Here is a 115,343-nt window from a genome sequence, read left to right as displayed (position 1 = left end):
AACAATGGGTGCTCCTTTGCTCAGATGGGGGGCAAGTTCCAAAAACATGGCCCTCATAATTTCGGGGACTCCAGCAAGGACATGCACATTATCCATACTAAAGCCAGGGGCTGCTGAAATAGGATTACGGATTGGAATAGCCCCTCGTGGAAGGGTAGCCATACGCTGGCGGGGGGTATTAAATTCTCCTGGTCGGAAATGGGCTTCCAGAATTTTGAAAGATTCCTCATGGATTTCCCAAGGAACACCAAAAGCTTTGGCAATGCTTGGGGCTGTAATATCATCGTGGGTAGGGCCGATTCCACCGGTAGTAATGACGTGGGAAAATTTTTTACGGGTTTCATTGACCGTATGGACAATAAGAGCTTCTTGATCGGGAATAACGCGGATTTCTTGAAGGTTTATTCCCAGTTTTCCTAAATTTTGGGCAAGAAACTGGATATTGGCATCCTGAGTTCGGCCCGAGAGAATCTCGTTACCAATAATAAGAATACAGGCTGTTGGGTTCATTCCTTATCTCCTTCACGGGGATAATTTAGCGCGTTTGGGGATGATAATAAAGGTGCGTGGCAAAATAGAAGACAGAACAAAAAGTAAGCGCATGGCAGCATAAGCGGGCTTTGCGTTGTTATCATGCCTGCCATGTCGGAATGAATAACAAATTTCTTCTTTCTGTTTGAGGAGGCGAGGGCACAAACAAGAGAGGGTTTCTAATAGAATGAAGAAAGGAGTAAAAAGGTGGTTTTAAAGGAAAGGCCTATTTTAGAGAAGGTCACAGAGTAATGGAATTAAGGGTTTATCTGCCTCAGGCATAGGGTAGTTTTTAAGCTCCGAAGCCAAGCACCATTGAATGGTCTGCCCTTCTTTAGGGGTAGGTGTTCCCTTCCAGTGTCGACAGAGAAAGAGAGACATAACAAGATGAAAACCTGCATAAGCTTGAGAAACGAAAGTAAAGGGGGCTAGGCAGGTTGTGGAGAGATCAATGTCCAGCTCTTCTTTAAATTCACGGATTAAAGTCATTTCGGGTGTTTCATTTTTTTCCATTTTTCCACCCGGGAATTCCCATAAGCCTGCCATGGGTTTACCTTCTGGCCTTTTGGCGAGGAGTATCTTGTTGTGGATATCGACCAAAATCCCTGCTGATACGGTTAGGAGCGGTTTGGGGTGAGAAGCAAAAGAAGACATGTGGATCTTATCCAGTGAGTTTGGAGACGGGGGGGTGAAAGGAGTCTGACGGCTTATGAAAAAGCTTTCTCGGGTTGCTTCAAACACGATTACGGGATAATCCTTGCCGTAAGCCATAAATTTTTCTGTTGTTTTTCCGGTTTGCTGAAACCCATTTTTTTGAAGGATTCTTATCGAGGCTATATTGTCCTCAATCACGAGGGCTTTTAAAGTTTTGATGGGCAATTGGGCAAAAGCCCATTCAATCACGCGGGTCACACATTCAGAGGCAATCCCTTGGTTCCAGAATTTCTTTCCCACCCAATAGCCTATTTTAGCCTGGGTTTTGTTTTTTTCCAAAGTTATGGCCACGCAGCCCATAAGCCTATTGAGGGGCTTGTTTTCAAGGAGAGAGGAGGGGGCCTTATTCATAATGGCAAAGTAATACCCTAAACCTTTCTGGGGGTGTGTGGTAGCCATTTTGATCCAGTCTTCAACCATCGTTTGTGGATAGGGAAAAGGCAGGTCACTTAAGGTGCGAACCACACTCCAGTCATTAATCAAATGATGAAGGTTTTTGCTGTCCTCTTCACGAAAGGGCATCAACTGGAAGCGGTTTGTTTTAAGTGTGGGTTGAAGAAAGAGCGGAAAGCTGGGGGGCTGATTCATTAAAACATTATTCTTTGATGGTCATGCTTGGATGGTCGTATTTGGCATAAGGGCTCGGTCGGTCATAAAGAATTTTACTGTTGAGGAAAAGGAAGATTTTTTTTATTTTCAGTCATATATAATTTATAATAGTTAACAGCTTATTGTTAAATAAAAGCAGCGCTTGGTTTATATTTTTAAAAGCGAACAATCACTTTTTGGAACCAAAGGACGAGTGGCTATAGCAGAAGTGGCATTTTTGAAAAATTGTAACGGTAACTAAGGGTTTCATTTCTAAGGTTGGGAGAGAGTTATTACAATGAACAAAGAAGATAAGTGGCTAGGGACAGTATGAAAAAGATTATTCGGCATGGCATGCGATCAATTCTGTTAGCAGCCTTTTGTATCCAAACAGCCTTGGCAGCAGAGCCGTCCTCCATAACCAGGAATGTCGATACCAATCAACAATATCCATTTGCGGTTTCTGTAGAAGTGCCGGCAGATTCGGGCTTTGTGTATCTGAGTTCTATTACACCTGATATTATTAATAAGGATGTCAACTCCGCGACACAAGAAGCCTATGGGAATACGGAAGCCCAGGCTAGAAACGTGTTTGAGAAGCTACAGGATATACTGGGAAAGATGAATTTAAGCATGGCAGATGTGATACAAATTCGTGCTTATTTGGCAGCGGATCCCAAACAGAGCGACACGGTTGACTATAATGGATTTATGGCTGCATATCATCAGTTTTTTGCCACAAAAGGTCAGCCTAATATCCCCACAGGAAGTGTTGTGGAAATAAAGAAAATGTTTAATCCTGCATGGCTGGTTACGGTAGAAGCTGTAGCGGTCAGAAGGGCCTCCAAATCACCATCTTCCCCATAGAGAATTAACAAAGAATAAACTTGCATGAGAAGATGAGGAGCCTTTGAATATGGTGTTCTCTTGTCTATGGCTTGTCTAGACTCTATGGTCTGTTTAGATGGGCGGCAATGAGAAATTCCCTGTTGCCTTCAGGGCCCGTAATGGGGCTGGGCTCAATACCCATTATGTGCCATCCAGGTAGGGTCGCCCACCAGTTGTGAATGGTTGCACAAACTTCCTCATGCAGGATGGGATCCTTCACGACACCTTTAGGGCCAACCCTGTCTTTGCCTACTTCAAACTGTGGCTTAATAAGGGCAACGGCCCAGGCCTTGTTTCTACACAAGGCCAAGCCTGCGGGCAGGATAGTACGCAGGCCTATAAAGCTGGCATCGCAGACCAGGCAGTCGATCGAGTCAGGAATGATGGTGGGATCCAGATACCTTGCATTGCATTTTTCCAAAACTGTTACGGCTGGATGATTACGGATTTTCCAGGCGAGCTGGCCATGTCCAACATCGACCGCAAATATTTTTTTGGCTCCATGATGCAGGAGAACATCCGTAAATCCTCCTGTGGAGGCTCCGATATCTAAGCAGATTTTGCCCATAGCATTGAGTGCAAAATGGTTTATGGCATGCTCAAGCTTAATACCCCCCCGTGATACCCATGGGTGTTCTTGCCCCCGTACGGTAAGGGGAACGCCCTCAGAAACCATAAATCCTGCTTTATCTAACCGCTTTTCATTAGAGAAAACCTTGCCCGCCAGAATTAAGGCTTGGGCTTTTGTGCGGCTTTCCACCAGGCCCAAATCAACCAGCATTTGGTCAAGGCGTTTTTTGGCCATGAAGAGTAACCTTTTAAAACAGCCATAGTGAGAAGAAAACCGCTATGTAATAGAAGAAGCTTTTGAATTGAGGGGTATATGGTCTAGCCCTGTAGGGCTGAAAGCGCTGTTGAAGTAATATGCTGGGCGTTTAGGCCGGCTTCTTCATATTGTGCATATTGGGTATTATGATCGATAAAGATATCAGGCAGTGTCATAGGTCTAAACCTTATCTTATCAAGGAGGCCTTTCATGGCTAGATGTTGCATAACAAAAGACCCAAAGCCCCCAATACTTCCTTCTTCTATGGTGACTAAAACCTTATGATTACGGGCAAGTTGTTCAATAAGATGAGTATCTAGGGGTTTAGCAAAGCGCGCATCCACCACAGTGGGGGGATATCCCTTTTCTGCCAGAAGAGCAGCAGCCTTTTTAACCTCATGCAAGCGTGTCCCCAAGGAGAGAAGGGCAATGCCCCCTTTTTCAGAGCCATGCTGTTGGCCAAGTTCCTGAATGATCCGCCCTTTGCCAATAGGAAGGATTTCACCAGAAGTGGGTAAGGGAAGCCCAAGACCAGCACCACGAGGGTAGCGAAAAGCAATAGGTCCTTCATCAAAATAGCAGGCTGTTGCTGTCATATGCACAAGCTCTACTTCATCACTGGGGGCCATAATAGTCATTCCTGGAAGGATACCCAGATAGGCAACATCAAAGGCACCAGCATGGGTGGCACCATCAGCCCCTACAAGCCCAGCTCGATCTATAGCGAAACGGACAGGAAGCCCCTGGAGAACAACATCGTGGATCACCTGATCATAAGCCCGCTGAAGAAACGTGGAGTAGATGGCACAGAATGGGCGTAAACCCTCGGTTGCCATACCGGCAGCAAAGGTTACGGCATGCTGCTCGGCGATGCCAACATCAAAAAACCTGTCTGGGTAAGCCTTGGCAAAATTATCCAACCCTGTTCCCGATGGCATTGCAGCAGTAATGGCCACAATATTTTTTTCAATAGCGGCAATCCGATTGAGCTCATTACTGAAAACAGAGGTATAACTCGGTGGGCCAGGTGGGGATTTAGCCTGTTTACCGGTGGCAATATCAAATTTTGAGACAGCATGGTATTTGTCCCCCGATTGCTCTGCCGGATGGTAGCCATGGCCCTTCTCGGTTATAATGTGAAGGAGAACGGGGCCTATATCATCAGCATCTCGTAAATTGCGAAGAACGGGAACAAGCTGTTCCATGTTGTGGCCATCAATTGGACCAACATAGTAAAACCCTAACTCTTCAAACAGGGTGCCACCCGTTAAAATGCCCCGGGCATATTCCTCAGCCCGTTTGGCTTTCTTTTCCAAGGCAGAAGGTAGGTGCTTGACCATTCGGCCCGCAAACTCCCGCAGATTACGGTATTGCCGTGAAGAAATAAGGTTGGAGAGATACGCTGACATAGAGCCAACCGGCCGTGAAATCGACATCTCATTGTCATTTAGGATGACAATGAGCTTTTTTGCACCGGGCCCAGCGACAGCGGCGTTGTTCATACCTTCATAGGCCATGCCAGCCGAGATGGATCCATCACCAATAACGGCGATAACGTTGCGTTCCTGATGTTCTGGCTTTTCGGTATGGATAATATGGTTGGCCACGGCCATTCCCAACCCTGCAGAAATAGAGGTGGAAGAATGGGCTGCCCCAAAGGGATCAAATACGCTTTCGCTACGGCGTGTAAAACCGGAAAGCCCATGAGGCTGACGAAGGGTGCGCATTCTCTCTCTGCGGTCAGTCAGGATTTTATGCGGATAAGCCTGATGGCCAACATCCCATATGAGTCTGTCGTCGGGGGTGTCAAATACAGCATGTAAGGCAACGGTAAGCTCGACAACACCAAGCGAGGCCCCTAAATGCCCTCCTGTTGTAGAAACCGTATCAATCGTTTCTTCACGAAGCTCGTCAGCAAGCTGTTGAAGTTGGGCGGTGGAAAGATTACGGAGGTCCAGCGGAGACCTTATTCCATCCAACAAAGGAAAACGCCCATATGTGGGAATGGTATTGGCGCGTGAAGCAGGGGTGCTTCCCTCTGTTGAGGCCTCTGAAGAAGAGGAACCCAGAGGAGAAGTTGTTTGGTCAGTCATGCCTTAATTCCGTCTTTCAACCACAAAATGTGTGAGGTCAACCAAGAAGCGAGCCTGTTCGCCAAAGGCTGAAACATGTTTGGCAGCTTCAGCGGCTAGACGTTGTGCCTCTTGTTTTGCTCCTTCTATACCTAAGAGAGAAACAAAAGTAGATTTACGGGCATGAGCATCTTTGCCAGCGGTTTTACCCAGTTCTTCTTCGCTTGCTGTTGTATCCAGGATATCATCTGCAATCTGGAAGGCCATGCCGATGTCACGGCCATAGGCAACAAAGCGGCCGCGAATATCTTTGTTTGTCTCTCCCAAAATGGCCCCGGCTTCAGTAGCAAACCGGATAAGCTTTCCCGTTTTAAGAGAATGCAGATTTTTAATATCAGGGAGGGAGAGGTTTTTTCCTTCTCCCAGCATATCAATCATCTGACCGCCTACCATACCATGGGCCCCTGAGGCAAGGGCTAACATCTTAACAAGTTCAACCCTTACCGCTGCTGAAGGGTGGGTTTCTTCCTCAGCGAGGATTTGAAAAGCCATGGTTTGTAAAGCGTCTCCGGCCAGGATAGCGGTGGCTTCATCAAATTTTTTGTGGGTTGAGGGTTGTCCACGGCGCAGATCATCATTGTCCATAGCAGGGAGATCGTCATGGATAAGAGAATAAGCGTGAAGCATTTCTACGGAACTTGCAACTCTTAAGGCCTGCTCAATATTGCGAACACCGCAAATTTTGGCAGATTCCATCACCATATATCCTCGAAGGCGCTTTCCTCCTCCTAAGACACCATATCGCATGGCGTCAATTAGTCTTTCTTCCGGTCTGTTACCGGAGGCTAAAAGGGTGTTGAGCGTTTCTTCCAGCTTATGGGCACACTGGGTAAGAGATTGCTTTAATGTAACAGTTTCTTCTGTTGAAATCTTGTTCATCTTTATTCTTTATCCATGGGTTCAACCGCTATACTTCCGTCATTTTTATGGACGATTGCTTCAATCCGGGCTTCCACAGCATTGAGTTTTTCTTCACAGAGCCGTTTTAGGGCAGAGCCTCGCTCATAGGCCTGTATAGCATCTTCTAATTTAAGCTGGCCACTTTCAAGATTACGGACAATTTTTTCAAGCTCGTTCAAAGCATCTTCAAAGGAAAGGTTTTCGGTGGAGGAAGTCATGAAGGAAACACGCAACTTTCAGTACTGTGGTAAAGTATTATACCAGGTTTGATTATAAAAAAAGAATATCGTGCTTTTAAAATGTAGAAAGCATATTTTTGCTAAAATGAAAACACAAGTTTACTTTATTAAGCCTAATCTTCCGGAGCTGTATCGTTTTTGCGTCGGATCGTAAAAGATAATAGGTCTCCTTCCTCACTAAAGGCAATAAGACTATGGCCGGTTTCGCGGCAGAAAGCTTTAAAATCGGCAATGCTGGCCTTATCGGTAGCGAGGATACGCAACTTTTCTCCGGCGGTCATGCCGCGTAATGTTTTGTTCGCTTTTAGAACAGGCAAAGGGCAGCTTAGTCCCTGTACGTCCAGCACTTTTTCGCTCATAAAACAAAATACCACGTTGTGAATATCGCTTTGCCATTAGTAAAATGGAAGCTTTGCCTCTGTCCAGAGATTTCTACAAGCTGGTCTTTATTTTTTCACAGGCCTTTATTTTTTCACAGGCCTTTATTTTTTCTTCAAGCTTAGCTGTGCTTTTTTTGTGGGCAGGATGCTTCTTTGGCGATTTCCAGTTTGGTAAGGGTGGCGCGCATGCGAAAAGTTCCAAAAGTCATTTCCATATATTTGGCAATTCCATTGGCGGTGTAGTGTATGATTGTCTCATAATCTGGCATAAGGGAAGCTGGTGAAGCAGGAAAGAAGGAAATATCAACTGGTTGTGGGGCAGGCTTGGAGAATGCGGCGTGGTGAATAGGGGTGGTTGATACGGCTTGCTCGGATTGTCGGGCCGGTAGGGAAAGAACATAGGTTTCAATGGCACTGGAAGGTGTTGTTCCATCAAATAGCAACCTGTGGGTGGGGGCAGGTTTGGTATTTCTTTCTTTCAGGAGGGCGTGGGTATAGGCCAGTGGAAATAATGTGCCTGCAGGAAGAGGGATTGATAGGCCTTGTGGGAAGGAGAATACGGTTTTTCCTCCTTTTGGCCCCATAGTGGAACGACCCGCCAGCTTGGAAATGATAAGGCCATTTTGTTTATGAAGAAAAATGAAGGAAAAAAAGCGACCGTCCTTTTTTTCCCAATTCGTTGCGTTAGAAAGAGTATAGTGAAACTGTCCGGTACGAACAGAAGTCAGCAAAAGCAGCTGTTGTTCGGAAGCCCAAGCATCACAGGCGTCAAAAAGGGTATAGGAGAGTTTGCCTTGTGCATTAACGATATTACCGTCAGAAACTGAAATAAGTTCCAGCGTATATTCTGCCTTATGGGGGAGTAGCTCATCCGCAAAGGTGGAAGAAGCAGCTTGGAGAAAAAATATTGTGGTCAGCGCAGGTAAGAGGTGAGAAAATCTGAAAAGCCTTTTTTGCGAAAATGAATAAAATATATAAAAAAAGACTGTAATCAGTTCTACCCTTTTAAAAAGGGTAAATCTTGAAGAAGAACACGCCATTATTTTCTCCCTTTACTCTAAATCTGCTATTTTTCAGCGGGAAGAAAAAAGCCTTTGAGAAGCTAGACCCATTTTCAAAACTCAAACGACCAAAGGGGAAAAGGGTTTTCTTCTGTTTAGAGTCATTCGTCTTGATTTCGCCTTTATAAAGAAAAAAGGAGGCAAAAAACTTCCCCCTTTTTTGAGCGGATTCTGATGGGATTTAGAATGATTTTGTGGTTTTGGGTTTTGGGAGATCCAGGGCTAGGAAAAGTTCTTTAAGGCGCTGCGGTGTGACTTCGGCAGGTGCTCCCATCATCAGGTCTTCCCCTTGCTGGTTGAGCGGGAAAAGAATGACTTCACGAATATTGGGTTCATCGGCGAGGAGCATGACTATGCGGTCAACCCCAGGGGCTGCTCCACCATGAGGGGGGGCACCATAAGAAAAAGCGTGAAACATTCCCCCAAAACGTTCTTCAACATCCTTTTGGGTGTAGCCTGCAATTTCGAAAGCTTTTACCATAATTTCAGGCTTGTGGTTCCGGATTGCGCCAGAGGAAAGCTCAATCCCATTACAAACAATATCATATTGGTAGGCTTTAACCTGTAAGGGATCTAACGTTTCTAAGGCTTCGAGACCCCCTTGAGGCATAGAAAAAGGGTTATGGGAAAAATCGATTTCCCCTGTTTCTTCATTACGCTCATACATAGGAAAATCAACAATCCAGCAAAAGCGAAAGGCGTTTTTCTCGATCAGGTCAAGTTCTTGGGCAATTTTGGTTCTGACCAGCCCTGAGAATTTCACCATGTCATCCCCTTTTCCACCAACAAAGAAGACGGCATCTCCGGTATTGAGGTGACAGACTGTGCGAATTTGTTCAACACGGTCAGCTTCAAGGTTTTTGGCTATGGGGCCTTTGGGGCCATCCTCCTCAAAAGTAATGTAGCCTAACCCGCCAGCTCCTTCTTCGCGGGCCCAGCTATTGAGCTTATCAAAGAAAGAACGGGGCTTTGCTGCAGCGCCAGGAGCAGGAATAGCACGGATTTCTCCTCCACTAGCAGCAATTTTGGCAAAGAGGCCAAACCCAGAATTGGCAAAACTTTCCGTGACGTTGGTGAGCTTAAGAGGGTTACGAAGGTCGGGTTTGTCAGAACCATAAACCTTCATAGCCGTGTGGTAGGGAATGCGCTCAAAAGGTGTAGGACTGACCGTGCGATTGTTTCCATATTCTTTGAAAATTTTTTCCAGCACGGGCTCAAGGGTTGCAAAAACATCTTCCTGGGTTGCGAAGGCCATTTCAAAGTCGAGCTGATAGAATTCCCCAGGGGAACGATCGGCACGCGAAGCCTCATCTCGAAAACAAGGGGCAATTTGAAAATAACGGTCAAAACCTGCAATCATGGCAAGCTGTTTAAATTGCTGGGGTGCTTGGGGAAGGGCGTAGAATTTCCCAGGATGAAGACGAGCAGGAACCAGGAAATCTCGGGCTCCTTCAGGGGAAGATGCCGTAAGAATAGGGGTTTGGAACTCTACGAAACCCTGCTCCGTCATAGAGTGCCTAAGGCTTGCAATCACCTTAGAGCGAAGAAGAATATTGTGATGTAATTTCTCTCGTCTTAAATCAAGATACCGATATTTGAGGCGTAACTCTTCAGGGTAATGCTCCTGGCCTGCAACTTGGAAGGGAAGAACAGCAGCAGCAGACTGTATGGTGATGTCTTGGGCCTGGACTTCGATTTCCCCTGTGGGTAGGCGTGGATTAATTGTCTCTTTATCCCTTAACACGACCTTGCCCGTTATCGTTAACACGGACTCGACTCGTAGATGTTCCACGTTTGCCAGCAGGGGAGATTCCGCAGGAATAACGATTTGGGTTAGCCCCGAATCATCTCGCAAATCTATAAAGAGAAGCCCACCATGGTCACGTTTGCTATGGATCCAGCCTGAAAGGCGTACAGTTTCACCAGCATGGGTTGCGCGCAAATCTGCGCAGAGGTGAGTGCGATAGAGGTGCATAAAAGGTTATCCTGTTTTACGGAGATCCAGAAAGGCAGGATTATTAGCATTACATAAGAAAATAGAAAAGCCTTTCAGGGTAATATTCATATTTTGCTGAAAATAAACCACATTGCTATAAGTATACAGACTATAAAGTATACAGATTGTATAAAGGCTATTAAAGCCTGTTTAACACTGTAAAGAGCAAAAGGGTGAAGATGATAACTTTTGCTTGCGTGGGCTAATGGGAATAAGGTTAGGCTTCAGCCTTTGCTTCAGAGAGAGTTTTACGTTGTTTAAGCCCTGTGACTTGAATGGAATGGGAGAAGATTTTTTTAAGTCCTTCTGGTTCGGCAAGGATATCGGCAAGGGTATATCTGTCTAATACTTCCAAAAAGGCGTGCAGTGCTAAATCCAATGCACTGATGAGTGTACATTTAGTAATAATGATGCAGCTTGAGCACTTGACGAGCTGAAAATTGTCTTCTGTTTCCCTTATCACCTGGCCAATATTGATTTCAGAAGGTTTTTTTGCCAGGCGAAGGCCCCCATTCCTGCCCCGTAAGGTTTCTACATAGCCTTTTTTTCCTAGATCATGAACAACTTTCATGAGATGGTTTTGCGAAATGTTGTAGACAATGGCTATCTCATGGATAGATGCAAGCCTGTCGTCTGATGTCCCAAGATACATCAGCACCCGGAGGGCATAATCTGTATAGCGTGTCAGTTGCATGATATTATGATGTTGCTTTCAAAAAACACTTAGACCTCTGAGGGAGAAATCTTGGCGGAAGGGTGTTAACGCGATTTTTACTATTGCCGATATTTATAGGGTAATGGTTATTAATATGGAAATAAAAAAACAAAAACAAGAATAAGATGTTTTATAGTTATATGTTTTACAGATCTTTTTCCCAGGTAACTTGCAAAATGCAGCCGTTGTTTGTATCGAATATTCATGACAAGTGATATTGAATTGGGAACACGCCTAGAACAGGGGAGGACGGTTCCCGTCTCTGTGGATTTGGTTGAGCTTCTGGCCACACGCCTGTTGGTGCAAGGCAATTCTGGTTCGGGAAAATCGCATTTGTTGCGCCGTCTTCTGGAACAGTCGGCAAGCCATGTCCAGCAGATTATAATAGATCCAGAAGGGGATTTCTCTACCCTGGCGGGAAAATATAACCATCTTGCCCTGGATGCGGCCGATTATACACTCGCCCAGCTTTATCAGGCGGCTGAGAGGGTACGTCAGCACCGTGTTTCAGCCATTCTCAATATGGAAAATGTAGAGATAGATGGCCAATTGAGAAGTGCCGCTGCTTTTTTAAGCGGTTTGTTTGATGCTCCTCGCTCTTATTGGTTTCCGGTGTTGGTGGTGGTGGATGAGGCCCAGCTTTTTGCCCCTGCCGGTGGTGGGGATTACTCGGAAGAAGCGCGCAGGGCTTCACTATCAGCGATGACAAACCTCATGTGTCGGGGCCGTAAACGAGGACTAGCAGGGGTGATTGCCACCCAACGGTTGGCAAAACTTGCCAAAAATGTTGCTGCTGAAGCCTCTAATTTCCTGATGGGAAGGACTTTCTTAGATATTGATATGTTGCGCGCCTCTGATTTATTAGGAATGGAACGCCGGCAAGCAGAAGCTTTTCGTGATCTTGAGAGAGGCCACTTTATTGCTCTGGGGCCTGCTATTTCTCGTAAACCCCTTCCTGTAAAAATAGGAGCGGTTGAAACAGCTTCACGGTCTGGGGAAGTCCAAGTGATGCAGTTTACCCCCCTGCCTAGCATTGAGCAGGCAGAAAACCTGGTATTGATGGATTTGCAGGCGACAGAGCTTCCCCAAAGAGTGGAAAAACGCCCTGTTTCCGTTGCTGAAAGTACTGCCCTGTTAGATGCCTATATTCAGCAAGCTGAAAGGATGGAGCAAGATTCCGGTTTGTGCGAACCGACCATGAATGCGGATGAACGTCTGGAAAAAGCCCTAGAGATTGTCTATGCCGTATTGGCGGAAAGGGTCGGAAGGGACAGCCTGCCTCTGGCGGAAATCTATCAGGCTTTCAGCCAAAAATGGCGTGTTGCAGGCCTAGGGAAGCAAGGTCTTTCCATTGCAGAACTGAGAGGGTTGGTGGTGCTCGCCAATACAAAGACAGACTCTGCTTTTCTACAAGATTCCGACTGGTTAACGGCGCAGTCTATGGCCAAAGAATTACCGGATGATATCCAAGGTGTGTTTTTACTTATTGCCTGCACAGCGATAAGAAAACAGCCTGCTCCCACAGAAAAACAGGTGGCTTACATCTACGGGACGGCCTCTTTAGCGCGGGCTCGCCGCCAGATTGAATATTTGGAAGAAAAAAACTTTATTGTCATTTGCTATGAAGAGCAGGGGCGTAAGGAAAAAATAGCTATTCCTGGTACAAATTGGGAGACCGCTCTTCTAGCGAAGGGTTAACCATTTAGCGACGATGTAAACACGTAGACTAGCCAGTATTTTTATAAAATTTTACCCTATGGCTTTTACCCTCTGGCACAGGATTATTTGTACCAGAGGGTAAAATGTGATGTAATGAGACGTTAAGCCAATGAAATTTGGTTAAGAAACTTACCGGCTCCACCACCCTTTTTTCTTCGGTGAATCTGGCGCACGATCTTCAATAATAATGGGTTTAATAGCAGGCTCTTCTTGGGATTCCGTGGAGGGTTTTTCAGGGGAGAGCTTTTTAGGATTTTTAACGTCTTTGGCTGTTGTGCTTCTCCGTGAGGAAGCCGTTTTGGAGGTTGCAGGCGTGGTTGTCCTTTTGCGACTTCGGGAAGCACGTGTGGGACTTTCTTCAAGCGCTTTCTCTTCAGGGGCTCTTTCTTCCTCGTTTGCAGAAAGATCACCTTTAGAAGCCTGTTTGGCTTTGGTTATCGTCGCTTTGCTTTGCCTTTTTGTGGGTGTTTTCTTCGGTGCAGCCTTTTCTTGTTGGTTTTCTTCACCTAGAGGATCTGAATTTTCCGATGACAGATCATCGCTATCAGAAGTTTTTTTCCGCCGGGGGGAAGAAGCTTTCTTTACATTCTTTGGCTTTGGCGCCAGGGTAGGGGTAGGTTCTTCCTCGATAAAAGCGGCTATAGTCACTTCCTGGCCTGGCTCTGGTGATTGTTGAGTGGATAAGGGAAGTGTTGTTGGTTTTCGCCTTCTGGTTGTCCGTCTTCTGTTGGAAGGAGAGGCTGGCACTTCTGCAGCTTGACCGGAAATAACGTTCTGATCTTCCCGATAAACACCCCCTTCCTCCAAGCCCTGGGGAGGGGAGGTATTTGAGGGGCCGTGATTTTCAAAATAGTCAGAATCTGTTTGTTCCATAACTTCAAAAATATCGAACTTGTTGAAGGGTTCAGCAGGAGTTGGCCCCTGGTAAAGTGGAGAAGGAATAGGCTCGTTTACTATCTGGCTTGGCTGTTGACGAGGCCTTTCTTTTTGCCGAGGTGCTCTCCGCTGTGGTCGTGTATAAGGAGCCTGTTCCTTCACATTATTATTATGCAAAGCAGCCGGTTGCTGTTCGGGGACTACAGTTTCGTGAACAGTAGAGGAAAGTGCCGCCTCCTCAAATTCTGACGTTGGACTGGTAGCCTCTCTTTGTGAATCTGAAGAATAGTTCCGATTATTTTCTCCCCGGAAGTTATTACGCCGTCTGCGTCTGCGTCTACGCCGATGGGTATTTTCTTCTTCCGAATACTCTTCAGCCTCTGGGGCAAGAGATGGGGAAAGAGATTCAGCAGCTGGGTCAGAATCTAGGGGCGTGAGCTCCTCATGAGGGGTGCGGTTATTTTGAATGGCAATTTCTCGCACCCGCACAGGAGATGTGGCCGCTGTGCTTTGTTCCACGGGAAGAGCTGAGGCACTCTCTTGGCGGGGCAGGAGTTTAAGACGTTCAATCTTAGCCTCTGAAGGAGAGAGATTCTTATCAAAGTCAATAATAACCTTAACTTTATGGCGGCTTTCAATTTCGTCCAGCCAATTCCTTTTGTGGTTAAGAATATAGAGGGCAACATCGTTATTAATATGAACCTTAAGCTCATGTCCTAGATGTTTACAGCTTTCCTCTTCCAGTAAGCGTAGAACATGAAGGGCAGAGCTGCCTACACTTCTGATAATACCGTTGCCATTACAATGGGGGCAGGGTATGAAAGAGGATTCTGAAACAGAGGGGCGAAGGCGCTGGCGAGACATTTCCAGCAAGCCAAAATGGGAAATCCGGCCTACTTGTATACGGGCTCGATCACTGCGGAGAGCTTCTTTCAGGCGTCGCTCGACCATAATATTATGTTTATGCTGTTCCATATCGATAAAGTCGACGACAATAAGGCCAGCAAGGTCGCGTAATTTAAGCTGGTGGGCAATTTCTGCAGCAGCTTCTAGGTTTGTGCGCAAGGCGGTTTCTTCAATGCCCCGTTCTCGAATGGAGCGTCCGGAGTTGACATCGATAGCCACCAGGGCTTCGGTTTGGTTAATAACAATATACCCCCCCGATTTTAACTGCACCGAAGGAACGAACATGGCGTTGAGGTGGTCTTCTATTTTATAATGTAAAAATAGCGGCTGGTTGCCATCCTTCCACAAATGGATCCGGTTGGTGTTTTGGGGCATAATAAGGCGGGCAAATTCCCGTACGGCTTTCCAGGCCCGCTCCCCATCAATAATGATGCTATGGATATCGCGGGTATAGATATCTCGAATGGCCCTTTTAATGAGGCTTGCTTCTTCATAGATCAAGGTTGGGGCGATAGACTGCATGGTCTGTTCGCGGATTTCATCCCATTGCTTAAGGAGATATTCACAGTCTTTGTGGATTTCAGCACGAGACCTCTGAGCCCCTGCCGTGCGGATGATCATCGCCATTCCCTGGGGGATATCAATCTCTGAAATGATATCTCTTAACCGTTTACGATCTGGCAGGGAGGTTATCTTGCGCGAAATCCCCCCGCCTTTAAGGGAATTAGGCATTAATACACAATAGCGGCCCGCAAGGGAGATGTAGGTTGTTAAGGCAGCGCCTTTATTGCCACGCTCTTCCTTGACAACCTGAACCAGAAGAATTTGCCTGCGGCGGATGACTTCTTGAATTTTGTAATTCCGAAGGAAGCGGATTGTCTCGCGATAAGAGAGCCGGTCTTCGTCGGGATCATTTTCACCGCCTATGGTTTCATAATCATTGGGGTCAGTGGCCTCAAGAAGGGAGTCTTCTTCCTTAAGAGACTCACGTATTTCAGGCTGGCTATTGTCAGAAGAGGTAGGTTCATCAAGTTCGTCGAGATCCTGAATGTTTTTGATGTCTTCATTTTGAAGGGCGAGGAGTTTTTCGCGGTCTGCTACGGGAATTTGGTAGTAGTCGGGATGGATCTCGCTAAAGGCTAGAAAGCCGTGCTTATTCCCACCATATTCAACAAAGGCTGCCTGAAGGCTAGGCTCTACACGAATAACCTTTGCCAGATAGATATTTCCTTTTAATTGCTTTTTAGACGATGTTTCAACATCGTATTCTTCCAGCTTGTTCCCATTAAGAACAACAACGCGCGTCTCTTCAGCGTGTGTGGCGTCAATTAGCATATTTTTTGTCATATTAAGATAACTGCTCCAAAAGAATTCTGCAAACCTTGCATCCAGCATGTCTAGCGTGGGAAAAGGCACAGAGATCTGGTAAAAAACCATGGTGCCCATGGATTTTTACCCAAGTTAATGTCGGACCGAAATTTCACCTTGTAGAATTAGGTAAAAACTACGGTGTAAAACCTTTATTTCATGCAAACCAAGAGGCCTTATAACAAGGAAAATCAGGAAGGTTCGGCTGATATGCTCCTATTGGTAAAAACCATAAGGGTTTATAATTAAGGCTGCCTACCTCACATTTCCTGTCTAAAGGATCAGGATTACTCTGTTATGGGTTTTATACAGGCAGTTTCTGCAAGAAAGGATTTATTGCCTAGGCAATGATACAGAAACTAAAAAACAAGGAAAATACATAATCTACGCTAGGGTCATGGCTTGATTGTTACAGCCTGTATGACGATAGGTTTTAAATAAAACCCCGAGATACTTTAGCCCTTACGTTGCTGGTAACGTAGAAACTGGTTAACATGCTTGCCAAGCTTAAAATGTAGCTTATTAGTTTTCGACTTGTTTTTACAGAGAGTAAAACCCACACTGAGCACAAAAGCGCATTGGAAAGTTTATGTCAATCATTTAATAGAAATTTTACAGAAAAATTACTATATTCTGTTTAAACTTTACGAATATTAACCTTACCCCTGAGGGTGAATAGACGCGAGTGTAAAGAACGATCAGACGAGAAGAGAACAAAATCGTGGCATCTTTAAACCAGAATTATAAATATGCTGTCTTAACCCTCTATGATCCTCGCAGAGGGTTGCTCATTCGGAGGGAGAGTGATGGTAAGGCTGGTTACCGTATCTATAAACGAGGTTGTTCGCCTTGGAAATGAGTCAATGAAACCAGCTCAACCTTATGGTCTCAACCTTATGGTAACGAATGAGTAAACATGAAAAATGACTACTAGACTACTAAAAGAGTCTAAATAACCGCAAAGGAGAAAGTTTTTGGAAAACAACAGCCTGACCAAACGCCAGCTGTTGGTAGGTGCTGGAATATCTCTAGTGGGATTAAAAGGGGGAAAGGCCTTCTCTAAGGGCAAGAGAAAAGTCTTAAGTCCCAAAGCCCATTCCCTAATTTTGCCCTCACAGGCTTCTCAAGGGTCCTCTAAGGGGGGAGGAAAGCTTTCTGCGCCCCATGTTCTGCGGCATGCCCAACCCAGCTTGCCGGTGGTCATGCTTGACCCAGGCCATGGGGGGAAAGACCCAGGTGCTATTGGTTTTTCAGGAACTTACGAAAAACATGTCGCCATTGCGGCAGCCCAGGCGTTAAGGCAACAGCTTCAAGCGACAGGAAAATATCGTGTCGTGATGTCGCGGAGTGGGGATAGGTTTATTCCTCTCGATGGCCGTGTAGAAATGGCCCATCGGCACAAGGCCTCTCTGTTTATGTCTATTCATGCAGATGCGCTACCCACTCATTCGGTAAGGGGTGCTAGTGTGTATACGCTTTCTGGGCGTGCCTCCGATAGTCAGTCAGCTGCTTTGGCTGCAACCGAAAATAACGCAGACCGCTATGGGAATGTGCGTTTTCAATCTGCTACTCCCGAGGTGCAAGCTATATTAGCCTCGCTGGTGAAGGATGAGACAAGGCGGGGTTCACAATATATGGCCAATAGCGTTGTTTCCGCTTTTCAGTCTCGCGTTGGGCTTTTATCTCATCCTCACCGTCGAGCGGGGTTTGTTGTTCTTAAATCTGCAGATATTCCCTCTGTGTTGGTAGAAATGGGGTTTATGTCTAATCGTTTGGATGAAGCTGCTTTAAGACAGGTAGCCTATAGGAATGTTATTGCATCAGCTCTTTGCGGAGCTGTCAATCATTATTTTTCATCCGTTTATGGTAAAAGCCATAGTTTTGTGGGCTAATAATTCTGTGGGCTAGAATATAAAAACAACAGCAAGTAAAACATACGTTGCTGTTGTTGGAAACGGAATATTGTTTTTTTAAGGTAAGTGTTGAGGGCGAGCCTAGCGCCTCCTGTTCGGTGTGGTAAGGGCTCCTGTTCCTGCTCCTAGTGCTGCACCTGCCACGGCACCAATGGCTGGTCCACCAGCGAGTGCGCCAATGGCAGCACCTGCGCCCCCTCCTATAACACCCCCACTAAGGGCACGGTCACCGGGATCGTATGGATCACCACACGCGGCAAGAAAGAGGCTACTGCCGAGGAGGAGGGTGATTGAACGTAAAAGAATAGTTCTTTTCATAAATTGCTCCATTAAGTCTTTTTGTCGAAAATAAAGCAGACATTTCCCTAAAATTAACAACATTCCTCTGTTTATACATCAGCTAATGGTCTAACGAGAAAAAAACAAGAGGTTTTTCGCCACAGTCAGGGAGGGATCCATGGCCTGTTTTTAATAATTGAGTAATATTTTGTATAGAATTTCTGCAAAGTTTGTTCTGGTAGAGTATGTATATTATGATCGCTTTGTTGAGTTAACGTTTCTGCAATGAATAAGTTAATTGAAGAGAATGGTTATTTTTTTGTTTTTTTTGATTATGGCACTTTTATTCTTTGGAAAACATGTTAAACGCTATTTTGTTTTTATCTCTTCAATTTTTATCGGTAACGGGCAAGGGCGCGTGTTTAGAAGTATTTGGTGAAGGTAGATGGAAGAGAAATGTGCCAGGCAAGATATTTTTGGAAAACCGTAGAAAAAGTGTTGGGCAAAGGGTAGAGTAAATAAGGTTTGGGTTTTTAACATCATGATATTGTTTTCGTAGGTGAGGGTGCTCATGTTTTCGCGTCTGTTAGCGTTTATGTCAGCTGATATGGCTATTGATTTGGGTACCGCCAATACTTTGGTTTATGTGAAAGGTAAGGGAATCGTTTTAAACGAGCCTTCCGTTGTAGCCATTGTTGATGTTAAAGGAAAAAGACAAGTACTCGCAGTGGGGGAAGAAGCGAAAAGCATGGTGGGGCGTACTCCCGGCAATATCGTTGCTATCCGCCCCTTGCGAGATGGCGTTATTGCAGACTTTGAAGTTGCAGAACAGATGATAAAATATTTTATCAGAAAAGTTCATAACCGGCGGGCTTTTGCCAGCCCCCAGATTATTATTTGCGTGCCTTCTGGTTCTACAGCAGTAGAGCGCAGGGCGATTCAGGAAAGTGCTGAAAGTGCCGGTGCCCGAAATGTACAGCTGATAGAAGAGCCCATGGCCGCGGCCATTGGGGCGGGTATTGCCGTTACCGAGCCCTCAGGAAGTATGGTGGTTGATATTGGCGGGGGAACAACGGAAGTTGCTGTTATTTCCTTGGGGGGGATTGTTATGTCTCGCTCATTAAGGGTTGCTGGAGATAAGATGGATGAGGCCATTGTTTCTTACGTGAGGCGTTATCATAACCTGCTGATAGGAGAAAGCACCGCAGAGCGGATAAAGATAGATATTGGTGCTGCTGCAAGGGTTAACCATAATCCTGGGGAAGAACCCGCTGCAGAGGTAAAGGGTAGGGATCTCATTCATGGCATTCCTAGGGAAATTCGTCTTACCCAGTCTGATATTGCTGATGCGTTGAATGAATCTGTTCGCCAGATTGTCGATTCTGTGTTGGTCACTCTTGAAAATACGCCCCCTGAACTGGCTGCCGATATTGTTGACAAAGGAATTGTTATGACAGGGGGGGGTGCCAAACTACGCTATTTTGATGAAGTTCTAAGGCAGGAGACTGGCTTACCTGTTATTATTGCCGAAGATGCCCTTTCTTGTGTAGCCTTAGGCACGGGGCAAGCGTTAGAAGAGATGCAGCGCCTACGAGGGGTGCTTACAAGTATGTATTAATAGTGTAATGAACTAATTGTTTTGTAATGTTTTATTGGTTATCGTTCAGGGCTCTTTAAGTTTAAGTGTTTTGGAATAGAGATCTTCCTGGTTTTTCAGGAGAGGTTAGAGAAAAAATCATCAGAAAGGGCGATTGCTAGTGCTTCCTTTGTCACTTCAGACTCGGCAGGCTTTATCAAAACTGGGCTTTCCTGTGCTGTTTTTAATGGGGTGCTTGGTTGTTTTGCTTGGGGTTATAAGCCCAGGGATGGTTCGTCATGTACGGGTTGCTGCAGCGGATTATGTAGCCCCTGTTTATGGGGTCCTTACGGGAATGCGTGAAAAATTAGATCACTCCATTCATGCTATGGCAGTTTTTACAAGCATGCATTCACGCTATAGCCGTCTTGAAAAAGAGAATGAGGAACTGAAACATTGGTATGATGTGGCTTTGCTCCTTTCTGCTGAAAATAGAGACTTGAAGGCAAATCTTAACTGGATTCCTGATAAAGCCTTATCCTTTGTAACAGGACGGGTTATTACTGAAACGGGCGGTGTCTATAATCAAGCTGTGCTAATTTCAGTCGATGAAAGACACAGCATAAAGTCTGGCAATATTGCTTTAGACCGGTTTGGTTTGGCAGGGCGTGTAACCGAAGTGGGGGAACGTTCGGCCCGGGTATTGCTCATTTCTGATAACACCAGCCGGATCCCTGTTTTTCTTGAGCACTCTCGTGCCTCTGCTATTATGGTGGGCAATAATAGTCTTCAACCCCGTTTGACCTATTTTAGTAACGGGCATAACCCTGTTGAGGGGGAACGGGTGGTTACAGGAAATAATATTAATAACCTACCTGCAGGAATTCCTATTGGGTCTGTGCATTACGTGCAACCGAATGTAGCCGAGGTGGTACCTTACGCGGATTTGGCGCATCTGAATATTCTGAGAATTTTTGATTATGGTCTCTCGGCGATAACACCTCCTGAAGTTCCGGGGCGTATTGTCCCTGCTACGAAAGGACGGAGTGGAAAACCATCTGTTTTTCTGCTATCTCCAGAAGAAGAACATAAAGCCGGATAATTGGCCTGAAAGGTTTTTTTAACAGAATTTATAGCCGCTAGCTCAAAGAGAAACAGCAATGATTAACCCACCAGAGGGGCAGCCCGTTCATGAGCTGCATTATAGCATCTGGCAAAGATTGGATATTTTCATCAAGCGATGGTTCCCGTTTGGTGTGATTTTGGTCTTTATTCTTTTTCTCTCTGCCCCATGGGGGTTGCCGGGGCAAAAAGAGTTGCTATCAGCTTGTATTTATTCTTCGGTTTTTTTCTGGGCGGTCAATAATTCCTCATTTCTCACCCCAATCATGGTTTTTTTGTTGGGTTTGATAACGGATGTGTTAAATTTTGACCAGCCTGGGGTTATTATTCTCTCTTTGCTTATTATTTATGCTGTTGGTCGGGCTGCATCTCGCAGATTGCATCAGCTTGGTTTTGTGGCAAGCTGGGTGTTGTTTACAGGTATTGTTGCAGTGGTTGTTGCTATAGAGTGGGCCATTAACTCGCTCATTACCTTAAGGTTTTTGCCCATTTTTCTCCTTGTTTTTCAATATGTTTTGACCGTTGGGATTTTTCCTCTTTTAAGTATTTGTTATTTGTGGGTAAATAAGAGAATTACAGGGAATATCTCTTCTACTTTAGGATAAGGGACGGTCCGGGTGGCAGGGAAAAACAGAAAGAACCGCTCTTTTCACGATGGGGTGGAATCTGCTCAGTTTGCAAAAGGTCAAAGTGTTTTTACCCGTCGGGCATTGCTATTGATAGGGGTGCAGACGACAGCCTTTGGAGCACTGGGGTATCGATTATATAACCTTCAGATGTATGAAGGTGAAAAATACAAAAAAATGGCCCAGAAAAATCAGGTGAGTACCCGCTACCTCACTCCGCCTCGTGGCCGTATTGTAGACCGTTCTTCCATTGAAATTGCCACCAATAAGGTCAACTGGCGTGCGTTAATCATGCCAGAGGAAACCAGCGATTTTGAGGGAACACTTAAGCGTTTTTCTGATTTGATCTATTTGGATGATCGAAATTTGGAGCGTATCGCCAAGGAAATGAAGCATAAAAGGCGTTATGTGCCTGTTATGCTCAAAAGTTTTCTTACTTGGGACGAAATGGCCAAAATTCAGCTCAATGCTCCGACCTTGCCCGGGGTGATGATTGATGTGGGAACCACCCGGGATTATCCGTTTGGTCCCTTATTGGCGCATGTTGTAGGCTATGTTGCCCCCCCGAGTGAGAAAGATGTTGCCAAGGATGCCTCCTTGGCCTTGCCAGGAATGCGCATAGGCCGGGCAGGGATAGAGGAAACCCAAGAGCCCTTTTTAAGAGGCAAAGCCGGCAGTGTTGAAATGGAGGTGAACTCTGTTGGAAGAATACTGGCAGAGCTTAACCGTAATGAAGGTGTTCCTGGCGATGAAATAGAGCTGACCATTGATACGCGGCTCCAGCAGTCTGTCAAAAATCTCCTAGGGGAAGAGGCAGCAAGTGCGGTGGTGATGGATTGCAGAAATGGTGAAGTGGTCGCCATGGTTAGCAACCCATCTTTTGATCCCAGCCTTTTTGACAGTGGAGTAAGCCGAGCACAGTGGCAGGAATGGTCAACGGATCCACGAACTCCCCTTATCAATAAGGCCGTTACCGGGGTTTATCCTCCGGGATCAACCTTTAAACCTGCGGTCGCTCTTTCAGCTTTGCAGGCAGGTAGTATTAACCCTCATGATCGGGTGCTCTGCCGGGGATATATTGACGTAGGGGGCACTCGTTTTCACTGCTGGGCTAAGCATGGCCATGGTTCAGTAGATTTAAAGGCGGCCTTAAAATTTTCGTGTGACGTTTATTTTTATGAGATTGCTCGTAAAACAGGGATGGAGAATATAAAGAAGGGGTCTGAAGCATTAGGGTTGGCGACACGGTTGCCAATAGAGTTGCCACACTCGCAAGTCGGGCTTATTCCAACGCCTGAATGGCGAAAACGTCATGGCCACCATTGGAATGGAGGAGATACAATTGTTAGTGGAATTGGGCAGGGCTTTGTGCATGTTACCCCTTTACAGCTGGCGACATATGCTGCCCGTATTGCCACAGGGCGGGCAGTAGACCCCCATTTGGTCAGAGCGGTAGATGGGAATGTGAGCGATAAGGAAAAGCCAGACTATTGGCCAGAACTGCCTTTCCCCGTGCAAGATCTGGATGTTATTAGACAGGGAATGTATGCTGTTGTTAATGAGGCAAGAGGAACAGCCCCCAAGGCGCGTTTGAATTTACCAGGCATTCAAATGGCTGGTAAAACGGGTTCTGCACAGGTCAGGCGTGTTTCTAGGGCATTGCGTGAGAGTGGGCATTTTAATTCTCAGAATCTGCCATGGGAATATCGCCCTCATGCCCTATTTATTTGCTATGCCCCGTATGATGCGCCGCGTTATGCTTTGTCTGTGGTAATAGAACATGGCAATGCTGCTGCTCAGGTTGCAGCCCCCATGGCGCGAGATATTATGCGAGAAACCTTGCTCAAGGACCCAGCATCCATTAAAAAGCAGTCAGAAAACCAGTTTCGAAAAAGTAAAGAGACTCCTCATGCGGCACAAGCGGGTTCATCGGCTCATTCTGATGAGAATAACCAAGATGAAAAAGGGTACAACAAGAAAGAAAAAGCCCCATGATGGATAGTCGATCTGTTATGGTACGTTTTCGAAAGAGGCTGTTACTAGCAGAGCCCAATTTTCAATTTTTTCATAAATTATTACAAGTTAACTGGTTATATGTTTTATTGATCTGTGCCCTTGCTGCGATTGGTTATATAGCTCTTTATTCAGCAGGGGGAGGATCTGCAAAGTCTTTTGCCAAGCCACAGATGATTCGTTTTGTGCTAGGCTTTATTGTGATGGTGGGTATGGCTGTACTCCATCCTCGTATTCTTATAAAATTGGCTTGGCCGTTATATGGGCTTTCGTTGATTTTGTTGGTGGCCGTTTTGGCGATGGGCCATGTGGGTAAAGGGGCTGAGCGCTGGCTAGTTGTAGGAGGAATTGCCATACAGCCTTCTGAACTGGCAAAAATTACCCTTGTCTTGGTATTGGCGAGCTGGTTTCGAAACGTGTCATGGCAAAGGATGGGTAATCCGCTCTTTTTAGTCATCCCTGCCATTTTAGTACTGTTGCCGGTGGGGCTTGTATTAAAAGAGCCTAACTTGGGTACAGCAGTGATTATTGGTTTGGTAGGGGCCTCGGTTTTTTTTGCGGCTGGCATGCGCTGGTGGTTAATCATCCTATTGGCTTTACCGGTACCGTATGGTGCTAAAATTGCCTATAACCACCTTCATGATTATCAAAAGGCCCGTATTACCACCTTCCTTAATCCTGAAAGTGATCCTTTGGGAGCTGGGTATAATATCATTCAGTCTAAAATTGCCCTTGGTTCAGGCGGTATGTGGGGAAAAGGCTATATGCAGGGAACCCAAGGGCAATTGAACTTTCTTCCGGAAAAGCAGACAGATTTTATCTTTACGATGATTGCGGAAGAATGGGGGTTTGTTGGAGGTATTGCTGTTGTTTCTATCTTCTTTTTAGTTGTGATAGGAGGAATGCTTATGGCTGTAAGATGCAGGAACAGATTTGGCCGATTATTAAGTTTAGGAATTTCTGTTAATTTTTTTCTTTACTGTACGGTTAATCTCTCAATGGTGATGGGAGCTATCCCAGTAGGAGGAGTTCCCTTGCCGCTTATTTCTTACGGTGGGTCAGCCTTGTTAACGGTTATGTTCGGCTTTGGCTTGCTTTTTTCCGTTTATGTCCATCGGGACATAAAAATGGAGGGAACATAATAAGCGGGATGATAGGATTTGTTTTTTAAGGAGCCTATTTTATGGGGATTAAGCCAGCCTCCTCAGAAATAAGGAAAGTTTATGCCAAAAGCCTTTATAGGGCAGGTCCGGTATTAACGCGAATAAACCGTATCCCTCAGGGGATGGAAAATATTGAGCACGGAAAGTCTTTTCTGGAATGGGGTATGGTAAGTGCTTATAACCCAGGGGGAAAGAGACACCCAGAAGGGTGGAACCACCGTATGTTTGCACATTTGCAGCAAGAGTTGGAGAAAGCCGGTTTTGTTTACTATTACGGAATAGGCAGCTTATATAATCAGGAAGAGCCCTTATTCATGGTGGCTGTTCCGAGGGGAAGGTTATATAAGCTAGCCCGTAAATATCGTCAAAATGCTGTGGTTCTTCTCCAGAAAGGAAGACGATCTCGTCTTGTGTTTTGGGGTAGGGAATAAAAGAGGGGTTAATTTCTGGCGGTAGACTCTCCTAAAAATACTAAAAACTCAGACCATTCTTTTATTTTATATACCCCACTGACCCTAGAAGGCAGCGTTAAAAGCGATTTGCGGCTGGACAGTCTGATTTGTATTGTGCCCATCAACCGTAATGGCCGCACCTGCAATGATACCATAATTCGGTGTCCAGTTATATTCCACGGCGGGAGCAAGAATCCAAGAATGGGAGGCTGTGGTAATAGTACGGGTAATGGGTTCGTTATAATAACCACCGGTTTGCCTGTTTCCTTTAGACCAAGTAAACTCGGCATCAAATGCTAAGACCCAGCTTTGGTCAATACCATATTCTAGCGATAGCCCACCATTGCCGAACATGCCAGGGTAGACATTCCCCCGATAACCTTCATTTGTGCCGTAACTGGTTACCCCATGAAGATCAACAGAATTTAAAGGTTTACGTGCAACTGCCCATAACCGTAAACGCAAAGGGCGTTCATCTGGCAGTTGCCAGGCAGATTGGCTTTGTAGGCCAAAACGCAAGGTCCATGCCCCGGTGCCTACGCCTGCAGTGGAACGAGAGAGATTGTTGTAATTTCCAGAGGGGGCGATAATCCCCAAAAAGGTTGATAGAGAGGGTCGTGTGTAAGGGGCATAATTTTCTGTGTGGTCCTCATCTAGAATGCGGTATTGAAATTCAATAGGTAGATCATTCCATTGTAATCCGCCATTTCTTCCTCCCTTTACCCATGTATGGGATATTGTGGGAAGAGCCTGCACAGAAAGGTTATCTGTGATAGCATATTTAACCAAGGTATAATTTGTTAAGGATTTGTAACGGGGGTGGATAGGGGTATTCTCACCTGAGGCATTAAAACGGCCAATAGGTTGGTTGTAAACCAGGTAAGGTTCTAAAAAGAGCCCACCGGCCTGGGTTGCTGCCCCAGAAGGCGAGAGGAGCGAACCTGTGTACCATTGGTTATCAAGATGAGAGAGGGAACTTTCAATAGCCATTGCTTTGGGCATAGCAAAGGGTATGGAGAGTGAAAGGTTAATATAGCCCCAGTAAATACCAATTTTTTTAAGAGCAATAAGGCTAGAAGAGCTGCTTTTTTTATGGTCGATAGAGGTTAGGTTTTCTTTTTTTTGTTTATAGAAAAAAGTTTTACGCGGTAGATTGCAGCTTTTTTTTAAGGGCATAATGCTCAACCTTATATGCTGGTAAAGGTATATTGACTTATTCAATAATAATAATATTGTTACAACCATCAAGAGAAAATTAACGTAAGATTACAAAAGCTTACGTTAATTTGTAATTTTTTAGAAAATCAAGTAGGGGTTATGGGGTTGTAAAACAATAAGGCAATAAGGAATAGGATGAAAAAACGCTTAGGGCGTTAAAAGAACAGTCCCTGAAACGGTTGCCGTAACATCTTGCTCTTCGTTGCTGATTTGGGGAAGGGCATTTGATTTGCTTTGGGCCATGGAAGGGGCCGCCATTAAGGATAAAGATCGCATGGGACTGACTCTTTCGCCAATATTCATGGTGCGTATGGGGCCAATTTTTTTGCCTAACGTATGAGCAATTTTTTCTATGCGAGCTTGGAAAGACTTTATGGCTTCTAGTTCTGCTGAGGCTTCCAGTTCTTCTTGTTTATGAGGTGAAAACTCCCAACCCATAGAGGAAAGGGCTAATCCCTGTTTTTGAAGTTGTTCAACCAGCTTCAAAAGCTCTTCATTAGAAGAGGATGAGAGATGAAGAGATTGCCTGGCAATCCATACGGGGGTTTTACGCTGGGCATCGTCATCTGATCGGTAAACAGAATAGTTTTTTACAACACTATGAACAGTGGGCGAATCTGTTGCGATTTGAATAGCCTTTTGGATGGTGGCATTCACCTGTTTTTGAACTGAAGCGACATTCTTTCCTCTTTCCTCAGCTGTCATAATCGCTACGAGGTTATCAGCAGAAGAGCGGACAACACCCGTTGCGCTTATGTTGAGTAAGGTGGCATCGGGGGGAATAGGGGGCTCGTGGTCTGCTGGGGCAGCAAAAGCAGAGAGCGAGACATGCACCAATAAAGCTGATGCAAAAGCGAACGGGGCTGTACGGGCCTTAAAGAGGGACATTATTTTAAATACCTTGAAAGGGAAGGCTTAATTCTTGTTCAAGAAGGGGAAGTGGTAGTTTATAGCCCACTATTTTACGGGTTTTTATTTTTCTCTTCAAGGTTAACGTGGGTATAACGCGGAAGGATGAGGATCGCTTTTAGGCCTGGTGTGGCATTATTGTTTTCAAGCTTGAAAGTGCCCTGATGGAGATGAGCGATTGCTTCCACCATTGAAAGCCCTAACCCAAACCCAGGGGTGTTACGGGAGCTCTCAGCCCTAAAGAAGCGCTCTGTTGCCTGGTGGATCTCACTTTCTTTCATTCCGGGGCCCTGATCTTCTATGGCAAGGTAGATATGGGGCACAGGCTGTTTTTCATCAATTTTAGCCCAGATTTTAATAACAGAGTTTGGGGCTGAAAATTTGATGGCATTATCAAGCAAGTTCGCTACGGCCTGCTGGATAAGGTGAGTATCACCGTAAATATTTAAAATAGGGGGATGGTTGAAATAAAGGGTAATTCCTTTTTCTTCGGCAACCGCATCGTAGAATTTTACAAGATTATGAATGACGAGGTTGACATCAAAAATCTTAAAAGCGGCTCGACGTGAGCCAGATTCAATTTCAGAGATTCGCAAGATGGACTCAAAAATTCTGGTGATATTGTCTAAGTCTTCAACGGCATTTTCAATGGTCTGTTCATATTCTTCAGTGGTTTTGGTATTCAATAGGGCATCTTCTAGGCGGGTGCGTGCACGGGCAATCGGTGTTTTGAGGTCATGGGCAATAGAATTGGAAACCTGTTTTATGCCCTTCATGAGAAGCGAGATTCTGTTGAGCATGGAATTGATGGCAAGGCAGACTTCATCGAGCTCTCCTCCCCAATCCCCTAGCGGGATACGTGCACTCATATCTCCTTGTGCGAGCTCTCGTGTATGATAGCTGATTGTACTAATAAGAGAGTGAAGTAAAAGTCTGGTCAGTACAATCCCGCCAAAGGTTGAAAGAATGATCAGGAGCCATATCCATGCAAGAGCATTTCTTAAAACACGTTGGAAGAGGTCCAGCATAAGAATGCTGCGCCCCACAAGAAGATGGTAGTCATTGGGAAGTGTAAGCGTAATAGCGGTTGCCTGGTGGGCTAAAAAGGGAGGAGTTGGCAGATCGATGGTAGACCATTGGGTAGAGATATATTTCTGCCTGGGCCAGTGGGTAAGGTTACCAGAAATCTTATGATAATCGGCATCGGTTAATAAATAGATGGCCTGTCTATTAACGTTATTTTGAATCCTATCATGAAGAGTTTGAAGAAAGGGGGTAATATTACTGGTTTTATATTGTACAACCAGATCCTGCATATCCTTTTGGATTTGCTCATGAATCTGGTTTTCAATTTCTCTGGTGGTTTGCCACCAGAGAAAGACCACAAAAGCAGCAGAAGAGACTGAAAAGATAAAGCCATAAAGCAGGGCAAACTGCATACTGGCGGTAAGAGGGAAATGCTGAAAAAACTTTGTTATACGAAAAAAGAATAGTGTATGCTTTTTTCTTTTAAAAGAGAGTTGAAGCAGTTTTTTCATTCACCTTGATCAGTTTCAAAGTGCCTGAGAATATATCCTTCATGCCGAATGGTATGAATTAACGGATAGGAGAAAGGCTTGTCTATTTTATGACGAAGGCGCGAAACATGTACATCAATAACATTGGTCTGGGGGTCAAAATGGTAATCCCAAATTTTTTCCAGCAACATGCTACGGGTAACGGTTTGGCCTGCATGACGCATGAGATATTCCAACAGGCGGAATTCTCGGGGGTGTAGGCCTATTTTCTTGTTGCCCCGATAAACGGTCCTTTCCAGAAGGTCAAGCTCTAAGTCGGAGACAACAAGTTTGGTGGGCTGTAAAACATCGTTTTTAGTTCTTCGGGAAAGGGCTTCAACTCTGGCTAATAATTCTTTAAACGAGAAAGGTTTTGGAACATAATCATCCCCCCCGGCCTGAAGACCCGCAACCTTTTCATCCACCTCTCCCAGGGCAGAAAGAATGAGAACAGGTGTTGTATTCCCCTCTTTCCGTAAAGTCTGTAAAACTTTTAATCCATCAATCTCACCGGGTAACATCCGATCGAGAATAATGATATCGTAGTCTTTAGCAAGGGCTAAGGCAAGGCTATCTGAGCCGTTTTCAGCTTCTTCTACTTCATGACCACCCTGACGCAGCCCTTTGACGATAAAGTTTTTTACTGTTGGGTCATCTTCTACAAGAAGAACACGCATGAAAGCCTCTTAAGATCGGTGCAAAATGAAACGGAATTAAGGCTATGGTAAAGACCCTACTATTGAACGATATAATAAAAGAAAATAAAAATGAAATAAAATAAAAAAAATTACATATAATTAATTATCTATTTCTATTGGGCGATAACCAATAGTTAATGAGAGAGTAAAAGTTTTGTTTTTGCGTTTTATTTCAATATTCACTGTGCTTTGCGGGTGAATTGCTGCTATTGAACGAATTAACCCCCGGGCAGTCTCAACATGTTCGCCTTTTAGACTTATAACAATATCATTTTTTTGAAGCCCAGCTTTTTGGGCTGGACCGTTTTTATCCACCCCGATAATTCTTACCCCATCATGGTTGGTACTGTTTTCAAGGGTAATACCAAGCCAGCCCCTATCAATGTGGCCATTCTTGCGTAGCTCATCGACGATAGGCTGCGCCGTTTCTGAAGGGATGCCAAAACCAACTCCGACCGAGCTGCCGGTTGGTGAGACAATAGCCGTGTTCAGGGCCACAACTTCGCCCGCTATGTTAAAGGAAGGACCACCAGAATTTCCGGGGTTAATGGGGGCATCCAGCTGCAGGAAATCGTCAAAGGGGCTAGAGCCAATATCTCGTCCGCGGGCAGAAACAATGCCCGCTGTAACAGAAGAACCAAGGCCAAAGGGGTTTCCTGCAGCAATGATCCAGTCTCCCACCTGGATTTTGCGGCTGTCTCCCCATGTGATAGCCGGAAGAGCATGCGGAGAGGTGATTTTTATAACAGCGATATCTGTAAGAATATCCACCCCAATGACTTTTGCAGGAAAAGACGTACCATCAGAGAGAGAAACGGTAATTTTATCGGCATTGCCAACGACATGGCTATTTGTGGCAATAAAGCCTGTGCTGTCGATAATAAAGCCCGAGCCTGCACCCAAAGTTTCTTCATTATGTTTGCGCATGCGTTCACGAAATTTTTTTTCGTAAGGTGTCCCTCTCACCGAGGGGAGAACATGCCGTTTTTGATGGGGGTTATTAAGGTCTTCCGTCACAGCTATATTGACGACACTGGGCGCAACTTTTTTTACGATAGGTGCAAAGCTTAGGGGGCGGGAAATAACAATGTCCTGGCCTTTGTCCTGGCTTTTTGAGTTTTCAGCTTCAGAAGGGGCAGAGGACGAAGGAGCAGAGGACAAGGGCGGTGCACTATTGGGGGAAGGGTTTTGGGCCCAAGCTGAAGCTATTGGCACAGCAGAAAACCATAGCAGGCCGAGGAATGGAAGAGAGGAAAATGATAAAGATTGAGCTAGAAAGGGAAAGGAGCGCATTTTATGGGTTTGAGGTGGACATGTGTTTTTATGCGCGATCGGGCTGGAATCGCCAAAGAGGTTATGTGTAATCATTTTATAAAAATCTTTATTATTTTACTCAGCTGAGTGTTATTGGCCTGGAACAAACGTAAGCAAGACCCCTTTTTGGGAAAAAGGGAAGAAAAAAAGCCTTTATACCATTGTTACTATGGTTGAAAAAAGGCCATAAACAACGAAATTAGGCGATAATGGCTTTATTTTTCTTAAACGGGATAGCAATACAACACTACCTTCTTTCTTCTCGCACTAAGTTCTCCCACTCACTGGGAACGTTAGAGATTTTTTCACGCTTGGGTTGAAAGAGGTTACCTAGAGCTTGCGAAATTCTGGCCAGAAGCTTTTCTTGAGCCAGAAACTTTCCTGATAAACAGTTTTCCTCCTCTCACCCCCATGATATCTCATTATTTCACACAATTGTTGTAAAGGATGGTGGTATTCCCTTATTCGGTACATAAGATAACTGCCTTATAATCTGTCATCTGCTGCTTGGCTAAAAGAAGCCTGAAAAATATTATGGCAATCACTTTTGGTAATATGGCTGCACCAACCCTTATTTTTACATCAGGCCTGTTTACTCATAGAATAAATGACTGATGGTGAAGCTTTGTTGTTTTTTACCTTACCTTAGTTGTGAATTTTGTCTTACTTGTTCATTTTGAATGGATCTATTGGCCTGGGCTGGCCACTGTTCTGGATAGGCTGTTATTCTGAGCTAGCCGTTATTTTGATTAGAACTCATGACTGCATGTCACACACCGTTTTGGCCTCTCTCATAAAACGAACCTGCCTATCTATGATGGGCTATGATGGGATTATAAAAAGGCTTATAGGAGCCAAACTTATGTTGGATGAGGTTTTTCTGGCCAGTCATGTTTGGGGTAACGGCCCTTCATGTCGCGGCGCATATCATGCCAGCCTTTCTCCCAAAAGCTGGCAAGATCAGTGGTGATAGCCTGAACACGCCCCGCGGGCGAGAGAAGAGCGGCTTGCAGGGGTATTTTCCCTTCTGCCAAAAGGGGAAGGGCGGCAAGCTCGAAAAAGAATTGGGCTTTCGCTGCCACTACCGGAACGGGCTGCGTATAATCTATCGCCGTGGTGCGCCCTTGTAAGGTTATATGTGTTGGCAGGTGGCTATCTAGCCAATGTTTTTGCGGATAACTGAAAAAAGAAAGCAAAATCGCGTGAAGATCAAGGGTTTTGAGGTCACTGACCCGCCGAAGAGAACTAAGGTAAGGGGTCAGCCAGCTGGTAAGGGTATTTTTCAGTGTTTCGTCTGAGATATCGGGAAGGTCTTCTTGTCCTGCCTGGCGGGCCAGACGGGCTCTGGCTTGAAGTTGGCGGGTCGATTCGCTCCAGGTTAAACAGGTGAGGAAGTTTTGGTTGGTATACTCCAAAAGAATGGGGATAATATCACTTTCTGCAAGGGGAATTGTGCGTTCTTGAAGGATAAGGCTGCCAAGCCTTATGCGTTGGTGCCCTAAAACAGCCCCGTTTGTGGGGTCAACCATGAGGTCTGTACTAGTTCGGCAGCTCTCCAATAAAGTCGGGGGTAGAGCTTTGGAATCTAAAGGGGCTGCCATTTGTATGGTTGTGGTTTTATAATGATGGAGCACAGCAACCGCTAGCAATTTCTCCCGGGCGAGAGGATCTGTTTTAGGAATATGGGCGCTTCCTCCACCGGAAAGTTTAAAAGAGCCATCATCAGTACGTTTTTGGGCAATACGGTCAGGAAAAGCAGCGGCAATCAGTTTGGCAACGATCGGGGGTGGGAAAGAAAGTTCAGTCGAGGGGGAAAGTGCCATTTTATTAGCTTTTATAGCCATACGGGCGGCAAATTGCCGGGCTGTTTGGTGAATACGCCGTAAGGCGGCACGGTCGATATGCGTAGGGGGAATCTCAGGGTCATCAAGGCCTGCAATAAGATGAAGGCGAAGGGTAATATCTGCTGGCGGAGGCTGGACGGGTCTGCCCTGAGGCGTTCGGAAGGGGCGTATAGGGTCACGCTCTTCTAGGAGGGTTGCAATGGTGATGGCAATCGTCTGTTCTTGAGGGGTTTGCGCAGCGAGGAGCATGGCGGCTAGGCGGGGGTGGGTACCAAGCTTGCTCATTTTTTGCCCGAGTGAGGTAATATGATGATGGTGGTCATCCAAAGCCCCCAGGGAAATCAGCATGGCTTGTGCGGCTTCGACTGGCCCGGTGGGAGGTCTCTCAAGAAGTGGTAATTGGGTAAGCGGGGTGCCCACCACCTTTTCCCAGTGGGCAGCATTAAGGTAAAGGCTGCTGAGGTCAGCATTGAGAATTTCTGGCTGATCTTGTGGGGCAAGCCCTCGTTGGGTAGCTTCTGACCAAAGCCGGATGGCTATGCCAGGTATCGTTCTTCCTGCACGGCCAGAGCGTTGATGGGCTGCAGCGCGAGAGATCTTGACAGTTTTGAGTTGGTTTAACCCTGAATCTGACGAAAATTGTGGGGTACGCCTAAACCCGCTATCGATTACAATGCGGATCCCTGGTACGGTAAGAGAGGTTTCTGCAATAGAAGTGGCAAGAATAATACGTCTTTTTCCATCAAGGGGTGGCGAAAAGATCTTGTCTTGTTCTTCGGGCGGAAGGGCGCCATAAAGGGGTAAACACTCCACCTGGCTTTTGTAAAGGGGATGCTCTTCTATTAGGGTTTTGCAGCGGTGGATTTCTCCTGCACCCGGCAGAAAGGCCAGAATGCTTCCTTCCTCCTGGCTGAGAACCTCAAAAATATTTTGGGCCACAAAGGTAGGAATATCCTGAATACGGGCAATATCGTGTTTCGTATGGCGGATATCAACCGGAAAGCTTTGCCCCATGCTTTCGATAAGGCGGGTTTGCATGGTTTTGGTAAAAACGGCCCCGTCCAGTGTTGCTGACATGGCTAAAAGGCGTAATTCTGGGCGAAAGTTCTGCTGTACATCCAAGCAGCAGGCTAGGGCAAAATCGGTATCGAGGGAGCGTTCATGCACTTCATCAAACAATACAGCGGCAATTCCCTCCAACGTCGGGTCATGCATCAGCCGGTGGATTAAGATGCCTTCTGTGATAACCTCAATACGGGTTTGTGGAGAGCAGACTTTTTCTAGGCGCGTCGTATAGCCCACAGTCTGCCCCACTTTTTCCCCAAGGAGGCTAGCCATACGATACGCAGCCGTGCGCGCAGCAAGCCGCCTTGGTTCTAGCATCACCAGTTTCTGGCCTCGGCCAAACCACGTGGCGTCGAGAAGGGCAAGGGGGATTGCTGTTGTTTTCCCTGCCCCTGGGGGGGCTATCACCACGCCATTACTGCTTTTTTCCATGTGCTCGAAAATCTCAGGAAGGACTTGTGCAATAGGAAGTGTGCAGATTTCGGCAATAGGGATGTTGGGCGAATGGAGTGACATGAAAAGGTTACTGGTTAGTTTGTAAAGAATTTAAAGATAATAGCATGGTGGAGTAACGATAAGAGTGGTGGAGAAAGAGATATAGGAGCGGAAAGAAGAATATAAAATAGCGGTGAGATATGGTAGGGAGTTATACCTTAAATCAAAGGGAATGTGCATGAAAAAAAATTACTCTATTTTTCTGCTGGTTATAGGACTTATTGCGAGCACATTTTTTTCTTTTGTTGTAGCCGAAGCAGCTCCTCAGTCCTCTTTTCTGTCCTCTCTCGAAGAGAAGGGGCACAAAGAGGAAAAAGGCGATAATATTCCTCAGCAGGGGCAGACCAATTGGGTGGTTAATCGCCATAGTCGTGCTGCCATTATGGTGGATACGTACCCCATTCAGCTGGGAAAACCCTTTACTTTGGGGTTGCAGTTGGAGTTAGCAAAGGGCTGGCATACTTATTGGCTTAACCCAGGCGATGCCGGTTCTGCAGCAGACATTACCCTTCCATCAGAGGTTGGGGGTATGGCCCTTCGTGCGGGTAGCCTTCAATGGCCTGTTCCCCAGCGCATTCCTGAAGGTCCTTTGACCTCTTTTGCCTATCAAGGGCAGGTGATGCTTATGCAGCCGCTCACCTTGTTGGCAGGGCCTCAAAACGGACCTTCCCTTTCAGTTGGGCAGCGAGATGTCGTTATTCCCATAAAAGCTCAATGGCTCGTTTGCGAGAAGATTTGTGTACCTGAGGAGGCCTCTTTTACCCTTAAGTTGCCAGTTGCTTCTCATGCACAGGCCTCTGCGCAAGCACCTCTCTTTGCTACAGCCAGACAGGCTTTGCCTCAACCTTCTCCTTTTGAGGCGTTTTTGGATGAAAACAAAAATCTGGTGTTGAAAGGCCATGGCCTGTCGAGAGAAACCGTTCACTCTGCCCAATTTTTTCCTGCCAGGCAGGGGGCGATAGATTTATCGTTTTCATCCTCCCCTGTCGTAGGGGATAGCCGCATTGTTTTTCCTCTTAAATGGCTTGTTGATCCTGAGGCTGTTACCAAAGGTGTGGTTGTTCTCAAAGATAACAAAGAGAATAGCAGTGCCCTTTGGATAGAAACAAAGGTGGGACGCCTTACCGCATCGACTGTTGCTAATACAGCACGTGGTGGGGAGAGGCTGGCTGTGGGAAAAATAGTCAATAGTCTTGTGTTTGCTGTATTGGGCGGCCTTCTCTTAAATGTTATGCCCTGTGTCTTCCCTGTTTTGGCTGTAAAAACCCTGAGCGTTCTGGAAGTGGGGCATTCGGGGCTTGCAAAGGCCCGTAGAAAAGCTTTGGTCTATGTGTGTGGGGTGGTTGTAACCTTTACCATGCTGGGCCTCTTGATGATGGGTGGGCGAGCGATTGGCTTAGGTAACGGCTGGGGAACACAGTTTCAGTCTCCGCTGTTTGTCATTGGCATGGTCTGGTTTTTATTGCTGTTGGCTTTAAATCTTTTGGGTCTTTTTGAAATTGGCGCGGGCATGACGGCTCTGGGGCAAAAATATATACCTGCTCATGGCTATTGGCATGATTTTGCCACAGGGGTTTTGGTTGTGGTTTTATCTACGCCTTGCACAGCCCCCTTTATGGGCGTTGCAGTGGCTGCCGCCTTTGTTTTGCCAGCCTGGCTGGGGGGGATTGTTTTCCTCTTTTTAGGGCTGGGATTAGCCTTGCCTTATTGGGTGATGATGTGGGTGCCCGCCTTGGCACGGATCATGCCTAAACCTGGGAAGTGGATGGTGTATATTCGGCAAGGGTTGGCCTTTCCCTTATTGTTCACCTGTGTGTGGTTGGTATGGGTTGTAAGCCTGCAAGGAGGAAGTCCTGCAGTAGCCCTAACATTGACAGGTGGAGTGATATGGGCATTTCTCGCCTGGTTGTGGGGCATGCTCCAGTTTAAAGAGAGCCTGAAAGCCAAGGTTGGACGCTTTGTGATATTAATGTTGGGGGGCGGGCTATGCTTGGCCGTGGGGAGTGGATATTATTGGGGTTTATGGAAATTCCAACCTCCTTACTCCCTTGTTGGGCTTTCTTCAGCTCAGGGAATGCCCACAGAGGCTGAAAAACCTTTACAGAAAGAAGCCAAGAGAGGCCAAGATAGTGGCTTGGTGCACGAGGTTTATACCCCCCAGCTGTTGGAAAGGCTTACACAAGCCCATCAGCCTGTTTTTGTAGATGTAACAGCAGCTTGGTGTATTACATGTATTGTTAATGAGAAGGTAGCGTTAGAGTCTGCCTCTGTAAAGCGGGTTTTTCAGGATAATCACATCCACTATCTTGTTGCTGATTGGACACATCAGAACCCAGCTATTTCTGCTTTTCTTAAACACCATCATCGAGATGGGGTACCCTTATATGTTTTTTACCCATCACGGGGGAATCCCCAGATTCTTCCTCAACTTCTTACCCCTTCCCTGGTGGCCAGTATCCTTCAAAAACCCTAAAAAAGGGTAGGATATTCTCAGGAAATTTTCCTCCATTGTCTCAGTATAAATTTTTCCTCCAAAAATATTTTTTCAATATATTGATTATTATCAAATAATTTATACAATATATTGATTATTATTGAGAGTAATCTGGAATATGATCATCTATTCTAGGGCGGCACATTATATGCAAAGCAAAAGGGCTGACCTGAATGTTTCCTCGCTCTTCTTGGCTTTCTTGTGGAATGGGTAAGGGTAACCCTTTTTGGGATACATGGGCTATGAGGATAACGCTGCCTTTTGAGAAGCTGCTCTTTAGAAAATAGACCAGATGAATAAGAAGACGCAGAGAAGAGAAAAAGGAGCCTGGTATGGACATGTATGGAAATAGCCCCCTTACGCACACGGGGCAAGATAAGAGGCCAATGGTTGAGAATCACACAGCTCTTTCTTTCGGAAAAGGGGTTTTGCCCTGTCGCCCCCTCTATTCTGGTATGGGTGAAGCCGTGGCAAGGCGGACAGTTTTTCGCCCAGAGGATGAAGAAAACTTTGGGAAAGTGGCTGATAGGGTCGCCTGGGGAAACCTTTCCTTGTTGGATGCCCAATATAGCCCAGAGTGGCTAGCGCTTCGGAATGCCATTGCGACTGGAGCACTATTAACATCAGGGCGGCATCTTCAACATGGAGATTATCGGCAAAAGAACCGTAATATGGAGGTGTTTACCAATTGTGCCACAGCCATTGCCTCTTTTGCTAAATTTTACTTGCTGCTGAATGGTTCAGGTGTTGGCAGGTCTTATGATGATGACCTTATGGCCATCGATTGGGCTTATGCCCCAGATATTCTCGTATATCTCTCTCCAAGCCATCCAGATTATCCTCATAGTCGAGAAGAGTTGCTGCATTTTGGCCAAGAGATGGGGGTTTTGGGGTGGGAATACCATACCGATAATTTTGATGAAAAGGCAGAAGAACGCGTTAAAACCTTTATGGCTGAAATTTTGTTGCCCTCATTGGAAGCAGGCCCTGAGGGAAAAATTGAGCATCGGGTAGAAGATAGCCGTGAAGGGTGGGCCAAGGTTATAGAATTGTTGGAATCTCGGGCCTTTTTACAACAAAAAAATGTTCCCCTCCTTTTTGATCTTTCTTTTATTCGTAAGGCAGGTTCTCCCATAGCGGGGATGCAAAACCGTCCCGCCCCTGGCCCAGTCTCGCTTTTACGGGGGCTTCTTAATCTTTATCGGCACGTCATTATCCCCGCTCGGAAGCGTGATCGATCGAGTGGTGTGCTAGACTTGTGGGAGCAAGCCTTACTGGTTGATCATTATCTTTCTGTGGAAGTACAGGTCGGTGGGGCAAGAAGGGCTGCTCGTATGGCTACAAAATCCTGGCGGGATAAGGGAGTGCTGCGTTTTATCAAGGCCAAGGAGGCTGGCGGTCTTTGGACGGCAAACCATTCTGTTATGGTTGATCAGGCGTTCTGGCAGGCTCTGGCTTCATCAGAAAATAGCCTACAGGCTGAGCATGCAAGAAGGATTTTTGAAGAGGCTACCCGGTGTGCCTATATCAATGGTGAACCAGGTTTTATAAATGGGGATAAGCTTGAAGATCATCGCACGGGGCAGGCATGGAAAAAGCCCGTTTATGAACATGGGCAGGATTTTTCTAGTAGCCGCTATCAGGTTGGGCCGGCTCAGGCGCTCCTGGCGGAGTTATCTCGGCGGGCGGCAAAGGCTTTTTTCCCGGTTACAACCAACCCTTGTGGGGAAATAGCCTTACATGTTACCGGCGGATATTGCGTTATTGCCGATTTTGCGCCACTTTTAGCGTGTCCTGTGCATTTTGAAAGTTTTGAGCCTGGTCAAGCTGAGTATTCTGTAAAGCAGGAATGGGATCAACGCGTGGAGGCTTCGGTAAGGTTGGGGGTAAGATTTTTGCTGCGTGCCAACAAGATGGACGCGCTTTACGCGAAGGAGGTTGCACGCACTAACCGCATTGGAATTGGCCCTACCGGGCTTCATGAATGGGCTTGGATGCGGTTTGGCTATGATTTTGCCGATCTTTTGGATGAAAGAAAATCCTCTCCATTTTGGGAGATGCTGTATACCCTTTCTGAAATGGCCAAGGAAGAGGCAGCCTCTTACGCCAAAGAACTGGGGAGTTTTACTCCTGTAACGGTGACCACTATAAAACCTGCTGGAACAACCAGTAAATTATTTGGATTAACGGAAGGGGCCCACTTACCGGCAAGAAGGCAGTATATTCGCTGGGTACAGTTCAAAGGTGGGGCTGATGGGCATGGCTATGAGCAATCAGGGAGTGATCCCTTGCTTGCGGATTATCAGTCTCGCGGTTATCCGGTAAAGAGATTACAGAGTTTTCCTGGTATGAGTATTGTAGGCTTCCCGACAGTGCCTTTTTTCCTGCATTTAAATATTGGTAACAGGCTCGTAACGGCTTCTGAGGCTACCCCTCAGCAGCAATATCAGTGGTTAAAATTATTGGAACAGTTCTGGATAGGAGCTAAGCAGGGAAACCAGATTTCCTATACCTTAAAGCTTTATACCCATCAGTATAGTTTAGAAAATTTCCGCAAAATTCTCCAAGAGGAGCAACATCGGGTTAAATGCTGCTCTATTTTGCCAACCCGTCCAGACTCAGAATTGGGGTATGAATATCTTCCAGAAGAGGAAGTCGCTGCGGAGGAGTTTTTAAAGATTGTTAAAGCTATTAACAATACCAGTCAGCAGGAAATGGTAGATATGGCTCATTTACAGTGTATGAGTGGGGTTTGCCCTCTATAAAAGGCAGCAAGAAAAAGGTGGTAAGATATTTTGTAGATGATATCCTTCCAAAGGAAACCGCTTGTGTCCTGTAAATGGGCTGTTCTTTAGCAGATAAAAGCGGTTATCTTAATGGGGACGGCGCAAGAGTTTCGTGTTGTGCAGAGCAGATATGCAACCCGAATAGGGAAGTGTGCCTTTATTAAGGAGTTTTTTATAATAAGATAGCTCAGGTAAGAATTTCTGCATATCTCTTCAACAACAAGCGGACGGACCTTAAAGATTATGAAGATTGGGCTATTTATTCCATGTTATGTGGATGCCTTGGAACCGGATGTGGGAATTGCCACCCTAAAGCTTCTCGAACGTTTTGGGCTGGATGTGCATTATCCTTATGATCAGACATGCTGTGGACAGCCCATGACAAATAGTGGATGTCATAAGGAATCGGCAGCGACTGAAGCTTTGTTTGTGCAGAATTTTGAGGGGTTTGACTATATCGTAGCCCCGTCTGGCAGTTGTGTTCATCATGTGCGTTGTAATATGGATGCTGTAGAACAAACACCAGAGGTTCAACGCGTTAGGAAGCGCACCTATGATCTCGTCGAGTTTTTGCACGATATTTTGAAGGTGGAAGCCTTTCCATGGGCGGAGTTTCCCCATAAGGTTGCTATTCATAACAACTGTAATTCCTTAAGGGGGTTACGCCATGCCAGCATGTCAGAAAGACGGGAGGCGTTTTTCTCCAAACCTATGGATCTTCTCAAAAAAGTAAAAGGCATTGAGTTTGTAACCTTAGAACGTCCTGATGAATGCTGTGGATTCGGAGGGACTTTTTCTGTTTTTGAGGCGGCTATTTCGGCCAAGATGGGCCATGATAAGGTTCATGACCAATATCGCTCAGGGGCGGAGTATGTTGTCTCGGCAGATAGCTCTTGTCTTATGCATCAGCGTGGCTGCGCCCAACGGGATAAATTGCCCATAAAACATATTCATATTGCTGAAATATTGAATGGAACCGCCGCATGAATGTTAAGCATAACTCAGAAAACCCGCTTTCGCAGTCTGGTCAATCCCTTAAACATGCTGAAGCAGCAACGGTTGGTTTTAATAATACTCTTGTTTATGAAAAACAGCCAAAGGGGGCAACGGTTAAAGGGAGCCGCCCCATTAATCAATTAGAGGCCGCCGAACGATTTATTGCCGCGACCGAGCATGAAAAAATGCACGATCTGCGATTGTGGGATTTGCGAAAAAAACGTGATCAGCAGATGCACCAGATTGAGGAGTGGGAAGACCTTCGTACGCTTGCATCGACAATTAAAGAACATACCCTAACGCACTTAGCCCATTATCTCGAAGAGTTTGAGCGAAATGCCAAGGCGAACGGTATCCATGTACACTGGGCTGTGGATGCTGCTGATCATAACCGGATTATTGCTGGTATTCTAAAAGAAAAGAACAGCAAGCTTCTTATTAAAAGCAAGTCCATGCTGAGTGAGGAGTGCCGATTCCGTGAGGCCATGGCCCAGGAAGATATTGAGGTCATCGAGACGGATCTGGGTGAACGCATTCAGCAGTTGGATGACGAAGCACCGAGCCATGTTGTTGTGCCAGCAGTGCATAAAATGCGCACAGATGTGGCCGAGGTTTTTTCAAAAACCCTCCATACAGACCCCCATAATAATGATGTGCATTACCTTGCTGAGCAACAGCGCCAGACTACGCGCCCCTATATCTTGAGTGCCGATGCGGGAATGACGGGCGGAAATTTTATTGTGGCGGAAACGGGTGGGGTCGTTGTTTGTACAAATGAAGGGAATGCAGATCTTTCTGCTAATATACCAGACCTGCATATTGTCACGGTGGGGATTGAGAAACTTGTCCCTCGGCTAGAGCATTTGGCTGTTTTTGTACGCCTTTTATCCCGTAGTGCTTTAGGGTCTCCCATTACCCAATATACTTCGCATTTTCGTGGCCCCCGTAAGGGGGGGGAGATGCATGTCGTACTCGTTGATAATGGCCGCTCAGAACGCCTGCAGAATGAAACATTCTGGTATGGGCTTAAATGTATTCGTTGTGGAGCCTGTATGAATACGTGTCCGGTTTTTAGAAGAAGTGGGGGGTTAAGTTATGGGAGTACCTACCCAGGCCCTATCGGAATCGTCATTAGCCCTACATTTAACAGGCATAAATTTAGCCAATTACCTTTTGCTTCCACCTTAAATGGCAGCTGTACAAATGTGTGCCCTGTCAAGATTAATTTGCATGAACAAATTGCTTCCTGGCGGCAAGTGATGGCTGAAAACTCTGAAATGTCTCAAAGCAAGAAGAATATGATGAGAGCTGCAGGGTATATCCTTTCTCATCCTCGTTTATATAGGGGGGCCATTGCTATGGCAGATAGTGCGTTAAATTATCTGCCAGAGTTTATGCTCTATAACCGGTTGAATGCCTGGGCCAAAGGCCGTGATTTGCCAGAAGCGCCCAAGCAGAGTTTTCATAGCTGGTATCGGCATAACTATAAAAAGGGGGACTCCCTATGAGGGACAGCAGAGATATTATTTTTTCTCGCCTGAAAACTGCGGTGCCACCAGCTGTGAGTCTTCCGAGTGTTCCGCTGTTTGATGGAGGTACGCATAACCGTGCCCAATTATCGGCTCTATTTTGTCAATCACTTATTCGTATGGGCGGCCGCTTTTTAGAGCCTGAAGGGGATAGTCCCTTAGCTTGTGTTCACAAGTTATTGGAAGGGGTAAGCCTAGTCTGTTCTGCCGTAGCGGAAATAGAAGGTGACTTTCCACTTTCTGCAGTTCAATCCCCTCATGATTTGGCTGTAATAGAATATGGGGTTATACGTGCTTCCTTTGGGGTTGCGGAGACGGGTTCTGTTTGTTTAACGGAAAAAAACCTCGGTGTTAACGCCCTCGGATATTTGCCGCAACATCTGATTATTTTGCTTGATCCAGAAGAGATCGTCTATAACATTCATAATGCCTATCACCGTCCGGAATGGAAGGAAAACAACTATGCTGCTTTCCATACGGGGCCATCTGCTACGGCTGATATAGAAGGGGTGCTTATCCATGGGGCCCAAGGCGTAAGATCTCTTTCCGTTGCCTTTGTTCCTGCTTCTTACCAAAAGAAACTGTAAGGCTAAGAAGGAAGCCTTCAGGATGTAAGGCATAAGAGAGTTGCGGAAGCGCGATCATAGCAGCCTGAGGCCATGTTAATAATTCGTCCTATTTACGCTTCAGCATAATACGGTCCTATGGCCTGGGGAAAAAGGAAAGGCGGCTCTCTTCGAAACGAGCCAGGCCATGGGGACATGGATCTACATGATCCGCATACTATCACCTTGTTGCCAGTCGGCTGGTAAGAAAAAAGAGCCCAGCCCATACCATAGACTATAAGGATAAGTACCTCCAATGTGATCCAGAGCTGGAGTTTTTGAGAGAGGTTGAGAAATTCCGTCGGGCGGGTGAAACGTAAAAACCCTTTTTTGTGTTTTATTGGTTCAGGTCTGGAAGAAAGGGCTGACATAACTATCCTCAGCAGCAAAATTTCTGGGGTATATTTGTCCATTAAATGTTTGGGTGGAGAGGTTATAAATACAAATTCACTCTTATTAGGTATTACCTTCTTGCCATTTGAGGCTATGTATGCCCCAAGTCTCTTTGTGAATGGGAACTCTTAAGAGGGAGAATAACTCTTCTTCAGCAATTATGGTTTTCCCTCCCCTGAGTAACCGCTCATGGGTGATCACGCCCGCTGCACTCTCTGATGTCTACTATGTTCAGGCGCGTATCAAGCCTTGCTCTAAAGGTTTTTGCATGTGATGGTTGATGGTGTTTCAGAAGAACTTTTCTGAAAATGAGAACAAGGCCTAGGCTAGAATAATCTCTAACTCAAAACAAATACCTCGCTAGCACAAGACTTAGCCAGCAAAGGTAAAAGCATTTTTTTATCAATGGTTAGCGCAATGTCTACTTCCATTCAGAAAGCAATGGGGTGAGCCCTTGCTTATTAATGGCAAGCTGGGTAGAACATTGATGTGCAGGGGAAAATTAGCAGGGATGAGATCGTTTTTAACAAGTGGGGCCAATAAGGTAATGGCCTGTAGCATAAGCCAGGATTTGCTACAGGTGGCGCAATACTAGGCAATAATTTTTCTTGGTTTTTCAGACAGTTCAGCAAAACCATAGACTCAATCTGAATGGGTACAAAAAAAGAGCAGGCCAAAAGAAAGTAGGCCAGGATCATGCTGAAAAGCTTTGGGAGAGAATGGCTATTTTTTCAATAAAGTGTATTTTAAGATCCAATACCCCCCAATCCAATATCTCTCAGTGGGCTAGTAAGTTGTTAACTTACTAGCCCAGCCTGGCCCAGATAAACTTTGCTTATCCGTATGATTTTGGCCCTGTGAAGGAAACCTTTTGAAAGAGGAGAGGGTCATTAGGGTAGCTGTGAAGGGTGCACAAGGGAAGGGCGATTTGTGGAATGACTTTTATAGGTTTTTTGGCCGGTTTGTAAAACAGTATTTCTCTTGTTAGGGCTCGAAAGGGATGTTGTTTTAATAGCGGAATTCAATGCTGTACCGCCAGCATCTACCAGCCATTCGCGCAGGGTTGCCTTAACCTGGCTTTCCAACTCTCCATTGAGGCTCTTCATCATTTCTTTAGTGACCTTGTAAAGATAAACGGGGCTATCCAGATCAAGATCATCACCAGTGTTGGGGGTATAGGAGCGTTTAACATGCACTTCTGCGTAACCGGTATTTTGCCCTGATGCGGTAAGAAGATCGATATGGATGTCAATAATCCCTTGTAGGGAGTTGCTGCCAAGGGGGATAATAGCTGCACGATCCACGGTGAAGACCAGTCGTCCCGAGCTCCCTGAGGCGAAAATACGTTCATCATACATTTGCCGAATAGCTTGGAGAGGGGTTACGGGTGAGCGTTTGGAGATATCATCATCCTCAGGCTGAGCGGCATTACGGAATGTTTTCTGGCTTACATTAAAATGGAGCTGTGAGTATTGAGAGTAATGAATCGGTGAAAAATTGGCTTGTTTGGGCGAGCTATCGCTGCATGCTGCAGTAGAAAGAAGGGGTAAACTACAAAGCAAGGCAAAATATAAGGAGCGTTTCATTGTATGAGCCTTTAAGCGTAAAGAAAGATATATTTTTTAATAAAGCTGAAACCCTCACATGGCAATAAGGCAATATAATGGGTACGGTGATATTTCTAACCTATATTTTCTTGCTTAAAATCGCCGGGCTTTAAAAAATTAGGTCTGGCTTTGGGAGTGGATATCGTGGCGGTTGAATGTGAAAGAATAATTGCAAAATTCACAATTCATAATAATGTCGTTATCTTGTTGCATATGGTCAAGCTCTTCTGCGCCAAATTGCTCAAGGATGGCTAGCAGGCGCGAGCGTGAACACCGGCATCCGTAAGAAAGAGGTTTTGGTGTTCCCAATTGGAGCCCCTCAGCATGGAATAGCCGATGAAGAAGAGTTTCTGGAGAGAGGGCCTCTTCAAGTAACTCGTCTTCTTGTAAGGTATGGGCTAAAGCCAGTGCGGTTTCCCACCGTTCCAGAGTAGGGGATTGGGCAACGGTATTATGATGAGTGCCCCCTTCATTGGCAATACGTTCCAGTATAAGGGCTCCCGCGCGCCAGCCTTGAGGTGTGTGCTGGCAGGCGAGAAAAATTTTGCAGTCATGCTGTTCGCTGGTTTTGAAATAATGTTCTGCCATGTCAGAAAGGTCTGGCCCCTCAATGGCTACAATGCCCTGATGGCGCTCGGAGTGGCTGCCTTGGTCGATAGTAAAAGCAAGAAATCCTTCCCCAGTTAAAGTTCGGGCCATGGGCGTCGCAGTAAGGGAGAGAATATCTTCAAGGCGTTCTTGCTCTGTTTTAACGTAAAATCTCAAAGCGCCTTCATCTGTTGCATCGGCAACCAGGATAGAAACAGGTCCATCCCCTTTAATTTGCATGGAAAAGGAACCCTGGAATTTGAGGGCGGTTGCCATCCCTCCTACCAAGGCTAAGGCTTGGCCAGCAAGTTTGGAGATAACAGGGTGGTTGTCGTGTCTTTCAAGCAGGCAATCTGTTAAGACACCAAGGCGGACCAATCTTCCTCTTACCGGGCTTTCTGCCAGGAAAAAAGGGGTAATCCCCTGTGGAACAGAGAGGGTGGGCACTGGTGGTCGGTCAAGGTCAGTAGAGTTTTCAGTAGAGTTTAAGGAGTTTGGTATTTTTTTTGTCATGATGTTTTAAAGAATATATTTGCAAACTATAAGGAACAAAAAAGGCGAATGGAAAAGTTTAAGGTCTCTTGTTTGGCCAGGCGTTTTTAAAAGCTTCATAATAGGCGTTTTATAACAAGAGTTTCATAACAGGTGCTTCATGACAGAAGTTTCATGGCAGGTTTGAGCTGCTGTCTGATTAGGGTCATTTATAGGACAGTCCGGTAAGAAGCTTTTCTATAAGAAAACAAAATTATGGAGACGACCTGCCGCCCTTTTTATAACAAGAGTGTTTCTTATAAAAAGAGCGTTTAGGATTGGGCAATAAGCTTTTCTTCCAATGCCTCAAGCTGCATATTCATAGTTTCGTAAAGATTTTCATTTAACAGGTTTTTACTGACCAATTGGGCAAGAAAAATATTTCTTGCAGAGGCAAAGGTTGCGTTTAAGTCTGTTGTAGAGTTTGTTTGGGCAAGCTTGTCCAGATATTCAGTGGCAAGAGGGGTAAGTTCTGGGCTTTCAGGAAGGGGAATAGCCTTGAAAATATCATAAAGGTCTTTTTCTATCCAGCTTGGGGCATGCGGGCCTTCTTCAACTGCAGATGAGTGGTTTTGCCAGACATCCTCTTTCTTAGACTGAGAAGGTGTTTTGTCAGGGGCGCGTATTGTCATGGTCTTAATACCGTCATATTCTCAAAGAGATTGATATGGTGTGCAAAAATTAAGTTTCCACCCCGAAGTTACGCCAGTCTTTACCTCCCATGGCCCATATCAATATGCCTTTTTGAGCGTGTAACCTGTTTTCAGCCTCATCAAAAACAATAGAGGCGGGGCCTTCAAAAACGTCAGCTGTAACTTCCTCACCCACATGGGCAGGCAGGCAATGCATAAAGACAGCATCAGGAGCTGCAGCATTCATGAGGGCAGCATCCACCCTATAAGGAACCAGTCTTCGAATTCGTTCTTCTGGATTGGTGTCTGACATGCTTACCCATGTATCCGTAACGACGCAGTCTGCTCCTTTTACAGCTTCGGCAGGATTGGTTGTTACATGGATTTTGGCCCCCTGAGCTCTCGCCCAGCTCAGTACTTTTTCTGAAGGGGCAAGTTCCTTGGGGGTAGCCAAGCTAAGAGAAAAGCCAAATTGGGCAGCCGCTTCCATGAAGGAAGAGGCAACGTTATTGCCATCTCCCACCCAGGCAAAATGTCGCCCTTTAATAGGGCCTTTATGTTCCTCGAAGGTCATAATATCTGCCATGACTTGGGCCGGATGAGAATCGGGGGTCAGTCCGTTAATAACAGGAACAGTACTCCATTGGGCCAACTGAGTGAGCTGCTGAGTATCGCCCGTTCGTAGAACAATGACATCAACAAATCGGGAAAGAACACGTGCTGTATCGGCCATGGTTTCCCCTCGGCCGAGTTGCATTTCCTTAGGGGAGAGCACGACTGTTTGCCCTCCCAATTGGCGCATGCCGACCTCAAAAGAGACTCTTGTGCGGGTGGAAGGTTTAGTCAGCATAAGGCCCAGGGTACGCCCTAAAAGGGGTAGTTTGGGGTGCAAGGGATAGCGGCGGTTTTGTTGCATACGCTTGATACTGGCCGCGGTATCGAGGATTTCTCGCAGGGTTTGGGGAGGAAAGTCGCTCAGGTTTAGGAAATGGCGAACACCCAATTCAGGATTGGTTGATGGGCTAAGCGGGGAGGTATCACTCATGAGAGAGCTTTCGACGTGGAGGGGAATTTTTCTTCTATGGTTTTACCAACAAAAGAAAGGCGTTTGAGGCCTTCATCGCACTCTTCTGGTGTGATGATAAGGGGGGGAAGAATACGAAGAACGTTCTCCCCGGCCATAACAGTCAGGAGTTGGGAATCTAAAGCAAGGTTGTAAATGTCTGCCACTGGAGGAAGACATTTTACCCCCAATAACAACCCTTTCCCCCTTACTTCGCTAAACACGTGGGGGTAGGTTTTACACAGGGCTTCTAAGCCGTTTTTAAGATAGAGGGCCGTTTTCTGCACAGAGGGAAGAAAGCCCTCAGCAAGAATGGTTTTTACTGCAGCCTGCCCGGCAGCACAGGCTAGTGGGTTTCCCCCAAAGGTTGAACCGTGCGTACCAGGGGTTAATACCTTTGCCAGTTCGTCTTTAGCCATAAAGGCGCCGAGAGGTACGCCCCCTCCTATTCCCTTTGCAACAGAGACGACATCAGGGGTAATTCCGGCCCACTCATACGCGAAAAAACGGCCAGTTCGACCAGTTCCCGTTTGAACTTCATCAATCCCCAGATAAAGGCCCTGCTCGTCGCATAGCGCTCTTATTTGCTGAAGAAAGGCAATGTCAGCCTCTTTTACGCCACTTTCGGCCTGAATAGGCTCTAGCATAATGGCAGCGACATGGGGAGTCATTGCGGCTTTTACAGCGTTGATGTCGTTGTAGGGAACATGGATAAAGCCAGGGGCGACTTGGCCAAACCCTTCAAGATATTTGGGGTTACCCGTTGCAGAGAGCATGGCGAGAGTTCGTCCGTGGAATGCACCATGAAAGCAGAGAATATCGGTTTTCTCTGGGTGGCCATGTAAGGCTTGTGCCCGGCGCATAAGCTTAACCATGCCCTCATTCGCCTCAGCCCCAGAATTACAGAAGAAAACCTTATCGGCAAAGGTATTCTCAATCAATAAGGCCCCCAAGGCTTCTGCTTGAGGAATTTGGTAGAGGTTAGAAACATGAATAACCTTTTTGGCTTGTTCCTCAATGGCTTGAACAAGGCTAGGATGCCCATGCCCGAGAGAGGAGGTTGCAACACCCGCCCCAAAATCAAGGTAAGGGGTATGATCCTCCGTATACAACCATACACCTTTCCCATAGGAAAAAGAGAGTGGGGCACGGTTGTAGGTGGGCATAAGAAAGGAATTCATAGAGGGTCTTAAAAATTGAAAGATGTTTTAATAAAGGGGTTTAAATTTTTTGGAAAGAAACAGTATCTTAGATCGTGTCATAAAAAGTCAATTATATTTTTAAAATATTTTATGGGCTATGGGAAAAATGTAATGTTTAGTTGGGGTGCGATCTATTGTTGATCTTTTATGCAAAATTCTGCCTTTTCCACTTCAACATGTTTCTGGTTGGCCGTTAATGCCAGCTTCCCTTGGCACAAGGCTAGAGCCTGTCCAGTGCCGTAAAAATCATTAGGAGGGTGAAAGAGGACATCCCTCTTACTTTGCTCTTCGATGGAAATCCGCTACGATAGAGAGATGGATAGAGATGGGTAAGGTGTAGAGTTGAACAGGGTATAAGCCGGTAAATGGTGCGGTTTTTGGGTTAAAGAATGGGGATGATGAGCTACAGTGCTCACTTTGTATAAGTGGGAAATGGGTGGGAGAGGGGGTTATGGAGTTTAAGCGGGACATCAACACACCAGAATATGTCGATGCTCAAAGGCAAGAATCTGCCAGACACACGCAAAAAAACGGGCACACGCAAAAAAACCAACGGTTGGAAGAATTGCGTCAGGTGGCTTTACGCTACCTGGCCCGTTTTTCTACAACAGAGAAGGGGTTAAAGACTGTACTGCTTCGTTATGTTAAGCGCCAGCGGTTTCGGCAGAAAGGACTGGGTTATGAAGTCGGCGAAAACCAGGCTGGGTCTGAGGACTTTTTCGCAGAGATTCATAATATTGTTAAAGAAATGGTACAAAAACGTTTTGTTGATAATGGAGAGTTTGCGCGGAGCCGGTTGAACGCGTTGCAAAAAAGTGGGCATTCGTTGCGCGATATTGCCCAAAGGCTTGAATTTAAAGGCATTCAGAAAGAAATGGTCCAGACCATTATAGAGCAAGAGGCACAAGAGACACTTCAAGAAGAGTCTCTGCTTGCAGTGTCTCTGTTTGCCGATGAATCCTTAATAGAGGCCAATGAAAAGGCTGCTGCCCTGGTTTTGTTGCGTAAGCGCAGGCTTGGCCCATTTGAGATTGAGAAAGAGGGGGGGCAAGATTGTTATGAAAATGCTACGGAGCAGAAAAAAAATAGACACAAAGCGCAAATAGTCTTGGCGCGGGCAGGGTTTTCCGCAAAACTGGCTCAGCAAGTGTGTATGATGGATCGGTTTGAAGCGGAGGAGCGGATTTTCCGTTTAAAGAATAGATGAGCAAACGTCTTTCTTTTCTTTTTCCCTTTTGTGTTAGCCTTTTTCTTTTTCTGGCAGGGTGTGCTTCTTCCTCTGAGGAAGGGGAATATACCGCCTTGCAATGTGCCCCTTATGCCCGCTCCTTAACAGGGGTGAATTTAAGGGGGAGTGCAGCAAGCTGGTGGCGGCAATCTGTAGGGGTTTATCCTCATACGAAGCATCCCAGAGCTGGGGCAGTTTTGGTTTTTCGTTCAACACGCCGCATTCCAGATGGCCATGTTGCCGTAGTAACCTCGGTTGAAAATTCCCGCAAAGTTTTGGTTGATCATGCCAATTGGGAACCTCATCGTGTCGATCACGGGGTGCCGGTGGTTGATATCTCACGCACGAATGACTGGAGCCGGGTTAAAGTCTGGTGGGCCCCTATTAACCATATGGGAAGTTCCGCCTATCCAACCTATGGGTTTATCCTCCCAGATCTTACAGTAGCTGATGCAGGCTCCTGAGAGGGGTGCTCTAGAAGGTCTGTAAAGCTTATGAAGCGGGATTATTCAGATATGTGCATGTGTATGTACATGGTCAGAGAGGCTCTGTGCAGTAATGAGGGGCATGGGTAGTAAACATGGACAGTTAAACATGGGCAGTAAAAGTGAGTATTAAGCAAAGCAAATGGTTAGGGGATAGGCCTGTATTTAATTATTTGGTATTCGGGTCTTTTCGTATTATACATTGTGAGAATACAGTGCTGCTCCCGTCCGGCCAAAGGCTGGCTGAGGTGGGTTGGTCTGTTTTCTGGCTGGAAATGGGCTGAAGGCTGGAGTAAGGGCTTTGGATTAAGGCTGCTGTCTAATGAAGAAAGTGAAAACGAATGGGTAGTTTTAGTATTTGGCATTGGCTTGTTGTGCTGGCTATTGTGCTGATAGTTTTTGGCGGAAGCAGCAAAATTAGCACTCTTATGGGCGATGTTGCCAAAGGGATTAAAAGTTTTAAAAAGAATATGGCTGATGATGAGTCCATGGCAGAGGGGGAAGAGACTTCTTCTCAGCCTACGCTTCCTACTTCGAAGCAGGGAGAGCAGGCCTCCCCCTATTCTGTCCAGCAGCAGGATAAAACACCGCCTCACTCGGGAAATAATCAATCTGGTTAGCCGGTAGAGAGCCGTTTTTTATTCCTAGAGATTAAGATAACGGCCATTAAAAAGTCAGTGCAAGGTTGGAAGGATAGCATGGATCAGGCCTGTATGTGTCAAAAATGGCAAGATATGGAAGTGTCAGCCTTTAATATGGCGGCTGCCATAGGCAATTTTGATGGGGTACATTTAGGGCATGCCCATGTTATTCGTATGTTGCGAAATGCAAGGCCCGGTTCACCTCTTTCAGTTATTACCTTTACTCCCCATCCTCGTATGTTCTTTCGTCCACAGGATCCTCCCTTTTTGCTCACCACCGCTTCAGAACGTCGGCAAGCGTTGCAAAATTTGGGGGTAAAGCATGTTTTTGAAATTCCCTTTACACGGGCATTCTCTTCCCTTTCGGCTCATGAGTTTGTTCATCAAGTATTATACGGTAAGTTAAAAATTAGCCACTTGGCTTGCGGAGAAGATTTTGCTTTTGGCCATAGGCGTGAAGGTGATGTTAGTTTTTTAGAACGCGAACTGGTTAGCCTGGGCGTGGGTTTGAGTGTGGTTCCTATTTTTAAAGATAAAAATGGCCCTCTTTCTTCCTCACGTATCAGGCGCCTCCTTCAAGATGGGTATCCAGAACGGGCTGCTGAAGAACTGGGCCGTTTTTGGTCTATTTCAGGGGTGGTGGCTCATGGAGATAAACGTGGCCGCCAGCTTGGCTTTCCAACGGCAAATATTGCTCTGGGTTCCCATATTGAGCCCGCTAGGGGCGTGTATGCTGTGCGGGTGGTTTTGGAGGGTGGACGAGTAGAGTATGGTGTTGCCAATATTGGGCGTAGACCAACCATTAACGATGGTCAGGAAAGTCGGCTGGAAGTGAATGTTTTTGACTTTTCTGGGGATCTTTACGGGCAGACCCTTCAGGTTTTTCTTCATCATATGATCCGCGAAGAGCGCCGGTTTTCCTCTCTTGAGGAGTTAAAGGACAATATTACCAGAGATGCAGAGGCCGCCAGAGCTTATTGGGCCTAAAATTGTGGGAAGTAAAAAGACAATACAAAATAAACAATGTAAAATAAAAACAATGTGAAATAAAATGGGCATAAAATGTTAAAAAAGCCAAAACAGCGGCAATTAAAGACAGTAATTATTAAAGACAGTAATTATTAAAGACAGTGATTATTGAGGGGGGAGCATACTGAATGAGGGATTATGAATTACAAATTGTGCAATTGCGCACAAACGAATAATACATGGTTTAATTTTATGGGTCAGAAATATTTTTTCATTCCTTAAGGGGGTGTCCCTCAAGGTTTGTAGAAAATATAAGGTTTGCAGAAAATATATAGTAAAGCATTACAGAAAAGCTTATGACAGAAGAAAAAAAACAGGACATCTATCGTGATACCGTGTTTTTGCCAAAAACCGGTTTTCCCATGCGGGGTAATCTGCCCAACAGGGAGCCTGAAATTCTAAAAATGTGGCAGGCTATGCGGTTGGATGAGAAGCTTAAGGCTCAAGCGGCAGGCCGTCCTGTTTTTACTCTGCATGATGGGCCCCCCTATGCGAATGGTCATCTTCATATTGGGCATGCATTAAACAAGATTATGAAAGATGTGGTAAACCGTGCCCATCGTATGTCGGGTGAGGGTATCTATTACGTTCCAGGGTGGGATTGTCATGGCTTGCCGATTGAATGGCGCGTGGAAGAAGAATACCGCAAAGCCGGAAAAAACAAGGATTCCATTCCTGTTCTTCAGTTCCGTCAGGAATGTAGGGAATATGCCCAGAAATGGCTGGATACCCAGAAAGAAGAATTTAAAAGGTTGGGTGTTCAGGCTCAGTGGGACGAGCGCTATGCAACTATGGATTTCTCTTCAGAGGCCGCTATTGTCAACGAAATTGGGAAATTTTTGCTGAATGGTTCCCTCTATCGTGGTTTGCGTCCTGTGATGTGGAGCCCTGTGGAAAAAACGGCTCTCGCAGAGGCAGAAATTGAATACCACGACCATACCTCAACGGCAATTTTTGTGGCTTTCCCTATCATAACAGACCCCACCCCTTCTGGTGCTCTGGAAGAGGTCTCCGCCGTGATATGGACAACCACTCCGTGGACAATTCCAGCCAATAGGGCATTGGCCTATGGACCAGATATTACCTACGCTGTTTTGCGGGTTGATGCCGTGAATGAAAGTGCAACTCTTCCTGTTGGAGGAAAGATCCTGTTGGCTGAAGAGCGTATCTCTGCCTTTGCTGAAGAAGCGGGGATCCTCTCTCATCATGTGCTCTATACCATGCCAGGGCTAGCCCTTAAAGGGGCTGTTGCAGCCCATCCCTTGCGGGGTCAAGGCTATGATTACGATGTGCCGATGCTCGGTGGTGAGTTTGTTACGACCGATGCGGGTACTGGCCTTGTGCATATGGCCCCTGCTCACGGGGAGGAAGATTTTATCCTGTGCCGGGAGCATGGGGTAGAGATTGATGAGCTGGTGATGGATGATGGGCGATATGTGGATTGGCTGCCCCTTTTTGCCGGGGTTCACGTATTTAAAGCTGCAGATCCGGTTTGTGCTGCCCTGCTCGATGCAATGATGGCGAGTGAGGAGAAGGGGCTGCCGCCAGCAGGGCTGGTGGGGCGTAATACAATTGTGCATTCCTACCCGCATTCATGGCGCTCTCGTGCTCCTGTTATCTTTAGGGCGACCCCGCAATGGTTTATTGCCATGGATGGAAAAGGCCGTTTGCGCCAAAAAGCCCTTAAGGTTTTGGAGAATGTGGCATTTGTTCCCTCCCAGGGAAGAAGACGGCTGACTTCCATGGTTGAAGACAGGCCAGATTGGTGTATTAGCCGCCAGCGCGCCTGGGGTGTTCCTATTGCGGTTTTCGTGGAGAAAAAAACAGGGGAAGTCCTAAGAGACAAAGCCGTTATGGAACGTATTGTGGAAGCTTTCCGTCAGGAAGGTGCCGATGCCTGGTATAGCTCTCCTCCAGAGCGTTTCTTAGGCAATAATTACTCTGCAGAGGCATTTGAACAGGTGTTTGACATTGTCGATGTCTGGTTTGAAAGTGGTTCTACTCATGCTTTTGTTTTAGATGGCAAAGAACGGCATTTTCCTGCTGATTTATACTTGGAAGGATCAGATCAGCACCGTGGTTGGTTTCAGTCTTCCTTGCTTGAGAGTGTTGGAACACGAGGAGAAGCGCCCTATAAATGTATTGTCACAAATGGGTTTGTACTTGATGAACAAGGGCGCAAAATGTCCAAATCCCTAGGGAATGTCGTTTCCCCGCAGGATGTTAACCAGACTTATGGCGCCGATATCCTCAGACTTTGGGTTATGAACTCCGATACGCGTGAGGATTTGCGCATAGGAAAAGAAATCCTTAAACAGCAAGGTGAGCTTTATCGGCGTTTACGCAATACGTTACGCTGGTTGTTAGGGGCGCTAGAGGGGTTTGAAGAGGCAGAAAAAGTTGAGTATAATGCTTTACCAGAGCTTGAAAAATGGGTTTTAACGCGCTTGGCTGAATTATCGGCCCAGCTTGCCCATGCCGTCTCTACCCATGAGTGGATTGGGGTTTATCCGGCTTTTCATGGTTTTTGTACAACCGATCTTTCCGCATTTTATTTTGATATCCGAAAAGACAGTATTTATTGTGATGCCAAGGATAACCTTACTCGCAGGGCTGCGCGCACGGTTTTGGATATTCTCCACCGCACGTTAACCGTCTGGCTTGCTCCCGTTTTAGTATTTACCGCAGAAGAAGCATGGATGGCGCGTTTTGGTGAGGGGCAGAGTGTTCATATGGAAGAATTCCCTGTCATGCCTTTGGAATGGTTGAATACCCCTTTAAGTGAAAAATGGGGTACAGTACGCCATATCCGTAAAGCCATAACAGCAGAGATAGAAAATGCACGTCAGAGTGGGCTTATCGGGTCATCTTTGCAGGCTGAGGTAATGCTGACTTTTTCGGAGAAAGAGGCTGCTCTTTTTGCTGGCTATGATTGGGCCGAACTTGCAATTGTATCGAAGGTGGAGATCGTTGTTGATCCTCAATCGGGCTCTCTTTATTGTGAGGAGGGGAGCTCAGATCTGCCGATCCATCAAGGCCCCATCGTGAAGGCTGCCAAGGGCTATAAATGTGTGCGGTGCTGGCGTGTGCTAGAAGAAGTTGGCCAGAACGTCCAACATCCGGAGCTGTGCTTGCGTTGTGCCACTGTGGTGGAAACATTATGATTCAGCATGCTGCTGTGGGTTGCAATCCCTCAAACCCGTATATTATTGAGCTGGAAATGAACAGCAGTGCAGAAGACAATGCACCTGTAGTCTGTGTTTCAAAAACAACATAGGGGAAACAAAATAATCACCATGCAAGACCCACAAGTAGAGACATTGCCTCAGGATTCTTCCCTTTCTTTTTCCTTGAAAAGGGTAAGGTATGCCGGTTTTGCTTTGCTGTTGCTGGTTTTATTGGTTGATCAGGCTAGTAAATATTGGGTTTTAGAGCTCTTTCATTTGCCAGAAAAGGTTAGTGTTCTTGTGTTTCCGGGGTTTCGGCTTTCCATGGTCTGGAATAAAGCCATAACCTTTGGCCTTTTTGGGCGGGTGGGAATTTATGGGCCCGTCATTTTTGGATTATTGTCTTCTATTATTGTTGTGATTTTGCTGGTATGGATGTTAAGGACACAAAGCAGAATGAATATCCTCGTCGTAGGGGCTATTGCGGGGGGAGCTATTGGAAATATAATAGATAGGGTCCGGTTTGGCGCCGTGGTGGATTTTATTCACCTCTATGCTTATGGCTGGTCTTGGTATGTTTTTAATATTGCTGATTCTGCCATTGTCTGTGGTGTGATCGTATTGCTGGTGAACAGTTTGTTTTTTTCAGCCCTGGCGCCAGTGCGGAAATAAGGAGAAAGCAGGAAAATGAACAAGGAAAGTTCGCTTATCATCGGTCAAAAAGGTAGGGCTTCCATGTTATTGGGCCGTAATGCCGGTAAACCTGTTTTTCCTCTTTTGGCTGTTGTGGCAGGTGGCCTGTTGCTGGCGGGTTGCTCAGGAAAAGATTTGACACGGGCCTTTGGTATAGAGCGTTCAGCCCCTGATGAATATACCATTACAACCCGTGCTCCTCTTTCTATGCCCCCTTCCGATGACTTACAAGCACCCCGTGAAGGGGCTTTACGCCCTCAGGATGAAAGCCCCCGGCTGCAAGCTCTTGAGACGCTCTCTCCAAATGTTGCGATTGAAGGAGCCAATGGAGCGGAAAGCTCTGGCCAGCAAGCTCTTGTTGGGCAGGCGAACATGGCCTCCACTGCCCGCCCTGCCCAGGAGTTTGGCCAGGCTGACCATAGCTTTGTTAACGAGGTTATGTTCTGGAATGGAAACCGGGAAGGTTCTGTTGTCGATGGTGAGGCAGAAAATGAACGTTTAAAGAGGAACTCTGCTTTGGGGAAAAGTCCGTTAGATGGAGCAACCCCTACCCAGAAAGATGATGATTCTTCTGGTTTTCTCGACGTCTTTTAGCTAAGCTGCTCATGCGGAGATGGCAGCAATAGTGCTGTTATGAAAGAAAGTCCTATAGAATTGAAGAAGGGGTCTTTCTGCTTTGAAAAATACGGCGATAGAGAGTGGCTCCCCAAGGGTTAGCAGGCCTGTAAGACGGTTAAGTGAAGGGCAGGTTAACCGTATTGCTGCCGGTGAGGTTATAGAACGGCCAGCCGCTGTTGTAAAAGAGCTGGTAGAAAATGCGCTCGATGCAGGTGCACAGCATATAGCGGTTTCCTTGCTGAATGGCGGAATGGATTTTATAGAAGTTATTGACGATGGTAGCGGGATGGGGCCAGAGGATTTAGCCCTGGCCATAGAGCGACATTGCACTTCTAAACTTGAAGATGACACACTTGTAAAAATTTCCACTCTTGGATTTCGGGGGGAAGCTCTTCCCTCCATTGGTGCAGCGGCACGGTTGGCCATTACCTCTAGAACATCCAATTCCAATTCAGCTTGGAAAATTGAGGTTGCTGGAGGAGAGACAAAGCCATTAAAGCCGGCAGCAGGCCAAGTGGGAACGCAAGTTGTCGTAGAAAATCTTTTTTTTTCTACTCCAGCAAGACGGAAATTCTTAAAATCTGCCAGGGTTGAAACCTCTCATGCGGGAAAGGTGATAGAACGTCTGGCATTGGCGGCGCCGGATGTTTCATTTTCCTTTACTGTGGATGGGAAAGAAGTGTTTTCACTTCCTGCTCAAGACCGTCTTGCCCGGATCAAGGCGCTTTTTTCTGAAGCGTCTGACTACGAGTTGCTTAAAGTCGAAGGCCAGAAGGAAACTGGCTTAGAGTTGTTTGGCTTTGTGTCCCCTCCTGGGTTACATCGTGCCAATGGGCAGGCTCAGTGTATTATTGTTAATAACCGTCCGGTAACGGACATGGTATTAAAAACGGCTTTACGGGTAGCGTATCAACCCGTACTGGAGAAAGGTCGTTATCCGGTAGCCGTTCTTTATTTGCACGTACCTCCAGAGCAGGTTGATGTGAATGTTCACCCGGCCAAAACCGAAGTAAGATTTTCCGATGAAAGCCTTGTAAAGTCGTTGATCATTGGGTCAATTCGTCGGGTATTGGATGTAGGGGCAGGAGAGACTGCAGGAGTCTCTGCGTTTATGTTTCAGTCCAAAAGGGTCTCTTCCCACATGATTACTCCTCCTTCTACGTCTGGGAATGCAAGACTTAGTAATGTAAGCGAGTGGGCTCATGCTCCTTTGTTGATGAGGGAGCCTGCCAGTATTTACGGGCAAAAAGGCGCGCCCGGGCAACATTCGCTGGAGCAGGAGTACTACAAACCTCGCTCAGGAATTCCTGATAGTGGGGGAGAAAACCCACAGAATGAGGCCGAAGGGTCTTCTTCATCCTACCAGAAAGAAGACAGTCTTTCTGGGCAGGAGGATGCGCCTTTGGGTTATGCGATTGCTCAGATTATGGAAACCTATATCATTGCCGTCAATGGAATGGGGGAGATGATTTTGGTTGATCAGCATGCCGCTCATGAACGCCTTACCCATGAAAAACTCAAGACTCAGCTGCTTTCTTCGGGGCAGGTGAATGCTCAACGTTTATTGGTGCCAGACGTTATCAATCTTTCGAATGCAGAGATGAGGGTTTTGGTTGAGTTTCAGCAGGTTCTTTTGCGTTTGGGGGTTGAGATAGAGGCGTTTGGAGGCAATGCTATTTTGGTAAGGGCTGTGCCGGTGTTATTGGCCGGAGGAGATACACAAAGTCTGATGCGCGATATCGCTGCGGAGCTTTTGGAGAATCCAGAACTTGATCTGACGGATTCTGGGGTTTTGCTGGGGCGTATGGAAGAGGTTATTGCGAGTATGGCCTGTCACGGTAGTATCCGGGCAGGCAGGCCTCTAAAATATGAAGAAATGAACGCCCTTCTGCGGCAAATGGAGCAAACACCACGAGCGGGTACGTGTTCTCATGGGCGACCGACTTGGGTAAAAATTACAAAAAAAGATATGGAAAAGATCTTTGGTAGGCAGTAACCTATAGCCCATTTGATTATAAAGGCGTAAAAGGTCTACTACATTGTATTGAATATTTGGTCTGATTAATCAGACCCTTCTGGCAAATATGGCCAGGTTATGAATAGTTTAAATAAATTAACTGAATGAGAGTGTTGTGCATACATTCCTGTTACCGCTTATAACGTATCTTCCGCTTCTTGGGGTTTTCTTGTTGGCTGTTATACATGGAAACGATTCCCTTTCAGAGCGGTTTTTTAGGTGGACTGCCCTGTGGGTCAGTTTACTGGTGTTTGGCCTTTCTGTTATTTTATGGACAGAGTTTGATGCCACCAATACAGGATATCAGTTTACTCTCCGTCTTAATTGGCTTTCAGGGTATGGTATTTCGTATCATACAGGGGTGGATGGGATCAGCCTGTTCTTCATTTTGTTAACGACTTTTATTACCCCCTTGGCTATTGTTTCTTCCTGGCACCTTATTTCGACACGGGTAAAGGAGTTCATGATTGCTGTTCTCCTGCTGGAAACCTGCCTTGTCGGACTGTTTTCCGCCTTAGATCTTTTGGTATTTTATGTTTTTTACGAAGCCACGCTTATCCCTTCCAGTATTATGATCGGTGTATGGGGCGGTCCAAAGCGTTTGCTTGCATCTTTACAGTTTTTTATTTTTACATTCGCCAGTTCCCTTTTTATGATGGTAGCTATCCTTGCCATATGGAATCAGGCAGGGACAACAGATATTCCCATTCTTATGCATGTTGCCTTTTCGCCTGCTATGCAGGGATGGTTGATGTTGGGCTTTATGATTGCCTTTGCCACTAAACTACCTTTGTTTCCGCTCCATGCATGGTTGCCTGATGCCTATGCGGAATCTCCCTCTTCTGCAACAGCTCTGATTTCTGGGGTTATGTCGAAAACAGCAGCTTATGGTATGCTGAGGTTTGTGGTGATGATGCTTCCAGATGCCGCTTATCAGTATGGTATTGTGGTTATGGTTTTGGGGGTTATCGTTGTTGTGTATGCGGCAATTATTGCTTTCGCCCAAACCGATATGAAAAGGGTTATTGCCTATTCCTCATTTTCTCATATGGGAATTATAGCCATTGGTCTTTTTTCATTTACTCCAGAAGGGATAGATGGAGCAATTTTCCAAATGCTGTCTCATGGTGTGGTCATAGCAGCGCTTTTCTTTTCACTTGCACTGTTGGCATTTAGGACTGGTACCCGTGATATGGCTGCCCTAGGTGGTGTTGCAGCAAAAATGCCGGTTTTTTCCCTTTTGATGATGGTTTTTATGATGGCCAATGTGGGGTTACCGGGAACGAGTGCTTTTATAGGTGAATTGTTGGTTATTGTTGGCGTTCTCCATGTTTCTTTCTGGATTGCCCTCCTTGGTGGTTCGAGCATGATTTTAGGGGCAATCTATATGTTGGTTCTCTACCGCCGGGTTATTTTTGATAATCCTGCGGCCAAATGGGGAGAGTCCTTCTCAAAGAAAGTTGTTTCCTTAAAGGATCTTTCTGGTGGGGAGCTTGCTGCTTTGGTTCCTCTGGCAGCGGTTATTTTGTGGATGGGTATTTATCCCAGTAGTTTTATTCGTGTTTTTGACCCAGCTGTTATGGCAATTGCCCATGTACAAACAGGTACAAACCTTAACCAGACAGCCTATTCTAAAAAGGGGCAACTTCCCGTGAAACAAGCATTCCTAGAGGATAAAGGTTATTTTTCTTCAAGAGGGGATCATAGGCAGAAATAAAAATTAGTTATTTTAAAATAATAATAATATTTTTGGCCACTACTTTCTTTTGTAGTGGCTTTTTTATTTGTTTAGATCAAATATTACTTTTTGAAAAACAGATTTTTATTAATAAAGCTTTGTGTTTTACGTATAATTTTATATGATAAGGAGGTATAATTGAATATGGGCTTAATACAGAAGATACTATTATTTTAAGCCTTTTAATTTTTAATAGACATTTTTAGTCCAGAAATTTTAGACCTGTCTAAGGAGTATTCATGTGCAAAAAAAAAACAGTATTTTTTCCTTTTGCTGTGGGAATTGCAATAATGATAGGGGTATTTTCAGCCCATGCGATGACAGACTTGGAGATTGGTATGGTGGGGCACCCTCAGCTTGTGCAGAAAATGTATAAATACAAATGTGAAGGGAAAAATCTTGATGCTGATGAGAGTTTACCGCAAGAGGTTTTTAAAGTGAACTATGTGCGTGTAGCTGATAATAGCTTAGCCGTTTTACCGATAAAAAACCAGAATCGTATTTTTACAACGGTAACAGCTCCTAAGGGGAAGAAATACGTTTCTGGAGATTTTGTATGGTGGCAACAGCCAGATAAAAAAACGGTTTTATTTCAGGGGGTCACCGAAGACGGTAAGATCGTTGCCGTTTGCCGCCAAGTTGATAATTAAAGAGTCGATAATTAAAGATAAGAGAGAATTTATAAAAATTTCTGATGAAAAGCCCCAAAGCCCCATAGAGGCTAGAGAGCCATAATTGCTATGATATGCCGTAATTAAATATCAAGACGATCAAATGAATCAGCGTGTTCTTGGATAAACTGAAATCTCAATTCCGGTTTTTTTCCCATGAGTTGATCAACACGAGCTTGAGTATTTGCATCGTCTTCCACCACAACTTTAAGAAGTATCCGTGTTTGTGGGGCCATGGTGGTATTTTTTAAGTCTATAGCGGGCATTTCACCAAGCCCTTTGAAGCGCGAAACCTCAATTTTTGCCCCATTTTTAAATTCGGTTTTTATTTTTTTGTCTTTATCCTCATCGCTCATGGCGTAGAGGATTTTATTTTTTTGTGAAAGTCGGTAAAGAGGGGGTTGGGCCAGATAAATATGGCCGTGATAGATAAGCTCTGGAAGCTCCCTATAAAAGAACGTCATCAGAAGGGAAGCAATATGGGCACCATCTACATCAGCGTCTGTCATGATGATGATCCGGTGGTACCGTAGGTTTTCAATTTTAAAGTGTGAACCAATCCCACATCCTAAAGCTTCTACCAGGTCTTGAAGCTCCTGGTTGGCTTTAAGTTTTTCTGGTGTTGCGCTGGCTACGTTAAGAATTTTTCCCCTTAAAGGTAATATGGCTTGTGTTTCTCTGTTTCGCGCCTGTTTGGCAGACCCTCCGGCAGAATCTCCCTCCACAAGGAAAATTTCCGTTTTAGCAGGGTGCTCAGAGGTACAATCGGTTAATTTTCCTGGTAATCTTAAGCGTTTTGTAGCATTTTTTCGGGGAATTAATTTCTGATCACGGGCTTTAAGCCGTTCTTCTGTACGATCCAGAATAAAAGCAAGAATCTGGTCGGCCTGCTGGGGGTTTTGCGTAAGGTAATGATCGCACTGGTCTCTAACGGCCTGCTCTATAACGCGTGTGATTTCAGGAGATGAAAGTTTCTCTTTCGTTTGTCCTTGAAATTGTGGCTCGGGAATAAAAACAGAAAGTTTAACCGCACTACATCCAAAAATATCATCAGCCGTGATGGAAGAAGCTTTTTTCTGATTTCGTTGCTCACCCCATGCCCTAAAACCTTTCACCAAAGCGGATTTAAAGCCGTTTTCGTGTGTCCCCCCTAATGGAGTGGGAATGGTATTGCAAAATGAGGAAAAGGATGAAGAGGGTTCAGCCAACCAGGCAACGGCCCATTCTGCTTTTGCCGAAGGCGCAAGAGAGGTTAAGGCCGAATCTTCTGCCCAAAGATCAGAAATAAGAAGGTCTTTGTTATCTTGTTGGAGTTCATCCCGCAGGCTATCGACAAGACCACCCGGGAAATGCAAGGTTGCTTGTAAGGGGATATCCGTATCGTTTCCCAAGGCACTGATATGGCATTGCCACTCTATGGTGACCCCTTTAAAGAGAAAGGCTTTTGATCGACATAAGCGATAAAGACGTTTTGCCGAAAAGTGTAATTTATTAAAAATAGTAGAATCGGGGGTAAACTCAATTTTGCTGCCGTGTTTAGCCTTGGCAACGGAGGTAAATTGAGGCTTACTTACTGGCTGCCCCTTTTCGTAGGATTGCCTGGCGCGTGTCCCTGAGCGAAAGACCTCTACTTCTAGATGTGAGGAGAGCGCATTCACAACGGAAAGCCCTACACCGTGCAGACCACCTGAGGTAGCATAGTTTTTTCCGGAAAACTTTCCTCCTGAATGCAAGGTCGTAAGGATGACTTCCAATGCGGTAAGGTCTGGAAATTTTGGATGGGGGTCAATAGGGATTCCTCGCCCGTTATCTTCAACAGAGATGCAGGTGGGAGAGTGCAGAGTAACCCGAATGGAGCTAGCGTGGCCTGCAACGACTTCATCCATGGCATTATCAAGAATTTCAGAGGCAAGGTGATGATAGGCGTTTTCATCGGTGCCTCCAATATACATGCCAGGCCTTTTGCGAACAGGTTCCAACCCCTCGAGGACTTCAATATCGGCAGCCGTATAGCTTTGTGTTGGCGTTTTTTTTGGAGGAGGGGAAGAAAAAAGATCGTTCATGGCAAGGTGCTTGATTTTATAAAACGAGGGTTTAGACCCATTGGCGAGGGGAAGGTCGTGCTTTAAAGGCCATCAAAAATTTTAAAAGCTATCAAAAAATGTTTACATTCAGAGGGGTATCTTTATGCGAAGCTTGTATCCTATGTCCTATTCCACCAATATGCGCATGAGATACGATTTAGTTGACAAAGGCAAAAGCAAAGAATGACAGCTGATAGCATCAATACACTAAAAGCCAGAAAGTTTAACTCTCTGGCCTTTAAGGGGGGATGCCAAATAGGAGGGGTGTCATCCAGGAAGAAGGATTAGGCCTTACGGGCACGGGTAGAGTGTTTGCGAACACGGTGATGTTTGCTGCTGCTTGAGGAACTGGAAGTGGGCGCTTCACAGATTTCATAAGAAATTGGCTGAACAATGTTTTTGGCTTCAGCATAGTTTGAGAGGTCTTCAGCTGTTTCAAGAGCTGCAACTTCATCAAACATGCTGGTGCGTTGAAGGCAGAAAATAGTGCCGGACTTCAGTCCTTCAGCTGACTGCACATTGGCAAGTTGGGTGATGTAGTCATCATGCTGGGTTTTAGCACGACGCCCATAAGTTTTGCGGAAGTAGTTATCTAGGGTGTTTTCCTCGGCAGAGAGAAATGAGCGGAACTTGGCAACAAAAGCGTTGTACTTATCCTGAGCGTTGCAGGTTAGTGCGGTAACCATAAGCTCGCTTTTAAGGCCTTGAACCTGAAAGGCTTCCTTGGCTGGAGCTGGCTTGCATTGGCTGGCAGCCATGGCCCCACTGTTAAGAAGGCCAGCGGTAGCAAGGCCAGCTAAAGCAAAACGTTTAATAGACAACCCCATAGTATTTCCTCCGTTATTTGGTGCCAGTGTTTATGGATTCCAAAATTAACATTATAGATCAAGTATGGGCAATAACTGCTTAATATTGCGTAAATTATTGCCTTAAAATATTCAATCGATTTTAAAATTGTTTATATTAGCTGTTCAATCTTTATGCCAGTAAAAAACAGGCTCTTTCCATTATTTTTTTTATAAAGGCAAAATATAACTCTCTTCTTAGAAGATAAGAAAACGGCAGAATTTTGGTTTATAAAATCATTTATTGAGTTACCGCTTTTCTTTATGTTTGTGTCGTAAAAAACACTCTTTTCTTATGACGGTATATGCATTACATCTAATATATCGAAATATAAGGGGTGCGTCTTACTCACCGCTCTTTGTTGCTGTACTGCTTGTTATTAAGGCAGTTTACTATAAAGACCTATTGATAACTCTTTTTCAGAATGGAGCAAATACGTTGAAATTATGGGGACCACTTTTTTTGGCCAGCGTGGGTGTAGTGCTTGCCGGATGTAACCAAGAACCCAGTATGAATGCAATTGTTGGCCCAGGCAATCCTTATGGGAATACCATGAAGCTGTCTGCTCTCTGTCAGGTGAGCCCTGTAAAGCAAGATGCCAGCGGTGCCATGTCGGTTGATATGACTGTAAGAAGTGATGATGGATACTGTGCTATCCCCTTGCAGAATAATGGCAAAGCTTATGCATCCTTCGGGGTAAGCCCAACTCCTGAACATGGTAAGGTTTTTATTTATAATTTTAGCGACCAAACCAATATTACTTACACACCGACGACAGCTTATGCCGGATCCGATCATTTTACTGTAAATCTTATAGAAGGCCCTGGTAAACCTAGAACTAAAATTGCGGTGAATGTTACTGCCGATGCCACAGGGGTATCTTTACCAAAGGCTACACCAGCAGCAACTTCGGCCACATCAACTTCCAGCGTAAGAAAAAAATCATCGCGTAAGCATGTTACTCACCGTGTGCATTCTAAATCCAAGAAAAAATAGCTCTTCTGGCCAAAGGTTGAGATAGCCTTGCAGGCAGAAAGAAAAAAGGCAACTAAAAGGAAGGAACTACTTTTGGTTGCCTTATTTTATTGAGTGGACTCAACCCCATGTAGGTCGTAGTTCCATGATATATGTCTTCTCTTTTGGGGAAGTGCACCGATTTTTGGTACGGTGGGTTTAAGGTGCTGTTTTCTGGTACGGTTGATTTTGTGCCGGTTTATCCTCGACAGGTTGCGTTGCAGATCCTCTCTTTAGGGGCTAAGGGAATTGTGCTGGTTCATAATCATCCAGGGGTGACCCCACCCCTTCGAAGGAGGATGACGCCTTAACGTGTCGTATGCGTAAAATCTGTATCCTATTAGGGTGTGAGCTCAAAGATCATATGATTATCAGCCGCAGTGGCTGGGTCAGCATGGCTCAAAGTGGAATGTTGTAAAGGTTGTATGACCCAACTCCACGCTTCACAATATTATGGGTCTTTACAGATTTCATATCAGAAGGACTATGAGGAGTCATCAATCCGTATAATCTTCTATGGTTATGTGCCGATAGGGCAAGGGTTTTTTATGAGTAGAGCTAAGTATATTGAGCTGCTTGTTGGATAGCCGCTATAGGGTATTTGCTATAAGCGGGGTGTCTATTTATTGCTCTGGAAAAAGCATATTTGCCTGCAGTTTACACAATTTTTTATAGATTGGTAGTAATAAAAAAATGGAGAACTGGTGAAAGGAGGGTGAATGGCATACTTAGATGGAAAAGGTGATTGGCTCACTAATAGGTCTTACTAAGCCTTCCTGGCTGGCTTTTTTAAGCAAGTCGCCCAATGTTACATTTTTAATATGTTTTTGTAATGTGGTCTCCATCCCTTGCCAGAAAGGAATAACAACCTGCTGAAAGAGTGGTTCATCTGTATGGATTTTTTCGTGCGTATCATCGGCCATAACCGCTTCAAATATTTCTGTTAAAAAAATATCCCGTGCTGGGCGAGGTAAGCTATATCCCCCTTTGGGACCACGCGTGCTATCGAGTAATTGGGCCCGGGAGAGGGTTTGTAACAAAGGTTCAATCCCTCGGCGTGCTAGGTTTGCTCGTTGAGCGATATCAGGGGCACTCACGGTGCTACTGCTTCCAGCATAAAAGGCAACATCCAACATTATCAGGACAGATAGCATCATTCTATCACGTCGCAAAAGCATGCTTGCCTCTCACAGTAAGGAAAAATAAACTAATGTTGGAGAATATATTAAATAACAATTAATTTCTGTTATACTAGCATATATAGGGTCTTATTTCTATGTTTTTTTATGTATTATTAGATTGTCTAAAAAGGTATAGGGTTTTTTAGCAAGATGCAAACCATGGATGTCAATAGCATTCGTTGGGTTGGGATGTTAAATTGAGGTCTTTCATGTTAGGATTTTTAGCGTTTTTTTGATTGAAGGAGTCATCATGACTGGGTCTTCCCCCGATAATCGTTTTGGTTTTGCCCCTCCCCGAGGGAAAATATATAATTCAATTCTAGAAACAGTGGGCGGCACTCCGCTTGTTGCTCTTCCGCATTTAACCAAGGAAGAGAACCTCAAGGCCAAACTGCTGGTTAAGCTAGAGTTTTTTAATCCCTTGGCATCTGTAAAAGACCGTATTGCGGTGGCGATGGTTTTAGATGCTGAGGAGAAAGGGCTTATTCACCCAGGAAAATCAGTCATTGTTGAGCCAACTTCTGGCAATACAGGGATTGGATTGTCATTTGTAGCGGCTGCCAGAGGGTATAGGATTATTGTTGTTATGCCGGATGGGGCCTCTATCGAGCGTAGAAAAATGATGCGCTTGCTCGATGCTCAACTTGAGCTCACTCCAGGTAAGCTTGGCATGTCTGGTGCGATAGCCCGTGCAAAGGAAATCATGGCTCAAACGCCCAATTCATGGATGCCGAAACAATTTGAAAATCCTGTGAATGTGGATGTTCATGAAGAGACAACGGCCCGAGAGATCTGGGAAGATACAAAGGGAGCTGTTGATATTGTTGTAGCAGGAATTGGCACAGGGGGAACAGCAACCGGTATTGCCAAAGGGTTACGTCCTCGTAAAAGCGATATCCGTATTTATGGGATAGAGCCGGCAGAAAGTTCCGTATTAAATGGAGAGGCTGCCGGGCCGCATGGTATTCAAGGCATTGGGGCAGGTTTTAAGCCCGTTATTTTGGATACTTCGCTATTGGATGGGGTTCTGCGTGTTTCTGAACGTGAAGCCCTTGCCGCTTCGCGTCGGTGTGCGAGACTAGAAGGAATTCCAGTGGGAATCTCCTCAGGTGCTGCTATCCATGCAGCCATTGATCTGGCAAAGAAAGAGGATAACGCTGGGAAGACAATCGTTGCTATTATACCTTCCTTTGCTGAGCGATATTTATCGACCCCTCTCTTTACCGGTCTAGGTTAAATTAGTTAAAAAATGGGATGATAACCATAAAAAAGCCATCCTCGAGGATGGCTTTTTTATATAGAAAACAAGCTCAAATCTATCGGAAGAGAATTTCAACGCGCCTATTTTGGGCTTCACGGGTATTAGGGCCTGTTTGTACAAGCGGGTGGGTATCCCCATAACCTCTTACTTCAATGGTGCTGGCTGGAACACCATTTTTAATAAGCTCTATTTTAACAGCTTGAGCACGCCGGCGTGAGAGCTGCATGTTATAGGTTTTCCCCCGTTCTCCTGGGTGGGCCGCAGAATTATCCGTATAGCCATTAACCTCTATACGGGTGTTTTGCACATAGCTTGAGGCCTTTGCAGCTTCAACCACAATTTGTCGAGCGCGAGGAGTAAGAACAGCCTTGTCCCAATCAAAAAACACCAGGTAAGAGCGGCTATGAGCGGGAGCCGGTGGTGGTGGCATGTCAGGTAGAGGGGGTGGAGGAGGGGGAGCAGGATTAAATTCGTAACGCAGTCCCAACATAAGGGAATGATTAAAATATGTTGAGTTATCACGGTTTCCTTGGGCTACTTGATACCCTCTGGAGTAACCAGGTCCCTCAGTTCCGGTAGAGGTTGCAGAATGCCCAAGCGGGCCAAGCATTGTCCAAAAGCGATATTCTGTTGTTGCGGAAAGCCCAACGACCCAAGGAATAGGAAATGAAAGCCCAAACATGCCCTGATAGGCAAAGTTACCAACCGTGCCTCCAAATTGCTGATGGAATTGTTGAGGATTAGGTGCAGTGACATGCCCGCGTAGAGCCGACCAGCCATAACCGATACCAGCACCAAAATAGGGGTACATCCAGTTTTGGCCAATATCCATATCAAAGAAGGCATTCGCCATAATACCGTATGTTTGCCGTCTTCCGCCAGCACTGGCAGGAAATTGGGAGGTAACAAATTTATGCAGGTTGTTGTTGCGGTAGTCTCCTTCAACCTCAACTCTAAAACCATTGCCGAGGCCATAACCAATGCTTCCCAAGCCTGTAACACCGGTATCGTAACGATCACGGCCAGAAGGGAAATGCGGCGAAATCCTAACCCGCTGATCCTGGTTAAAGCTAGCCCCGCCAGATCCGGCAATATAGAGGCTTTCAACAGGCTGGGCTATGGATGGATCTGAAATGAGCAGAGCGCCTAACGCGAGTGGAGCTGATAGGAGAGATCCACATGGTAATCCAAACCGCAGCTTCATTGTATGAACTTCCCTTCCAAAAGCGTCGTGTAGTTTCTGGTATTTTCTTCCATGCATGTAAGGGCATGGTATAGAGTCGGCCAGATATGGGTGATGCAACAAATAACAATTGTGGTATTTTTTTTGCAGAAAGAATGCATTAAGAGCAATCCTTTAATATGGTAATAGCCTTCATAGTGCCAGATAAAAACAAACCTATAAATTTTATGTTGTAAATTTACAACTATTTAGGGATCGTAATTTGGGGGTTTATATGCGAGGCAGGGTTATGGGAGAATATGGTTAAAGTATATTGGCTTCAAAAGGGGGAGAAAAACTATCGCTTTTGCATTCAATAACCCAGAGGTCAGGATCTCTTTTCCTTTGTTTTTCTATAAAAAATTTCGTGTCTTCTTCGGCTAAAGGCTCTGGCCCAGAAATATAAAACCAGGCTTGTTCACCTTCCGTGTTACGAGTTTGTCCGAGAATACGGTAAAGTTGCTGAGAGTTGTATAGTAAAACCAAAATACTCCCCGCATCGTCATCTCCTTTGGTGATGAGCATGGGCCATGCATTGGCAAGTTCTGCCTGTCGGATAATGGCTTGGGCAAGAATATGGGTTTTAAGCTTTGGCATGGTTTAATTTGCTGCGCTCTCTGGTATGCTTAAAAGAGCAGCCTTATAAGCTGTGGGGTTCTTGATGAGGTTTTGGGCAACGGTAATATCAAGGTCAGTACCTATGGCTGCTGGGCAGTTTTTCCGGATTTCCAGAATACGTGATACAGCAATGGGATAACGAGCAGAGCGGGACTCTTCTAGGGCTTCATGGTTTACGGTCTGCCCATTTTCTAGGGTTGTCATTTGCTTTTGAGTCGTGTTTTCCCCTTTGCTGGTGCAGACTTGTGGAATAACCCCTAGCCCTTGCAAAGGCCAACCCAAGGGGGCAATGACCCGGCTCCAGGTTACAAAGAGCTCACCCCCATCTGGCAGTTGAGCAATCGTTTGTACCAGCCCCTTGCCAAGAGTAACACTGCCAACAACCACAGCACGATGATGGTCAGCCAGTGCAGCAGAGAGGATTTCGGCAGCACTGGCTGTGCGACCATCAACAAGGACAATGATTGGGACATTATTTGTAATATCCCCCCCTTGAACAGCCCAGATGTGGTTGGCTTGTTCGTCTCTTCCTTGGGTAATAGCTGCGACACCATGGTTAAGAATAAGGGCCGAGGTGGTGATGGCTTGCTGTAATACGCCGCCTCTATTGCCGCGGAGATCAAATATAATCCCTTTAACGGGGCTTTCTTGCAAGATTTGATCGAGATACTGGCTAACTTCCTGGGCTGTATCAGCGGAGAAAGAATGAATACGAAGCACAAGAATTTTCTCAGATAAAAAGGCAAAAACCGTCTCTGGGGGGATAAGGGCCAGTTTGAGGGTCAGGGTCTGGTTTTTTCTTTCCCCAGGTGTGCTAACGGTTAAGGTTATAGGGGTATTTTCGCTTCCCTGGAGCCAGGCATTAAGAGTACTTAAAGGCTTATGGCTGGTGGAATGGCCGTTTATGGAAAGGATTCTTTGCCCAATGGAAAGACCAGCTGCCCAGGCTGGGCCATTGGTGTTAAGGGCAGTAATAATGACATTGTGCGATTGAAGGCCAATGGTGATTCCTGCTGTAGCAGTTTCACCAATGCGTTTTTCCCGATCTTCGCTGGCAGAAGTTGGTGGGATATAACGGGAATAAGGGTCAATATGGTTAAAAAGCTCACTAAAAAAGCTTTCCAATAGGCTGTTGGATCCTGAAGAGCGAATAAGGGTTGAGGTCTCCCAAGCTTTATTCATAACCTTTCCGATGATCTCTGACCATCCCTTGATATCTTCTTCAGAAGGCATGGGGAAGGTTAAAAGCGGCACTTGGGCAGATTTGAAAATAAGGGTTCCTGGTTGCTGGGAAAAGGAAAATGAAGAATCAAGGGCCATAATACCATTCATTCCCCATAAGCTAAGCTGTTTTATAGTGTAGGGGTCAAGGGTTCTTGGCTGGAGGAAGGTTAAGGCCGTATTGATAACCGTTCCAGTCATATCAGCATTGAAATGAGATGAGCTTTTCCCAGTTCCAAACGTCCCAGCCCCATAGGCTGGAACCCAAAGAAGATTCAAGCAGGCCAAATAAAGCAGACATCGGACTTTGGACCATAAAAAGTGGGTTGAGCAATAAGGAAGAGCAGTTTTTATGCCCTTCTTTCTTGATAATCCTCGTGTTGCCAGGGGTGTTGTCAGGGGTGTCGCCAAGGATGCTGCCAGAGATATTGCCTTTGGCAAATAAGATTTTTTTCTGTTTTTACTGCTGTTTTTACTACTGTTTTTACTACTGGCAGAACATTTTTTTCTATGGGCCGTTTGATTGGCATAGGGGCGTTTGGCCATTCGGTCTAAAAAGGGCACATGCTCCATATAGGTTCTGATTTTTTGGGTAAAAAAGCGCAGCTGCTTCTCTAAGGATATCACACTCATGTCCTTAAGGCTTTACCAGCTGGAGAAACAGGCACCCATTGCATTACGGAAGAGCATAGAGGAGTCTTTAAATAGATTTTTAGGAAGAAGCTCTTACGGTTACCCCTAATAAAATGACGGTCTACAAAAAACAAAAAAGTAATAAGGGGGAGAAACCTGAACATATGATACCGTACTTAGTTATTGGGCCTTTATCCACAGGCAGAGTCTCTAGCCGGTGGCGCACAGGTTTATGGAGCAGCTTATCTTAAGTATTAGGATTTCCTGTCCCTTACGAAATTGACTGATAAGAAGATAGGAAGTTCTTTTGGGTAGAGGAGGGAATCTCCCCAAAAAATACTTTTAAAAACCGCTTAACCTGCCAAGAAAAACCTCTTGCCATCGATATTAAGAAAGTGTTGGCAATATATCAATTATCATTTTTTTGTATTTTTTTACTCTTCTTTGGCTCATTTTTACTCTCCGCTGTGGTAGTAGCCTTTTTACGGCCTTTTTGTGCGGTTTTTTTCAGGAGTGGTTTTCCTTTTTCATTCAGCAGAACCAAGGCTTCTTCGAGGGTTACATCCTCAAGAGCCTGTGTTCGTTGCATATTTGCCACAGTTTTCCCGTGCTGGACATACGGCCCAAACCGGCCTTTCCGGGCTATAACCTGTTCACCATCATCGGGGTGAAGGCCCAGGACTCGGATCGTGGAGAGCTTTTTGGCTAAGACATCTACCGCCCTGTTAAGGCCAATACTCAACACATCTTCATCTTTATCGAGGGAGGCAAAGATACTTCCCATTTTTACATAAGGGCCAAATCGGCCTAAACCGGCTTCAATCGGCTCTTTGGTTTCCGGATGAGGGCCTATAATTCTTGGAAGGCTTAATAATCCGAGTGCTTGGTCAAGGGTTACAGTCTCTGCAGTGGTGCCTTTAGGAAGGGTGGCCCGTTTTGGCTTTTTCTTTTTATCGTTAGGATCAGTCTCACCTTTTTGGATATAAATTCCATAAGGGCCGCGTCGAAGGGTAATTTCCTCGTTGCTGGTAGGGTCGTACCCCAGCAGCTGATACCCTTCCTTAAGGGTATCAGCGTCCTCACCATTATTGGTTTCGATAGCGAGTTTTCGTGTATATTGGCATTCAGGATAATTAGAACATCCAATAAAAGCCCCATGGCGGCTTAGTTTTAGCCCTAATCTGCCAGTATGGCAGGCCAAACACTGTCGTGGATCGTGCCCATCGGCTGTGGGGGGAAAGAAATGATGCCCAAGTGTTTGATCCAATGTATCAATAACATCGGAAATTTTCAGATCTTTGGTCTGGTCTATGGCGTAGGAAAAATCCGTCCAAAAAGCCTGCATAACGTCATGCCAATCGGCCCTGCTGCCGGAAATATCATCAAGCTCTTCTTCCAGATTGGCAGTAAATTGAATATCTACATAGCGTTTAAAAAAGGCCATAAGAAAGGCTGTTACCAGTCTTCCTCTATCTTCAGGAACAAAGCGTTTTTGCTCCAGGCGTACATAGTTCCTATCTCTTAAGACCGTAAGGATAGAAGCATAGGTTGAGGGCCTGCCAATGCCGATTTCTTCCATTTTTTTAACAAGCGAGGCCTCAGAAAACCGAGGAGGGGGCTGGGTAAAATGCTGTTCGGTTTTAATGTCTTCTGTTTTGGTAATATCCCCTTGTTGAAGGGGCGGAAGAAGACGGCTATTTTCATCATCTTTATCGGATTCTGTTGGGTCATCCTGTCCTTCCCTGTAGAGTTTTAGATAGCCATCAAACGCAAGGGTAGACCCATTGGCCCGTAAAGTGGTTTTATTCTGGCGGTCACCGAGCTCAACAACCACTTGATCCAGTTCTGCCGACTGCATTTGGCTGGCAAGGGCCCGTTTCCAGATTAGCTCATAAAGGCGGAATTGCTCGGCAGTCAGGAATGGTTCTATTTCTGTAGGGAGACGTTTGATTTCTGTGGGGCGAATGGCCTCATGGGCTTCTTGGGCATTTTTAGAGCGGCTGGAATAGAGGCGGGGTTTGGCAGGCAGATAGGCCTTACCAATTTCTTTTTCAATGTGGGTACGGATCGCTTCAATGGCCTCTCCTGCCATTTGTACCCCATCTGTACGCATATAGGTAATAAGCCCTGTGGTTTCTCCGCCCAAGGTAATTCCTTCATAAAGCTGCTGGGCGGTACGCATGGTGGTTTGAGCACTCATGCCAAGCTTGCGTGAGGCCTCTTGCTGAAGGGTTGATGTGGTAAAAGGGGCTGGGGGGTTACGGTGGGTTTTCTTTTTTTCGACCGACAAAACCTGAAGGGAGACATTTTCTATACTCTTTTTGGCCTCTGTGGCTTTTTGCTCCGTATTGAGGTCAAATTGGTCAAGCTTTTTGCCGTTAAGATGGGTAAGACGGGCAGAAAAGGGGGCATTGTCTCGGTTAAGGAGCTGGGCGGTTACCGTCCAATATTCACGTGGGGTAAAGCTTTCAATCTCCGCTTCCCGCTCGCAGATCAGCCTTAAGGCCACCGATTGCACGCGGCCGGCACTGCGCGAACCTGGCAGTTTACGCCATAAGACGGGAGAAAGGGTAAAACCAACAAGATAATCCAGCGCCCGGCGCGCCAGATAGGCATCAATAAGGGGCTGATCCAAATCTCTGGGGTGAGCCATGGCCGTTTTTATGGCATTTTTGGTAATTTCATTAAAAGTGACTCGTTTAACGTCAACCTCTTTAAGGTGGTTTTTTTCTTCCAGCATGGCCCGTACATGCCAGGAGATCGCTTCTCCCTCTCGGTCAGGGTCAGTAGCAAGATAAAGGGTTGAGGCAGATTTAAGGGCCTTGGCAATGGCATTTACCTGCTTTATTCCCCTTTCATCGGCTTCCCACAGCATGGAGAAATTGTTATTGGGGTCTACACTGCCATTGCGGGGGGGAAGGTCTCGTACATGTCCAAAAGAAGCAAGGACAGTATAATCACCACCAAGATATTTATTAATTGTTTTGGCCTTGGCTGGGGATTCAACAACAACAACATTGGCTGTAGCTGCTTGGCTTTTTGTTTTGGCAGGTGTTGTTTTTTTTGTAGGCATCCAATTATTCATCCTTGCAGTAAGATATAGCCTTCAGAGCGGAGTTCAATATGTCCGGCAAGTTCCAATTCAGCAAGAGCAATGTTTATGACGTGAGCAGGTTCCTGACATAAACGAATAAGCTCGTCGGTTGAAACGGGCGTAGTTGAAAGAAAAGAAAGTATAGCTTGCTGACATGAATTTAAAGACAAATTTCTTTTATCTTCTGATGAGCAGGTTGGCTCTTGCGTAGAAGCAGGAGAAGAGAGAGGAGGCCCTGCTTCGAAAGCAGGTTGATGTAGGTTCTTTTTGGGCGGGTTTGCGGGTGTTAAAGGGGAAGAAGTTTTGGGCAAGCGAGTCAACGGTGAGGAAAAAAGAGGGGGTGTTTGTTGTTTTTTATGGGGGCGGGAAGAAGGAGGGAAAGACAAAGACGATGCAGAACTTGCCAGCTCCCTTAAAACATCCTCAGCATTTTCTGTAAGGGTGGCTCCATCTCGTAGAAGAGCATTGGCCCCTGCACTACGAGGGTCTAGCGGAAAGCCGGGCACAGCAAAAATGGTTCTCTGATAATCAATACAGAGCTGGGCAGTAATCAGACTGCCAGATTTTATGGCAGCTTCCACAATAATACAGCCTAGGGAAAGACCTGCAATCAGTCGGTTTCGACGGGGAAAATGCTGGCTGAGTGGTGCTGTTCCCAAAGGGGCTTCGGTAATGAGTAAGCCTTTTTCTGCAATATCTTTTTGCATATTTTTATGTTCTGGCGGGTAGAAATAGTCCAACCCACCGGCCAGGGCTGCAATCGTTGCCTTATAATTCAGAGCAGCACGGTGGACTGCTCCATCAATACCGCGTGCTAGACCAGAAATAAGAACGAGTCCCTCCTTGGCAAGCTCATCCGCTAAAAGGGCGGCTAATTTTAAACCACCCGCTGAAGCGTTGCGTGCCCCAACAATACCAATAATTTTTTGATTAAGGAGCTCTTGATTGCCCAGGCAGGCAATAACAGGAGGCGGATCGCTGATCTCTGCCAAAAGGGGTGGATAATCCGGTTGACCAAGAAAAAGAAGAAATCCCCCCATCTGTTCAGTAAGGGTCATTTCTCGTTCCATATCCTGGACCTGCGGAATGGGAGGAGTGGGCCTTCCTGCCCGTTGAAGAAGGCTAGGCAACGCATGAAGGGCTTCCCTGGGTGTGGAAAACCGTTGCATCAGTTTACGATAGGTTTTAGGGCCAATTCCTTCTGTACGCGCCAGCTGTAAGCATGTAACCCTGTCGGTAGACCATGCAGAGGCGGAAGATAAGGGCATTGGCAAGGGATCCTTTAGTGTAACGAAAAATGGATAAGGGGTTCCTTCCCGTGAATAATACGTCGTATATTTTGTCGATGGCGAAGGAAGATGGTAAGGGTAATAAGGCATGTTGCCCAGAAAATGGGAGACGAATAAGCACTTTTATGAATAATATGCATTAAAACAGGAATACCCAAAAATGCTGCTAACGCCCCTACGGATGACATGCGCGAAAGCAGGGCGGCAACAAGCCATATAAGACAGGATAATATCCCCGTTGCAGGGGATAAAACAGCAATAACAGCAAGGCCTGTGGCTACTCCCTTCCCCCCTTTAAATTTTAACCACACGGGGAAACAATGCCCCCATACGACAAAAACCGCAGCAAGAGCCATGGCATAGGCTTCGGCGTTATCGGGGCTATCATGATTAATGACATGGCTGGATGCAGCAATTCCCCCTAGAATATGATGGCTGGCAATTGCACCCGCACTAAGAACAGCAAGGGCACCTTTTGCGGCATCCAATAGCAGGGTAAGGCCAGCAGCTCCTTTTTTACCGGTTCGTAACACATTGGTGGCCCCAATATTGCCAGAACTGACTTTGCGGATATCAATCCTGTAAAAAAGATAAGTAATAACAAGGCCAAAAGGTATGCTGCCCAGAATGTAGGCTTCGATGATAGTGACAAGAATTTGTTGGAGAGAAAGTGGAATATCAGAAAAAATCATATGGGTCGAGAAATTCTCATAAAATGTTTCAAGCAGGAACAGGCTTTGTGGTTGAATGGCTGGCCAGGTCGTAAACTCTTTGTCCCTTTTTCCATGTACCAAGAACACGTCCCTCCATGCCGCGGCCATCAAAAGGGGTATTTTGTGCTTTTCCTGGCAAGATACCAGCAGTAACCTGCCAAATTCGGTTAGGGTGAAACAGGCATAAATCTGCATTTTGGCCAGGGCGGAGTGTGCCGGCTTCTATTCCTAATATGCGGGCTGGCCCTACTGTAAGCTTATAAAGCATATCAATCATTGAGATATACCCAGAGTGAACTTGCCCAAGGCTTACAGCTAAAAGGGTTGCTAGGCCTGTACCACCTGCTGCTGCCTGGGCAAAGGGTAGTCTTTTATCATCTGCATCGCGGGGGCAATGGTCTGACGCTATGGCATCGATAACCCCCTGAGCTAACCCCTCTCTTATGGCAATTCGATCGGCTTCAGCCCTAAGGGGGGGGGAGAGCTTGGCATAAGTACGAAAATCTCCAATCGAGAACTCATTTAAGTCAAAATAAGGAGGGGCGGTATCACAGGTAATATTAAGGCCCTTCTCCTTGGCTTGGCGGATCAGGAGAACACTTTCAGCAGTAGAAATATGCCCGAAATGTAGCCTTCCCCCTGTAAGTTCGGCTAGGCGTATATCACGAGCAACCATAATGGATTCCGCAGCTGCGGGGATGGCAGGAAGGCCCATTCTGGTCGCCAACTCCCCTTCGGTTGCAGCGCCATTGCCAGCCAGAGAGGGATCTTCAGGATGTTGGATAATAACGGCATTAAAAGTACGGGCGTAAGAGAGTACCAGCTTCATAGTACGGGAATTGGCTATGGCTTTTTCACCATCGGTAAACCCTACGGCACCGGCTTGGTGTAATAAGCCCATCTCTGCCAGTTCTTTTCCTTCGCAATGTTGGGTGGCAGCCCCAAAGGGGTGCAAGGTGATCAGCCCTGTTTCTTCACCCCGGTTGCGGAGATGCTGCACAAGGGCGGGGTTATCAATAGGGGGGTTGCTGTTGGGCAGGACAGCTATTGCGGTAACCCCTCCCGCTACAGCCGCTTGGGCCGCTGTGGAAACGGTTTCACGATATTCGTAACCTGGCTCACCAATGCTGACCCGCATATCAACCAGGCCGGGACAGAGGATGGCGCCTTCCCCGTTCATGATTTGGGCATTCTCAGGGCTAGACAGACTGTTGGTGGTGTCAATATCGGTAATAAGGCCGTGTTCTACCAAAAGCCTGCCTTTTTGGTTTAAACCGTTTGCTGGATCAATCAGGTGGACATTTTCAAAAATAAGGGGCTTCATGGTTGTAATCCATTTGGGCGGGAGAGGCGGTCGAGCACAGCCATACGAACAGCAACGCCCATCTCAACCTGTTCTTGAATAACGCTCTGGTCGGGGTCATCGGCGACGCGGCTGTCAATTTCTACGCCACGATTCATAGGGCCTGGGTGCATAACCAAGGCTTGGGTATGGGCTAGGGCTAGGCGTTCGGGGGTAAGGCCAAAGAACTGGAAATATTCCCGTGCGCTTGGAATAAGGGCAGACTGCATACGTTCCTTTTGCAGGCGCAGCATCATAACCACATCAACGTCTTTTAGCCCCTCTTCCATGGAATAATAGGGTTTGACCCCAAGCGATGTGATAGAACCAGGGACCAAGGTGCGGGGGCCTATTACCCGGACTTTGCTGCCCATGGCGGTAAGAAGGTGAATATTAGAACGGGCAACCCGGCTATGGGTAATATCCCCACAGATAGCGATCGTCAGGTTATCCAACCTGCCATAATGCCTACGGATCGTCATGGCATCCAATAATGCCTGTGTGGGGTGTTCGTGAGTGCCATCGCCTGCGTTGATAACGCTTGCTTCCACTTTTTGGGCCAGAAGGGCAGGAGCACCCGAATCCGCATGGCGTACGACGAGCAAATCGGTTCTCATCGCGTTAAGGGTGGCTGCGGTATCGAGAAGGGTCTCACCTTTATTGACGGAAGATGTAGAAACCGACATGTTGACAATATCCGCACCGAGGCGTTTGCCGGCAATTTCAAAAGAGGTGCGGGTGCGGGTGCTATTTTCAAAAAACAGGTTAATAACCGTCTGCCCTCGCAGAAGGTCCCTAGGGGTTTTGTGGGTACGGTTAGATAAGGCATAGCTCTCTGCCAGGTCGAGGAGAGAATGAACAACGCTGGGATGTAACCCTTGTACTCCTAGCAGGTGCCTATGATCATAAGAAAAAAGCACACCTCCGCGGTAAAGGGCAGAGGGTGCTTTGCTTTTGGACAAAGACGATTCAGAATGAGGATCATGAGGGGATAAGCCATTCATGGGGTTTTTGCCTTATGGGTTACCGCATGGATACGGGCCAGAACTTCCTCCCTTCCGAGGGCAACAAGGGTATCATCAATACCGGGAGAGGAGGTACTGCCTGTGACCGCCGCTCTGAGGGGTTGAGCAATCTTGCCAAGCTTGAGCGTATGCTGCTCTGCAAAGGCTCGTAGGCATTGGTCTATGTCTTCCCGTTCAAAACGGGTTAAGGCGTTAAGCGCCTGGGCTAACTGCTGTAAAAGGGTAATATTTTCTTCGGTTAGCAGCTTTTCGGCTTTGGGATCAAAGGGTAATGGAGTTTTCTGGCCTAGAAACGCGGCGTTATCGGCCAGTTCAATCAAGGTTTTGGCCCGTTCTTTCAAACCGGGCATAAGGGTTAGAATACGCTGGGTAAGCAATGGGGGAGGAACGGTAATGTCTTTACGCAGCGTAAGGCGTTTTAGGGTTTCTTCGGTTAGGCGTGTATTATCGGCCTGACGCATCCAAACTCCGTTCAGATGGGTCAGTTTAGTGTAATCCATTCGCGAGGGGGAACGCCCGACACCGTCCAGATCGAAGAGGGCAATTTGTTCCTCCCGATTAAGAATTTCCGCATCGCCATGCCCCCAGCCCAATCGGAGGAGGTAATTGCAGAGTGCTTCTGGGAGGAAACCCATCTCACGGAACTCCACGACAGATTGAGCGCCATGACGTTTTGAAAGTTTGGCTCCATCAGGGCCATGAATAAGGGGAAGATGGGCAAAAGCTGGTGGTGCCCAGCCCATAGCACGGTAGATAACCAGCTGGCGAAAAGTGTTGGTCAGGTGATCATCCCCACGAATAACATGGGTAATGCCCATATCATGATCATCACAGACCACAGCATGAAGGTAGGTAGGGGTGCCATCGGTACGAAGAATGATCATATCATCCAGTTCGGCATTAGCGACTTGAACTTCCCCCTGAACCAGATCCTGGATCATCGTCTCCCCCTCCTGGGGGGCTTTGATACGGACAACATAAGGAGCACCTGCTGGAGCCTCTGAGGGGTCGCGGTTGCGCCAGTATCCATTATAACGGGGAGGCTTCCCTTCAGCCATAGCCTGTTCGCGCATGGTTTGCAGCTCTTGTGGAGTACAGAAACATTTATAGGCCAACCCGTTTTCAAGCAGATATTGCGCAACTTCCGTATGGCGCGGCTGGTTTTGAGATTGATAAACCGGTGGAGAATCCGGCGTTAGGCCCATCCACTTCAGCCCATCCAGGATAACATCGATGGCGTGCTGGGTAGAGCGCTCCTTATCTGTATCTTCAATTCGGAGCAGAAATTCTCCCCCATGATGGCGGGCATAAAGAAAATTAAACAGGGCCGCACGGGCATTACCAATGTGGAGAAGGCCTGTTGGACTGGGTGCAAAGCGTGTTCGTATGGTCATGGAATCTTTTATTATCATAATTGAGGATAATGAATAAGGTGTTTTTTATTTTCTAATGATTATTTTTTACTGCGGGATTTGTACAAACGGGATTTGCACAATGGGAAATGATCGCGTGCAGAAAAATTGGTGCGTAAAAGGTTAGAGTGCTGAATTGTGCAGGAAACGTCCTGACTACGTTGGATAATATGGTTGGGAGGGATTATCAAGCTGTAAGGGGGTACAAAACTGCCCATAAGCCCAACCCCCAATACATAAAAGTCTGAGGGGCTAACGGCAGATCACATTAAAATTATGGTAAACCATAAAAGCCTCTCCCCTCCCGTCCCATCTGGCATGAGTACAGCGCCTGTACCGTTGGCCATTCGAAGAGAGGTTTGTAGGGTCAAAAAAATATTTTTTGAATAGCCTGGTGATTTGGGGTATTTTTTATGGTCAATGGTCTTGTTCTGTATTGTCAATAAAAAATGAATTCCTGTAAGCTTGTCTCCTTAAAAGCCTATTCTAGGGCGTAGATATTCTTACGGGGCATTTTGGTGTCCATCAGATGAAAAACGAGATCAAAAAGAATAGGGGTCTATTGTTTTTTCAGAGCCTCTCTAGCCCGATTATGGGCAGCAGGGCGGCTGTTTTTGCCATTGTTTTTGCCATAGGATGTATAAGCTATTTTTCCCTTAAGCGGGAGCCTGCCTGGGAAGATATGGGATTAGCCGGATTAAGCATAGGGATAATCTGGGCGATTGGGCATTTTTTCTCATTTTTTACAGTGCAGAAAGCCACGGCTGTCTTGCTTGTTGGGTATTGCGGGTTTGCAAATGCTTTTTTTCACACCCACTGGCAAAACCCGGTTACAGCACTTCCATGGTATGGAACCCTTATGGAAGGGCGGATTATTAAGATTGACTCTCGTACCAGTGTAGACTCTCGTGCCAGAGTAAAAGACGAAGCCATAAAACACTATGTTACTTTATCGAACGTGAAGTATCTTTCTGGTGTTGAACAAGATACAAACCCCTTAATGCGCGATGTAAGGGTTCGTTTACGTTATAATGATCCAAAACATTATCAGGTTGGCCAGAAGATAGAGCTTCGCGCCATGCTGCGCTCTATTTCTTCTCCCTCATTCTCTCATGATTATGATCAGCAGTTTAGGGCATGGTTTGAAAATATCAATGGGGCGGGGTATGCCTTAAGCGTGGGAAAAGTGGTGGAAGATGGGGAAGGGAATAACTTTCGATTAAAATTTTATACTATTTTGGGCCAAGTTCAGCAGAGAATCCAGCAAACGCGCCAAAATATTGCCAATGTGATTATGAGCCAAACAGGATGCCAGGATTGTAAAGCCATAGAAGCTATTTTACTGGCCGGGGAAACAGGCTTGCTTGCAGAGTCCGTACGCCAGGAGTTTGCAGCTTCAGGTCTTTCGCACTTATTGGCAGTAGCAGGGTTGCATCTTGCCAGTGTTATGGGGGTGTGCGTGTTTGTTTTGCGGAAAGGGTTAGCGTGCTGGCCCTATGCGGCCCTTCACTGGCCTATTAAGAAAATTGCCTTGATCACAGGGTTTTTGCTGGGGGGAGGATATGCCGTTTTAACAGGGCTTCATGTGCCTGTTCTTCGGAGTTATTTTATGCTGGCATGGATTATTTTGGCATTGCTGGTTGAAAGGCCAGTCCTTTCCCTGTTGCGTTTTGGGTGGGCCATTGGCTTGCTTTTGATCGTGTGGCCAGAGTTGGTACGAGACGTTTCTTTTCAGATGTCTTTTACAGCGGTTTTGGGGTTAATTTGCGGCTATCAGATTATTCATCATTATGAGCAAAATCGTTACCAGCACACTCCTTTATGGAAAAGGAGTTGGCTTGCCGCAGAAGGCCGAAACCTGTTTTTTGCTAGCTTCTTTGCGGGTATGGCGACTTTGCCAGTGATTGCGGCCCATTTTGGAACATTTCAGCCTTATTTTATTATCGCTAATCTCATTGCTGTTCCGATAACCAGTCTTTGGGTTTTGCCATGGGGGATTTTATCACTCTTTCTGATGGTTTTTGGTAAGGCTTCTTGGGCTTTGGCCATGATGGGGATAGGAATAAAAGCCATTATACTTCTTGCTCATATGGTCGCACGCCTCCCGGGCAGTGTTTTTCATATTCCCCTTATGCCTGAGGCGGTGCTGTGGTGTGCGATAGGGGGAGTAACGTTATGCTGTTTGGGCACCAGAAGACTTCGTTTGGTTGGGGGGATAGTTTTAGCGGGGGTTATTGGGGTTATGGCGTTTCAATTACCCCCGAACTTGCTGGTGTCGCCAGATGGGCGTTTGGTAGGCCTGATAGACCATAAAGGACTTTTTATCATTCTTGGGCATGATCCTTATATAGAAAAAAGATGGATGACAGGGTTTGCACTCAATTCAGTTCAGCACTTCTCTTCCGAGGAAGGTGGCGATACGGCAACCCGAAATCAGGCTTTCTTCCCCGTGGGTAATGCCGTAGGTGATAAGGGGCAACCTTGGCCAGAGTATTTGCATTGTCAGTCAGGTGGGATTTGTCGTATTTTCTTGGATCATTTTGGGATGCAGGGAAGAGAAATATTGCTTTATTATGAAAAGAAAAAACGAGAGGATCCGCGCCCTCCTGCTCTCTTAAATATGGAAAAGGCCAATATGAAAAAGGCTTGCCAGAAAGCTGCTTTGGTTCTCACATTGGTAGCTTATAGAGAGCCTTGTTCTGCATTTGTAGGACAAGAGATCAATACAATCAGTATACGAAAGAGTGGTGCCCTTAATATTTGGTTTAAAAGCGCGTCTCTTCGCCTCATCAGCGATCAGCAAGTCAGAGGTATGCGGCCCTGGGTCAGGGAACCGGGGCAAAGAGGGTTACCAAATCTTCCCCTCGCAGCATCGGAATAGGGAGCTTGTATATCGTTTCGTGGTTTATCGCCTCGTGGTTTGCCAATACATATTCACCCGTTTTGCCTCATCGCGTTCTCGATCTTAAAAAGTTCGATCAGGCACTTTCTGTCCTAACCTCTTTGGGAACAACTCTCTTAAGATCTGAATATCTGATTGGGAACAAGCCTTCTTTCCAGTTTGGGAAAATTGGTTATCTCATTCCATTAGGCTTCTTAAGAGAGCAGCATTTTTCCAATGCCGCCAATGTGGGGGAATGGTTTTAGTGTTGGAGTTTTTCTCTGATCTTGCCAACATTTTCAGGATACGAATGGGCCTGTCCCCAGATTAACCCCTCAGAGCTTAACCTTCTTCCGTGTCTGATGAAAGGCTTGAAAATGGTAAAACTTTTCATCAGTTTATGAAGTTCGCAATAGCCAGTAATACTATGGTAAAAAGAACTTGCGGGAATTTTATCCCCAACAGAATTATGGTGTTCATCAAGCTGGTCAGCCCACATTCCAGCAGGGCAATATTGCGGATGAAAATACCGAAAGAGTAAGGCCTTCACTCACTGAATAATATGATACTGAACTTTATCTCAAAGGATTAAAAAATGCACTGTAACGGAGAGGAAAAACGTTAGGAAGGTAGGGTGGTTTTATCTGTATATTGGCACCATTCTGCAACAGGGCAGGCATAGCACAATGGTTTGCGCGCCTTACAGGTGTAACGTCCTAGTAAGATTAGGGTAAAATGGGCCATTTTTAAAAATGGTTTAGGAATTCGTTTAAGAAGCTGTTGTTCTACCGCAAGGGGGGTAGTTCCTGGCCCTAGGCCAGTTCTATTCCCAACCCGAAAAATGTGGGTATCCACAGCAAGGGTTGGTTCTCCAAAGGCAATGTTGAGGACAACATTGGCAGTTTTTCGGCCAACACCGGGTAAGGCTTCCAGTGCTTGGCGGGTAGAAGGGACTTCGCCCTTATAATTCATCACAAGTTGTTTGCACAGCTCGTAAACGTTATGGGCTTTGCTTCGCCAAAGGCCAATGCTGCGGATATAGTCGGAAATTTTTTCCTCTCCCAGGGCCACCATGGCATCAGGGGTTGGAGCAGCTTTGAAAAGGGCTGGTGTGGCCTTGTTGACAGAAACATCCGTAGCCTGTGCAGAAAGAACAACAGCGACGAGCAAGGTAAAAGGGTTTTTATATTCCAGCTCACTGCGCGCAGAAGGATAGGTTCTTTCGAGTGTCTGCATAAACTGGAAGACCTGATTTTTCGTCATCAAACGTGCAGGTTTGGGAGGAGGTTTTGGAAGTGTTGGCATAAACTATGAAAAGGGTCTTATAAAAGGATTATGGGCCAAGAAGAGGGCCTAGTTTTTTCCCCCCAAGAATATGGATGTGGAGATGGGGAATTTCCTGGCCACCATTTTCCCCTATATTGCTAGCCATTCTCCACCCCTCATCAGCCAAGCCGGCATTACGAGCGACAAGGCCTACGGCTTTAAAAAAACCAGCGATCTCTTCCATAGAGGCATTAGCGGTAAAATCATTCATCGATATGTAGGCCCCTTTGGGAATAACAAGAATATGGATAGGGGCCTGTGGGTAAAGATCATGAAAGGCGTAAGCATATTCATCTTCGTAAAGAGGAGTGCTGGGGATTTCTTTACGAAGGATTTTTGCAAAAATATTGTTCTGGTCATAACGATCGCTCATACCAAAGCCTTTCGCTGAAAATTTAAAAATTCAGCTTCAGATTAAAAGAAAATAAACATAAAGCAATGGGAGTGACCGTAAATATCTTTCTATGGGTAACAAGTGTAAGGTAACAAGCGTATTTTGGACTTTAACAGTCGTCATAACAGAAAATAAGTTGTGGAAAGGGGGGTATGTTTTTTTGATCCTGCAAAAGATGAAGGAGAGGTGGAGCGAGTAGGCGTTAAAATATTTCCATCGAACTTACGGAGTATAAAAGAATATGATTTTTATTCTTGCTTAGTCGTAAGGGGGACAACAAGATTTTCTGCAGGCCGGGAGGCTTTTTCCTCAATGCCACTAATGCCTTTCCTACGGGCCAGTTCTGCCCAGACTTCAGAGGGATGAAGGCCTGCATCCACCCATACAACAATAAGATGATACAAAACATCAGCACTTTCGGAAATGAGCTCTTTTGTATTTCCTGAAGCGGCCTCGATCAGACATTCTACGGCTTCTTCACCAAATTTTTGGGCTACCTTATTTCGGCCTTTTGCTAGAAGACGAGCCGAATGGCTTATGGCTGGGTCTGCTGTTCGGCGAGAGGTCACAACATCAAAAAGCGTATCAAGGATATCAGCGCTAACAGTGCCTGCTTTGGGCAATATTATTTTGTTGGGTCTCTTTTTGGGGTTGTTTTTTTTGGTGGCCTTGGGTGGCAGGGCCGGCTTGGTAGAGGTTTTTTTTGTGCTCACTTTTTTACTGGAAGCCGTGTGTGGTTTTGCTATGGGAGCGGCCTCAACAAGAGAAGGTTTTTTATTTTTCTCTTCTTTTTTTCTCTGTGTTTTAGCAACAGAAAGTATGTTTTTTGACGCCTTTGTCATGTCACATCCCTGCCTTTCATTTATATAGCCACGGCACTCTGTTAGTTTCTGTCATGGCCTTGTCAGTCTGTCAGTCGCACAGGTTGGCCTGCTTCGGCAAGTGCTTTTTTAACCTCTAAGATCCTGAATTGCCCAAAATGAAAAACACTGGCAGCTAATAATCCCGTAGCACCAGCTTGAGCACCTTCCACAAAATGTTCTAACTTGCCTACGCCTCCAGAGGCCACAATGGGAAGGTTGGTTGCCTGACAGGCTGATTTAAGCAAGGCCAGGTCAAAGCCTTCACCTGTACCATCTCGATCCATGCTGGTAAGAAGAATTTCTCCTGCACCGCGTTCTTCAGCCTCTTTGCACCATTTTATAGCATCAATACCCGTAGGGTTGCGCCCCCCATGGGTATAAACCTCCCAACCACCATGGCTATTCCTGCGGGCGTCTATGGCGACAGTAATACACTGGCTGCCAAATTTCTCAGCAGATTCATTAATCAGATCAGGATTATGAAGGGCTGCTGAATTCATGGCACATTTATCGGCACCAGCGAGAAGGAGCTTGCGAATATCTTCAGTTTTTCTTATTCCACCTCCGACGGTTAGGGGCAGAAAAATACGGCTAGCTGTTCGAGAAACAACATCGAGAATAGTATCACGGTTTTCATGGCTTGCGGTAATATCTAGGAAGGTGAGCTCATCAGCACCCGCCTCATCATAGAGTGTGGCCTGTTCAACAGGATCTCCCGCATCTCTAAGGGAGACAAAATTCACCCCTTTAACTACACGACCATCCTTAACATCTAGGCAAGGGATTACACGAAGCTTCAGCATTATTTTAAGGCTTCCAGAGCTTGGGTGGGTGCTATACGTCCATCATAGAGGGCACGCCCAATAATAACCCCTTCTATACCAGGGGCTGCTTCAGTAGCTTGGCGTAGGGCCTTGAGATCCTCAAGAGTGCCAATTCCTCCACTGGCAATAACCGGAATGGAAAGGCTGTTAGCCAGAGCAATGGTTTGTTCTAGGTCTAACCCTGTTAGCATACCGTCGCGGCTGATTTCGGTAAAAATAATAGCAGCAGCCCCAGCATCCTGCATGAGAAGGGCCAGCTCGCTGGCATGCATATTGGAGGATTGAGCCCATCCTTCCGTGAGTACTTGGCCGTAACGGGCATCTATGCCTGCTATGATACGCCCAGGATAGGTTTGGCAGGCTTCTTTGACCAGATCAGGGTTTTTAACGGCCGCACTCCCGAGAATAATTCGTTGAACGCCTGCATTAATCCAATGATGGATAGCTTTCATATCACGAATACCACCACCGAGTTGAACAGGCAGAGTTGTGGCTTTTAGGATGGAGAGAATAGCATCTGTATTTTGGGAGTGGCCAGCAAAAGCTCCATCCAGATCAACGATATGGAGGTGTTCAAAGCCTGATTTCTCCCATGACAGAGCTTGTTCTGCTGGATTATCAGAATAGATGGTTGCCTGTTCCATTTCTCCTTGCCGGAGTCTTACACAGTGCCCTTCTTTAAGGTCTATGGCGGGGTAAATTGTTAAGGCGGATCGGGTCATGGAGTGTTTCGCTGTTGAAGTAAAAAAGGGTTTTTGCGGTGTGGGAGCATTATTTTGATGCGGTGTGGCAGGGGGTGTTGGTATTTTGCTGGTGTCGACGCAAAATGAGAGGCTTTTTGTAGGGGTGAGTGATGGTAAGGCCGCTGGAGGAAAAGAACCCGAAGGGGCTTTGGGGTTCAAATCGGCTGCTTTTCCTTTTGGGGTAGAAATTTCCAAACTCGTTTCAGCCAAATCCGTTTTAGAAGGATCCTTATCGTCTTTCAATGATTTCGTAAAAAGAAGACCAGAGACGAGGCCTTTCTGGGTTCTGGCAAAATATGGGTTGGTGCCCCAATGTTCAAACCCTAGTTCACCCAGAGTTGTTATAAGGCGTGTTAGATCCTGTCGGACTTCAATATGTAAAAATTGATAGCCTTGGGCATAGGCGGCTTGGGTTGCAGCGTTAAGGAGTGTTTTTGTAAGGCTTAGGCCTTGCGTATAAGGGGCTAGGAAAAACCCTTGAAGGCTACAGCTCATGGCCTGTTCTTCATTACTGCGAGCAGGTCGGATCAGTTGGATGGAGCCCACAATGACTGAATTCAGCCGAATAACGTACACGCTTCGTCCAGGCACAAGTAAGGCCCCTTGAAAGTAACATTGCAGCATTTTCCGAGAGGGGACCTTAAGCCAACCTGTGCTATTATTCCCCAAAATAGCAGCATCTAAGGCTTCGCATAGGGCCTGGAGATCATCTTCTGAAATTTCTTGGAGCTTCTCAGCGACAATGTGGTTTTTATGATCGTTTTGAACAGAGGAATGATCAGACTGGTTTTTATGCTTTTTCTTTTCGTGCAAGGCGGAGGTATAGGCCGTTGCTGTATTTTTAGAGCAAGACAGGGTAGGGGGAGAGGATTTGGGCTGAAAGTTTTTCATGAAAAGAAGCTCATCATTCAAACGGGATCGCTTGACGACCAACGTAGGAAGTTTCCAAGAATATGTAAGCCTGTTTTCTGGCTTTTTTCAACATGGAACTGGGTACCAGCCCTATTACCTTTTGCGACAATAGCAGGCAGGGCTCCGCCATAGTCAGTTGTGGCTACAATATCTTCAGAAGCGTAGTCCGATAAAGCATAAGAGTGAACAAAATATCCGTGTACCCCTTGGTGAAGGCCCTGTAGAAGAGGGTGAGAAGGGGTGGAAAAAGTCAATTCGTTCCAGCCCATCTGAGGTAACCTTTGGCCAGGAGGTGACATTTTGGTAATCTTGCCTTTTATCCACCCCAAGCCAGGGGTTCGGTCATTTTCAAAACCTTCTTCGGCCATAAGCTGCATGCCAACGCAAATACCTAGGAAAGGTGTTCCAGTTTTAGTGACTTCGTTGAGGGTTTCCAGCAGGTGGGGAATATTTTGCAGGCCTTGAGCACAATCCCTAAAGGCCCCTTGTCCTGGAAGAACAATACGATCAGCCTGTTTAAGTGCTTCCACTGTATTGGAAATTTCAACTCGAGCAGGAATATGGCTCAGCTGGGCGGCATGCTCAAGGGCTTGGGCTGCAGAGGCTAGGTTACCGCCATTATAGTCAATGACCACAACGGAAAGACTCTTCATGAGGAAAACCCATCGGAGGCAGAAGGTGATGTTTGTTGCAAATAGGTGCGGTGGTCAAGAAACCGCAACAAGGCCTCTTGTTTTTTACGCCCTAAAATAAGGCTCTCTGGTCTATAGCTTTTAAGTCTGAGCTCCCATTTTAGAATTTCCGGTGTGAAGGTTGCCAACGTAAAATGAAAAGCGAGTGCGCCCAGCCACTCATAGGTGGCACCGAAATGCTGGATAAAAGTATGGATAAGAAGCGTTGCGGCTGCAACAAGGGTGCCTGCAATATAGCTTTTCTTTACGATAAGACCCAGCCATCCAAAAAATAAAACCAACCAGGAAAATCCTTCTTTAACCACAATGGGTGGGTGCTCTTCATCCAAAATGGGTGGGTTGTCTAAAGAAGGCCGATAGGGGAGATAGACTTGGAAAATTTTCATTTTTATAATACTCCCTTTGTAGAAGGGATCGAGTTGATGGAACGGCTATCGACTTCACAGGCTTTGCGCAAGGCCCGGGCAGTCGCTTTAAAAATGGTTTCTGCAATATGGTGGCTGTTACGGCCCGCTTTATTGGTGACGTGGAGGTTGATAAGGGCACTCATGGTAAAACCGCGGAAAAATTCTTCAAAGAGCTCTGTATCCATAAGACCAATTTTTTCAGAGGGAAAAGCGGCGTTCCAAGCCAGGTAAGGCCTGCCGGAAAGATCGACAACCACTTCGCTTAAAGCTTCATCAAGGGGAACAAGGGCTGAGCCAAAACGATAAATTCCTTTTTTATCGGCCATGGCGCGAGCAAAAGCCTGCCCTAAGGTAATGCCAACATCTTCCGTTGTATGGTGATAATCGATATGAAGGTCGCCTTTGGCCAGGATTGTCAGGTCAAAAAGGCTGTGTTTGGCTAGAGCCGTGAGCATATGGTCAAAAAAACCAATACCCGTTTCTATATTAGCTGTGCCTATCCCATCTATAACGAGGGCAATGGTTATGTCTGTCTCTCCTGTGATGCGGTGGACATGAGCTGTTCGTTGGGGGACTGTCATAGAAGAGAGGCTCCATTATACCAGGCAGGGCAGATCACTTTGCCGTAAAGCTATTGTGAACCTTATATAGTAAGTATCTAAGCTTTATTGCACAAAATTAAAAAATTTGTAAAGAAAACGATGGCGTTAACGAAGGAGTTTTTGCTTCCGTCTGTAGCTCTTTTATCTTGAAAGGATTTTTCTTTAATCTCAACAAGGTTATTGCCAACCTTTTGAGGGAGAGCCTTAGGACCTTTTAGGATATCAACAATTTTTCGGGCAAAAATCAACAAGTAAGACCTTAAGATATAGGTAAGGTCTTGAGATAGATACAGGTAAGACCATGAGATAAAAGAGGGCGTCATCTTTCTCTACTTCTTCTAGGAGAATGTAGAGGGAATAAATACAAAAGGGGCGAAATGTTAGAACGCATTTGGGAACATATGAAGGAGTGGTGAGTTGTTTGTGCAGGAAATATTTCGCAGTATGTCTGTTCAAAAATTACATTCAAAAAACGCATAAGGGCAAAAGCGCATAATAATGATAGAAAGTTTCATAAATCCTAATGAAAAAGAATAGAAACAACTCTTTTTGTCAGCCGGACAATAAGAATGCGCTTCACTATATATAGATTGATGAAGGTTGATGATAGGGTAAAGCACCTTTTAATTAGGTGCGTCTTATTTAAAAAATGTATCTTATTAAAGACTATGTAAGCTTTGGTCTATTTTCCAAAGGCGTGAGGCATCTTGTAGGGTAGAGAAAGTATGAAATGGGACTCTCCCTATTGCTTAAAGGTTTTCTTAGAGGTTTGCCTTACAGGGAGAGATTAAAAACCTTCTCTTTCTGCTTCCTTTAGGGGGCGTAAGGGGTAAGCTGGGGGTAATTGGTAACGGTGTCCGTGGTGGATCCTTATGCTCTTCTTGCAGAAATGGAATTTATGCGCGAGAAGGGGCTTTCTGTTCCTTTTTGCTGTATGCGCCAGAAAGGAGCAAGCAGAAAGGAGCAACCAGGAAAGAGCCTGTTGTGTACCCCTTTGTATGGTCAGTGTTTGAAAGAACAAAAGAGGTTGGGCCGACTCACTGAGATTGTAGTTGTGAATTTTATTTCATATGTTTATAGGCACGGATTTTTGAGTTTTTATGGTAAGATTTAGTCTTACCTTAATAATAAAGTGTATAGAGGATAGAATGGACGCATTAGAAATGTTATTGGGGCGGCACTCTGTGGATAGTTTGGTCGATCCGGCACCGCAAGGGGAGCAGTTAATGCGCATATTGCAAACAGCTATGGCTGCGCCAGATCATGGAAAAATGCGCCCGTGGCGTTATGTTCTGATCGAAGGGGATATGCGCAAAGAGTTTGCACGTTTACTTGAAAAAGCCCTTTCTTCTCAGACTCCGCCTGTTCCTGAGGCAAAGATAGAAAAGCGGGTTAAAAAATTTATGTCTACGCCCCTTATCATTGCTTTGGGAATGCGTTTAAAAGAAAATGAAAAGATCCCTGTGATAGAACAGCAAATGGCGGCAGCGGCAGCCTACATGAATGTGCTTAATGCCCTTTATGCTGAGGGGTTTGGGGCTGTATGGATTTCTGGTGATATGGCTTATAATAAGAAAATTCGTAAGAAACTGGGGTTTTCTTCTCCAGATCAACTTGCAGGGTATCTGCTTGTTGGTACGCCAGAAAAACCGTCACGAATGGAGGAAAAAAAACGCCCTGATGTGAAGGGTTTTATTGCCAAATGGGAGGGGGAAGCTCCAGAGTTTGTAGTTGATTGATAAGTTTGGGCTCTGGTGAAGGATTTTTAAGCTGAACCTTCTTCATTCCCATCATAATCCCATCGTAAAAAGTGCTGGCATAAGCTGGCATAAAAAGTGCCGGTAAAAGGGGTGGGGTTTGCCTATGATGTATTTTATAAAACACAATAAAAAGCAAAGCGGGCAGTAAAAATAAGTCCTGCTCAGCGTGTCTGAAGCGTTAAGTGAAATAAATTAGAAGAATAGCGAGTTTTTGAGCTTAAATCTTTAAGCCTTATCGAGGATATTGGAGAAACGAGAATGTCTGAAACACAGATGCCCCCTACTTATACAGATGTTGTGATCGTAGGTGGGGGGCCAGCAGGTTTAGCGATGGCCTTATCCCTGGATGCTATGGGGGTGGCGTCTGTTGTTTTGGAAAGGTCTCCTTGGGAGACATGGGAGAATGCCCCCTTTGATGGGCGTGAAATAGCTCTTACGCATCGTTCTGCACGGTTGTTGCAGACGATGCATGTATGGAATCGTCTCCCTGAAAACTCCGTAGCCGAGTTAAAGGAAGCCCAAGTTGAGAATGCCCGTGGTGGCGAACCTTTGGTTTTTGATACCAATGGAACAGGAGAGGAGGCCCTAGGCTATCTTGTTTCTAACCATCTTATTCGCAGGGCCCTTTTTGCAGAATGTCAAAGCCGTTCCCATATTACTTTAAAGGCTGGAAAGACTGTAGAAGATGTTAAAACCAGCCCCATTAATGCCACGGTTACCGATGCTGATGGCGAAGTTTTGCACGCACGTCTTATCATAGCGGCAGATGGGCGTTTTTCCCAGGTTCGGGAAAAACAGGGCATTGGCGCCATTTTGCACGATTTTCATCGAACGATGATGGTTTTTCGTATGACGCATGAAAAACCACACCATCATATTGCCCTTCAATGGTTTGATCAGGGTCAGACTTTTGCCTTCTTGCCGATGAATGGCAATATGTCTTCCATTGTCTTTACCTTATCGACTGACGAGATGGAGCAGATGCGCCAGATGGAGGATGAAGCCTTTACGCAGGAGGTTATGTGCCGTGTGGGCTACCGCCTGGGGAATATGGAACTGGTGAGTTCCCGTCATGCCTATCCTTTAAAAGGGGTCTATGCTCATAGGTTTTGGGGCAGGCGGTTGGCTCTTATTGGAGATGCTGCCGTAGGTATGCATCCCATTACTGCCCATGGTTTTAACCTGGGTCTCGTAGGCCAGGATATCTTGGCAGAGGAAATTGGCAGTGCTCTCTCAAAAGGGCGTGATATTGGTTCGCTTTCCGTTGTACAGCGGTTTTCTTTACGCCATCGTATGGCGAGTACAGCGTTATTTGCCATTACCAATGGGATTGCTGTTGTCTATGCTCGAGAAGAGCTCCCTTTCAGGCTTGTGCGGAAAATTGGCATTTCGGTTGCAGAGCATATGGGGCCATTGAAAGGAATGGTCACAAAAATGCTTATGGATGAAACAGGTCCCATCCCTGCGGAAATGTAATATCTACCGTAATTTTTGTTCAACAAAGATTTGTTGAACAAGGAACAGGGCGTGGAGGTTTTTATAAAGAAAATTTTTACGAGATGCTTCTGCCTTTTGTTGCTGTTTCAGAATGTTGTCTTGTTTAGACCATAAAGCCGACATAATAGATTCGCATATCAACCTTGTGAGAGGGTCATACTTCCTCTAACAAAGAATTAATTTATTTAGATCCCCCAGTTTAATGGTATGGAGTCTTACATCTGATAAAAGCAGGTCATTCTATTTTTATGAGAGGGCTTCGTATTTTTAAAGAATTTTATTGCCCATGTTGGGCGGAGGTTTGCTTTTATGTCGGCTGGTTTCAACCTGTTTAAGCTGGATAAATCCATAATAAAAGCTTTGTCAGATGTTGGTTATGATAAGCCAACCTCTATTCAAGAGCAAGCCATTCCGATCGTTCTTTCGGGAAAGGATATGCTTGGCCTCGCTCAAACTGGCACGGGTAAAACAGCTGCCTTTTCTCTTCCCATACTTCAAAAAATTCTGGAAGCCAAGGCCTCTGGCCCTCTCTCTACTATAGAGCGGGAGCATAAAAAAAGGCCACTCCTTGCTCTTATTCTGGCCCCTACGCGCGAGCTTGCAGCCCAGATAGGTGATAATATCCGAGAATATGCCCGCTATACCAAATTGCGTAGTGCGGTTGTTTTTGGTGGTGTTAAACAAGGCCGTCAGGTGAGTGAATTAAAAGGTGGGGTAGATATTTTGGTGGCCGCTCCTGGGCGCCTTCTTGACCTTATTCAGCAGGATTTGGTGTCTCTGGCAGATATTCGTTTTTTTGTACTTGATGAAGCTGATCGTATGCTGGATATGGGGTTTATCCATGATATTCGTCGGGTTATAAAGTTACTACCTCCTAAAAAACAAACCCTTTTATTTTCTGCTACGATGCCAGATGGGGTTCGGGCTTTGGCAGAAACTCTTTTGCATTCTCCAAGCTATGTTGAAATTGTACCCTCGCATACAACTGTAAAACAGATTGATCAGTTTGTACTTTTTGTCGATGCTCATAATAAAAAGCAGGCCTTGCTTTCTTTTGTGAATCAACCCGATGTTCAGAGAAGTGTGGTTTTTACGCTTATGAAGCATGAAGCCAACCGCATTACAGAGTTTTTGCAGAAAAACGGGCTGAATGCCATGGCATTGCACGGTAATAAATCACAAAATGCAAGGGAGAAGGCCCTTCAAGGATTTAGGGATGGGGCTGTAAAAGTGCTGGTGGCCACAGATATTGCTGCCCGTGGTATTGATGTAGATGATATTAGCCATGTTTTTAACTATGATATTCCTAACCTGCCTGAAAGCTATGTTCATCGTATTGGCAGAACGGGAAGAGCAGGCCGGGCTGGGGTTGCTATTTCGTTATGTGAAGGGGCCCATCGAGTATGGTGGAATTATATAGAGCGGGTAGTAGATCAACCTATTTCCTCTCTTAGCGAACATAAATTTTATTCGGAAGCGGCAGAGTTTTCTAAACTTCCCCCTCCTTCTCTCACTGGAAAGAAAACCTCCCAAGGTAATTTTCGGGGCCGATCTGCCCCTCCTAGGAAGGATGGCGTAAAACGTAGGCCACAGGGGGGAAATCTGCGTAAACAGGCCAAGTAAATTTTTTAGGGTTTTGCCCTTTCTCTGCAGTTCCACAGCCGCGCAGGCTAGAATCGTTCGTGAGAAAACAACTTCTTACCAGCTTCCCGTTCAGCGCCTTTTTCCCTTGCAGGCTAGAATCGTTCGCCAGGTAAAAGATAGGCCCGTGAAGGATCAAGAAAATCTTTATTGTCTTCCAGCTCATAGGAAATCACCATGAGGGAGGCAATAACACGGGTCATCTCAAGCCTGATACTAATGTTGGTTTGAACAATTTCTTGTTTTCTAAGAATTTTTATGGCACTGCGCGCTGTTAAGGCCGTTCGGCCGTGTATACCGCTAAACTGGGTCATACGTCGAACAACAACCTGAATCACCTGAATACAGGGTTTAGGCATTTGATTCCGCTGGATCGCCAAACGTAAATTAATAACATTTCGTCCAATAGTCATGGCAGAAAGTGTGCCTTGCATATAGGCTTCCGTTATGGGCGTGGGCAGATATCCGGCATGGCGGATTAGGCGTACAAAACGTTCTACATTCCGGCCAATCCAGGATTGAATGGAAGGAATTGGCTCTGCTGCTGCAATATGGCGCAGGTCTGAGAGGGTAATTTGCCTAAGGCGCCGCCGTTCTTTGATGGGGTTGAAGGGAAAGGCTAGGTCAAATACGGTTACCGCTAACCAAATGCCTGCTAATATGGCCAAGGCTGTGTTAAAGAAGGCGACTTCGTTGATGCGCCCCGTATTATTAGGGGCAATCAGGGCAGGCAGAAAGGTGTTATAGGCTGTGGCGGGGGCAGCTAGTTGCGGTATTCTAGAGGCAAGCCCTGCAATAAACATTGGTGGAAACAGGCATAAGGCCAGAACTTCGTAGGAAGCAGGGGTGGGAAGAACCAAAAAGTTAAGGAAAAAGGCAACAAAGGTTACGACAACAGTGCCCTTAAAGAATTGGTATGAAGTAATACTGGCCAAATCCGTAATGGAAAAGCGCCCAATAGTAAGGGCTCCAAGGGTCAGCATGGTTGAAAAGCTAGACCAGGCGGTAATTTCCCAAAACAGGGCACTCACCATTATGAACAAGGCAGATCGCAGCCCGTTGACAAGGGCTTCCTTCGGGTCATGAAAGACAGCGTTATGAAAGTTAAAATCATCCCTTTTCACAGGGTGAAGGGTATGATCAAATTCAAGCAACGCCTGATTCATTTCGGTGTAGATGTCTGAAAGACCTTGGTAGATAATACGCTCATTGAGCAAATGTAAGGCATGCTCTTCCTGAAGGGAGTCGGTATTATGTTCAGCGACAGTGCTGACCTCTTCAGAGAGGAGATCAATAATTGTTTTGCGGCTAATGGACAGGAGGTTATCGAGTTCAACCCGCAGGGGTGTAATAGAGTCTCCCACCAGAAGTTCGGGAACCTTACCAAAGAAATTTCGGGTTTTATCCAAGATATTGGCCAGGTCTTTAGAGGAGGTATTCACCGATTTTAACCGCGCAGCCAAACCAAGGGTCCTGGACAGTAAAATAGAGATAGAGGAAAGGGCAGCCCTTGCGTGATCTCCCTCATGGCCATGACCACCAAGCTCAATTTCATGGAATTCGATTTGGTTACTCATGGTAACGATGCTGGAAAATAATAGCCGTGAGCGCCCTAGGGCCTTGCTATCTCCTGCCAGTAGGTCGGCAATGGCAAGAGAGGCTCCCTCAATGGCAGAATGGAGGAGGCGGTTAAGATTTCCACGGGCTTGTTCTACAAGGTTATAGGTAAAAAGGGCTGAAAAGGCAGTTTCTACAACCACGCCGAGTGTAATATATGTAAAGCGTGACATGCCGATTATAAAAGCATCATTCGGGTTGGATATCGCATCAATAGAAATGGTGGCCGCAGTATAGCCGGCAAGTACCATAGCATAGGCCCGAAAGTTATCGGTAAAACTGGCAAGAAAACTGCATAACCCCATCCAAACGGCCAAGGTTAAAAAGAATAACCCCCATTCTTGCGGGAAGGCGGCAATAAGAGCCACTCCTACAATAGTCCCCACAATGGTTCCATAAAAACGCCATTTGGCTTTTGAAATACTTTCCCCACGGCTTCCCTGGGCTACAATCCATACCGTCATTGGGGCCCATGCGGGGCTGTCTAGTTCCATCCACATGGCAATGATAAGGGCGATAAGGGCTGCAATTGTGGTGCGAACAGAAAAAAAGAAAGCTTCCGGTGTAGGGGCAAAAAGCCACTTTAGGGGAATTTTTTTGTTTAGGAAGGGGGTATATAAAATCCAGGAACGATAAAGTTTAAAAACCCAGTTTGAAACGAGAGTATTGACGTGGGTCATGATAATAAAACGACATGTCAGGAATGTTGAAAGAATAGCAGAAGAGAAAAGAATATTAGCATCAGCTATACAGGTTTTTATGATGTGGAATATCCAAAATCCCTTGAAGAGTCAAATTTTGAAGCGTTATGGATGACGAGAGATGAGCTATTTAATTGATACAAAGATGAAGGGGAGACATACCAGGAAGCAAAATCCTTGCCTTGTCTTGTCTTACCAATTGCTGATTGGGGATGTCTCCTGGTAGACTGCTCTGAGTAAAGAAGACGACTATGGCTCAATTGTTCAATGGCAAACCTGGTTTAGGTTCTTATAGTTCTATGGTGAGTTTAAGTTTTATGGTGAAGAAAAATGAAAATCTAGTGGCGAGTTTTCATTCGACTTTGCTGACGTAAGACATTTTCAATCCAACTATTGAGCTTGGCTGTATTATGTTCTGCCTCTTGGAGGTTAATGTAGACATCTGGAAAACGTAAGGCAAGCCATCGCCAAGCGACAAGGCGTTTATAGCGTTTTTCTGCTAACTCTAATTCTTCGCGACTGGTTTTTTCTGGCGCGGGTAGGTGGCCTGTTCCAGGGGGGAGAATTTGTTGGTTTGTCGCATGTTTAAGGGCCCATCGTGTAAGCCTGCTTATACCTTCATCGCGCTCATCAATTGGGCATAGTGCGTAAGTCCACCGTTGGGAAAGGGTAAGGTCGGGAATGCCTTCAAGGGCGGCAGCAATGGCAAAAGATTGGCTCATATCCGCTAGGCGATAGTTGGGGTCGTCAGCCCTGAGGACAGCACGGTTAATGCGGGTGAGCACGCCAAATAAACTTTCGGAGCGTATTTCTTCGGCAATGGCTTGAATAATTTCAATGTCGGGTTGTACAAGCGGGCGTAACTCGGTTGGCGGTTGGGTTGGAGCCTCGAGATGGTGTTTTATAAAGTGTGGGTTTCCAGCTCCGGCAAGAACAGAGACAATCCCTGCATCATGATGGCCATAACGGCCTGCACGCCCGCCAATTTGTTTTACTTCCTGGGTGGTGAGGTCACGGATCTGGCTACCATCAAACTTGCGGAGGGTAGCAAATATAATACGCCGTATCTTCAGGTTTAGCCCCATGCCGATGGCATCTGTCGCAACAAGGATATCGGCCTGCCCAGAGTTAAAACGCTGGGCTTCAGCTCGCCTTACTTCTGGGCTGAGGGCACCATACACAACAGCAACCTTTTTGTTCTGGGCAAGCAGGGCTGCCCGGATATCAAGTACATCACGGCGAGAAAAGGCAATAACAGCATCTCCTTTTTTGAGGTTAGAGAGCCGTACAGGGTTGAGCGAGGCAGTGAGGGGGGTTTTACGCTGGAGGCTAATTTCATCAATCGGGTCATCGCAGAGTTTGGCAATGCGCCTAATAATGGGTATAGCCTCAGGTGCGCCCAGAATATAAAGATGGCGGGCCGGAACCCCCATAATGGCTGCCGTCCAGGCAGCACCCCTGTCTTCATCAAATAACATTTGCGCTTCGTCAATAATGGCAACATCCACGGGGGAATGAAAAGGGCACATTTCAACAGTGGCCGCCAGAAACGGGCTGGAGGGAACCAGAATACGTTCCTCACCCGTTACTAGTGACGCCGAGAGGCCATATTCCATTAATGTTTCGCGGAACTCATGGGCCAGGAGCCTGAGGGGGGCGAGGGCATATCCACTTTGGGAATCGGCAAGGGCTCGTAAAGCCATATGGGATTTGCCGCTGTTGGTGGGGCCAGTAACAAGGGTAATATGGCGTTTTAAGGCTCGGGCGGTGGCAAAGTGGCTTGCATAACGGTCTAGGGCTGCAATATTGGCAATGGTGGCATTCTGGACAGATTTATCGCCCGTATCAGCCTTTTTTGAAAGGGAAATCCATGCGGCATGGGGTTTATCGGTATGGCGATCATGCTTTTTGTTGGAGTGTTTCTTGCTTTTGGAGTGCCCTTTCTGGCGCCATTCATGCACTTTAAAGGCCAGTTTTGCAACTTCCTCCGGGTCGAACTGCCATATTTCGCGTTCGCCTTGCTGAAGGCGACGTACAACGGGAATACGCTGCTCAGCAATCCAACGTAAAGCCTCTTTTGTCGAGCAGGAAAGAAGTTCAGATACAGTATGAAAATCAACGAGAGAGTTTTCCCAGTTTTCGTGTCTGGCCTTTTCACTGGCGAGCTTTAGGTGGGTTTGTTTCTCAACAAGTTGGATTTTGGCTTGTTGCTCCTTATAGGTGTGGATTATACGGGAGCAAAACTGGTGTTGATCGGGCACCTTAAAGGTCTTGGCAATCACTCCTGCTACCGCTTCCAATTGCTTAGCCGATAAAGGAGCGGGTTTTGTTTCTTCAATCTCCGAAATAAGGAGGTCAAACGCGTGTTCGGGCTGAGATGTGGCCTGAGTTAAGCGGTTTGCTAGGGTTTTTTCAAGAGCTTGAAGGAGGTCGCCATCATCGGGTTCCGGTAGGGTAATAGTGTGGGCAGCTGATAAAATATCTTCCCGTGATGCCCAGGCGATAGAGTGGCTTTGGCAAAGGGCTATAAGTCTGCTGGTCCATTTTTTGCGGCGGACATCACAAACAAGACGGATGAAAGAATTGGCTGGGAGAATAAAATCATCTAGCTGTTCGGTTTTCTCTAACCGTGGGGGGAGAAGGCGGGCGATACGCCGTAACAGAAGGGGGATTTCCCGCCTTTCAAGGGAAAGGCCTGTTTGAGCCACAGCATATTCCATAGCCTGCTCTGCAGGAGACTTATGCATCATGAAAGATATGTGATGTTGAAATGTAAAGAAGCTGAAAGATCAATGAAGGGCAATGGGATATCTTGCGTAGGAGAATTTAGAAAATAGTCGGCAAAGGGGTTTTTACAAAATGGGCTAGTTTTTGCAATTTTGTACTCTTATATAGGATAACCAAAGCAGAGATAAAGGATAAAATCATAGGAAAGAGGATCAGGAGGAAAGATGAGATGAAAAATAACACACAAAAAAGCAGGAAATAGGGACTTTTGAGGCTTTTTGAATGTTAGAGATGCTCGGGCAGGTATTTTCCTGTTGCAAAATATTGGCAGTTCTGTTTTTTCTTACTCCTAAAGCTATCCTGTTTTCCAGAATATTATGGTTTTTCCATCTCTGTGGGACTGGTGGCTGGCATGAACAGAGCATGTCGTGCTTATTAACCCAATAGATCAAGCCAGATAGCCTATCAGGCATGGTAAAGCCCCAAGTTTAGTGGAGGAGAAGCACTCAAATGACCGTCAGTGAAACATACAGGCTGGCACCGCCGACTAAAGAATATAGCCATTTAAATGCAGAAAAAGTGCTTAGCGTTCACCATTGGACTGATCGATTGTTCAGTTTTACCTGCACGCGTGATCAGTCCTTACGGTTTGAAAACGGTCAGTTTGCCATGATTGGTATAGAAGTGGAGGGCAAGCCTCTTCTGAGAGCTTATAGTATTGTAAGTGCCAATTATGAGGAAAATTTAGAATTCCTGTCCATCAAGGTGCCCGATGGCCCGCTTACGTCAAGGTTATGTCATGTCCAGGTTGGAGATACCGTTCTGATCGGGAGAAAACCGACAGGCACTTTGTTGTTGGATAATTTACGCCCGGGGCGTAACCTCTATTTTCTTTCAACAGGTACGGGTTTGGCCCCTTTCTTGAGCCTTATTCGTGATCCTGCCAGTTATGAACGGTTTGATAAAGTCATTCTGACCCATACTGTTAGGGAGGTCAAAGAGTTAGCCTATCGGGATTATATTACTAAAGAACTGCCTTCCCATGAATTTCTGGGAGAGGACGTGTCAGCAAAACTTCTTTATTATCCCGCTGTAACTCGTGAGCCTTTTCCCGTTAATCAGCGTATTACAACCCTGATAGAAAACAGTAAGGTTTTTACGGATCTGAATATCGATACGCTTGATCCAGAACATGACAGGGTGATGATTTGTGGCTCTCCAGAGATGTTGGCTGATACAGAAAATCTTTTAAAAAACCGTGGTTTTGATGAAGGGAATAATAATCATCCTGGCTCTTATGTGGTTGAAAAAGCATTTGCTGAAAAATAATACATTAGACGATTTGGTACCTATATCTTTTGGTACCTATACTTTGCCGGAACCCCAAGGGAATAAAGGGATGTTGCTATGGCCTTTGATTTTGATCTTCTCGTAATTGGCGCAGGCTCTGGGGGGGTGCGTTGCGCACGCATTGCGGCATCTCATGGTGCCAAGGTGGGGATCGTTGAGGGAAGGCACTGGGGGGGGACTTGCGTCAATGTCGGGTGTGTTCCAAAAAAAATAATGCTCTATGCCAGTGAATATAGTGGCATGATTGAGGATAGTCGGGCGTTTGGGTGGGATGTTTCACCCCCTAATCACCAGTGGTCTGTGCTGACTTCAGCCCGAAATACTGAGGTTGAACGCCTGAATGGCATTTATGTCAGCATGTTGCAAAAGGCAGGGGTTGCTCTTTTCACCGGTATGGCCGGGTTTGTGGATGAGCATACGGTTTATATTGCTCCTTCAGAGCTAGACCCCAACGGAAAAGAGCAGCGTATAACAGCAGAGAGAGTGGTTATTGCCACTGGCAGTAAGCCGCATTTTCCCAGTACTATTCCAGGGATTGAGCATGCCATTTCCTCTGATGATATTTTTCATCTTGCTGAAATGCCTCAAAAAATCTGCGTGATCGGAAGTGGCTATATTGGGGTTGAGTTTTCGGGAATTTTTGCAGGCCTCGGTGCAGAAGTTCATCATGTTTATCGTCAAGACCTGCCTTTGCGGGGGTTTGATAGGGATTTGCGCATCGCCCTTCATGAAGCCATATTAGAGCGTGGTATTCATCGCCATTCAGGGGTTCATCCGTTGCGTATTGTGCCAAAAGGAAATCAGCGCCTGGTTGAGCTTGATGAAGGCATTACCCTAGAAGTTGATAGCGTATTATTTGCGACAGGGCGCCAACCCAATATTCAAAGCCTTGCCCTCGACAAAGCTGGTATTAAGGTCGATGAAAATGGCAGTATCGTGACCAATTCCTTACAAGAGACTTCTCAGCCGCATATTTATGCCATTGGAGATGTTACGAACCAGTTAAATTTAACGCCAGTTGCCATAGCAGAAGGGCATATGTTGGCCGATAGGCTCTTCGGTAAACCCCATTATGATTGGTCTTTTCCTACAACCCCTAAAGCTGTTTTCTTTTCACCTCCTATTGCAAGTGTTGGCCTTTCGGAGGAGGAAGCTGCTGCGCTGGGCGATGTTGATATTTATGTTTCGCGTTTTACACCTATGCGTCGGACCATCACCAAGCGTTCTGGCAAGGTTGTCATGAAAATTGTCGTTGATACTCCTTCCCAGAAAGTTTTGGGCGTCCATATGATGGGTGAGGATGCTCCAGAAATCTTACAAGGGATTGCTATTGCTGTTACTGCAGGGCTGTATAAGCATGATTTTGACCGCACGATAGGCATTCACCCTTCTATGGCAGAAGAGCTGGTAACAATGCGTACCCTGACCCGGCAGGTTAAAAAAACAGGGTAAGGTGAGGTCACCAAACAGATGTTTCCTTCTTGAGAAGGCTTGCTAATAGGAAGCCCGAGAGAGCAGGAAACCAGAGAGATTGTCTGGCTAGAGCTTGTCTGTCTGGCCAATTGAGGTCATGACGAGGGTATCCTTCGCGATGATATTTTTCTCAGGTTTTAATTTGTGTATCTACCAGCAAACTCATAATCGTGCCTTCAGAGAGGCACTATAGCCCAATAAGAATAACTCTAAAGGCCTTAGTTATAAGGTAAGTTTTAGCGGTTTCCGTGAGGGGCCAACCAACCATTGCCTGTGGCATCACCCAATTGGCCTTGTTGTGTGGGGTTACTTGCCTGGAAGGCAGAACCAAAGCGGGTGATATTAGCACCCGTTACAGGGTCACGGTGCATTTTGTTTCCCCGGTCGGGGTCAGGGCCGCTCTGCATTTCCATAGAAGGAGCATAAGAATAGCCACGAGGTAAAACATTCTTTTGCCCATGGACCGTAACGTTTTCATCAGCAGATGACGATTTCTCCGCATTGGGTGTTGTCACAGAAGCACTACTGCTCTGCGCCATAACGGGAGAGGAAAATGAAAGGAGCCCCGTAAGAAGAAAGGTGCTGAAAAAGTGAGTTCTTGTCAAAAAAGAGTTGTTAATCATGAGCGCCATAGGAATTAAAGGCCAATGAAATATGCCTTTTTTATTATTAGGGTAGTCCTGAACAGACTATTGAGAGCTTACAAAAATTCAAAGGAAATAGAAAGTTTTTTCTCATAACCCTCTCAAAATAATCAGTCCAACCAGCGAGGCTGATCAGCCCTAAGAGCGAGAAAGGAAGGAGAATTTAAGAGAAAGTTCTGCTTTGCTAATCATGGTCAGTATAGGCCGCTAACCTATCCCCGATCCACTGGATAAGACAGACAAAGATAATAAGAACCACAACAACAATGAGCATAATATCGATACGAAAACGCTCATATCCATAGCGGATTGCTAAATCACCCAGCCCGCCGCCTCCCACTGCTCCAGCCATGGCTGAGGAGCTAACAAGAGTCACAAGGGTTACGGTAAAACCGGAGATAAGCCCTGGAAGGGCCTCGGGGATCATAACCTGACGGATAATGAAAAACTTTCCAGCTCCCATAGCATGGGCCGCTTCAATAACGCCATGGTCTACTTCTTTTAAGGAAACCTCGGCGATACGGGCAAAATAAGGAACAGCGGCAATGGAAAGTGGGACAATCGCAGCCCCTGTACCAATAGAAGTACCGATAATAAGGCGAGTGAGAGGGATAAGGGCAATAAGAAGAACAATAAAAGGAATAGAACGTACCGCATTAATAATCCCGCCCAGGGTTTGATTGAAAACAGGGAGCGGGTATAGACCATTTGGCATGGTGGTCACGAGCAGTAATGCTAGTGGAAGCCCTCCTAAAAGAGAGAAAAAACCGGAAACGGCTGTCATTTCCAGCGTCTGCCAGATGGATTTTTCTATTTGCTCAATAAGGAAAGGTGACATAGCCCAGCATTTCCAGTGTGTCTATAGGGTAGGTGCGGATAATTTTTTGGGCCTGCTCAACTTCTTGCGCTGGGAAAGCCAGAAATAAGGTGCCAATAGGGATATTACCGATGTGAGAAATTCCGCCTTCCAGTAAAATAGGCGTTAAATGATGTATGCTTTGGAGCTCAGCAATAAAGGGGCTGCGGATAAGACTCCCCGACATATTCACTTGGAGAATGGCATAATAGGCGTACTCCATGGCGGAGGCAGGGGAGGTAGATGGGATGGGGGGAAGGCTACTAACGAGCTTTTGAAGGATTGTTTTGGGAAGTTGTGGGCGAATTTCCTGGAGCATGGCTTTAGTAATGGCTTCTCGTGGGTGTGCAAACACATTGCTTACCAAACCCTGTTCTGCAATTTTCCCCCCATTTAGGACCATCACATAACGGGCGAGGTTTCGAATAACGCTCATCTCATGGGTGATAAGGACTATGGTAAGGTTAAGTTTTTGGTTAATGGTTTGGAGGAGCTCAAGAATAGAGCGTGTGGTCTCAGGATCGAGGGCAGAGGTCGCTTCATCGCAGAGGAGCAAAGCAGGTTTTCCCGCTAAAGCCCTAGCAATACCCACACGTTGTTTTTGGCCGCCGGAAAGCTGAGAGGGGTAAAAATCAGCATGCTGGTCTAAACCAACAAGTTCAAGCAGTTCTGTAATACGGGTGCTTCTCTCTTTTTTGGGGATACCAGCAATTTTAAGGGGGAGCGCAATATTGTCAGCCACCGTTTTTGATGACAGAAGGTTGAAATGCTGAAAGACGAGGCCAATCCGTTGGCGCAAGGAGCGGAGTTTTTTTTCTGAGAGTTGTGAAAAATCTTGCCCCTCAATAAGAATACGCCCCTGATCTGGCCGTTCCAGCCCAGCAAGGCAGCGCAAGAGAGTGGTTTTACCAGCTCCCGAATGCCCGATAATGCCAAAAATCTCTCCCCGTGGGATGGAAAGGCTTATATTGTCGAGTGCTGTTTTTTTGCCGTATAATCGGGTGACATTCTCAAATTTAACAACGATCTCATCTGAATTCACAGTTCTTGAAGTTGTAGAAAGCTCAGGAGGAGTCACCTCTAACCCTACGGAAGTTGGGAGAGAAGAAGAGCTGATACGATCATTAAAACTGTCCTTCTCAAGAAGGGTGATGCCATCAGCTGCCAGCTTATCACCGAGGGGATTGTGAGAGTAGGGAAGAGTATCCATGAGCTTTACTAACAAGGCAGAACTATCAAGCTGGAAAATACAGCGAATGGAAGAAGATTAAGGTAATGGTTTACCAAGCGGGCAAGATGGCATTTTTAAAGGTTTGAAGCATATAGGTTTTAACCTTTTCAGATTGAAAAGCCTTGATAAGGGCTTTGGTCTCTGGTTTATCTTTGTCTTCCTTGCGAACAACTATGAGGTTGATATAGGGATTGTCTTTTACCTCTTCATGAATAAGGGCGGTGTGGGCATCCAGGTTGGCAGCAATGAGGTAGTTGGTATTAATGGCAGCCATTTCCACATCAGCCAAGGAGCGGGGAAGCTGAGCACCATCGAGCTCAATAAATTGGAACTTTTTGGGGTTTTCCTTAATATCGGCCAGGGAGGTTAAAAAGGAGTGGGCTTCAGAAAGGGTAATAAGCTTGTGGGCTGCCAGCAGATTAAGGGCCCGCGCCTGATTAGAGGAATCGCTGGGAATAGCAATGCGTGCTTTTTCAGGCAATTCGGCAATGTTCTTTATTTTTTTGGAGTAAAATCCAAGCGGCTCAACCCAAATAGGGGCAACGGCTATGATATTATATCCCCGTGCTTTAATTTGTGCATCTAAAAAAGGCTGAGTCTGAAAGGCGTTGGCGTAAATATCGCCACTGGCTAATGCCTCATTGGGGAGGGAGTAATTGCTAAAGGTCACAAGTTCAACATTTAAACCATGACTTTTTGCAACATCAACAGCGACACGGGCAATATCTTCTTCTGGCCCAGACATAATGCCAAGTTTAAGGGCGTTATTTTTGGCATGGGCTAAGGGCATGGATCCGCTGCTGAAAGCTGCAAATGCTGCAAATGCTGCAAACGCAGTCAATTTTAAGAGAGAACGCCGCAAATGAGCTGTTGCCATATAAAAATACCTTATTGTTGGTCCAGAAAATTTGGTCCAGGCTAAAGACAAAAAACGTACAATTTTTTCAATATTACACAATTTCTGTATTTTTTAGCAATCGATTTTCTATGGAAGCTTGTGCGGAAGCTTTTCGCTACAAGGAAAGATCTAAAATTTTCTTTATAATCTACTAAAAAAAGTAAAAATTTTTCTTATCTTCCAGTATAGTAAAAACTCTAGCTTGGGTGGGCTGAGTGGAGTTTGTAAGAGTTTGGTCTTTTAAGGGCCTCCGATAAGCTGTATGATCAAGCCCTCACATGGGGAAGAGATATGGAGAAACAGCCAGGCTGCACAACACAATAAGGGTTAATGGGCATATGGATAACACAGAGAATACACGCACCTCCTCGCGGGGGGCAACGTCCCAATCAGCTGAAGCGGGAGTGGGGAAGGTTAAAAATTGGTCAGCATCAAGCTGGCGCAATTTTCCTATCAAACAAGCTCCCGAATATCCTGACCAAGCAGCCCTAACGGCTATGGAGGAAAGTCTGAGCCATTACCCTCCTCTTGTTTTTGCAGGGGAGAGCCGTACTCTGAAACAACGTTTGGCTTTGGCAGCTGAAGGAAAGGCCTTTGTTTTGCAAGGGGGCGCCTGTGCTGAGAGTTTTAGTGAGTTTAATGCCGTTATTGTAAGGGATACTTTTCGTATCCTTCTACAAATGGCGGCTGTTCTGGCTTTTGGGGCCAAGGTTCCTGTTGTGAAAGTTGGGCGTATGGCAGGGCAGTATGCCAAGCCACGTTCTTCTCCTACAGAAACAAAGAATGGGGTTGAGCTCCCAGTCTATAGGGGGGATATCATCAACGGCCCTGAATTTACCCCTGAAGCCCGAATACCAGACCCTAAACGGATGGAGACGGGGTATTTCCAGTCTGCTGGTGTTCAAAACCTGTTGCGGGCTTTTGCAAGCGGGGGCTATGCCAACTTGCACGAAGTTCATCGGTGGAATCTAAGCTTTGTTGAGCGCTCTCCTTTGGCTGATCGCTATCGCTCTCTGGCAGAGAAAATTGATGAGACATTGGCGTTTATGGAAGCGTGTGGGTTAACGGCTGATACGCCCCAAATTCGGGAAACAGAGTTCTATACCTCTCATGAGGCTCTTTTATTGCCCTATGAACAAGCCTTGACCAGAGTGGATTCCACTACAGGGGATTGGTATGATTGCTCTGCCCATTTTGTATGGATAGGAGATCGTACACGCCAGCCCGATGGAGCGCATGTTGAGTTTTTGCGTGGTGTTAAAAACCCTATCGGTATTAAGGTAGGGCCGACAACAGCGGTGGAAGACATTGAAAAGCTGCTGGATATTCTTAACCCCGCAGATGAAGCAGGGCGTATTACCCTTATTTCCCGTATGGGGGCTGAAGGGGTGAAACGCTACTTACCAGCCCTGTTAGGCAAGGTATTAAAGACGGGCCGAACAGTAACCTGGCTGTGCGATCCTATGCATGGCAACACCATCACGACAGCCAATAAAATTAAGACTCGCTCCTTTGATTCCATATTGGCTGAAGTAAAAGGATTTTTTGATGTGTTTGCTGCCGAAGGGGGGCAAATTGGTGGTGTGCATTTTGAGATGACCGGCCAGAATGTCACCGAGTGTGTTGGCGGTGCTCATCATCTCACCGAATCTGATCTTGCAGCCCGCTATGAGACCTTCTGCGATCCACGACTCAATGCAGAACAGTCACTGGAGATGGCTTTCTTGCTGGCTGAAGAACTTCAGAATAGGCATAAAACTCGCATTCAAAGCGCAGCTTAAGCTTTAAATAGAGGCAGGGGTCTATAATAGATGTCTGCCTTTTTTATTATGGTAAAGGTGGTTGTTCATTATCAACAGGCCAAGGCAAGAGAAGAGAGGGAATCCTTTAAAGGACACCCTTCTCTTCAAACTCACCAATATTTATGCAGTGTATCACGGTAAGAAATTGGCAATGATCTTCAGCTAAGCTGTTGGGGGTTGCTTTTTTTTATAGGTTTTCAGGTAAAGTTCATTATGGTTCGTTCATCTTCTCCATCACATAACTCTGGTGCGCATTTCGAACAGAGTGCCTATTTCTCTCGGGAAGGGGCAGATGAGCTTTCAATCCAAGCGCGGACGGATTCCTATTTTAACAAGACCAAGGCCATTGTCGAACATTTTGGGGATTGTCCTGTCACCTATGCATTTTTCATACGCCGACCAGTGATTTCTGCCCCCGCTATTATGCTGGAGTGGCTCCATTGCACGGCAGAAAAAAGAGGTTTTACAATCCAGGAAGAAATGCCCTTTCAAGAAGGCCAGTGGGTAGGGGCGGGAGAGCCTTTATTATATATTACCGGCCCATTTTCGGGTTTGGTCAATCTAGAAACCATCTTATTACAAAAATTGGGGGCGGCTTGTGTTGCAGCCTATAATGCCTACGGAATGGCCAAGGCCCTGCCACGAGTGAAGTTTTTAGCAATGGAAGCGCGCCATTGTGCAGGCTATGAAATGCAGGAGCTGATGAGTTATGGGGCTTCAGTAGGGAGTAGGCAAGCCCAAGCTGAGGGAGCTGTAGGGTTTGTTGGGAATGCCAATGATGCAACAGCAGGTTTTTATGGGCAATCTCATGGTTTAGGAACGATGCCTCATGCTCTCATAGGGTATGCGGGCTCGACTTTGCGGGCCGCCCAGATGTATCATGAAACGTTCCCTGCGGAGGACTTGGTTATTCTTCCCGATTATTTTGGTTTGGAAATTACGGATACTTTAGAGGTCTGTCGGTTTTTTTCAGACCTTGCTGCCGAAGGGCGGATTTCCGTTAGGCTTGATACCCATGGAGGACGTTTCTTGGAAGGACTTGATATTCAGTCATCTTACGCGGTGTTGGAGCGTAATAGCCCTGATACGATCAGGCATTTTCGTTCAGAGCAGGAGTTGCGCGATCTAGTCGGGGCGGGGGTATCGGCAGCTGCCATATGGAGAATGCGCGAAGTACTGGATATGAATGGCTTTCCACAGGTTAAGATTGTGGCTTCATCGGGCTTTAGTGCAGAAAAATGCAAAACCGTTGCCGATGCTTCCGCCCCAGTGGATGTTGTGGGCACGGGGTCTTTCATTCCTCAAAACTGGTCTGAAACCTATGCCACGGCAGATATTGTAGCCTATGATGGTCAACCACGGGTTAAAAAGGGGCGTGAATTTCTTTTGAGCAAGTCCCGGTCAGGCCAACTCTAAAGCTTCCTTCCAGCAGTTTTATGGAGGGTATTTTTATGGATTTTCTTTGTTAGAAAGTCTGGTTTTGAAGTTTTCGTAAGATTTTTTTGGAGAGCCATCATGGCAGAAAAGAGAGAAAGCCCAAAATTTCAATGGGTTGTCAGAATTATCGACCTTTCGGTGCAAAGTGAAGATAATATTTTAGAAGAGGTTTCAGGGTTTGCCGATTTAAGCCATGCGAATGCTTTTGCCCGGGCCTATGTGAGGGATAGCGTTGAAAGGTGCCGCATTGCTGGAGAGGATGGCCAGCAAACCCTTAAACAGTGGTTTAATTTTGGGGAAGATGTAGAAGTGATGGGTGCTGGAGAAGAAGGGTGGCGTTCTGCAGTTGAACTGGCAGATTTTGCCAATAGCCGTGCAACGCCTGCTGAACGGGACTGGCGCTCTTTAGATCCGCGGCGCAATCAGGCAGGCCTTTCGGGGAACCTTCCAGGTTTGGGGACTCTCCCAGGGGAGTGAAGTATATCTCAGGAGAGTGAAATATAAGTGTAGGGTAGGAATGACGCTTGGCCAGCTATTCTTCTATCATGGGTCATGGGGTTCTCCTCCGCTAAAGAGGGCTTTAAAGGGTATGGCGAGTGATGACTTGACCGAAGTTGTAAAAAACGGTTAGTGAACATAAGGTTTTTATTTACTGGTTTTGTTTATTAGGTCTTGTAAGCCATGAAATTACGTTTTGCTCCTAGTCCTACAGGTTACCTGCATGTTGGTAATGCCCGCCAGGCCATAGCCAATGCCTTGTTTGCCCGCCACCATGGAGCAGACTTTGTTTTACGGATTGATGATACAGACCTTGAACGCTCGAAAGAAGAATATACCGACAATATCAAAAAAGATCTGCAGTGGTTGGGTATTCAGTGGGGTGAACTTGTTTTTCAGTCTCACCGTTTAGAGCGCTATCAGAATGCGATTGAACAGTTAAAACAGTTGGGGCGTCTTTATCCTTGTTTTGAAACAGAAGAGGAGTTGGCCGCCAAGCGCGAAATGCGCATAAAGCAGGGCAAACCGCCTATTTATGACCGCGCCATGCTGAAAATGACGGCTGAACAACGAGCCCGTGCAGAAGCAAATGGGAAAGTCCCTTATTGGCGTTTCCGTCTTTCCGACCGGATCGTCAGCTGGGAGGATATGGTGATGGGGAAAAGACAGGTTAAGTTGCCATCCCTTTCAGATCCGGTATTGGTGAGGGCTGACGGAACCATTCTTTATACATTGGCCTCTGTTGTAGATGATATAGAGCTGGGAATTACCCATATTATCCGCGGGGAAGACCATGTTACCAATACCGGCGTACAACTTGATATTATAGAAGCCCTTGAACCAGGGAAAAAGGAACAATTTTCTTTCGGCCATCTCCCCTTATTATTGGATTCAGATGGGGGTAAGCTTTCCAAGCGCTTTGATGGTCTCTCCCTGAAGACCTTAAGGGCTGATGGGGTGTTGCCGTTAGCCATCGTCTCCTACCTTGCCAGGCTTGGTACTTCACAGGATCCACAACCGTTGGATTGGGATAGTTTAGCGAAGGATTATTCATTAAGCTATGTTTCACGGGCACCGGCTCGGTTTGATATTCGTCAGTTGGTAGGACTTAACCGGCAGTATTTACGCACCATGCCGTTTGAGCTGGCCAAAAAACACCTGCCTGCTGAAGCAACAGAGCCCTTCTGGTTGGCTATCCGCAGTAATATTGATGTTTTTTCGGAAGCGCGGATGTGGTGGAAAGTGACCTTACCTACTTTTATTCCGCCGGTGATAGAAGGGGAGAAAGAGTTTATGGTCCAAGCGATGGCCCATCTGCCCGAAGAACCATGGGATGGCACTACGTGGAAAATATGGATGGAAGCCCTTGCTGCCTCTACTGGGAAAAAAGGGAAGGCCTTGTACCATCCGGTAAGAATGGCCCTGACAGGTGAGGAAAAAGGGCCGGAGTTGAAAGACTTTTTGTTGCTTATTGGGCGCTCGCAGGTTTTATCGCGTTTGCGGGAAGCCACCCTTTAGGGCTACCGGGTGCCTCTATTTTTAAGCTTCTATACCAGACCTGCCATAATGTGCGTTTTTATAGAGAGTATTGCTATGGAAATTGTTGAGGAATATTCTGTAATACGCAAAGAATAGTGTTGTTTGGAGGAGTAATAGATATTTTTTATAAAATTTTACTAAAAATATAAAAAATTTTTCCATACCGTGGGAACAAATATACGGTTTTATACTTATAACCTTATAAGGATATCGCTCATGGGGCTGCTCATGGGGTGGTAAAAACAAAAAACGAAGAAAAGGTTATCAATCATGTCTCAGGTTCCCCTTCGGTCGGTTGCACGCGATGCTAATACGGGAAAATTTGTTTCAACGGCCTATGCCAAGAAGCATCCAAAATCCACAGTGATCCAAAAGGTTAGGATTAGCCTGATTAGTGTGCCTAAACCAAGATTTCTTATGGAACAGAAAAAAAATGAAAGTCGGGGATCAATAAGATCTTCTACAGCCAGCCTGGCCACGGGAAGAAATGCTCGCTCAGCATCCTCTGTTTCAGAAAAAACAGCCCCAGCTCGCAAAGCCCCTACCAAAACGGCAAAACGCTCTGTAACGCGGACGGCTGCTGCTAAAAAGGCAAGTCCAAAAACAACAGCCAAAACAACAGCCAGTAAATCTTCTGCCAGTAAAGCCGTCAGTAAAGCCACCAGTAAATCTGTTGCTAATAAATCTGTCGCCAGAACGGCAGTGAAGAAAACCGCGGTTAAAGCCAAAGCTCCAACAGGGAGAACCCCAACAGGGAGAACAAAGGCAGCCTCTTCAGCGCGTAAAACTAAAAGCCCAGCCAAAAAACCGGCCGCTTTAAAAATGACAGCCTCTGGCAAAAGAACGGCAGCACAACAAGTCGCTCAGCGGGCTGCTCTCAAAAAAAACAATCATACCGATGGCAGGAAACTCCGAAAATAAAGAGGAGCTTGCCACTCTTCCTCCTAAAGCTTTCCAGAGGAAAAGAGAGGGAAGGAGAGTCATATAAAAAGGGAAGGGAAAAAGCCTTTCCTTTTTTGTTTATTTATCCCGATGTTAATAGCCTGAGAGTTTCATCTCTTCCAAAAAGTTTAAGTGGAATTTGTGCAGCATGTCCCAGAAAGGTACTTAGGCTAGGGTCTGTATGGATAAGGTGTGTAGCAAGTTTGCGGGCAAGAGGAACATAGGAGGAAAGAAGAGCGGGTGATGCAAAGTGAAAATTGGCAAACCCTGTTTGGCGAGTGCCCCCCATATCTCCTCCACCGCGTAGTCTGAAATCTTCTTCTGCAATTAAAAATCCATCTTCTGTTTCACGAAGGATGTTTAACCGTCGCTGGCTGGTATAAGACAGTTGATCATCGTGGAGAAGAAGACAATAAGAGGCCTTGCTCCCACGGCCAACTCGGCCACGTAATTGATGAAGCTGGGCAAGCCCAAAACGTTCTGCATGTTCAACAATCATAATGGAGGCATTGGGAATATTCACCCCAACTTCAATAACGGTTGTTGCCACTAAGATGCTTAGGTCGCCTTTTTCAAATTTTTTAAGAATTTGGTTACGGTGGTGAACGTCTTGTTGGCCGTGAACGAGCCCTACAACATCAGGGCCAAAATACTGTTGGAGGCTTTGAAAACGCTCTTCTGCAGCAGCTAAGTCCAGGGCTTCACTTTCCTGCACCAACGGGCATACCCAAAAAGCCTGTACACCATTACGAAGAGGGTTTTGGAGCCGGTGGATAATGTCTTTTGTGGCGGAAAATGGATGCAGGGTTGTTTTAATGGGTTTACGCCCAGGAGGAAGCTCATCAATACGGCTTACATCCATTTCGCCATATTGTGTCAGAAGCAAAGTGCGAGGAATGGGGGTTGCTGTCATAGCTAGGGTATCTGTATGTTCACCCTTTTCATTCAGCCGAAGTCTTTGCTCCACACCAAAGCGGTGTTGCTCATCAATAATACTTAAGCCTAAGCGGGAAAAAGAAACCTTGTCTTGAAAAAGGGCATGGGTGCCTATCACAATGGGGATTGTGCCCATACTCACCCCTTGAAGCAGCTTTCTTCTTTGTACCCCTTTTATGGTGCCGCTTAAATAGGCTACAGGGATAGGGCAAAGAGCTGAAAAGGTTTCGTAATGCTGTCGGGCCAATATCTCCGTAGGGGCCATAAGGGCAGCCTGAAAGCCAGAACTATAAGCCTGAAGCATGCTTAACAGGGCAATAATGGTTTTGCCGGAACCCACATCTCCCTGTAATAGGCGTTGCATGCGCCTTGGAGCTGCCATATCCGCGTCAATTTCAGCTAAAACCCGTTTCTGGGCCCCTGTGAGTTCGTATCCAAAACGTTTAAGGGCTTCTTTTCTGTAAGGGTTTTCGCCTGATTCTGTTCCTGCCATGCTAAACCCATGGCCTTTATGGTTATGGGCACGGGCAATGACCATCCCTAATTGCCCTGAGAATAATTCATCAAAGGCAAGGCGGTTTTTGGCCTTTTCGTATGTTGGCTCAAATGTGGCTGTCTTGACCAGTTCTGGGAAATCTCCTGGAAAGTGAAGAAGGTGCAAGGCGGTCATAAAGCCAGGCCAGTTATACTCCTGCAATAATGAAGGGGGAAGCCATTCGGGTAAGGGCTCTGGGGGGAAAAGCCTAAAGGCTTGCCGTAAGGTGCGGCTGATATGGCTGCTAAACAGACCAGCTGTTAACGGCCAGACGGCTTCAATAAAGGGGATGGCCTCTAGGCCTTCTTCAAGATGAGAAAGGGGAATAAGATGTTCAGGGTTTGTTATGGTTCTGTTCAAACCCTGAGCTTCAAGAACGCCTGATAAAGCAATTGTTTGAGATTGGGTAAGTTTTTTAGCCTGGTAAGGAGAGAAAAGGATAAGCTCAATCTGGTCGGTTCCATCGGTAAAAAGGGCCCGTGTCGGCTTCCTTGGCCGTGAAGGGGAGATGATTTTAATGATTGTACCAGCTACGGTTACGATTCGGCCTGGCTCAGCTAAAGCCAGTGTGGGGCGGTAACTTCTGTTGATAAGGGAATCGGGGGTATGAAAGAGCAGGTCAATAACCCGCTCCCCACCCACTGCTTTCGATAAAAGCTTAGCCGTAGCAGGGCCAACCCCTTTAAGGGACGACAAGGGGGTAAGAAACGGCTTTAGGATATTACGGGTTAAGTCTAGGGAAGAAGTCGGCACGTTGAGGTATAACTTTATAGGAATATTTTGGGCATATTATCATAGGTTACAGGTCTATGATATTGCGTATCGATAAAGGAAGGCAAAAGAAAGGGGGGTATAAAAAGTCCGCAGGCGCGTTTCTCAGGGCCTCTTTTTTGGTAATTTCGGTGATTTCGATCATGGGATCGTTTTTAGGGGGTCGTTCATCGTGAGGTTTTCTTGTGCGAGAAGGAAAAACAGACGATACCAGCCCCCACGATCCCCGCAAGGGCGATGGCGTAAAGAGGGACGAAAGGCTCTCCTGTAAGAAAAACAAGCCATATCACAGAAAGGATAGGGGCCAGAAAAGTCATCGAAGAAATTTTAGCCGCATCGCCATGGCGCATCGCCCATATCCACAGCACGTAGCTGGGTCCGTTAATAACGAGCCCATTAATGGCAATGGGGAGCCAGGCTTGTAGGGGCGGCCATGAAAGCTTGCCAAACATGACCAGCAAAAGGGCTGAACAAAAGGTAGAAAACATAAAGAGCCAAAATGTTCCCCCAACGGGTGAAAAGAAGAAATACCGAGAGAGAACAGAAAGCAGGGCAAAACAAAAAGCCCCTGCTAGGACAAGAATAATTCCAAGCCAGTGATGGTTTTCTGAAAGGGGTAGGGTTGGAGTGTGAGCGGTTTTAAAAAAAACAAGCAAAAGAGCACAAAACCCTAAAATCAGACTAAAAACCTGAATAATATGGGGTTTATATCGGAATATAAGGCTGGAAAGAAAAACAATCAGCAAAGGCCAGCAATATTGCGCAGCCAAAACAGCTACTCCATTTTCCAAGGAATATCCTTTATAGATCAGTAAATAGAACAAGCCATCTAATGTACCGAGAATTGCTGCATGTTTAAGGGTTTTGAGGGGTGGAAAGAGGGTGATATGCCACGGTGTTTTGCTAAAAAAAGCAATGATTGCCAAACTGAGTAACGATAAACTATTAGAGAAAAACAGGAATTGGAAACTGTCAACATAGAGCTGAGCCTTTTTAGCGACGACGGCAAGAAAGCTCCATACGATGGCGCAGCCGGCGGCCACCCCAACAGCCAGCAAGGGGTAAGAACGCTGGGAATGATAAAGAGAAGAGTG

At 46.0% G+C, this 115,343-nt stretch carries 92 protein-coding genes and 1 pseudogene (2 of these 93 only partly in view); 40 read left to right on the top strand and 53 right to left on the bottom strand.

The features are described from left to right. On the bottom strand, positions 1-510 hold the 5' portion of the coding sequence (locus tag JGUZn3_RS11860) for a competence/damage-inducible protein A (protein ID WP_203413706.1). It extends 264 nt beyond the left edge of the window; the window shows 510 of its 774 coding nt (coding positions 1-510); its start codon is at positions 508-510; its stop codon lies off the left edge, out of view. 252 nt (positions 511-762) lie between these two features. Beyond that, positions 763-1,833 carry a bifunctional GNAT family N-acetyltransferase/(deoxy)nucleoside triphosphate pyrophosphohydrolase gene (locus JGUZn3_RS11855; protein ID WP_203413705.1) on the bottom strand — a complete coding sequence of 357 codons (1,071 nt, stop codon included), beginning with the start codon at positions 1,831-1,833 and terminating at the stop codon, positions 763-765. Between the two features lie 330 nt (positions 1,834-2,163). Here JGUZn3_RS11855 and JGUZn3_RS11850 point away from each other — a divergent pair, with 330 nt between their 5' ends. Next, complete coding sequence (locus JGUZn3_RS11850; RefSeq protein WP_203413704.1) at positions 2,164-2,700, top strand: Rid family hydrolase; 537 nt, start codon at positions 2,164-2,166, stop codon at positions 2,698-2,700. Positions 2,701-2,782: 82 nt separating this feature from the next. On the opposite strand, the gene JGUZn3_RS11845 is transcribed toward JGUZn3_RS11850, so the two are convergent. The 8 genes from JGUZn3_RS11845 to JGUZn3_RS11810 form a co-directional block, all read right to left on the bottom strand. Further along, a complete protein-coding gene (locus JGUZn3_RS11845; RefSeq protein WP_203413703.1) occupies positions 2,783-3,526 on the bottom strand; it encodes a TlyA family RNA methyltransferase in 744 nt (247 codons plus the stop codon). A gap of 83 nt (positions 3,527-3,609) precedes the next feature. Further along, on the bottom strand, positions 3,610-5,640 hold the full coding sequence (gene dxs / locus JGUZn3_RS11840) for a 1-deoxy-D-xylulose-5-phosphate synthase (RefSeq protein ID WP_203413702.1): 2,031 nt from the start codon (positions 5,638-5,640) through the stop codon (positions 3,610-3,612). A 3-nt stretch (positions 5,641-5,643) separates the two neighbouring features. Continuing rightward, on the bottom strand, positions 5,644-6,558 hold the full coding sequence (locus tag JGUZn3_RS11835) for a polyprenyl synthetase family protein (protein WP_203413701.1): 915 nt from the start codon (positions 6,556-6,558) through the stop codon (positions 5,644-5,646). Between the two features lie 2 nt (positions 6,559-6,560). After that, positions 6,561-6,797 (bottom strand): exodeoxyribonuclease VII small subunit, encoded by a 237-nt coding sequence (locus JGUZn3_RS11830; protein WP_203413700.1) that lies wholly within the window; start codon positions 6,795-6,797, stop codon positions 6,561-6,563. 134 nt (positions 6,798-6,931) lie between these two features. Then, positions 6,932-7,177, bottom strand: a complete 246-nt coding sequence (locus JGUZn3_RS11825) for a sulfurtransferase TusA family protein (RefSeq protein ID WP_203413699.1) — start codon at positions 7,175-7,177, stop codon at positions 6,932-6,934. 140 nt (positions 7,178-7,317) lie between these two features. Beyond that, positions 7,318-8,238: an EipB family protein gene (locus tag JGUZn3_RS11820; RefSeq protein ID WP_203413698.1), complete on the bottom strand. Its 921-nt coding sequence runs from the start codon at positions 8,236-8,238 to the stop codon at positions 7,318-7,320. Positions 8,239-8,440: 202 nt separating this feature from the next. Further along, positions 8,441-10,234, bottom strand: coding sequence for an aspartate--tRNA ligase (aspS, locus tag JGUZn3_RS11815; protein ID WP_203413697.1), 1,794 nt, complete (start codon positions 10,232-10,234; stop codon positions 8,441-8,443). A gap of 238 nt (positions 10,235-10,472) precedes the next feature. Then, on the bottom strand, positions 10,473-10,949 hold the full coding sequence (locus tag JGUZn3_RS11810; protein ID WP_203413696.1) for an Rrf2 family transcriptional regulator: 477 nt from the start codon (positions 10,947-10,949) through the stop codon (positions 10,473-10,475). A 225-nt stretch (positions 10,950-11,174) separates the two neighbouring features. Between JGUZn3_RS11810 and JGUZn3_RS11805 the strand changes: the two genes are divergently transcribed. Beyond that, positions 11,175-12,668, top strand: coding sequence for an ATP-binding protein (locus tag JGUZn3_RS11805; RefSeq protein ID WP_203413695.1), 1,494 nt, complete (start codon positions 11,175-11,177; stop codon positions 12,666-12,668). Positions 12,669-12,818: 150 nt separating this feature from the next. On the opposite strand, the gene JGUZn3_RS11800 is transcribed toward JGUZn3_RS11805, so the two are convergent. After that, positions 12,819-15,818 (bottom strand): Rne/Rng family ribonuclease, encoded by a 3,000-nt coding sequence (locus tag JGUZn3_RS11800; protein WP_203413694.1) that lies wholly within the window; start codon positions 15,816-15,818, stop codon positions 12,819-12,821. 1,124 nt (positions 15,819-16,942) lie between these two features. Here JGUZn3_RS11800 and JGUZn3_RS11795 point away from each other — a divergent pair. Beyond that, positions 16,943-17,731 (top strand): N-acetylmuramoyl-L-alanine amidase family protein, encoded by a 789-nt coding sequence (locus JGUZn3_RS11795; protein WP_238996970.1) that lies wholly within the window; start codon positions 16,943-16,945, stop codon positions 17,729-17,731. A gap of 102 nt (positions 17,732-17,833) precedes the next feature. On the opposite strand, the gene JGUZn3_RS11790 is transcribed toward JGUZn3_RS11795, so the two are convergent. After that, positions 17,834-18,070, bottom strand: coding sequence for a hypothetical protein (locus JGUZn3_RS11790; protein WP_203413693.1), 237 nt, complete (start codon positions 18,068-18,070; stop codon positions 17,834-17,836). Positions 18,071-18,602: 532 nt separating this feature from the next. On the opposite strand from JGUZn3_RS11790, the gene JGUZn3_RS11785 reads away from it, so the two are divergent. From JGUZn3_RS11785 to JGUZn3_RS11760, 6 genes are all read left to right on the top strand, one after another. After that, entirely contained in the window at positions 18,603-19,649 is a 1,047-nt protein-coding gene (locus JGUZn3_RS11785; protein ID WP_203413692.1) for a rod shape-determining protein, read from the top strand. Between the two features lie 139 nt (positions 19,650-19,788). Continuing rightward, positions 19,789-20,709 (top strand): rod shape-determining protein MreC, encoded by a 921-nt coding sequence (mreC, locus tag JGUZn3_RS11780; RefSeq protein ID WP_203413691.1) that lies wholly within the window; start codon positions 19,789-19,791, stop codon positions 20,707-20,709. Between the two features lie 58 nt (positions 20,710-20,767). Continuing rightward, a complete protein-coding gene (locus JGUZn3_RS11775) occupies positions 20,768-21,334 on the top strand; it encodes a hypothetical protein (RefSeq protein WP_203413690.1) in 567 nt (188 codons plus the stop codon). A gap of 54 nt (positions 21,335-21,388) precedes the next feature. Next, positions 21,389-23,350, top strand: coding sequence for a penicillin-binding protein 2 (mrdA, locus tag JGUZn3_RS11770; RefSeq protein ID WP_238996969.1), 1,962 nt, complete (start codon positions 21,389-21,391; stop codon positions 23,348-23,350). Next, complete coding sequence (rodA, locus tag JGUZn3_RS11765) at positions 23,347-24,510, top strand: rod shape-determining protein RodA (RefSeq protein ID WP_238996828.1); 1,164 nt, start codon at positions 23,347-23,349, stop codon at positions 24,508-24,510. Before mrdA ends, rodA begins: the two co-directional genes overlap by 4 nt. A gap of 41 nt (positions 24,511-24,551) precedes the next feature. Next, entirely contained in the window at positions 24,552-24,962 is a 411-nt protein-coding gene (locus JGUZn3_RS11760; RefSeq protein WP_203413688.1) for a DUF3293 domain-containing protein, read from the top strand. Positions 24,963-25,046: 84 nt separating this feature from the next. Here the strand turns inward: JGUZn3_RS11760 and JGUZn3_RS11755 are convergent, their stop codons facing one another. The 6 genes from JGUZn3_RS11755 to hrpB form a co-directional block, all read right to left on the bottom strand. Continuing rightward, a complete protein-coding gene (locus tag JGUZn3_RS11755; RefSeq protein WP_203413687.1) occupies positions 25,047-26,159 on the bottom strand; it encodes a hypothetical protein in 1,113 nt (370 codons plus the stop codon). A gap of 189 nt (positions 26,160-26,348) precedes the next feature. Further along, positions 26,349-27,089, bottom strand: a complete 741-nt coding sequence (locus JGUZn3_RS11750) for an SIMPL domain-containing protein (RefSeq protein WP_203413686.1) — start codon at positions 27,087-27,089, stop codon at positions 26,349-26,351. Between the two features lie 74 nt (positions 27,090-27,163). Continuing rightward, the gene (locus JGUZn3_RS11745) at positions 27,164-28,648 is read right to left on the bottom strand and encodes a sensor histidine kinase (protein WP_203413685.1); all 1,485 of its coding nucleotides are present in this window, start codon (positions 28,646-28,648) and stop codon (positions 27,164-27,166) included. Further along, positions 28,645-29,343 carry a response regulator transcription factor gene (locus JGUZn3_RS11740; protein WP_203413684.1) on the bottom strand — a complete coding sequence of 233 codons (699 nt, stop codon included), beginning with the start codon at positions 29,341-29,343 and terminating at the stop codon, positions 28,645-28,647. The genes JGUZn3_RS11745 and JGUZn3_RS11740 overlap by 4 nt, the downstream gene beginning before the upstream one ends. A 120-nt stretch (positions 29,344-29,463) precedes the next feature. Continuing rightward, on the bottom strand, positions 29,464-30,729 hold the full coding sequence (locus JGUZn3_RS11735) for a S1C family serine protease (protein ID WP_408871780.1): 1,266 nt from the start codon (positions 30,727-30,729) through the stop codon (positions 29,464-29,466). An 809-nt stretch (positions 30,730-31,538) separates the two neighbouring features. Continuing rightward, positions 31,539-34,103 (bottom strand): ATP-dependent helicase HrpB, encoded by a 2,565-nt coding sequence (hrpB, locus tag JGUZn3_RS11730; protein WP_203413683.1) that lies wholly within the window; start codon positions 34,101-34,103, stop codon positions 31,539-31,541. Between the two features lie 157 nt (positions 34,104-34,260). Between hrpB and JGUZn3_RS11725 the strand changes: the two genes are divergently transcribed. The 5 genes from JGUZn3_RS11725 to JGUZn3_RS11705 all read left to right on the top strand — a co-directional run bounded on the left by JGUZn3_RS11725 (position 34,261) and on the right by JGUZn3_RS11705 (position 42,474). Continuing rightward, positions 34,261-36,555 (top strand): cytochrome c biogenesis protein CcdA, encoded by a 2,295-nt coding sequence (locus JGUZn3_RS11725; protein WP_203413682.1) that lies wholly within the window; start codon positions 34,261-34,263, stop codon positions 36,553-36,555. A gap of 407 nt (positions 36,556-36,962) precedes the next feature. Beyond that, complete coding sequence (locus JGUZn3_RS11720) at positions 36,963-39,341, top strand: recombinase (protein ID WP_203413681.1); 2,379 nt, start codon at positions 36,963-36,965, stop codon at positions 39,339-39,341. A 264-nt stretch (positions 39,342-39,605) separates the two neighbouring features. Then, on the top strand, positions 39,606-40,349 hold the full coding sequence (locus tag JGUZn3_RS11715; RefSeq protein WP_203413680.1) for a (Fe-S)-binding protein: 744 nt from the start codon (positions 39,606-39,608) through the stop codon (positions 40,347-40,349). Beyond that, entirely contained in the window at positions 40,346-41,866 is a 1,521-nt protein-coding gene (locus JGUZn3_RS11710; protein ID WP_203413679.1) for a lactate utilization protein B, read from the top strand. Before JGUZn3_RS11715 ends, JGUZn3_RS11710 begins: the two co-directional genes overlap by 4 nt. Then, positions 41,863-42,474 (top strand): LutC/YkgG family protein, encoded by a 612-nt coding sequence (locus tag JGUZn3_RS11705; RefSeq protein ID WP_203413678.1) that lies wholly within the window; start codon positions 41,863-41,865, stop codon positions 42,472-42,474. The genes JGUZn3_RS11710 and JGUZn3_RS11705 overlap by 4 nt, the downstream gene beginning before the upstream one ends. 1,301 nt (positions 42,475-43,775) lie before the next feature. Here the strand turns inward: JGUZn3_RS11705 and JGUZn3_RS11700 are convergent. From JGUZn3_RS11700 to JGUZn3_RS11680, 5 genes are all read right to left on the bottom strand, one after another. After that, entirely contained in the window at positions 43,776-44,471 is a 696-nt protein-coding gene (locus JGUZn3_RS11700) for a hypothetical protein (protein ID WP_203413677.1), read from the bottom strand. Positions 44,472-44,609: 138 nt separating this feature from the next. Next, on the bottom strand, positions 44,610-45,593 hold the full coding sequence (gene hslO, locus JGUZn3_RS11695; protein ID WP_203413676.1) for an Hsp33 family molecular chaperone HslO: 984 nt from the start codon (positions 45,591-45,593) through the stop codon (positions 44,610-44,612). Positions 45,594-45,883: 290 nt separating this feature from the next. Further along, positions 45,884-46,243: a hypothetical protein gene (locus JGUZn3_RS11690; protein ID WP_203413675.1), complete on the bottom strand. Its 360-nt coding sequence runs from the start codon at positions 46,241-46,243 to the stop codon at positions 45,884-45,886. 49 nt (positions 46,244-46,292) lie between these two features. Further along, positions 46,293-47,288, bottom strand: coding sequence for an ornithine carbamoyltransferase (argF, locus tag JGUZn3_RS11685; protein ID WP_203413674.1), 996 nt, complete (start codon positions 47,286-47,288; stop codon positions 46,293-46,295). Then, positions 47,285-48,487, bottom strand: coding sequence for an aspartate aminotransferase family protein (locus JGUZn3_RS11680; protein WP_203413673.1), 1,203 nt, complete (start codon positions 48,485-48,487; stop codon positions 47,285-47,287). The genes argF and JGUZn3_RS11680 overlap by 4 nt, the downstream gene beginning before the upstream one ends. 472 nt (positions 48,488-48,959) lie before the next feature. On the opposite strand from JGUZn3_RS11680, the gene JGUZn3_RS11675 reads away from it, so the two are divergent. From JGUZn3_RS11675 to JGUZn3_RS11630, 10 genes are all read left to right on the top strand, one after another. Continuing rightward, the gene (locus JGUZn3_RS11675; RefSeq protein ID WP_203413672.1) at positions 48,960-49,715 is read left to right on the top strand and encodes a RecX family transcriptional regulator; all 756 of its coding nucleotides are present in this window, start codon (positions 48,960-48,962) and stop codon (positions 49,713-49,715) included. After that, the gene (locus JGUZn3_RS11670) at positions 49,712-50,200 is read left to right on the top strand and encodes a CHAP domain-containing protein (RefSeq protein WP_203413671.1); all 489 of its coding nucleotides are present in this window, start codon (positions 49,712-49,714) and stop codon (positions 50,198-50,200) included. The genes JGUZn3_RS11675 and JGUZn3_RS11670 overlap by 4 nt, the downstream gene beginning before the upstream one ends. Positions 50,201-50,562: 362 nt before the next feature. Further along, a complete protein-coding gene (locus JGUZn3_RS12715) occupies positions 50,563-50,841 on the top strand; it encodes a twin-arginine translocase TatA/TatE family subunit (RefSeq protein WP_203413670.1) in 279 nt (92 codons plus the stop codon). A gap of 78 nt (positions 50,842-50,919) precedes the next feature. Continuing rightward, positions 50,920-51,849: a bifunctional riboflavin kinase/FAD synthetase gene (locus JGUZn3_RS11660; RefSeq protein ID WP_203413669.1), complete on the top strand. Its 930-nt coding sequence runs from the start codon at positions 50,920-50,922 to the stop codon at positions 51,847-51,849. A 338-nt stretch (positions 51,850-52,187) separates the two neighbouring features. Further along, positions 52,188-55,055 (top strand): isoleucine--tRNA ligase, encoded by a 2,868-nt coding sequence (gene ileS / locus JGUZn3_RS11655; protein ID WP_203413668.1) that lies wholly within the window; start codon positions 52,188-52,190, stop codon positions 55,053-55,055. 132 nt (positions 55,056-55,187) lie between these two features. Next, the gene (gene lspA, locus JGUZn3_RS11650; protein WP_203413667.1) at positions 55,188-55,730 is read left to right on the top strand and encodes a signal peptidase II; all 543 of its coding nucleotides are present in this window, start codon (positions 55,188-55,190) and stop codon (positions 55,728-55,730) included. 63 nt (positions 55,731-55,793) lie between these two features. Further along, the gene (locus JGUZn3_RS11645) at positions 55,794-56,345 is read left to right on the top strand and encodes a DUF3035 domain-containing protein (protein WP_203414927.1); all 552 of its coding nucleotides are present in this window, start codon (positions 55,794-55,796) and stop codon (positions 56,343-56,345) included. A gap of 82 nt (positions 56,346-56,427) precedes the next feature. Beyond that, positions 56,428-58,365: a DNA mismatch repair endonuclease MutL gene (gene mutL, locus JGUZn3_RS11640; RefSeq protein WP_203413666.1), complete on the top strand. Its 1,938-nt coding sequence runs from the start codon at positions 56,428-56,430 to the stop codon at positions 58,363-58,365. A 136-nt stretch (positions 58,366-58,501) separates the two neighbouring features. Further along, positions 58,502-60,103, top strand: coding sequence for a complex I subunit 4 family protein (locus JGUZn3_RS11635; RefSeq protein WP_203413665.1), 1,602 nt, complete (start codon positions 58,502-58,504; stop codon positions 60,101-60,103). Positions 60,104-60,363: 260 nt separating this feature from the next. Further along, on the top strand, positions 60,364-60,774 hold the full coding sequence (locus tag JGUZn3_RS11630; protein ID WP_203413664.1) for an MliC family protein: 411 nt from the start codon (positions 60,364-60,366) through the stop codon (positions 60,772-60,774). A 104-nt stretch (positions 60,775-60,878) separates the two neighbouring features. On the opposite strand, the gene parE is transcribed toward JGUZn3_RS11630, so the two are convergent. Together parE and JGUZn3_RS11620 are read right to left on the bottom strand one after the other, a co-directional pair. Continuing rightward, positions 60,879-62,858, bottom strand: coding sequence for a DNA topoisomerase IV subunit B (gene parE / locus JGUZn3_RS11625; RefSeq protein ID WP_203413663.1), 1,980 nt, complete (start codon positions 62,856-62,858; stop codon positions 60,879-60,881). Between the two features lie 305 nt (positions 62,859-63,163). Continuing rightward, positions 63,164-63,706 (bottom strand): hypothetical protein, encoded by a 543-nt coding sequence (locus tag JGUZn3_RS11620; protein WP_238996826.1) that lies wholly within the window; start codon positions 63,704-63,706, stop codon positions 63,164-63,166. Between the two features lie 529 nt (positions 63,707-64,235). Here JGUZn3_RS11620 and JGUZn3_RS11615 point away from each other — a divergent pair. Together JGUZn3_RS11615 and JGUZn3_RS12975 are read left to right on the top strand one after the other, a co-directional pair. Further along, positions 64,236-64,721 (top strand): hypothetical protein, encoded by a 486-nt coding sequence (locus JGUZn3_RS11615; protein ID WP_238996825.1) that lies wholly within the window; start codon positions 64,236-64,238, stop codon positions 64,719-64,721. A 131-nt stretch (positions 64,722-64,852) separates the two neighbouring features. Continuing rightward, positions 64,853-65,157, top strand: a pseudogene (locus JGUZn3_RS12975) (JAB domain-containing protein). Between the two features lie 310 nt (positions 65,158-65,467). Here JGUZn3_RS12975 and JGUZn3_RS11600 read toward each other — a convergent pair. Then, positions 65,468-65,917, bottom strand: a complete 450-nt coding sequence (locus JGUZn3_RS11600) for an RrF2 family transcriptional regulator (RefSeq protein ID WP_203413661.1) — start codon at positions 65,915-65,917, stop codon at positions 65,468-65,470. 253 nt (positions 65,918-66,170) lie between these two features. On the opposite strand from JGUZn3_RS11600, the gene cysK reads away from it, so the two are divergent. Then, positions 66,171-67,157, top strand: coding sequence for a cysteine synthase A (cysK, locus tag JGUZn3_RS11595; protein WP_203413660.1), 987 nt, complete (start codon positions 66,171-66,173; stop codon positions 67,155-67,157). A 79-nt stretch (positions 67,158-67,236) separates the two neighbouring features. Here the strand turns inward: cysK and JGUZn3_RS11590 are convergent, their stop codons facing one another. The 9 genes from JGUZn3_RS11590 to gltX (JGUZn3_RS11550) all read right to left on the bottom strand — a co-directional run bounded on the left by JGUZn3_RS11590 (position 67,237) and on the right by gltX (JGUZn3_RS11550) (position 79,732). Continuing rightward, positions 67,237-68,385: an OmpA family protein gene (locus JGUZn3_RS11590; protein ID WP_203413659.1), complete on the bottom strand. Its 1,149-nt coding sequence runs from the start codon at positions 68,383-68,385 to the stop codon at positions 67,237-67,239. A gap of 282 nt (positions 68,386-68,667) precedes the next feature. Beyond that, positions 68,668-69,000 (bottom strand): DUF1491 family protein, encoded by a 333-nt coding sequence (locus tag JGUZn3_RS11585; RefSeq protein ID WP_203413658.1) that lies wholly within the window; start codon positions 68,998-69,000, stop codon positions 68,668-68,670. 3 nt (positions 69,001-69,003) lie between these two features. Further along, on the bottom strand, positions 69,004-70,875 hold the full coding sequence (locus JGUZn3_RS11580; protein WP_203413657.1) for a S41 family peptidase: 1,872 nt from the start codon (positions 70,873-70,875) through the stop codon (positions 69,004-69,006). Positions 70,876-71,284: 409 nt separating this feature from the next. Continuing rightward, positions 71,285-73,948, bottom strand: a complete 2,664-nt coding sequence (topA, locus tag JGUZn3_RS11575) for a type I DNA topoisomerase (RefSeq protein ID WP_203413656.1) — start codon at positions 73,946-73,948, stop codon at positions 71,285-71,287. Between the two features lie 8 nt (positions 73,949-73,956). Then, on the bottom strand, positions 73,957-75,237 hold the full coding sequence (gene dprA / locus JGUZn3_RS11570; protein WP_203413655.1) for a DNA-processing protein DprA: 1,281 nt from the start codon (positions 75,235-75,237) through the stop codon (positions 73,957-73,959). Between the two features lie 14 nt (positions 75,238-75,251). Further along, positions 75,252-75,950, bottom strand: coding sequence for a glycerol-3-phosphate 1-O-acyltransferase PlsY (gene plsY / locus JGUZn3_RS11565; protein ID WP_203413654.1), 699 nt, complete (start codon positions 75,948-75,950; stop codon positions 75,252-75,254). A 28-nt stretch (positions 75,951-75,978) separates the two neighbouring features. Then, positions 75,979-77,295 carry a dihydroorotase gene (locus tag JGUZn3_RS11560; RefSeq protein WP_203413653.1) on the bottom strand — a complete coding sequence of 439 codons (1,317 nt, stop codon included), beginning with the start codon at positions 77,293-77,295 and terminating at the stop codon, positions 75,979-75,981. Then, a complete protein-coding gene (locus JGUZn3_RS11555) occupies positions 77,292-78,317 on the bottom strand; it encodes an aspartate carbamoyltransferase catalytic subunit (protein WP_203413652.1) in 1,026 nt (341 codons plus the stop codon). The genes JGUZn3_RS11560 and JGUZn3_RS11555 overlap by 4 nt, the downstream gene beginning before the upstream one ends. Next, a complete protein-coding gene (gene gltX, locus JGUZn3_RS11550) occupies positions 78,314-79,732 on the bottom strand; it encodes a glutamate--tRNA ligase (protein ID WP_203413651.1) in 1,419 nt (472 codons plus the stop codon). The genes JGUZn3_RS11555 and gltX (JGUZn3_RS11550) overlap by 4 nt, the downstream gene beginning before the upstream one ends. A gap of 580 nt (positions 79,733-80,312) precedes the next feature. Here gltX (JGUZn3_RS11550) and JGUZn3_RS11545 point away from each other — a divergent pair. Together JGUZn3_RS11545 and JGUZn3_RS11540 are read left to right on the top strand one after the other, a co-directional pair. Then, the gene (locus JGUZn3_RS11545; protein ID WP_203413650.1) at positions 80,313-82,631 is read left to right on the top strand and encodes a ComEC/Rec2 family competence protein; all 2,319 of its coding nucleotides are present in this window, start codon (positions 80,313-80,315) and stop codon (positions 82,629-82,631) included. A gap of 5 nt (positions 82,632-82,636) precedes the next feature. Continuing rightward, a complete protein-coding gene (locus tag JGUZn3_RS11540; protein WP_203413649.1) occupies positions 82,637-82,897 on the top strand; it encodes a hypothetical protein in 261 nt (86 codons plus the stop codon). On the opposite strand, the gene JGUZn3_RS11535 is transcribed toward JGUZn3_RS11540, so the two are convergent. The 10 genes from JGUZn3_RS11535 to JGUZn3_RS11490 all read right to left on the bottom strand — a co-directional run bounded on the left by JGUZn3_RS11535 (position 82,894) and on the right by JGUZn3_RS11490 (position 89,642). After that, positions 82,894-83,181: a hypothetical protein gene (locus JGUZn3_RS11535; RefSeq protein ID WP_203413648.1), complete on the bottom strand. Its 288-nt coding sequence runs from the start codon at positions 83,179-83,181 to the stop codon at positions 82,894-82,896. The genes JGUZn3_RS11540 and JGUZn3_RS11535 overlap by 4 nt on opposite strands. Before the next feature lie 71 nt (positions 83,182-83,252). Next, positions 83,253-83,936, bottom strand: coding sequence for an endonuclease III (gene nth, locus JGUZn3_RS11530; protein ID WP_203413647.1), 684 nt, complete (start codon positions 83,934-83,936; stop codon positions 83,253-83,255). Positions 83,937-83,964: 28 nt separating this feature from the next. Next, positions 83,965-84,330, bottom strand: a complete 366-nt coding sequence (locus tag JGUZn3_RS11525; protein WP_203413646.1) for a histidine triad nucleotide-binding protein — start codon at positions 84,328-84,330, stop codon at positions 83,965-83,967. A gap of 269 nt (positions 84,331-84,599) precedes the next feature. Next, positions 84,600-84,980, bottom strand: a complete 381-nt coding sequence (locus tag JGUZn3_RS12535) for a phosphoribosyl-ATP diphosphatase (RefSeq protein ID WP_238996967.1) — start codon at positions 84,978-84,980, stop codon at positions 84,600-84,602. 275 nt (positions 84,981-85,255) lie between these two features. Further along, complete coding sequence (hisF, locus tag JGUZn3_RS11515; protein WP_203413644.1) at positions 85,256-86,017, bottom strand: imidazole glycerol phosphate synthase subunit HisF; 762 nt, start codon at positions 86,015-86,017, stop codon at positions 85,256-85,258. Beyond that, a complete protein-coding gene (gene hisA, locus JGUZn3_RS11510) occupies positions 86,017-87,672 on the bottom strand; it encodes a 1-(5-phosphoribosyl)-5-[(5-phosphoribosylamino)methylideneamino]imidazole-4-carboxamide isomerase (RefSeq protein WP_238996823.1) in 1,656 nt (551 codons plus the stop codon). Before hisA ends, hisF begins: the two co-directional genes overlap by 1 nt. 17 nt (positions 87,673-87,689) lie before the next feature. Next, the gene (gene hisH / locus JGUZn3_RS11505; protein ID WP_203413643.1) at positions 87,690-88,346 is read right to left on the bottom strand and encodes an imidazole glycerol phosphate synthase subunit HisH; all 657 of its coding nucleotides are present in this window, start codon (positions 88,344-88,346) and stop codon (positions 87,690-87,692) included. Next, positions 88,343-88,771 (bottom strand): hypothetical protein, encoded by a 429-nt coding sequence (locus JGUZn3_RS11500; RefSeq protein ID WP_203413642.1) that lies wholly within the window; start codon positions 88,769-88,771, stop codon positions 88,343-88,345. Before JGUZn3_RS11500 ends, hisH begins: the two co-directional genes overlap by 4 nt. A gap of 2 nt (positions 88,772-88,773) precedes the next feature. After that, positions 88,774-89,373: an imidazoleglycerol-phosphate dehydratase HisB gene (hisB, locus tag JGUZn3_RS11495; protein WP_203413641.1), complete on the bottom strand. Its 600-nt coding sequence runs from the start codon at positions 89,371-89,373 to the stop codon at positions 88,774-88,776. A gap of 77 nt (positions 89,374-89,450) precedes the next feature. Continuing rightward, complete coding sequence (locus JGUZn3_RS11490) at positions 89,451-89,642, bottom strand: hypothetical protein (protein WP_203413640.1); 192 nt, start codon at positions 89,640-89,642, stop codon at positions 89,451-89,453. Positions 89,643-90,542: 900 nt separating this feature from the next. On the opposite strand from JGUZn3_RS11490, the gene JGUZn3_RS11485 reads away from it, so the two are divergent. From JGUZn3_RS11485 to JGUZn3_RS11475, 3 genes are all read left to right on the top strand, one after another. Beyond that, positions 90,543-91,133 (top strand): nitroreductase family protein, encoded by a 591-nt coding sequence (locus JGUZn3_RS11485; protein WP_203413639.1) that lies wholly within the window; start codon positions 90,543-90,545, stop codon positions 91,131-91,133. Positions 91,134-91,412: 279 nt separating this feature from the next. Beyond that, positions 91,413-92,630, top strand: a complete 1,218-nt coding sequence (gene ubiM, locus JGUZn3_RS11480; RefSeq protein ID WP_238996822.1) for a 5-demethoxyubiquinol-8 5-hydroxylase UbiM — start codon at positions 91,413-91,415, stop codon at positions 92,628-92,630. A 330-nt stretch (positions 92,631-92,960) separates the two neighbouring features. Beyond that, positions 92,961-94,274, top strand: coding sequence for a DEAD/DEAH box helicase (locus tag JGUZn3_RS11475; RefSeq protein ID WP_203413638.1), 1,314 nt, complete (start codon positions 92,961-92,963; stop codon positions 94,272-94,274). 113 nt (positions 94,275-94,387) lie between these two features. Here the strand turns inward: JGUZn3_RS11475 and JGUZn3_RS11470 are convergent, their stop codons facing one another. Together JGUZn3_RS11470 and JGUZn3_RS11465 are read right to left on the bottom strand one after the other, a co-directional pair. Further along, positions 94,388-96,589, bottom strand: coding sequence for an FUSC family protein (locus tag JGUZn3_RS11470; RefSeq protein ID WP_203413637.1), 2,202 nt, complete (start codon positions 96,587-96,589; stop codon positions 94,388-94,390). A gap of 359 nt (positions 96,590-96,948) precedes the next feature. Beyond that, the gene (locus JGUZn3_RS11465) at positions 96,949-99,360 is read right to left on the bottom strand and encodes a helicase-related protein (protein WP_203413636.1); all 2,412 of its coding nucleotides are present in this window, start codon (positions 99,358-99,360) and stop codon (positions 96,949-96,951) included. Positions 99,361-99,847: 487 nt separating this feature from the next. On the opposite strand from JGUZn3_RS11465, the gene JGUZn3_RS11460 reads away from it, so the two are divergent. Both JGUZn3_RS11460 and gorA read left to right on the top strand, forming a co-directional pair. Continuing rightward, on the top strand, positions 99,848-100,666 hold the full coding sequence (locus JGUZn3_RS11460) for a ferredoxin--NADP reductase (protein ID WP_203413635.1): 819 nt from the start codon (positions 99,848-99,850) through the stop codon (positions 100,664-100,666). Positions 100,667-100,744: 78 nt separating this feature from the next. Next, positions 100,745-102,139, top strand: coding sequence for a glutathione-disulfide reductase (gorA, locus tag JGUZn3_RS11455; RefSeq protein ID WP_203413634.1), 1,395 nt, complete (start codon positions 100,745-100,747; stop codon positions 102,137-102,139). Positions 102,140-102,396: 257 nt separating this feature from the next. Here the strand turns inward: gorA and JGUZn3_RS11450 are convergent, their stop codons facing one another. The 4 genes from JGUZn3_RS11450 to JGUZn3_RS11435 form a co-directional block, all read right to left on the bottom strand. Further along, on the bottom strand, positions 102,397-102,675 hold the full coding sequence (locus tag JGUZn3_RS11450) for a hypothetical protein (RefSeq protein ID WP_203413633.1): 279 nt from the start codon (positions 102,673-102,675) through the stop codon (positions 102,397-102,399). 313 nt (positions 102,676-102,988) lie between these two features. Continuing rightward, the gene (locus JGUZn3_RS11445) at positions 102,989-103,642 is read right to left on the bottom strand and encodes a methionine ABC transporter permease (RefSeq protein ID WP_203413632.1); all 654 of its coding nucleotides are present in this window, start codon (positions 103,640-103,642) and stop codon (positions 102,989-102,991) included. Next, positions 103,623-104,870 carry a methionine ABC transporter ATP-binding protein gene (locus tag JGUZn3_RS11440; protein ID WP_203413631.1) on the bottom strand — a complete coding sequence of 416 codons (1,248 nt, stop codon included), beginning with the start codon at positions 104,868-104,870 and terminating at the stop codon, positions 103,623-103,625. Before JGUZn3_RS11440 ends, JGUZn3_RS11445 begins: the two co-directional genes overlap by 20 nt. Positions 104,871-104,940: 70 nt before the next feature. After that, the gene (locus JGUZn3_RS11435; protein WP_203413630.1) at positions 104,941-105,768 is read right to left on the bottom strand and encodes a MetQ/NlpA family ABC transporter substrate-binding protein; all 828 of its coding nucleotides are present in this window, start codon (positions 105,766-105,768) and stop codon (positions 104,941-104,943) included. A 359-nt stretch (positions 105,769-106,127) separates the two neighbouring features. Between JGUZn3_RS11435 and JGUZn3_RS11430 the strand changes: the two genes are divergently transcribed. The 6 genes from JGUZn3_RS11430 to JGUZn3_RS11410 all read left to right on the top strand — a co-directional run bounded on the left by JGUZn3_RS11430 (position 106,128) and on the right by JGUZn3_RS11410 (position 111,986). Then, a complete protein-coding gene (locus JGUZn3_RS11430; RefSeq protein ID WP_203413629.1) occupies positions 106,128-107,570 on the top strand; it encodes a class II 3-deoxy-7-phosphoheptulonate synthase in 1,443 nt (480 codons plus the stop codon). Between the two features lie 30 nt (positions 107,571-107,600). Next, complete coding sequence (locus tag JGUZn3_RS12710) at positions 107,601-107,732, top strand: hypothetical protein (protein ID WP_275402844.1); 132 nt, start codon at positions 107,601-107,603, stop codon at positions 107,730-107,732. A 72-nt stretch (positions 107,733-107,804) separates the two neighbouring features. Beyond that, a complete protein-coding gene (locus tag JGUZn3_RS11425; protein WP_238996821.1) occupies positions 107,805-109,007 on the top strand; it encodes a nicotinate phosphoribosyltransferase in 1,203 nt (400 codons plus the stop codon). A gap of 99 nt (positions 109,008-109,106) precedes the next feature. Further along, positions 109,107-109,505, top strand: a complete 399-nt coding sequence (locus JGUZn3_RS11420; RefSeq protein WP_203413628.1) for a hypothetical protein — start codon at positions 109,107-109,109, stop codon at positions 109,503-109,505. A gap of 204 nt (positions 109,506-109,709) precedes the next feature. Continuing rightward, on the top strand, positions 109,710-111,044 hold the full coding sequence (gltX, locus tag JGUZn3_RS11415; protein WP_203413627.1) for a glutamate--tRNA ligase: 1,335 nt from the start codon (positions 109,710-109,712) through the stop codon (positions 111,042-111,044). 291 nt (positions 111,045-111,335) lie between these two features. Next, entirely contained in the window at positions 111,336-111,986 is a 651-nt protein-coding gene (locus tag JGUZn3_RS11410; protein ID WP_203413626.1) for a hypothetical protein, read from the top strand. Positions 111,987-112,089: 103 nt separating this feature from the next. Here the strand turns inward: JGUZn3_RS11410 and recG are convergent, their stop codons facing one another. Both recG and JGUZn3_RS11400 read right to left on the bottom strand, forming a co-directional pair. Then, the gene (gene recG, locus JGUZn3_RS11405) at positions 112,090-114,231 is read right to left on the bottom strand and encodes an ATP-dependent DNA helicase RecG (protein ID WP_203413625.1); all 2,142 of its coding nucleotides are present in this window, start codon (positions 114,229-114,231) and stop codon (positions 112,090-112,092) included. Between the two features lie 185 nt (positions 114,232-114,416). Continuing rightward, positions 114,417-115,343, bottom strand: partial view of a DMT family transporter gene (locus JGUZn3_RS11400; protein WP_203413624.1) — the 3' portion only. 9 nt of this gene lie beyond the right edge of the window; 927 of the gene's 936 nt are visible here — the last part of the coding sequence; its start codon lies beyond the right edge, outside the window — the gene reads right to left on this strand; the stop codon is at positions 114,417-114,419.

Source organism: Entomobacter blattae, from assembly GCF_014672835.1.
Lineage (GTDB): Bacteria > Pseudomonadota > Alphaproteobacteria > Acetobacterales > Acetobacteraceae > Entomobacter > Entomobacter blattae.
The sequence above is the reverse complement of the archived record's forward strand: the minus strand, read 5'-3'. Positions and strand labels throughout refer to the sequence as shown.

Bases quoted from the DNA above. Each gene is read 5' to 3' on its own strand.
- JGUZn3_RS11855 (WP_203413705.1), bottom strand. From the start codon at position 1,833: ATGAATCAGCCCCCCAGCTTTCCGCTCTTTCTTCAACCCACACTTAAA.
- JGUZn3_RS11850 (WP_203413704.1), top strand. From the start codon at position 2,164: ATGAAAAAGATTATTCGGCATGGCATGCGATCAATTCTGTTAGCAGCC.
- JGUZn3_RS11845 (WP_203413703.1), bottom strand. From the start codon at position 3,526: ATGGCCAAAAAACGCCTTGACCAAATGCTGGTTGATTTGGGCCTGGTG.
- dxs (WP_203413702.1), bottom strand. From the start codon at position 5,640: ATGACTGACCAAACAACTTCTCCTCTGGGTTCCTCTTCTTCAGAGGCC.
- JGUZn3_RS11835 (WP_203413701.1), bottom strand. From the start codon at position 6,558: ATGAACAAGATTTCAACAGAAGAAACTGTTACATTAAAGCAATCTCTT.
- JGUZn3_RS11830 (WP_203413700.1), bottom strand. From the start codon at position 6,797: ATGACTTCCTCCACCGAAAACCTTTCCTTTGAAGATGCTTTGAACGAG.
- JGUZn3_RS11825 (WP_203413699.1), bottom strand. From the start codon at position 7,177: ATGAGCGAAAAAGTGCTGGACGTACAGGGACTAAGCTGCCCTTTGCCT.
- JGUZn3_RS11820 (WP_203413698.1), bottom strand. From the start codon at position 8,238: ATGGCGTGTTCTTCTTCAAGATTTACCCTTTTTAAAAGGGTAGAACTG.
- aspS (WP_203413697.1), bottom strand. From the start codon at position 10,234: ATGCACCTCTATCGCACTCACCTCTGCGCAGATTTGCGCGCAACCCAT.
- JGUZn3_RS11810 (WP_203413696.1), bottom strand. From the start codon at position 10,949: ATGCAACTGACACGCTATACAGATTATGCCCTCCGGGTGCTGATGTAT.
- JGUZn3_RS11805 (WP_203413695.1), top strand. From the start codon at position 11,175: ATGACAAGTGATATTGAATTGGGAACACGCCTAGAACAGGGGAGGACG.
- JGUZn3_RS11800 (WP_203413694.1), bottom strand. From the start codon at position 15,818: ATGACAAAAAATATGCTAATTGACGCCACACACGCTGAAGAGACGCGC.
- JGUZn3_RS11790 (WP_203413693.1), bottom strand. From the start codon at position 18,070: ATGAAAAGAACTATTCTTTTACGTTCAATCACCCTCCTCCTCGGCAGT.
- JGUZn3_RS11785 (WP_203413692.1), top strand. From the start codon at position 18,603: ATGTTTTCGCGTCTGTTAGCGTTTATGTCAGCTGATATGGCTATTGAT.
- JGUZn3_RS11775 (WP_203413690.1), top strand. From the start codon at position 20,768: ATGATTAACCCACCAGAGGGGCAGCCCGTTCATGAGCTGCATTATAGC.
- rodA (WP_238996828.1), top strand. From the start codon at position 23,347: ATGATGGATAGTCGATCTGTTATGGTACGTTTTCGAAAGAGGCTGTTA.
- JGUZn3_RS11760 (WP_203413688.1), top strand. From the start codon at position 24,552: ATGGGGATTAAGCCAGCCTCCTCAGAAATAAGGAAAGTTTATGCCAAA.
- JGUZn3_RS11755 (WP_203413687.1), bottom strand. From the start codon at position 26,159: ATGCCCTTAAAAAAAAGCTGCAATCTACCGCGTAAAACTTTTTTCTAT.
- JGUZn3_RS11750 (WP_203413686.1), bottom strand. From the start codon at position 27,089: ATGTCCCTCTTTAAGGCCCGTACAGCCCCGTTCGCTTTTGCATCAGCT.
- JGUZn3_RS11745 (WP_203413685.1), bottom strand. From the start codon at position 28,648: ATGAAAAAACTGCTTCAACTCTCTTTTAAAAGAAAAAAGCATACACTA.
- JGUZn3_RS11740 (WP_203413684.1), bottom strand. From the start codon at position 29,343: ATGCGTGTTCTTCTTGTAGAAGATGACCCAACAGTAAAAAACTTTATC.
- hrpB (WP_203413683.1), bottom strand. From the start codon at position 34,103: ATGTCACTCCATTCGCCCAACATCCCTATTGCCGAAATCTGCACACTT.
- JGUZn3_RS11725 (WP_203413682.1), top strand. From the start codon at position 34,261: ATGAAAAAAAATTACTCTATTTTTCTGCTGGTTATAGGACTTATTGCG.
- JGUZn3_RS11720 (WP_203413681.1), top strand. From the start codon at position 36,963: ATGGTTGAGAATCACACAGCTCTTTCTTTCGGAAAAGGGGTTTTGCCC.
- JGUZn3_RS11715 (WP_203413680.1), top strand. From the start codon at position 39,606: ATGAAGATTGGGCTATTTATTCCATGTTATGTGGATGCCTTGGAACCG.
- JGUZn3_RS11710 (WP_203413679.1), top strand. From the start codon at position 40,346: ATGAATGTTAAGCATAACTCAGAAAACCCGCTTTCGCAGTCTGGTCAA.
- JGUZn3_RS11705 (WP_203413678.1), top strand. From the start codon at position 41,863: ATGAGGGACAGCAGAGATATTATTTTTTCTCGCCTGAAAACTGCGGTG.
- JGUZn3_RS11700 (WP_203413677.1), bottom strand. From the start codon at position 44,471: ATGAAACGCTCCTTATATTTTGCCTTGCTTTGTAGTTTACCCCTTCTT.
- hslO (WP_203413676.1), bottom strand. From the start codon at position 45,593: ATGACAAAAAAAATACCAAACTCCTTAAACTCTACTGAAAACTCTACT.
- JGUZn3_RS11690 (WP_203413675.1), bottom strand. From the start codon at position 46,243: ATGACAATACGCGCCCCTGACAAAACACCTTCTCAGTCTAAGAAAGAG.
- argF (WP_203413674.1), bottom strand. From the start codon at position 47,288: ATGAGTGATACCTCCCCGCTTAGCCCATCAACCAATCCTGAATTGGGT.
- JGUZn3_RS11680 (WP_203413673.1), bottom strand. From the start codon at position 48,487: ATGAATTCCTTTCTTATGCCCACCTACAACCGTGCCCCACTCTCTTTT.
- JGUZn3_RS11675 (WP_203413672.1), top strand. From the start codon at position 48,960: ATGGAGTTTAAGCGGGACATCAACACACCAGAATATGTCGATGCTCAA.
- JGUZn3_RS11670 (WP_203413671.1), top strand. From the start codon at position 49,712: ATGAGCAAACGTCTTTCTTTTCTTTTTCCCTTTTGTGTTAGCCTTTTT.
- JGUZn3_RS12715 (WP_203413670.1), top strand. From the start codon at position 50,563: ATGGGTAGTTTTAGTATTTGGCATTGGCTTGTTGTGCTGGCTATTGTG.
- JGUZn3_RS11660 (WP_203413669.1), top strand. From the start codon at position 50,920: ATGGATCAGGCCTGTATGTGTCAAAAATGGCAAGATATGGAAGTGTCA.
- ileS (WP_203413668.1), top strand. From the start codon at position 52,188: ATGACAGAAGAAAAAAAACAGGACATCTATCGTGATACCGTGTTTTTG.
- lspA (WP_203413667.1), top strand. From the start codon at position 55,188: ATGCAAGACCCACAAGTAGAGACATTGCCTCAGGATTCTTCCCTTTCT.
- JGUZn3_RS11645 (WP_203414927.1), top strand. From the start codon at position 55,794: ATGTTATTGGGCCGTAATGCCGGTAAACCTGTTTTTCCTCTTTTGGCT.
- JGUZn3_RS11630 (WP_203413664.1), top strand. From the start codon at position 60,364: ATGTGCAAAAAAAAAACAGTATTTTTTCCTTTTGCTGTGGGAATTGCA.
- parE (WP_203413663.1), bottom strand. From the start codon at position 62,858: ATGAACGATCTTTTTTCTTCCCCTCCTCCAAAAAAAACGCCAACACAA.
- JGUZn3_RS11620 (WP_238996826.1), bottom strand. From the start codon at position 63,706: ATGGGGTTGTCTATTAAACGTTTTGCTTTAGCTGGCCTTGCTACCGCT.
- JGUZn3_RS11615 (WP_238996825.1), top strand. From the start codon at position 64,236: ATGAATGCAATTGTTGGCCCAGGCAATCCTTATGGGAATACCATGAAG.
- JGUZn3_RS11600 (WP_203413661.1), bottom strand. From the start codon at position 65,917: ATGCTTTTGCGACGTGATAGAATGATGCTATCTGTCCTGATAATGTTG.
- cysK (WP_203413660.1), top strand. From the start codon at position 66,171: ATGACTGGGTCTTCCCCCGATAATCGTTTTGGTTTTGCCCCTCCCCGA.
- JGUZn3_RS11590 (WP_203413659.1), bottom strand. From the start codon at position 68,385: ATGAAGCTGCGGTTTGGATTACCATGTGGATCTCTCCTATCAGCTCCA.
- JGUZn3_RS11585 (WP_203413658.1), bottom strand. From the start codon at position 69,000: ATGCCAAAGCTTAAAACCCATATTCTTGCCCAAGCCATTATCCGACAG.
- JGUZn3_RS11580 (WP_203413657.1), bottom strand. From the start codon at position 70,875: ATGAGTGTGATATCCTTAGAGAAGCAGCTGCGCTTTTTTACCCAAAAA.
- topA (WP_203413656.1), bottom strand. From the start codon at position 73,948: ATGCCTACAAAAAAAACAACACCTGCCAAAACAAAAAGCCAAGCAGCT.
- dprA (WP_203413655.1), bottom strand. From the start codon at position 75,237: ATGCCCTTATCTTCCGCCTCTGCATGGTCTACCGACAGGGTTACATGC.
- plsY (WP_203413654.1), bottom strand. From the start codon at position 75,950: ATGATTTTTTCTGATATTCCACTTTCTCTCCAACAAATTCTTGTCACT.
- JGUZn3_RS11560 (WP_203413653.1), bottom strand. From the start codon at position 77,295: ATGAAGCCCCTTATTTTTGAAAATGTCCACCTGATTGATCCAGCAAAC.
- JGUZn3_RS11555 (WP_203413652.1), bottom strand. From the start codon at position 78,317: ATGAATGGCTTATCCCCTCATGATCCTCATTCTGAATCGTCTTTGTCC.
- gltX (WP_203413651.1), bottom strand. From the start codon at position 79,732: ATGACCATACGAACACGCTTTGCACCCAGTCCAACAGGCCTTCTCCAC.
- nth (WP_203413647.1), bottom strand. From the start codon at position 83,936: ATGCCAACACTTCCAAAACCTCCTCCCAAACCTGCACGTTTGATGACG.
- JGUZn3_RS11525 (WP_203413646.1), bottom strand. From the start codon at position 84,330: ATGAGCGATCGTTATGACCAGAACAATATTTTTGCAAAAATCCTTCGT.
- hisF (WP_203413644.1), bottom strand. From the start codon at position 86,017: ATGCTGAAGCTTCGTGTAATCCCTTGCCTAGATGTTAAGGATGGTCGT.
- hisA (WP_238996823.1), bottom strand. From the start codon at position 87,672: ATGAAAAACTTTCAGCCCAAATCCTCTCCCCCTACCCTGTCTTGCTCT.
- hisH (WP_203413643.1), bottom strand. From the start codon at position 88,346: ATGAAGAGTCTTTCCGTTGTGGTCATTGACTATAATGGCGGTAACCTA.
- JGUZn3_RS11500 (WP_203413642.1), bottom strand. From the start codon at position 88,771: ATGAAAATTTTCCAAGTCTATCTCCCCTATCGGCCTTCTTTAGACAAC.
- hisB (WP_203413641.1), bottom strand. From the start codon at position 89,373: ATGACAGTCCCCCAACGAACAGCTCATGTCCACCGCATCACAGGAGAG.
- JGUZn3_RS11485 (WP_203413639.1), top strand. From the start codon at position 90,543: ATGGACGCATTAGAAATGTTATTGGGGCGGCACTCTGTGGATAGTTTG.
- ubiM (WP_238996822.1), top strand. From the start codon at position 91,413: ATGTCTGAAACACAGATGCCCCCTACTTATACAGATGTTGTGATCGTA.
- JGUZn3_RS11475 (WP_203413638.1), top strand. From the start codon at position 92,961: ATGTCGGCTGGTTTCAACCTGTTTAAGCTGGATAAATCCATAATAAAA.
- JGUZn3_RS11470 (WP_203413637.1), bottom strand. From the start codon at position 96,589: ATGACCCACGTCAATACTCTCGTTTCAAACTGGGTTTTTAAACTTTAT.
- JGUZn3_RS11465 (WP_203413636.1), bottom strand. From the start codon at position 99,360: ATGATGCATAAGTCTCCTGCAGAGCAGGCTATGGAATATGCTGTGGCT.
- JGUZn3_RS11460 (WP_203413635.1), top strand. From the start codon at position 99,848: ATGACCGTCAGTGAAACATACAGGCTGGCACCGCCGACTAAAGAATAT.
- gorA (WP_203413634.1), top strand. From the start codon at position 100,745: ATGGCCTTTGATTTTGATCTTCTCGTAATTGGCGCAGGCTCTGGGGGG.
- JGUZn3_RS11445 (WP_203413632.1), bottom strand. From the start codon at position 103,642: ATGTCACCTTTCCTTATTGAGCAAATAGAAAAATCCATCTGGCAGACG.
- JGUZn3_RS11440 (WP_203413631.1), bottom strand. From the start codon at position 104,870: ATGGATACTCTTCCCTACTCTCACAATCCCCTCGGTGATAAGCTGGCA.
- JGUZn3_RS11435 (WP_203413630.1), bottom strand. From the start codon at position 105,768: ATGGCAACAGCTCATTTGCGGCGTTCTCTCTTAAAATTGACTGCGTTT.
- JGUZn3_RS11430 (WP_203413629.1), top strand. From the start codon at position 106,128: ATGGATAACACAGAGAATACACGCACCTCCTCGCGGGGGGCAACGTCC.
- JGUZn3_RS12710 (WP_275402844.1), top strand. From the start codon at position 107,601: ATGTCTGCCTTTTTTATTATGGTAAAGGTGGTTGTTCATTATCAACAG.
- JGUZn3_RS11425 (WP_238996821.1), top strand. From the start codon at position 107,805: ATGGTTCGTTCATCTTCTCCATCACATAACTCTGGTGCGCATTTCGAA.
- JGUZn3_RS11420 (WP_203413628.1), top strand. From the start codon at position 109,107: ATGGCAGAAAAGAGAGAAAGCCCAAAATTTCAATGGGTTGTCAGAATT.
- gltX (WP_203413627.1), top strand. From the start codon at position 109,710: ATGAAATTACGTTTTGCTCCTAGTCCTACAGGTTACCTGCATGTTGGT.
- JGUZn3_RS11410 (WP_203413626.1), top strand. From the start codon at position 111,336: ATGTCTCAGGTTCCCCTTCGGTCGGTTGCACGCGATGCTAATACGGGA.